Raw genomic sequence first — 113,162 nt, 5'->3', positions numbered from 1 at the left:
AAAAGCCGTGGCGTGAAAAAAGGCGACCGGGTGTGCATCTACATGCCGATGATTCCCGAAGCGGCGTTCGCCATGCTCGCCTGCACGCGCATCGGCGCGGTGCACTCCGTCGTGTTTGGCGGTTTCTCCCCCGATTCATTGCGTGACCGGATACTCGATGCCGACTGCCGCACCGTGATTACCGCCGATGAAGGCGTGCGCGGCGGCAAGTTCGTGCCACTCAAACAGAATGTCGACAAAGCACTGCAAAGTTGCTCTGGCGTCAGCACAGTGATCGTGGTCGAGCGCACACAGAATCAGGTGAACTGGGTCGAAGGCCGGGATATCTGGTATCACCAGGCGTTGCGCGATGTCACCGACGACTGCCCACCCGAACCGATGGACGCCGAAGACCCACTGTTCATCCTCTATACCTCCGGCAGCACCGGCAAACCCAAGGGGGTGTTGCACACCACCGGTGGCTACCTGCTGCAAGCGGCGATGACCTTCAAATACGTGCTGGACTACCGCGATGGCGAAGTGTTCTGGTGCACCGCCGATGTCGGCTGGGTGACCGGACACAGCTACATCGTCTATGGCCCGCTGGCCAATGGCGCGACCACGCTGATCTTCGAAGGCGTGCCGAGCTACCCGAACACTTCGCGCTTCTGGCAAGTGATCGATAAACACAAGGTCAACATCTTCTACACCGCCCCCACGGCCCTGCGCGCACTGATGCGTGAAGGTGCCGGGCCGTTGCAGGACACTTCGCGGGCAAGCCTCAGACTGCTGGGCACCGTCGGTGAGCCAATCAACCCGGAAGCGTGGGAATGGTACTTCCATGTGGTCGGCGAAGAGCGCTGTCCGATCGTCGACACCTGGTGGCAGACCGAAACCGGCGGCATCATGCTCAGCCCCCTGGTCAGCGCGCAACGGATCAAACCCGGCTGCGCCACCCAGCCGATGTTCGGCGTGCAACCGGTGCTGCTCGATGAGCATGGCAAGGAAATCAAAGGCGCCGGCAGCGGCGTGCTGGCGATAAAGTCGAGTTGGCCGGCGCAGATCCGCAGCGTCTACCGCGACCCGCAACGCATGGTCGACACCTACTTCAAGCCCTATCCCGGCTATTACTTCACCGGTGACGGCGCACGCCGCGACGAGGATGGCGACTACTGGATCACCGGGCGTATCGACGATGTGATCAACGTTTCCGGGCACCGCATCGGCACCGCCGAAGTGGAAAGCGCCCTGGTGCTGCACGACAGCATTGCCGAAGCCGCCGTGGTCGGTTACCCCCATGACATCAAGGGCCAGGGCATCTACGCCTTCGTCACCCCCATGAACGGCATCGATCCCAACGATGAACTGAAAAAGGAACTGCTGGCCCACGTCAGCAAGGAAATCGGCAGCTTCGCCAAACCGGACCTGATCCAGTGGGCGCCCGCCTTGCCGAAAACCCGTTCGGGCAAGATCATGCGGCGTATCCTGCGCAAGATCGCCTGCAACGAACTCGACAGCCTGGGGGATACCTCGACCCTCGCCGACCCAAGCGTAGTGCAGGGCTTGATCGACAAACGCCTGAACCAATAACGTGCCTTTGCAGGAGCGAGCAAGCTCGCTCCTGCAGAAACTGACTGAGCCCCCATGGAATTCATCCGCAGCCGTATCGAAAGCCAAATCATGAGCCTGACCGGTTTGTCCCTGGGCAAGCTCGACCTGGAAAACCCCAAAGGCGATCCAGGCCTGTTCGGACCTGACTCGGTGAGTTGGCAGGTTCACGGCGACTTCAGCAGCATGCTCATCGGCGGTATCAGCGCCCTGATGCTGCAAGCCCTGCATCCGCTGGCGCTGGCCGGTGTCTGGGACCATTCGAATTTTCGCGAGGACATGCTCGGTCGCCTGCGCCGCACCGGGCAGTTCATTTCCGGCACCACCTTCGGTTCGCGACGGGACGCCGACTGGCTGATCGAGAAGGTCCGCACCATTCATTTGCAAGTGACCGGCACGGCGCCCGATGGTCGCCCCTATGCCGCCAGCGACCCCGACCTGCTGACCTGGGTGCATGTGGCCGAGGTCAGCAACTTCCTCGCCGCGCACCTGCGCTATCGCAACCCGCGCCTTTCTCCGGCCGATCAGGATCGCTATTACGCAGAAATCGCCCTGGTCGCCGAACGCCTGGGGGCCCGTGATGTGCCGCGCTCCCGACGAGCAGTTGCCGAATACCTTGAACGCATCCGCCCGCAATTGCTCTGTGATGAACGCAGTCGCGAAGTGTTGCGGCTGCTGTTGAACGCCCCCTCTCCCAGCCGTTTGGCCAAGCCTTTCGGGGGGATGATGATGCAGGCCGGGATCGATCTGCTGCCGGACTGGGCCAGTGACATGCTCGGCGTCAGCCAGAGCCCGCTGCAACGCAAACTGATCCGCGCCAGCGTCAATCGCAGTGCGCCGATGCTGCGCTGGGCGGTGCGTAATGGCTCGGTGCAGCGTGCCAAACGGCGCATGGGGTTGTTGACTTAATGCTCAGAGCTGCAAGCTTGAAGCTCAGTAACTGTTAAACTCCCGCGCCAAATTCCCTCCTGCAAGGCGCCCAGCATGTCTTCCTTGAATCAGGCGCTGCGCGCCGCCCTTGAATATCGCCAGGACCTGCTGGCCGAACTGCACCAGCAAGGCACCGACTGCTATCGCCTGTTCCATGGCAGCCAGGAAGGCGCCGGGGGCCTGACGATTGACCGCTACGGCCCGCAGCTGTTGGTGCAAAGCTTCCACCAGTCGCTGGAACGCGAGGCACTGCTGCAACTGCATGAAATCGTCAACCGGCATATGGGCCTCGACTTGCTGCTGGTCTATAACGACCGCTCCCGTGGCAACTCGCGTATCGATCGCGAAGACACCGTCTACCGCGCCGACGAAGCGGCCCTGCAAGATCTGGTCGGCCACGAGTGGGGGCTCAATTACCGGGTCCGCGGACGCCACGCCGGGCAAGACCCTTTGCTGTTCCTCGACCTGCGCAACACGCGCGGCTGGGTCAAGGACCACAGCAAAAACAAAAGTGTGCTGAACCTGTTCGCCTACACCTGTGGGGTCGGCCTCAGCGCCGCAGCCGGTGGCGCCAGCGAGGTGTGCAACCTGGACTTCGCCGAAGGCAATCTGGCAGTCGGTCGTGAAAATGGCCTGCTCAACCCGCAATTGCCGACCATGACGTTCATTCAGTCCGATTACTTCCCGGCCATCCGCCAATTGGCCGGCCTGCCCATCAGCCAGCGACGCGGGCAGAAACTGCCAAGCTATCAGCGCCTGGAACAGCGCCAATATGATCTGGTACTGCTCGATCCACCGGCCTGGGCCAAGAGTTCTTTCGGTACTGTCGACCTGCTGCGCGACTATCAAAGCCTGCTCAAACCCGCCCTGCTGACCACCGCCGACAATGGCGTGCTGATCTGCTGCAACAACCTGGCAAAAGTCAGCATGGACGACTGGCGTGAACAGGTTTTACGTTGCGCCGAGAAAGCCGGACGGCCGGTGCGAGAGTGGACGGTGATGAAACCCGGTGCCGATTTCCCGTCGATGGATCAGCAACCGCCACTGAAAACTCTGATCCTGCAGCTTTGATCCGTGTCAGACAAATCTGAAAAATCCTGAGCAGGCTGTTTGCTTCGGAACTGGAAACGCGTGCCATACTCCAAGGCACTCCGATTCAGACAGATGAAGCCACACATGTACAAAGGATTGATTCGCGCCATTGGCGCCTTGTTGACTGCTCTGGCGCTCTACAGTCTGCTGGGGTTTCTGATTTTACCGGGCATCGCCCTGCGCATTGCCAACCAACAGCTGGCCAACTACGCCACGATGCCCGCCACTCTCCAGCGGATCGAACTCAACCCGTTCAGCCTTGAAGTGACACTTTGGGGCTTGAGTATCGGCGAGCCCGGCAAGGAGCAGATCGGCTTCGAACGCCTTTACGCCAACCTGCAACTCGATAGCCTCTGGACCAAGACGCTGCATCTGTCCGATATCGAACTGGAAAAATCCAAGACCGAGATCCTCTTCGGCAAGGACGGCAAACTCAACCTGCTCGGGTTGTTCAAACTGCCACAGAGCGAACCGACGCCCGCCGATCCCGATGCAAAACCGTTCCCGCTGCGCATAGACCGGATCAATCTGGCCGGTGGTGTCGTGCACTTCAAGGATGAGCGCCCCAGCGAATCCATCGAGTTTATCTACGACAAACTCGATTTCGAGCTTAAACACCTCAGTACCCGGCCCGAAGACAGTGCCGACATGACATTGGTCGCCATCGGCCCGGGCGGCGGGCAGGTCGACTGGACGGGTAATTTCAGCCTGATCCCGATTGCCTCCGAAGGTAAGCTGAAAATCACTGACGGCAAGATGAAGTCCTTCTGGCCCTATGTGCGCGACGCCGTGCCCCTGGACCTGGAAAGCGGTGTGGTCAATATCAGCACCGACTACAAACTCAACCTGTCCAAGCAGACCGAGTTGCTGCTGAGCAATGTCGCGGTCAGCGTTGCGCCCTTCGCCATCAAGGCGCCGGACGGACGGCCACTGGTGAAGCTTGAGCGACTGGACATCACCGATACCACCCTGGACCTGGCCAAGCAGCAGGTGGTGGTCGGCAAGATCCGCAGCCATAAACTGGAAACCTGGGCGGCACTGGAGGCGGATGGCCAACTCGATTGGCAGAAGCTGTTCGCCAGCCAGCCGTCCAAACCCGCCGCCAAGGCCAAGGCCGAACCGGCCAGCACACCGGCAGCAGCTGATTCACCCAAGCCCGCCCCTGCTCCACCGAGCAAACCGTGGCAGGTCCTGCTCAACGACGTGCAACTGCGTGACTATCAGGTGCATCTGGCCGACCGCAAGGCACAACCCGCCGTCGCGCTGGAATTGGGACCATTGAATCTCGACCTTCAGAAGTTCGACAGTCTCAATGGCTCGCCTTTTACGCTCAAGCTCGACACGGGCGTAGGCAAACAAGGCAAGCTTTTGGCAGACGGGGAGGTCAATCTGGCCCCGATCAGCGCCAGACTCAATGTCCAGACCAAGGACATCGACCTGCGGGTCGCCCAGTCCTACATCACGCCATTCATACGCCTGGAACTGCGCAGCGGCATGCTCGGCAGCGATCTGGCGGTCAACCTGAAAAGCACCGAGCCCCTGGCCTTCAGTGTTACCGGGCGCGCCCAGGTTGATCAGCTGCATACGCTCGACACCCTGAAAACCCGCGACTTTCTCAAATGGCAGCAGGTCATGGTCGAGGGCCTGAACTATCAACACGGTGATAGCCTTTCGATCGACAGAATCAACCTGATGCAGCCCTATGTGCGATTCATGATCAACGATGACCGCACCACCAACATCGATGATCTGCTGATCCCGCAACCGGCCGATTCCGGCACCAGGACTGCTGCCGCCAAACCCGCCGCCAGCAAGGACAAGCCACTGGGCATCCATATCGGTGGGATTGCCATCAATGACGGCTCGGCCAACTTCGCCGACTTCAGCCTGACGCCGAACTTCGCGACCGCCATCCAACAACTCAACGGGCAGATCGGCACCATCGACAGCCGCCAGGCCAAACCCGCCAGTGTCGACGTCAAGGGCAAGGTCGACCGCTATGCGCCGGTGACCATCAAGGGGGCGGTCAATCCGTTCGACCCGATGGCCAGCCTCGACATCGCCACCAGCTTCAAACGCGTGGAACTGACCACACTGACGCCCTACTCCGGCAAGTTCGCCGGTTACCGTATTCGCAAGGGCCGACTCAATCTTGACCTGCATTACCTGATCACCAAAGGCCAGCTAAAAGCCGAGAACAAAGTGGTGGTCGAACAACTGCAGCTGGGCGAAAAAGTCGACAGCCCCGACGCCGTGAGCCTGCCGCTGAAACTGGCAGTTGCCTTGCTCAAGGACGTCGATGGCAAGATTTCCATCGAACTGCCGGTCACCGGCGACCTCAATAATCCGCAGTTCAGCGTCATGCCAATCATCTGGCAGACCTTGCGCAACCTGATCGTGAAAGCCGCGGCGGCGCCCTTCAAACTGATTGGCGGACTGGTCAGCGGCGGTGGCGCGGAAGACTTGGGCAGTGTGTCATTTGCCCCTGGTTCAAGCGACCTGAGCAAGGACGCTGAAGCCGCTTTGGTCAAACTGTCCAACGCGCTCAAGGAGCGTCCGGCCCTGCGTCTGGAGATCGAAGGCACGGCAGCGCAAAGCAGCGACGGCCCATTGATCGCCGAACAACGCCTGGAACGGGAATACCAGTACAACTACTACAAAATGCTCCAGCGCCGCGGCGAAAAAGTGCCCGCCCAGGCTTCGATGCTGGAGGTGCCGGACACCGAGAAGGGCCCGCTGCTGGAAGGGATCTACCGCACCCGCCTGAAGACCCAGCCACCCGCCGAATGGAAGGATCTGGGCAAGGAGGAGCGCACGGCGAAGATGCGCGCCGACGTGATCAAATTCTGGAGTACCAGCGACGTGCTGTTGCGTCAGCTGGGGCAGGACCGCGCCAGTAGTATCAAGGATTATCTGGTCGACAAGGGTCAACTCGCCGATGACCGCGTGTACTTCATCGATGCCCAACTGGGCGAAGCGGAAAAGGATGGCAAGGTCGTTACCCCTCTGCATCTGGACGCCGAGTGAAGTCAAAGCAACGCAAGAACTGATCTCCAGTTCGTTTGCGACGCCACAATAGAACAGGCCCCGACACGAGTGCCGGGGCCTGTAATGGCCACATCCTTATGGCCGTTCGCATGAACTCCTCAGATGCGACAGGCGTATAGCTCGGCCCGCCTGCCGCGCCCTCTCCCAGTCCAGGCGAGAAGTCGTGCCTTACTCGGCTTTCAGGCCGTCAGCGGAGACCGCTTTGACGCCTTTGATTTTTTTGGTGATCGCCACGGCAGTGGCTTTCTGAGCGTCAGTCACCGCAACGGTGGATGACAGGGACACGACGCCCTTATTGGTTTCAACTTTGATGTCGGTGCCAGGAATGCCTTTTTCGGTCAGCAGGTCACTTTTGACTTTGGTAGTAATCCAGGTATCGGAAGTAGCTTCCTCGGCTTTGGTCATCTCACCGGCCGCCAGCGTCATGGGTGCCTGGGTGGCTTGAGTCTGTGCAAATGCAGCATTGGCCATGGTCAGGGTCAGCGCGGTTACAGTAGCGGCAGCGATAACGAACTTCTTCATACGAGTAACTCCTGTTTTTCTGGAAAGTCTGCTGGATTTCTTTTCAGCAGGGTTACCAGAGAGAGTGCGAACGCTGTGCCAACTTTGAAACCGATAATAAATTGAGATAAATCAACAACTTAGAAAAATTGCCATTTTCCGGAATCATGCAAAATGCATGACTTTGAAATTCTCTACATGCAAGTTGCGGGTTTTACCGCAGGCCTAAGGCCATGAATTAACGCGGTTTTTCTTCAAACCTCATTTGCTGTAAAGCCGGACAAAAAAATACCCCGCGAACGGCGGGGTATTGGCAATCAGCTCATGGATCAGACTTTCGGGGCAACGCCCGTGCAGCCTTTGGGCGCGTAGTCCTGATCGACTGTGGTGGCGCACGTCCACCCCGTCAGCGTTCGCGCCAAGGTGATGGTTTTATTCAGCACGGGGCCCGGTGCATTCACAAGGGTGCAGGCAATAGTGCCCGTGCCATCCGCAGCGCTACCGGTCGCTGTCATTGTGCAGTTAGAGGTGACCGGGGTCCCGGTTAGCTTAGCCAGATCCGGATCGTCGCCTTGATTGATTACGTCTTCGAACGGCACCTTCAAGGCCGAAATCTCCGCCAGCCCCGCCGTCACCTTGGCCCGCGCCTGGTATTTGGAGTACGCAGGAATGGCGAACGTCGCCAGAATCCCGATGATTGCGACCACTATCAGTAGCTCGATCAGGGTAAAGCCTTTTTGTTTGTGCATTGACAGCCTCCGTGCATGAGTCGAAATCTCATGATCTGAAGCTGTCGCAGCACAGCCCATGCCAGGCCCCGCGCGCCCTGTTGGCGGGGTGCACGCCCGCCACAACACCCTTTCCTACCCCCAGAATCCGCACTATCTGACAGTTTTTGTCACCTCTCCCCAGGTGGTTTGGTTCTTCCGTTTGACTAGGCTATAAGTCGTGCGGCCGGTACTTCAATGCATGAAATCGCCTTCTACGATCTGGCCAGGCAATCGGCCCCGGTCGGCGGATATTCCCCGCGAGGCCCAGCTCAAGAAAGGTATTCCCGAGGAACGCATCGGCACATTCACGATCTATGAGCCAGTCGGGTGCGAACACTGCAACGACGGCTAAAAGGGGTGAGCGGGGATTCAGGAAGTGGTGAATGACCACGGCGGATCATGCCCGAAGGCAACTCGCTGCAAATCGATGGGTCACCAAGGACTGAACATGGCGGTCAAAGCAGCAAAAATCAGCGTGTATGCCTGGGAAGGCACTGATCGCAAAGGCACCCGAATAACCGGCGAGCTGAGCGGGCAGAACCCGGCACTGATCAAGGCGCAATTGCGCAAGCAAGGCATCACCCCCGGCAAGGTTCGCAAGAAAACCCCCTCGCTGCTCAACCTGGGCAACCACATCAAGGTCCGGGACATTGCCCTGTTCACCCGGCAAATGGCAACCATGATGAAAGCCGGGGTGCCGCTACTGCAGTCGTTCGACATCATCGGCGAAGGCTTCGATAACCCGGCCATGCGCACGCTGGTGGACGAGGTGAAACAGGACGTCGCGGCGGGCAACAGCTTTGCCGCGGCCCTGCGCAAAAAGCCCCGGTATTTCGATGAGCTGTACTGCAATCTGGTGGACGCCGGCGAACAGGCCGGGGCGCTGGATACGCTGCTGGAACGGGTGGCGACTTACAAGGAAAAGAGCGAAAGCCTCAAGGCCAAGATCAAGAAAGCCATGACCTACCCGCTGATGGTGGTGTTCGTCGCGATCATCGTCACCGGGATTCTTCTGGTCAAAGTGGTGCCGCAATTCCAGTCGGTATTCCAGGGATTCGGAGCCGAGTTACCCGCCTTCACTGTGATGGTCATTGGCTTGTCGCGGTTCATGCAGGACGCGTGGTGGATGATGCTCGGGGTACTGATCGCAGGAGCGTTCGCCATGCGCCATGCCTTCAGGACGTCCCGGGCTTTTCGCGACCGCATGGACGCCGGGTTGTTGAAACTGCCGCTGGTGGGCACCTTGATGTACAAATCCGCCGTGGCCCGTTTCGCCCGTACGCTGTCGACCACGTTCGCCGCCGGCGTGCCGCTGGTGGAAGCTCTGGAGTCAGTGGCGGGCGCGACCGGAAATATTGTGTTCAAGCGCGCAGTGCAGCGGATCAAGCAGGACGTTTCGACGGGCATGCAGCTGAATTTCGCCATGCGCACATCGGGCATCTTTCCGAACATGGCCATCCAGATGACTGCCATTGGCGAGGAGTCCGGTGCGCTGGACGGCATGCTCGACAAGGTCGCGGGGTTCTACGAAGACGAAGTCGATAACATGGTCGATAATCTGACCAGCCTGATGGAACCGTTCATCATGGTGGTGCTGGGCGTTATCGTCGGTGGCCTGGTCGTCGCGATGTACCTGCCCATCTTCCAACTCGGCTCAGCGATCTGATATGCCCTTGAACGAAATTCTCACCCACTACCCGCTAGCCTTTGTCGTCATCGCCGGGGTGATCGGCCTGCTGGTCGGCAGCTTTCTCAACGTGCTGACCTGGCGCCTGCCGAAGATGCTCGAGCGCGAGTGGCGCCTGCAGGCCCATGACATTCTCGGGCTGCCCGGCGAAACACCGCTGCCAACCTACAACCTGCTGCTGCCCCATTCCCAATGCCCGCACTGCGGTCACCGGATTCGGGCCTGGGAAAATATTCCGCTGCTCAGTTTCCTGCTGCTGCGCGGACGCTGCTCGTCTTGCGCGACACCGATCAGCAAACGATACCCGCTGACCGAACTCGCCTGCGGCCTGTTGTCGGCATTCATTGCCTGGCACTTCGGTTTCGGCTGGCCAGCCGGCGTGACCCTGTTACTGACGTGGGGCCTGCTGGCCATGAGCCTGATCGACGTAGAACATCAATTGTTGCCGGACGTGCTGGTGCTGCCACTGATGTGGCTGGGGCTGATCGTCAACAGCCTCGGCCTGTTCGTACCATTGCAGGATGCATTGTGGGGCGCGATCACCGGCTATATGGCGCTGTGGTCGGTGTTCTGGTTGTTCAAACTGATCACCGGCAAGGAAGGCATGGGCCATGGCGATTTCAAATTGCTGGCGATGTTTGGCGCCTGGGGTGGCTGGCAAATATTACCGCTGACAATCCTCCTCTCCTCCCTGGCGGGTGCCGTGATTGGCTTGATTATCCTGCGCCTGCGCAAGGCAAAAACCTCGACCCCCATCCCCTTCGGGCCCTATCTGGCCATTGCTGGCTGGATTGCCTTGCTCTGGGGTGTTCAAATAACCGACTTCTATTGGCAGTTTGTCGGTTTGAAATGAATACCCCTGTGGAAAAACCCTGGATTCTCGGCCTCACCGGCGGCATCGGCAGCGGAAAAAGCGCGGCGGCCCAACATTTCATCGACCTCGGCGTGCATGTGGTCGATGCCGATCATGCCGCCCGTTGGGTGGTCGAACCGGGGCGGCCGGCGCTGGCGAAGATCGCCGAACACTTCGGCCCGGATGTGTTACTCGCCGACGGGCAACTGGACCGAGCCGCGCTGCGCAAACGCATCTTCGAAGTGCCGGAAGAACGTCGCTGGCTCGAAGCGTTGCTGCATCCGCTGATCGCCGAAGAAATCGCTCGACATCTGGCGCTGGCAAAATCGCCTTATGCGATTCTGGTTTCGCCGCTGCTGATCGAGTCCGGGCAGTACGCCATGACCCAACGGGTGCTGGTGATCGATGTCCCTGAACAGCTACAGATCGAACGCACACTGCGGCGTGACCAGACGAGCGAGCAGCAGGTCCAGGCGATCCTCAAGGCCCAATCCAGCCGCCAGGATCGCCTGAGACATGCCAACGACGTGGTGGTCAACGACCGCGACCTCGCCTGGCTGCACAGCGAGGTTGAACGCCTGCATCACTTTTACCTTACTTTGCGTGGAGGCCAGTCATGAGCCAAACCCCAACCGTCGAATGCCCGACTTGCGGAGCCCCTGTCGAATGGAGTCCCGAAAGCAAATTCCGCCCGTTCTGTTCGGACCGTTGCAAACTGATCGACCTGGGGGCCTGGGCATCGGAAGAACACAAAATTCCCGTGGCCCCCGATGCCGAGGACGAGTTGTTCAGCGGCGACTTCGATCCGCGTCACTGATGCCCGTCGTCAGGGCCGCATGAAGCCGTAGTCCTGACCGTCGTCGAGGTTTTCCGCCAGGAAATGCAACTCGTCGGCCAAATCCTCCGCACTGCGTACGGCCTTGCTCTGCTGCACCACGGCACTGAGCAAGGCGCGCAGGCTCAACCCAGGATCAAATCCCTCCGCTTGCGCCGAATCCAGACTCTGGCGCAATTCCTGCCTTGCCCACTCATAAACACTCATGACGAAACTCCTGAAGGTTTTGCCGAGCATGGGATCGCCAGCGTTTTCAGGGTTTGATGTGAATCAAGACTTCGGATCGTCGCCCTTCCAGGGCGCCGAAAGGTAGCGCGTGCGGTTGAAAGTCTCCAGCCATTCCGGGCAGAACACCACCAGAGCACTGACGACCATGCCGTTGATAAAGGCCTCGGGAAAAATCAGCAACCACAGGTAACCGACAAAATCCTCCAGCCAGTACGGCATCTCAAAACGCTCGTCGAACCACAACAGCCACAGCGCCAGCAACAGACACAGCAACGCCGACAGTGCCGCCGCAAAAAATCCGGAAACGAAGATATACACAAAGGGATTTCGTGGCTGCGCGCGCTCCACCAGGATCGCGCAGCATTCAGTCACCAGCACCGGCAACAGAATCAACAACGCGCCGTTGACCCCGACCGCCATCAAATCCTGTCGCCCGAGTAACACCAGCCCCATCTGCGCCACCAGTCCACCGATGATCGCCAGCGGCCAATCCAGCAACAGCGTTACCGCTGTCATGCCAATGAAGTGATAGGACACGCCGGTATCGAAATCCCGCCGCACCAACCACAACATGAACAGCGCGAACACCGTGCCGAACAACAAATGTTGGCGACGGCTATCGGTGAACAGCTCTACCCACGGCGCACGCCAGATCGCCCAGAGCAACACCGGCACATAAATCAGCCAGCCGACTGTCAGACTCTGAGATGACAGCAGCTCGGCGCCGATCATGGGCGAGACGTCTCCAGCGCCTCACGCAACTGCGCAGCCGTGGCGTACTCGTGCTGCGCCACCAACTGGCCGTCCTTGAGCTGTAACCACAGCACGCTATCCACAGCACCGGGATACTTCGGTGCAACGCGGCCATCGCGGTCCAGCATGACCCGGTAGGAATAATCGCGCATGGCCGGCACGGCGAACATTTTTGCGATCAGCCGTGGCATGCGCTCGATATCAGCGAGAAACACTGCATGGCGGGCCTCCAGATAGCCTTTGGGCTGGCCCTGCAACGCCGCATTGACCAACTTGGCGCCTTCCATGCTGCGCGCCACCAGCAGCGTCTGAGTGCGATTGTCGAGGGTAAAGGCCTGATCGTACTGATCAAGCAGCGTCCATGGCGCCAGTCGCTCACCCACTTCCAGCGCATGGGCCCACAGTGGCAAAAGCCCGAGCAGTAACACTGACCAATACTTCACATTCAATTCCTCGCTCAATCGCATGGGTAGTGGCCAGCAGTTTACACCGGCGCTTCCCGGTGCCCAGTGACGCTGTTTACCGCTTAACGCTTTCTGCTTGTCGCAATTGAACGCTAAGCTTGGGCCTATGGATGACTCAGATTACTTACGCTTGCTGACCATCGCGGCCGAGCAAGCCAACGCGTTCCTGTCCAATGCCCGCAAATGGGAGCGTGAGCGTTGGGTCTGCCAGCGCCTGCTGCAAGGCTTGAACATTCCCTATCGTGCCGACGAATTCGCCCCGGCCGGCGAACCGCCGGACGTCTTGTTTCGCGATGCCAGCTTCGAGGTGTTCTTCGTCCTCGACGAAGGCCGGCGCCTCAACGACGAATGGCGCGATGAGCTGCAACGCCGACGCAGCGCATTCTCCCTGAGCCAACTGGTACGGCGCGAGGCCAAGCCGCGGCGCATCCCGGCCAACGAATTCTTGCTGCGACTGGCGCCGACCTTGCGCAAAAAAGCGCATAACTACAAAGAACGCGGCATGGATCTGGGCGACCTGGACATCATCGCCTTCGCCAGCCTCAAGCGCGAAGTGCTGGACCTCAACAGCCATTTCCCGCCGCCTACCGAATACCTGCGCCAAGGCTGGCGCTCGTTGTCATTGGTCGGCCCGACTTTCGCCCGCGTGCTCTTCGCACATCCGGATGCACCGGACTTCCTGCGCAGCAACCTGGGGCGCAGCATCGTTTTCGACGTCGGGATCAGTCTGTGACTCCATTGCAGGAACTGATAGCTGATGTCCCGCAAATCGGTCGCGTACGCTGGATTGGCGTGCGCCCGCAACCTCATGTGCCGATGATCGAACTGGAGGCCGTGGAAGCGCGACTGGAGGCTGGCTTGACCGGTGATCGAGCCCGGCCAGGCGTACGCAATGCGCGGCAAGTGACGTTGATCCAATGGGAGCATCTGGCGGTGATCAGTTCGCTGATGGGCCGCCCGCACGATAAACCGGTGCTGCCTGATGAGTTACGGCGCAATCTCGTTATCAGCGGTATCAACCTGTTCAGCCTCAAGGGGCGTCGCTTCAGAATTGGCCAGGCGATTTTCGAAACCACTGGCTGGTGCCAGCCTTGCGCACGCCTGCAAAACAACCTCGGCCCCGGGACCTTTCAAGCCGTTCGCGGACATGGCGGAATCACTGCACGAGTGTTACAAAGTGGAATCATTCGCCTGAACGATACGGTGAGCGTCGAGCCCATTCCGGACAGCGGCTATGCTCCGTTCAACGTTCGTTAAATCGACTTGTAACCTCTCCGCAATCAGCAACGTCTACCCCTGACGAGGCCCGATATGACCAGCCGCCTGAACCCCGACGACCAGAAGCATGTCGAAGAGTACCTGCATCTGTCCCAGCACCGAGTCGAGCGCCGGCCCTTCCGGCCGTGGATGCTCCTTGTGCTGGTGTTGGCAGTGACCATTGGTCTTGGCCTTTTGAGCCGACTTATCAGCTACCTGACGCTATGAGCCGCTTCGCGCTCGCTCGGTTGACTGCACCGATTTCCTTTAGCCTTGTGAGATATCCCCATGACCCATCGTATTGTCATCGCTGGCGGCGGCGCCGGCGGTCTGGAGTTGGCTACCCGTCTGGGTAAGACGCTGGGTAAACGCGGCATCGCCAGTGTCATGCTGGTCGACGCGAACCTGACCCACATCTGGAAACCGCTGTTGCACGAGGTGGCAGCCGGTTCCCTGAACTCCTCCGAAGATGAACTCAACTATGTTGCCCAGGCCAAATGGAACCACTTCGAGTTCCAGCTGGGACGCATGAGCGGGCTCGATCGCGCACAAAAGAAAATCCAGTTGGCCGCCACTTATGACGAGGCCGGCCTTGAGCTGGTTCCGGCGCGGGAAGTGGCTTACGACTCGCTGGTGATTTCCGTCGGCAGCACCACCAACGATTTCGGCACCCAGGGTGCAGCCCAGCATTGCCTGTTCCTCGACACCCGCAAACAGGCCGAGCGCTTCCACCAGCAATTGCTCAACCACTACCTGCGTGCCCATGCCGGGCAGACCGACAAGGTCGAACAGATCAGCGTTGCCATCGTCGGCGCCGGTGCCACCGGGGTCGAACTGGCCGCCGAACTGCACAATGCCGCCCACGAACTGGCGGCCTATGGCCTGGACCGGATCAAACCGGAAAACATGCACATCACCCTGATCGAAGCGGGACCACGGGTTCTGCCTGCGCTGCCGGAGCGAATCGGCGGGCCTGTGCATAAAACCCTGGAGAAACTCGGGGTCAATGTCATGACCAACGCAGCGGTCAGCGAAGTGACGGCAGACAGCTTGATCACCACCGATGGCAACGTGATCAAGGCGAGTCTGAAAGTCTGGGCCGCAGGGATTCGCGCACCGGGTTTCCTCAAGGACATCGATGGCCTGGAAACCAACCGCATCAATCAGCTACAAGTGCTGCCGACCCTGCAAACCACCCGTGACGAAAATATCTTCGCCTTCGGTGACTGCGCGGCCTGCCCGCAACCGGGTACCGACCGCAACGTGCCGCCGCGCGCGCAAGCCGCGCATCAACAGGCGTCATTGCTGGCCAAGTCGCTGAAACTGCGGATTGAAGGCAAGGCATTGCCTGAATACAAGTACACCGACTACGGCTCGCTGATCTCGCTGTCGCGTTTTTCTGCTGTGGGTAACTTGATGGGCAACCTCACTGGCAGCGTGATGCTCGAAGGTTGGCTGGCGCGGATGTTTTACGTGTCTCTGTATCGCATGCACCAGATGGCGCTGTACGGGCCGTTCCGCACGGCAATGCTGATGCTGGGCAGTAAGATCGGGCGTGGCACCGAGCCACGGCTCAAGTTGCACTGATACCGCCCGACCCCTGTGGGAGCGAGCAGGCTCACTCCCACTGTTTTATCCGAGAACATTACACCCGGAAGCGCCGCACCATCCCCTGCAGGGCATTCGCCAACTGCGACAGCTCATGGCTCGATGCACTGGTCTGATCGGCCCCGGCGGCCGAACGCACAGACAGGTCACGGATATTCACCAGGTTGCGATCGACCTCGCGTGCCACTTGGGCCTGTTCCTCGGCTGCACTGGCGATCACCAGGTTTCGCTCGTGAATCTGATGCACCGACGCCGTGATGGTTTGCAGCGCCTCACCTGCCTTCTCGGCCAGCAACAACGTGCTGGCGGCACGGGAGGTGCTGGCGTTCATGGCCTCCAGGGCCAGGCTCGAACCGTTGCGCATACCCTGCACCATTTGTTCGATTTCCTGGGTCGATTGCTGCGTGCGATAGGCCAGCGCGCGCACTTCATCGGCCACCACCGCAAACCCGCGACCACTCTCACCTGCGCGCGCGGCTTCAATCGCAGCATTGAGCGCCAGCAAGTTGGTTTGTTCGGCAATGGCGCGAATCACATCCAGCACCTTGCCGATATCCTGGGATTGGTTGGCCAGCGATTGCACCAGCTCACCGGTGCTCTGCACGTCGTCGGCCAGTGCACTGATCGAACTGGCGGTTTCGCTGACCCTCTCCTGCCCTTGATGCGCTGACTCACTGGACTGGCGAGTGGCATCGGACGTGGAGACTGCGTTGCGCGCGACCTCTTCCACGGCAATGGTCATTTCATTGACCGCCGTGGCTGCTTGCTCAATCTCGTTGTTCTGTTGTTGCAGGCCCTGAGTGCTATCGAGGGTCACGGCGCTCAATTCATCGGCCGCCGTGGCCAATTGCGTGGCTGACCCGCTGATGCCCTGCAAGGTTTCCCGCAGGTTTTGCTGCATGGTCGCCAGCGCTTTGAGCAAACGACTGACTTCGTCATTGCCATGGGTTTCGATCGGACGGGTCAGATCACCCTGGGCCACATGTTCTGCGGCGCTCACTGCTTCACTCAACGGACGCACGATGCTGCGTGTCAGCAACATCGCCAGGCCAACCGTGGCCAATGCCGCGAGGGCGATGAATACGCTCACGATGGTGCGTGAAGTGTCGTAGTGGTCCTTGGACTTGTCGCTTTCCGCCGCGACTTGTTTGGCGAACAGCTCAGCCAGATCACTGAGCTGTTTGCCAGAACCGTCGACCACGGTCTTCATGTCCACCAGCAACAATTTGGTCAGTTCGTCGCGACGCCCCTGTTCAGCCAGGGTGAACGATTGGGCAATGCCAGTGCGATAGGCCGCGAAGGTACTTTTGAACTGCTCGTACAGCGCCTTGCCTTCAGCCGTGGTAACCAGCTTGTCATAGGCGGCAATCTTTTCGCTCAGTTCCTTGTCGCGGGTATCCATTTGGCTGCGGTATTGCGCAATGTTCTTCGGGTCCTGATCCAGGGCCATCCGCAGGGAAATCGTGCGAATGCGCAGCATGATCTCGCGGATCTCGTCACCGCCACGAATACTCGGTAGCCATTGTTTTTCCACCGCCACTTCACTCTCGCGGATGCTCGACATTTGCCCCAGTGCAAATATCCCGAGCAGCGCCACAAGCACCGCAATCAAGGCGAAACCCAACGCAGCACGGGGGGCAATATTCAACTGTCGAAGAAACATAACGAGTGCCTTTCTTGTTGTGGGCTTGAGTGGGGGCTGTGCCCCGACAGCTCGTTATCGGCAAGTTGTACGATGACTTGAAGCGAAGTGTTTTTTTGCAGACAAAAAAAATCCCCGTATCTTTCGATACGAGGATTTTTAATATGGTCGGGGTAAGGGGATTCGAACTCCTGACATCCTGCTCCCAAAGCAGGCGCGCTACCGGACTGCGCTATACCCCGGTAAAAAAAAGGCACCCTTTAAAAGGCGCCTTCTGCGAACAGAGCTTTTGGCGTCTGATCTTAAGATTTGATTCCAGCGTTAACTGGTTTCAAAAATGGTGGGTCGTGTGGGATTCGAACCTACGACCAATTGGTTAAAAGCCAACTGCTCTACCAACTGAGCTAACGACCCAAAAATGGTCGGGGTAAGGGGATTCGAACTCCTGACATCCTGCTCCCAAAGCAGGCGCGCTACCGGACTGCGCTATACCCCGGTTTGAAATTGGCTCCGTGACCAGGACTCGAACCTGGGACCCAATGATTAACAGTCATTTGCTCTACCGACTGAGCTATCACGGAACTACATATTTCAATTTACAACGGTGAAGCTTTACTGCGTTCTCTTCGACCCGTTCGCATCGCTGCGTTCGTGTGTCTGAGGCGCGCTATTCTACAATCTTCAGCACCTCTGTCAACCCCCTAAATTGCTTTCAAGTTAATGATTTGCAACTTATTTTGGATTCCTGCTTGGGGAGCGGAAACCCTGGCGGGTGACTGACTGCGGGGCGCACTTTACAAGCCTTTTCCTTTAAGTTCAACAGCCTAACGAAAAAAAGGCCTCGCAATGTGAGGCCTCCTGTTCAACTACGCATTTTTGTAGGAGCTCGCTTCCTCGCGAAGACCTCTTGAGCGCTGCGTTTAGCCTGATAACACGCGTTATCGTTAACGACCATCGCGAGCAGGCTCGCTCCTACAGTGGATCAAACGAAGACGATTTCGTCGTTCTCCACAACACCCTTGGCAGTATCGCCGGGCATGAAACGACCCGACAGAATCAGCTGTGCCAGCGGGTTTTCGATCCAGCGCTGGATCGCTCGTTTCAGCGGCCGAGCGCCATACACCGGGTCGTACCCTACCGCGATCAGCTTATCCATGGCCTCAGGGCTGAGTTCCAGCTTCAGTTCCCGCTCGGTCAGACGACTGCGCAGACGACCCAACTGGATCTCGGTAATGCCGGCAATCTGATCCCGTGCCAATGGCTCGAAGATCACCACTTCGTCGACCCGGTTGATGAACTCCGGCCGGAAGTGCGAGGAAATCGCGTCCATTACTGCCGCACGCTGGGCCTCGCGATCACCGACCAATTCCTGGATCTGCACCGAACCGAGGTTGGACGTCATGACAATCACGGTATTTTTGAAGTCCACCGTGCGGCCATGGCTGTCAGTCAGTCGACCGTCTTCAAGCACTTGCAGCAGGATGTTGAACACATCCGGGTGCGCCTTCTCGACCTCGTCCAGCAGGATCACCGAATAAGGCTTGCGACGCACCGCCTCGGTCAGGTAACCGCCCTCTTCATAGCCTACATAGCCCGGTGGAGCGCCGATCAGGCGAGCCACGGAATGTTTCTCCATGAACTCGGACATATCGATGCGCACCATCGCCTCTTCCGTATCAAAGAGGAACTCCGCCAGCGCCTTGCACAGCTCGGTTTTACCGACACCGGTCGGGCCGAGGAACATGAACGAACCGCTTGGTCGGTTCGGATCGGCCAATCCCGCACGGGAACGCCGCACGGCGTTGGAAACCGCCACCACCGCTTCGTCCTGGCCGATCACACGCTGGTGCAACAGGCTTTCCATCTTCATCAGCTTGTCGCGCTCGCCTTCGAGCATTTTCGACACGGGAATACCGGTCCACTTCGACACGACTTCCGCGATCTCTTCTTCAGTCACCTTGCTGCGCAGCAACTGGTTTTCGCTCTTGCCGTGCTGGTCGACCATCTGCAGGCTGCGCTCCAGGTCCGGGATCACCCCATACTGCAACTCGGCCATGCGGTTCAGATCGCCTTTACGGCGTGCGGTTTCCAGTTCCTGGCGGGACTGCTCGATCTTCTGCTGAATCTGCGCCGAACCCTGTACCTCGGCCTTTTCCGAGTTCCAGATTTCTTCGAGATCCGAGTACTCACGCTCAAGGCGCACGATTTCTTCCTGGAGTTTTTCCAGACGTTTCTTCGCGGCCTCGTCGCTTTCTTTCTTCAGCGCCTGGGATTCCACCTTCAACTGAATCAAGCGACGTTCCAGACGGTCCAGCACTTCCGGCTTGGAGTCGATCTCCATGCGGATACGGCTGGCGGCTTCGTCGATCAGGTCGATGGCCTTGTCCGGCAACTGACGATCAGTGATATAGCGATGGCTGAGTTTGGCCGCCGCGATAATCGCACCGTCAGTGATCGCTACCTTATGGTGAACCTCGTAACGCTCTTTCAGGCCCCGCAGGATCGCGATGGTGTCTTCTTCACTCGGTTCGTCCACCAACACTTTCTGGAAGCGGCGCTCGAGGGCGGCGTCCTTCTCTATATATTGGCGGTACTCATTGAGCGTGGTTGCGCCGACGCAATGCAGCTCGCCGCGAGCCAATGCCGGCTTGAGCATGTTGCCCGCATCCATCGAGCCTTCGCCTTTACCGGCGCCGACCATGGTGTGCAGTTCGTCGATGAACAGAATGATCTGCCCTTCCTGCTTCGACAGCTCATTGAGCAGCGACTTCAGGCGTTCTTCGAATTCACCGCGATACTTGGCACCGGCAATCAGCGCCCCCATGTCGAGGGACAGCAGACGCTTGCCCTTGAGGCCATCCGGCACTTCGCCGTTGATGATGCGCTGGGCCAGGCCTTCAACGATGGCGGTCTTACCGACCCCAGGCTCACCGATCAATACCGGGTTGTTCTTGGTGCGGCGTTGCAACACCTGAATGGTCCGGCGAATTTCGTCGTCACGACCGATCACCGGGTCGAGCTTGCCCTCTTCGGCGCGCTTGGTCATATCGACAGTGTATTTATCCAGCGCCTGGCGCGACTCTTCGTGGTTAGCGTCGTTGACCGCCTCGCCACCGCGCAAGTTGTTGATCGCATTTTCCAGGGCTTTCTTGCTCACGCCCTGACCGAGCAACAATTTGCCGAGCTTGCTGTTCTCGTCCATGGCGGCGAGCAACACCAGCTCGCTGGAGATGAACTGGTCGCCCTTCTGCTGGGCCAGGCGATCAGCCTGGTTGAGCAGGCGCGCCAGATCCTGCGACATGTTGACGTCGCCGGTCGGATTCTGGATTTTCGGCAGCTGGTCGAGCTCTTTGGTCAGCTCTTTACGCAGGCTGTTGATGTCGAAGCCTGTTTGCATCAGCAGAGGCTTGATCGAGCCGCCCTGCTGTTCGAGCAGGGCCTGCATCAAATGCGCCGGCTCAATGGCCGGATGGTCGAGACCGACGGCCAGGGACTGGGCATCGGACAAGGCTAACTGCAATTTGCTGGTTAAACGATCTATACGCATGGGTCACCTTCCTTTTGAGCAGGTCGGACCAATAAAACATCCTGAATGAAGAAACCTGCCAGATAGCACAATAGATGCGGTCAATTCTGGGAGATTCAAGCGTCGTGATGTTGATGCAGATCAGACAAGTCTAGCGTTCGAGCCAGATAAGGGAGGCAAACCGGCCGGTGCGGGACGCACGGCGATAAGAAAAGAAGCGCGGATCGGTCACGGTGCAGAAACCGCCACCATAAACGGCGGTGACACCGCGTGCTGCCAAGCGCAAACGCGCCAACATATAGATGTCGGCCATGAACTTGCCGGCGTTTACGCTTGGCACGAAAGCTTCAGCCGCTTGCGGCAGTTGCTGCACGAAGGTTTCGCGCACTTCCGGGCCGACTTCAAAGGCTTGCGGGCCAATGGCCGGGCCGAGCCATACCAATACATCGGCAGGTGGCACGCCCAGGCTGTCCAGAGTGGCTTCCAGCACGCCAGCCGCCAACCCGCGCCAACCGGCATGGGCCGCCGCGACGCGAGTGCCGGCACGGTCGCAAAACAACGCTGGCAGGCAGTCGGCGGTCATGGCCGCGCAAGCGATGCCGGGCGTCGCCGTCCAGCTGGCGTCGGCAGCGACCACTCGGCCTGGGTCGGCATGGGCCACGACGATGCCGTGGACCTGCTGCAGCCAGGCCGGTTGAATGGAGAAATGATCGGTGAGACGACGGCGATTTTCGGCGACAGCTTCAGGGCTGTCGTCGACGTGATCGCCCAGATTGAGGCTGTCGAACGGCGCCTGACTGACGCCGCCCGCACGGGTGGTCACACAGGCCTTGACCCCGGCCGGCGCGGGCCAGTCAGGAATCAGCCAGTCACTCATCCGATGAACGCCTCGCGGTCTTGCTTGAGCAGGGTCAGCAGCCAGACGAAATCTTCCGGCAACGGCGACTCCCAGCTCATCCGTTGACCGGTGGTCGGATGATCCAGCTCCAGGAAACGCGCGTGCAGCGCCTGACGCGGGAAGTTTTTCAGCGATTCGACCATCGTCGGGTTCGCTGCCGGCGGAATACGGAAGCGACCGCCGTAGGCAGGATCTCCGACCAACGGGAAGTTGATGTGCGCCATGTGCACGCGAATCTGGTGCGTACGACCGGTTTCGAGCTTCACCCGCACGTGAGTGTGGGAGCGGAAGCGCTCGAGCACACGGTAATGGCTGACGGCTTGCTTGCCCCCCTCCATCACCGCCATGCGCTGGCGCTGCTGGCCATGACGACCGATCGGCGCATTGATCTTGCCGCCAGCTGTCACCACGCCGATCACGATGCATTCGTAGATCCGGCTGACACTGCGGCTCTGCAATTGTGTCACCAGTTGCGTCTGCGCCTGAATGGTCTTGGCCACCACCATCAGACCGGTGGTGTCCTTGTCCAGGCGGTGCACGATACCGGCGCGCGGCACGTTGACGATGTCCGGCACGTGGTGCAGCAAGGCGTTGAGCAAGGTGCCATCAGCGTGACCGGCAGCCGGATGCACCACCAGGCCCGCAGGCTTGTTGATCACCAGGATGTCGTCGTCTTCATAGACGATGTCCAGGGCAATGTCTTGAGCGACCCATTCGCCCTGAGCTTCCTGCTCGGCAGTGAGTTCAAGAATGGCGCCACCGTGAACGATGTCTCGCGGGCGGATAACCGCCCCATCCACAGTCAGGCGGCCGTCTTTGATCCAGGCGGAAAGGCGCGAGCGCGAGTGCTCAGCGAATAATTGTGCGGCGACTTGATCGAGGCGTTGGCCGCCCAATTCGGACGGCACCTCTGCGCGAAGTTCAATTTTATCGGACATGCTCAGACTAGGCGTCGGCACAGCCTTTGGTTTCGGCTGCGCGCTTGTGGTTAAATACGGCGTCTTTTGCCCCGAGGCTATTCAACGGGGCGCTCATCATAACAGGACGGCCACGCCCAAGACAGCGGCCGTCATAGGGACGCAAGCCGCCATGCAAGTGAAACACCTGCTGCTGATCGCCATCCTCGCATTGACCGCTGCTTGCTCATCGAAGGAAGTCGTAGACGAAAACCTGAGTGAAGTCGAGTTGTACCAACAGGCTCAGACCGACCTGGACAACAACAGCTACAACAGCGCCACCGCCAAGCTGAAGGCTCTGGAATCGCGTTATCCGTTCGGTCGTTATGCCGATCAGGCCCAACTCGAGCTCATCTACGCCAACTACAAGAACGCCGAGCCCGAGGCTGCAAAAGCCGCGGCCGAGCGCTTCATTCGTCTGCATCCACAGCATCCGAACGTCGACTACGCCTACTACCTCAAGGGCCTGACGTCGTTCGACCAGGACGTCGGACTGCTGGCGCGCTTCCTGCCACTGGACATGACCAAGCGTGACCCCGGCGCCGCCCGCGACTCCTACAACGAGTTCGCCCAGCTGACCAGCCGCTTCCCGAACAGCCGTTACGCGCCGGATGCCAAGCAGCGCATGATCTACCTGCGCAACCTGCTGGCCTCGTACGAAATTCACGTTGCCGACTACTACCTGACCCGTCAGGCCTATGTGGCTGCCGCGAACCGTGGTCGTTACGTGGTGGAAAACTTCCAGGAAACCCCATCGGTCGGTGACGGCCTGGCGGTGATGACCGAAGCCTACCAGCGCCTGCACCTGGATGAGCTGGCCGCCACCAGCCTCGAAACCCTGAAGCTCAACTACCCGAACCACCCAAGCCTGGTCGACGGTCAGTTCGTGCCGTCGGTAGCCGAAGCCGATAACCGTTCTTGGCTGAGCAAGGCGACCCTGGGTCTGATCGAATCCCGTCCGCCGCTGCCACCGGGAGAAACCCGCGCCAACCAGGACGTGCAGAAGCAGTTCCAGGACGCCAAGGATGCGATTCCGAACGAACTCAAGCCTAAAGACACCAACGGCGATGTGATCGAAGAGGAAAATCACGAAGCGGAAGGCAACAACAGCGACCGCTCGTGGTTCAGCTACATGACCTTCGGTGTGTTCGACTGACACCCCGCACGGGCCAAAAGGGAGACTCTCGAGTCTCCCTTTTTTATTGCGCCATTTTTTATAAGGAGCATTACGCTGTGCGGCTGCGATGTCCCCGGCTAAACTGGCGGCTCATCAACCAAAAAGCAGCTCACCATGCTTCGTTTAATATTCTGGATCGCCCTTATTGCCGCTGCGGTGTGGTTCTGGCGTAAATACAAGGGCCAGGCTTCCGTGCCCAAGTCCCCCGCCGAGCTGGAAGCGGCACCGATGGTCCGCTGCGCCCATTGCGGCGTGCACCTGCCCCGCGACCGGGCGCTGAGTCTTCAACAACAATGGTATTGCAGCCAGGCTCACCTCGAGCAAGGCCCAGGGTCCAGTGGTCGCTGAGACTCAAAGTCCCGGCGACAAACAGGCCCAGCGACTGCTGCGCCTTTATCACCTCTACCGTTTGAGCGTCGGCATCATCCTGGTGCTTTTGATTTCCAGTGACCTGGACAATCAGTTGCTGACGTCCGGCAATGACGCGTTGCTGCGTGGTGGCAGCTGGTTGTACCTGATACTGAACATTCTGCTGGTTGTGTTCTTCGAGGACACACGCCGGCCGGCGCAATTGTTCAGCCTGGCACTGGTTGACGTACTGCTGTTGTGTGGCCTGTTCTATGCCGCAGGTGGCGTGGCCAGCGCCGTTGGCAACCTGTTGATCGTATCGGTAGCCATCGGTAACACCTTATTACAAAGGCGCATCGGGCTGTTGATTGCCGCTGTCGGCGCGCTCGGCATCGTCGGCTTGAGTTTCCTGCTGAGCTTCAGCCCTCCCTCCAGTCCCAACGACCACTTGCAGGCAGGAGCCCTTGGCGCCCTGTGTTTTGCCGCTGCGTTATTGGTGCAAGGCCTGAGGCGACGCCTGGAAGTCAGCGAAACCCTGGCCGAACAAAAGGCCAGTGAAGTCATCGGCCTGGAAACCCTCAATGCGCTGATCCTGCAACGGATGCGCACCGGCATACTGGTGCTCGACGACTGCAGACGAGTGCAGCTCGCCAACCACAGTGCCCTGGCCCTGCTCGATTGCGAGCATCTCGAGGGCCTCATGATTGACGAGCACTGCCCTTCCCTGATCGAGCGCCTGGACCTTTGGCGCAAGAATCCGACGCTACGCCCCCACAGCTTGAAGATCACCGGCAGCGGTCTGGAATTGCGACCCAGCTTCATCGCCCTGGACACCAGCCCGAACCACCAGACCCTGGTCTTTCTCGAGGATCTCGCACAGATCGCGCAACAGGCGCAGCAATTGAAACTGGTCGCCCTGGGTCGCCTGACCGCCAGCATCGCCCATGAAATCCGCAATCCGTTGGGCGCCATCAGTCATGCCGCGCAGCTATTACGAGAATCGGAGGAACTGAACGGCGCGGATCGACGTCTGACGCAGATCATTCAAGACCACTCTGAGCGAATGAATCGGGTAATCGAAAACGTCCTGCAACTGTCCCGCCGCCAGCAAACCGTGCCGCAACGACTCGACTTGAAACCGTGGCTGGAACAATTCGTGGGCGAAACCCGCGAGGCGGCAACCGGACGCCAGCAGATTCACCTGCACACCACTGGTGCAGACTTCAAGACCCTGATGGATCCCGACCAATTGCAACAGATCCTCGACAACCTTGTACGCAATGCCTGGCGCCACAGTGGCTTGCGCCGCGAGCAGGCGCAGGTCTGGCTGGAACTGTTTATCGATCCAAACAGCCAGTTGCCGATCCTGGAAATTGTCGACGACGGTCCTGGTGTCCCCCCGGACCATCAAGCGCAACTGTTCGAACCCTTCTTCACCACCAGTCAGCATGGCACTGGCCTGGGTCTCTACCTGTCCCGTGAGCTGTGCGAAAGCAATCAGGCTCGCCTGGACTTCAAGCCACGCCAGGATGGCGGCTGCTTTCGCATTACCTTTGCTCACGGACGGAAACAAGGTTGAACAAGAAATCACGGCAAAAAGTCCTGATCGTCGACGATGAACCGGACATCCGCGAACTCCTGGAAATTACCCTGGGACGGATGAAACTGGACACCTACAGTGCCCGCAATGTGGGTGAGGCCCTGGGCCTGCTCAAGCGCGAAAGGTTCGATCTGTGCCTCACCGACATGCGCCTGCCGGACGGCACCGGCCTTGAGCTGGTGCAGCACATCCAGCGACGTTACCCGCAAGTACCGGTGGCCATGATCACCGCCTACGGCAATGTCGAAACGGCGATCAATGCACTGAAGGCCGGCGCCTTCGACTTCCTGAGCAAACCGGTGGACCTTGGCCGCCTGCGGGAACTGGTCGCCAGCGCCCTGCTGCTTGCTGCTCCCGGCAGCACTATCGATCGTCGTCTGCTGGGTGATTCACTGCCGATGCGCAATCTGCGCAAACAGATCGACAAACTGGCACGCAGCCAGGCGCCAGTCTACATCAGCGGCGAGTCCGGCAGCGGCAAGGAACTGGTTGCGCGTCTGATCCATGAGCGAGGACCACGGGCCAATCACCCCTTCGTGCCGGTCAACTGCGGGGCGATTCCATCGGAGTTGATGGAAAGCGAGTTTTTCGGCCATCGCAAAGGCAGCTTCAGCGGTGCCATCGAAGACAAACCCGGACTGTTCCAGGCCGCGCACGGCGGCACCCTGTTCCTTGACGAAGTGGCTGATCTGCCGCTGCCGATGCAGGTCAAACTGCTACGCGCGATTCAGGAGAAAGCCGTACGCAGCGTCGGCGGGCAACAGGAAGAGGTGGTCGATGTGCGCATCCTGTGCGCGACCCACAAAGACCTCGATGCCGAAGTCGCCGCTGAACGCTTTCGCCAGGACTTGTACTACCGCTTGAATGTGATCGAGCTGCGGGTTCCGCCGCTGCGCGAGCGCCGCGACGACATAGAACCGCTGGCCAGCCACGTGCTCATGCGCCTGGCCGCCGACACCGGGCAACCGGCGGCAAAACTCCACCCGCACGCCCTCGACGCGCTGAAAAGCTACCGCTTTCCAGGCAATGTGCGGGAACTGGAGAACATGCTCGAACGGGCTCACACCCTGTGCGAAAACAAACAGATCGAGGCCAGCGACCTGCGCCTGGCCGAGGGCAACTGCTCTATCGAGGGGGGATTACTCGACCTGACACAGATCGACAACCTGGAAGCGTACCTGGAAAACATCGAACGCCAGCTCATTCTCCAGGCCCTGGAAGAAACCCGCTGGAACCGCACGGCAGCGGCTCAGCGGTTGAATCTGTCGTTCCGGTCGATGCGCTACAGGCTGAAGAAATTCGGCCTGGATTGAACGGCTCTTGATCTTGTCTCAGATCCGACCGGTCGGCGCATAGGGTGCAGGATCGATAATCGGCTCACGCCCCAACATCACATCAGCGAACAACTGACACGACGCCGGCGCCAGTACCAGACCGTTGCGGTAGTGCCCGCAGTTGAGCCACAACCCATCAAATCCAGGCACCCGACCAATATAAGGAATGCCTTCCGGCGAACCTGGGCGCAATCCGGCCCAATGCCCCACCACTTCAGCATCCGCCAGTGCCGGAATCAGCTCCACCGCCGACGCCTTGAGGCTCTCCAGAGCCGACTCGGTCGGCGTCTTGTCATAGCCTTCATGCTCCAGGGTACTGCCAATCAGAATGTGTCCGTCGCGCCGCGGAATCGCGTAACGCCCCTTGGCCAGCACCATGCTCGGCAGAAAGTCAGCGGCGCACTTGTAGAGAATCATCTGGCCCTTTACCGGCTCGACCGGCAACTCCAGCCCCAACCCCTTGAGCAAGTCGCCGCTCCAGGCGCCCGCCGTCAGGACCACCTGATCCGCATGGACACTCCCTGTCGAGGTGTGCACGCCAACGACTTTATCGCCTTCACGGATAAACCCGCTGACTTCACACTGCTCGTGGATCGTCACGTTCGGCAGCGCCGACAACGCAGTCTTGAGCGACTTCACCAGCCGTGGATTGCGCACGTTGGCCACATCAGCCATGTAGATCGCCCGGGAAAAACCGCCGCCCAGCACCGGCACTGCATCGTGTGCCGCCGAGATATCCACAGCCCGCAATGGACGGTTCTCTCGTGCAGCCCACGCCAGCGCCTCGGCCTCGTCATCCAGATCCAGCCAGTACAGACCGGTGATGTGCACCTCGGGATCAACCCCGGTGGCCGCAAACAGGCGCTCACCCAGCTGTGGATAAAAATCCTGGGACCAATGGGCCAGTGCCGTGACCGCCGGGCTGTAACGCCATGGATAAAGCGGCGAAACGATCCCGCCGCCTGCCCAGGACGATTCCTGGCCCACGTTCGAGCGATCCAGCAGCACAACGCTCTGCACTTCGGACGCGAGATTGAATGCCGTCAGCAGCCCGATTACCCCGCCACCGACAATCACCACTTGCTGTTGCGTGCTCATGTTCTGATCCAACCGATAAATAGACAGTGGACGCAAAGGGGCGTCCGAAAAGGAAACTCAGCGACCCCAGCAATCCTTGGCGGTCAGGCCAGCCGTAGCGTTGACCATGCCACGGACACCGGTATTGGTCATAGTGAAATCTCCGCACTTGTCCGCAGCCATGCTCGTGCCCGGCTTGCGCACCGCGGTCAGCAGGAACGTCTGATCCGTCAGGGTTGGGGTAATGGTGTAGTAATCGTTGCCGGCGCTAAGACCGGTGGCATCGGTGTAGGCATTCTTTTGCGAATAGAAGCGCTCAAGGATTTGCGCCTGCTCGGAAAGCAGACTGGCCACTTCGGTACGGCGGCCCTTGTTCAGGTATTCGGTGAAGCTCGGGGCAGCAATGGTCATGACAATCCCGATGATTGCAATCACGATCATGATTTCGATCAGGGTAAAACCGCGGTTGGATCTGTGCATGCCTCAACTCTCACTTACTGAATTTGTCGCCACATGATGCGACGGCTGCCGCCGGATTTTTCCATCCCCGGGGTATCTTCGCCAATGGATTCGTGCGCAGCCGCACCATTGTCATCGGCGTCCCGGGGCGAATTTTCTCCGATGAAGGTCACGCCGTTCGAAAGCAAATCGTTACCGTCGACCACGCCATCGTCGTTGCTGTCGAGCATCTTAGCGCTGATCGCTTCGGGCAGCTTGAGGCAGATGGGTATCAACCCATGATTGTTGCGATAAAAACCGTACCAGTTGCCATTGGCCAGACAGGTTCGCCGGTCCAGCGCCGGTGAATCCGGCGGCGTGATGGCCTGGGCTGGCACCGACAGGGTCAGCGCGACGATCACACCGCACAACAACCGCGAGAACCTGGCAGGCCGCTCAGTACTTGGCATAAATGCTCTCCACCACACTACGAGAATGGCCCGCGATGCCTACCGCCGTTATCCGATACAAGGTTGCCTGTGTATTGATCGGCACATTCACGGCATCGCGGCTGACGCCGATGTTTTGCACGCCATAAAAGCCCTTGCCCGACGCCACCCACATCACCCCGGAGGTAGCGTTGAAACCCGCAGAAGTAACAGTCAGCGACTCGGCCGGTGGAGCGCATTGAAGGTGACCGCTGCACTCCGGCAGCGCAAAACCGCTGCGTTGCACCGCGCTTTCGCCCACCCGCAATGCAGCCTCGGCGCCTTGAAACGACTGATTGCGCAGGCTCACGCTGCCGGCCATTTTTTCCTGCAGGGTGGCGTTCTGCATCGAAGAGATACCTATCAGCGTCAGCAACAACAGGAATACCAGGCTGACCAGCAACGCCATGCCGCGCTGGTGATAAGCAATCACGGATGAAAAATTCATCGCCCTTCCCTTCATGGCAGGCGATTGCGCAGAGCGGCAACCACGTTGAAGGTTTGATCGCTCACCCGATGGTGAGGATCGAAGAGCGTCAGGCTCAGCCGCACGCTGCGAATGCGTGCCGGGTCAGACGGATTGCTGCTATAGCTGGACGCGGCGATGTCTGTGGCAGAGCTGGCAATGCCAAAGCTCACGTCGAAGGCTTTGACGTTATCCACCAGCGTCTGCCGGCGCTGTGCGCCACTGCCGACGGCAATCGTCAGCTGATCCTGTCTCAAGCCATAGGCTATCCGCCGGATCGGAAATGCCAGTTGGCCGGGACCCGGCGTACGCGACTCACTGTAAGCCGTCGCACGGGTCCGACAATCGGAGACCACGGTCCATGTCGGTGTTCCCCCGTTGCTGCCAACATCCGCCGTCACCAGCGTCAGGCTTTGGCGGGCACTGTCCCAACTGATCGGCGTTATCCGACTGGCATTGAAATCACCCGCCGAACTCTCAGCGGTAATGCTCTCCAGACAGCCGAACATGCCGACCATACGGATTTCCTGAATCATTTTGCTCAACACGAAACGCGCATCTTCCTGCATCGCGGCAGCGGCGTTCTGACTGACGTAGGTGTTTTTGGCGGCGATGAACACCTGCACCACGCCCAACACCACAACCAGGCTCAACGCCAGGGCGATGAGCAATTCGATCAGGCCGAACCCTCGACTGGACTCCTTCATGGCGCGCCCACCGGGTCAACTGTGGCCCGGCTGCTCAGGACGAAGCTGCGACGGGAATCGGCGCTGTTGGCGGCCCGCGAGTCGTCCCAGGTAATGGTGATGGTGTACACGCCCTGATTGAGGCTGACGCTGCCGGTCGCACTGGCGCCGCCAAAACTGATGATGTTGCGGGTGAAATCGTAGAGGTCCTGGTCCCGGGCGACGCTCAGATTGCCCGAGGTCGGTGGTGTAACGGTGTAGTCGGCGGCCGCATTGGCGCGAATGCGGTCCATCATGTCGTAGGCGATAAAACTGGCCTGGCTGGTCATGCGCGCACTGTCCGTGTACTTGAGTGCATTCAGCTGCAATGCCGCCGCCCCCAACAGACCCACGCTCAGAATCAACAATGCAACCAGGACCTCGATCAGTGTCATGCCCTCCTGTGCACCTTTGCGCCATTGCCTCATCCGCAACTGCCACCCAATAGAATTCGTCCGTTCAAACACAGGTTCAGCGTCCTGCTTTGCGCGCCCAATACATAACTGATCACCACCGCCGTAGACGGTGACGACAACCCTCCCAGATTGTTGAAATCGATGGCCGACACCCCCGAGGTTAGCGTCAGCGTCGCGCCACTGCTCATCGCCGGCACAACCCGTAATACATTCGCCGGCGTACTGGTTCCGTCATACACCGACAACTCCCCGGTCCATGCGCTGCCACCCGCCGTCGGGCGCACGCGGGTCGTCACTCCGCGATTGATCGCCTCCAGTCGCGCGAAATTAAGAGCATGTTGCAGATCACCGATCTCGGTATCGGCCCTGGTGATTTGCGCCGAACGCGTAAACGCCGGCACGGCCAGAGCGATCAGGACCAGAAAGACCGCAATCGCCACCAGCAACTCCAGCAACGTGAAACCTTTTGAACGATGTTCCATCGCTGCCCTCTGCTGCCGTTGGCTATACCTGCTGTTGCTCGCCAGAACATGCGACCGCGAAAACCCGGTTGCATTGCCATCGCCCGCGCATGGATTGCTCGGCTGAGAAAATTTCAGGGAGGGAAATGTCATGCATCAGCGCGGCTTCAGCCTGATCGAACTGCTCATGGGACTGACAATTGTCGGGATTGTTCTGCACTTGGTCAGTCCGGCGTTTGCGGCACTGTCAGAGTCGACCTATCGCGAGGAGACGGCCAAGTCACTTGCCAGCGGTATGCGCAGTGCAAGAGTTGCCGCGATCACACGAAACCAGTCCGTCGTCATTCACGGCATAAACGATGACTGGAGCCAGGGCTGGCGAATCGTTCTGGATGTCAGCGGCAAGGGGCATGAGGACATCAGCAACCCGCTGCTGATGGAGCACCGAAGCGGCACGCGAGTGCCGGTGTTCGGCAATCTATATGTCAAGACGTCGGTTCGCTTCAGCCATTTGGGCGAACCGGCGAGCAAAGGCTTTCAATCGGGGACGTTACACGTTTGCGCCACCCGCAAACCGGTGAGCCGGCACCAGCTGGTGCTGGCGTCCAGCGGCCGCGTCAGCCTGCGCAGCGATAAAGCTGAACAGGCATTATGCGCAGGGGGGAGCGGAATCAGAGCAGGGAACGAACGCGCAACTCTTTAGGCATGGAGAACGTGATGTTCTCCTCGCGACCGGCCAGTTCATCAGCACCGGTAGCCCCCCAGGCTTGCAACTGCTGGATTACGCCACGCACCAGGACTTCCGGCGCAGAAGCGCCCGCCGTGATGCCGATGCGCTCGACGCCGTCGAACCAGCTCTTTTGCAGGTCTTCAGCACCGTCAATCAGGTAGGCCGGGGTCGCCATGCGCTCGGCGAGCTCACGCAGGCGATTGGAGTTGGAGCTGTTCGGACTGCCAACCACCAACACGACATCACATTCGTCGGCCAGTTGCTTGACCGCATCCTGACGGTTTTGCGTGGCGTAGCAGATGTCGTCCTTGCGCGGACCACCGATGGCCGGGAACCGCGTACGCAGGGCGTCGATGACACGGCTGGTATCGTCCATGGACAGGGTGGTCTGGGTGACGAAAGCCAGTTTCTCGGGGTTGTGCACTTGCAGTTCGGCGACGTCTTTTTCGTCCTCGACCAAATAGATCGCACCACCATTGCTGGCGTCGTATTGGCCCATGGTGCCTTCGACTTCCGGGTGACCGGCGTGGCCGATAAGAATGCATTCGCGACCGTCGCGGCTGTAGCGCGCCACTTCGATGTGCACCTTGGTCACCAGTGGGCAGGTGGCGTCGAACACTTTCAGGCCCCGGCCGGCAGCTTCAGTGCGAACGGCCTGGGAAACACCGTGGGCACTGAAGATCACGATCACATCGTCCGGCACCTGATCCAGTTCCTCGACGAAAATCGCCCCGCGCGCGCGCAGGTCTTCGACAACGAATTTGTTATGGACCACTTCGTGGCGTACGTAGATCGGCGGACCGAACACTTCCAGGGCGCGGTTGACGATTTCGATCGCGCGGTCCACACCGGCGCAGAAGCCACGGGGGTTGGCGAGTTTGATTTGCATGCTGTGCCTCGTGTCTTGCCCTGTAGGAGTGAGCCCGCTCGCGATGGGCGTCAATGACAACGCGATCATTCTGAATGAAAGCGGTGTCTTTGAGTCCTTCGCGAGCGGGCTCGCTCCTACAACGGGCCGGTTTGGTCAGTTACAGCGCTTTGACGGAAATGATTTCCACGTCAAAGGTCAGCGTCTTGCCTGCCAGCGGGTGGTTGAAGTCGATGGTCACTTGAGCATCATCGAACTCTTTGACCACACCTGGCAATTCAGTATTGGCCGCATCATTAAAGATCACCAACAGACCAGGCGACAGCTCCATGTCCTGGAACTGAGAGCGCGGAATGATCTGTACGTTTTGCGGGTTGGGCTGGCCGAAGGCGTTTTCCGGCTCGATGCTCAGAGTACGCTTGTCGCCAGCCTTGAAACCGAACAACGCCGCTTCGAAACCTGGCAACAGGTTGCCGTCACCGACCTTGAAGGTCGCCGGGGCTTTGTCGAAGGTGCTGTCCACCGTGTCGCCATTCTCCAGGCGCAATGCGAAATGCAAGGTGACTTCCGTGTTCTGGCCAATGCGTTGCTCAGCCAATACCTGTTCAGTCATGAACGGCTTCTCCGGTCTTTTTACTTTTGAACATATCCAGTGCCAGCATCACGGCACCGACGGTAATTGCACTGTCGGCAAAGTTGAACGCCGGGAAATACCAGCGGTTCTGCCAATGCACCAGGATGAAATCGATCACATGCCCCAAGGCAATGCGGTCATACAGATTGCCCAACGCACCACCGAGCACCAACGCCAGGGCGATGGCCAGCCAGGTTTCGTTGCGCCCCAGGCGCTTGAGCCAGACCACCAGCACCGCACTGACCACCACCGCGATCAGTGCAAACAGCCAGCGCTGCCAACCGGAACTGTCAGCCAGGAAACTGAACGCCGCGCCAGTGTTGTAGGCCAGGGTCCAACTGAAGTAATCGGGGATCACCACGATTTGCTGGTACATCGCAAGCTTGCCTTCGAAGTAGAACTTGCTGGCCTGGTCGATGACCAGGACCAGCAAACTCAACCAGAGCCAGCTCAGCCGTCCGAAACGGCCAATGGCATTAGGCATAGTGACGAACCTCGCCAGCGCCGCTGATGTTGTCGACGCAACGACCGCAGATTTCCGGATGCTCCGGATTCACGCCGACGTCTTCACGGCAGTGCCAGCAACGGGCGCACTTGGCGAAGGCCGACTTGACGATCTTCAACTTCAGGCCGCTGACTTCGGTGACCACTGCATCGGCCGGCGCCTGCACGAATGGTGCGACGCTGGCGGTGGAGGTGATCAGCACGAAACGCAGTTCGTTGCTCAGCTTGGCCAGGTCGGCGCTCAGCGCGTCTTCGGCGAACAGCGTCACTTCAGCCTGCAGGTTGCCACCGACGGCTTTCGCCGCGCGCTGGATTTCCATCTCTTTGTTGACCGCCACCTTCACTTCCATGATGCGATCCCAGTAGGCGCGACCGAGCTCGAAACCTTCCGGCAATTCGGTCAGGCCTTCGTACCAGGTATTGAGCATCACCGATTCGTTGCGCTCGCCCGGCAGGTATTGCCACAGCTCGTCGGCGGTGAACGCTAGGATCGGCGCGATCCAGCGCACCAGCGCTTCGGAGATGTGGAACAGCGCGGTCTGGCACGAACGACGGGCCTTGCTGTCGGCGCCGGTGGTGTACTGGCGGTCCTTGATGATGTCCAGGTAGAAACCGCCCAGCTCCTGCACGCAGAAGTTGTGGATCTTGGAGTAGACGTTCCAGAAGCGGTACTCGCCGTAGTGCTCTTGCAGCTCGCGTTGCAGCAGCAAGGTGCGGTCCACGGCCCAACGGTCCAGTGCCAGCATTTCGTCGGCCGGCAGCAGGTCGGTGGCCGGGTTGAAGCCGGTCAGGTTCGAGAGCAGGAAGCGCGCGGTGTTACGGATACGCCGGTAGGCGTCCGCACTGCGTTGCAGGATCTGCTCGGAAACCGCCATTTCGCCCGAATAATCGGTCGACGCGACCCACAGGCGCATGATGTCCGCACCCAGGGTGTCGTTGACTTTCTGCGGTGCAATGACGTTGCCCAAGGACTTGGACATCTTGCGGCCGGACTCGTCGACGGTGAAACCGTGGGTCAGCAATTCGCGGTACGGCGCGTGGTTGTCGATGGCGCAACCGGTCAGCAGCGACGAGTGGAACCAGCCACGGTGCTGGTCCGAGCCTTCCAGGTACAGGTCGGCGCGTGGCCCGGTTTCGTGGCCCATCGGGTGCGAGCCGCGCAGGACGTGCCAATGCGTGGTGCCCGAGTCGAACCAGACGTCCAGGGTGTCGCTGATCTTGTCGTACTGTGGCGCTTCATCACCGAGCAGCTCGGCGGCATCCAGCTTGAACCAGGCTTCGATGCCTTCGACTTCGACGCGCTTGGCGACTTCTTCCATCAGTTCGACGGTACGTGGGTGCAGCTCGCCGCTTTCCTTGTTCAGGAAGAACGGGATCGGTACACCCCAGTTGCGCTGACGGGAGATGCACCAGTCCGGACGGTTGGCGATCATCGAGTGCAGTCGCGCCTGGCCCCAGGCCGGCACGAACTTGGTGTCTTCGATGGCTTTGAGCGAGCGCTGGCGCAGGGTGTCGCCGGTGGTTGGCTGCTTGTCCATGCCGATGAACCACTGCGCGGTGGCGCGGTAGATCAATGGCGTCTTGTGGCGCCAGCAGTGCATGTAGCTGTGCTCGATGATGGTGGTGTGCAGCAGCGCACCCACTTCGCTCAGCTTGTCGACGATGGCCGGGTTGGCCTTCCAGATGAACTGGCCGCCGAAGAATTCCAGCGATGGCACATAAACGCCGTTGCTTTGTACCGGATTGAGGATGTCGTCGTTGACCATGCCGTATTTCTTGCACGTCACGAAGTCGTCGACGCCGTAGGCCGGTGCAGAGTGAACCACGCCAGTACCGGCGCCCAGTTCGACGTAATCAGCCAGGTAAACCGGCGACAGACGGTCGTAGAACGGGTGACGGAAATTGATCAGCTCCAGGTCGGAACCGGTGGCGGTGGCGATCACCGAGCCTTCCAGCGAGTAACGTGCCAGGCACGACTCGACCAGCTCTTCAGCCAGCACCAGCAATTTGTCGCCGACATCGACCAGGGCGTAGTTGAATTCCGGGTGAACGTTCAGCGCCTGGTTGGCCGGGATGGTCCACGGGGTGGTGGTCCAGATCACGATCGAAGCCGGTTTGGCCAGCGATGGCAGACCGAATGCGGCAGCCAGCTTGGCTTCATCGGCAATCGGGAAGGCCACGTCGATGGTCGAGGACTTCTTGTTCTCGTACTCGACTTCCGCTTCGGCCAGGGCCGAGCCGCAATCGAAGCACCAGTTCACGGGCTTGAGGCCCTTGAACACGAAACCGCCCTTGACGATTTCTGCCAGGGCGCGGATTTCACCGGCCTCGTTCTTGAAGTCCATGGTCTTGTAGGGGTTGGCGAAATCGCCCAACACGCCCAGACGGATGAATTCGGACTTCTGGCCTTCGATCTGCTCGGTGGCATACGCACGGCAGAGTTCACGGGTCTTGTCCGCGCCCAGGTTCTTGCCGTGGGTCACTTCGACTTTGTGCTCGATCGGCAGACCGTGGCAGTCCCAGCCCGGAACATAAGGCGCGTCAAAGCCCGACAGGGTCTTCGAGCGGATGATCATGTCCTTGAGAATCTTGTTCAGCGCATGACCGATGTGAATCGTGCCGTTGGCGTACGGAGGACCGTCGTGCAGTACGAACTTCGGACGATCCTTGCCAATCTCGCGCAACTTTCCGTACAGGCCAATACTGTCCCAGCGCTGCAGAATCTGCGGTTCGCGCTGTGGCAGGCCGGCCTTCATTGGGAAGGCGGTGTCCGGAAGGTTTAGCGTGGCTTTATAGTCGGTCATTTAAGGCTCTTCATTAGCGATTGGCGCTAGGTGCGACAGGGCACGGGCGGCGGCGACATCCGCATTGATCGCCGTCTTAAGCGCCTCCAGAGAGGCGAAACGCTGCTCTTCACGCAGCTTTTGGTGGAAAACCACCGTCATACGCCGGTCATACAGATCGCCGGCAAAATCTAAAAGATGTACTTCGAGGTGGGCTTTGCCATCTCCCTGGACCGTAGGTCGAACGCCGATATTGGCGACGCCTGGCCAGGTCTTGCCGTCGAGGTCGACGCTGACCAGGTAAACCCCGGTAAACGGCACGCGACGGCGCTTGAGTTGAATGTTGGCCGTTGGCGTACCCAACTGGCGCGCCAGTTTCTGGCCATGCAATACCCGACCGGCAATCCGGTACGGGCGACCGAGCAGACGTTCGGCAAGGGCAAAGTCTGCAGCGGCCAGCGCATTACGCACCTGGGTGCTGCTGACCCGGATACCGTCGAGTTCGACAGTCTGCGCCGCTTCGACGGTAAAGCCCTGCATGACGCCGGCCTGTTGCAGGAAATCGAAATCCCCTACCCGGTCACAGCCGAAACGGAAGTCGTCGCCGACTTCAAGATGCTGCACGCCCAAGCCATCCACCAGGATGGTGTCGACGAACTCGCTGGCGCTGAGCTTGCTCAGGCGCTGGTTGAAGGCGAGGCACAAGACCCGGTCAACGCCTTCGGCAGCGAGCAGCTGCAACTTGTCGCGCAGGCGTGCCAAACGGGCCGGTGCCGTGTCCGGCGCAAAAAACTCTCGCGGCTGCGGCTCGAAAATCACCACGCAGCTGGGCACGCCCAATTCAAGCGCACGCTCACGCAGTCGCGCCAGGATAGCCTGGTGGCCACGGTGTACACCGTCAAAGTTGCCAATAGTGGCGACACAGCCCCGATGCTGGGGGCGCAGATTGTGGAGGCCTCGAACCAGCTGCATAACGCGCTTCTTGCTCATAAAGTGGTCGATTATAACCACACCCGGCGGCCGACGACAGGCAACACCGTATCCCAAAGTGATCGAGCCGACAAAAACGCCGGCCCACCCGTGTTTATCGAGGCCTGGGCCTTAGCCCAATGCCTTGCGATTGAAGTCGCGCAAGCGAAAACCCATCAACACTAACATCCCGAAATAAGCCACCACACCGGCGACCACCAATGCCCCAAGGCGCAGGAACCGCTCGAGCATATGCCCTTGATCCCAGGCTGGCATAAAGTGCATCGCACCCAGCAACACGCCTGACATCACCGCCACCGCGATCACCAGCTTCAAGCCGAATACCCCCCAGCCCGGTTGTGGCTGGTACATCTGCTGCTTGCGCAGCTGATAGAAGAGCAACCCGGCGTTGATACAGGCACCACCACTGATGGCGAGCGCCAAACCAGCGTGAGCCAGCGGACCGATCAGCATGAGGTTGAACAGTTGGGTGATGATCAAGGTGAAAATTGCGATCTTTACCGGCGTGCGGATGTTTTGTTGCGCATAAAAGCCCGGTGCCAGCACTTTAATCACGATGATCCCGAGCAACCCGACCGAATAGGCGATCAACGCACGCTGGGTCATGGCCGCATCAAATGCATTGAATTGACCGTACTGGAACAGCGAAACCGTCAACGGCTCGGCCAGAATCCCCAGCGCCAGGGAACATGGCAACACCAGCACGAAACACAGGCGCAGGCCCCAATCGAGGATTCGCGAATATTCATGGCGATCCTTGCTGGCGTAGGTCTTGGCCAGGGTCGGCAACAGGATCGTGCCCAATGCCACGCCCAGCACGCCGGATGGCAGCTCCATCAAACGGTCGGCGTAGTACATCCAGGACACTGAACCGGCGACCAGGAACGAAGCAAAAATGGTGTTGATGATCAGCGAGATCTGACTCACGGACACCCCGAGAATCGCCGGCAGCATCTGCTTCATGACCCGCCAGACCCCCGTATCACGCAGATTCAGGCGCGGCAGCACCAGCATGCCGATCTTTTTCAGGTGTGGCAGTTGATACAACAGCTGCGCCAGGCCGCCGGCCAGTACCGCCCAGCCCAGCGCCATCACCGGCGGGTCGAAGCACGGCGTCAGGAACACCGCAAAAATGATCATGCTGACGTTCAACAGGGTCGGCACAAAGGCCGGCACCGAAAAGCGGTTCCAGGTGTTGAGGATCGCGCCCGCCAGCGAGGACAGGGAAATCAGCAGGATGTAAGGAAAGGTCACCCGCAGCAGACTGGAGGTCAGCTCGAATTTTTCCGGCGTATCGGTAAAGCCCGGCGCCGTCACCCAGATGACCCAGGGGGCGGCAATCATCCCCAGCGCAGTCACCAGGGCCAGCACCAGCGTCAGCAGACCCGAGACGTAAGCAATGAACGTTCGCGTCGCCTCCTCGCCCTTCTGGCTTTTGTATTCGGCAAGAATCGGCACAAAAGCCTGGGAGAACGCGCCTTCCGCGAAGATACGCCGCAACAGATTGGGCAATTTGAAGGCGATGAAGAAGGCGTCGGTCGCCATTCCTGCACCAAATATGCGCGCAATGAGGGTGTCACGAACGAAGCCCAGGATCCGGGAAAGCATCGTGATAGAGCTGACGGCGGCTAACGATTTGAGCAGATTCATTGAAAGAGTTTGTGCCTGTCGATAAACAGCAGGCGAACTGAGCGCCTACTTATGCGATACTCCGCGCCGCAACAGCACAGAGCCAAAGCTCGCGAGTTTACAGGTCGCACGCCGGAAAGAAATATTCTGTGCCACCGACCTCATGAAAACGTGACGAGCGAAGGCAAGACAAGGCGAAAACAGGCGAGAAAGCGGAGTTGACGAACGTCAATGAGCATTTCGAGACTGTTTTCAACGCTGTATTGCCGAGCGCAGTAGTTTTCAAGGGGTTAGGACCTACCACTTAGCGGAACGTTTCCTCCGCCCTTGACAACACTTCAACTCATCGGCATGATTCGCGGCCTATTTTGATTGCTATTTCCTAAAAGTCTTTCGAGGAGCTCGACGGTGGCCAACTCACCTTCCGCCAAAAAACGTGCAAAACAGGCTGAGAAGCGTCGCAGCCACAACGCCAGCCTGCGTTCCATGGTTCGTACCTACATCAAGAATGTAGTTAAGGCCATCGACGCAAAAGACGCTGAAAAAGCTCAAGCTGCTTACGTTCTGGCCGTGCCAGTTATCGACCGTATGGCCGATAAAGGCATCATCCACAAGAACAAAGCCGCTCGTCATAAGAGCCGCCTGAATGGCCACGTCAAGGCCCTGAACGTTGCCGCTGCTGCCTAAGCGACACGCTCATTAAAAAACCGACCTCAGGGTCGGTTTTTTATTGCCTGCAATTTGATGAACACACAAAAAAACTGCAGGAGCGAGCCTGCTCGCGATGGGCGTCAACGATAACACGGGGCACCAGACAGCCCGCGTCGCCCACGCGTCCATCGCGAGCAGGCTCGCTCCTACAGAGTTCGACTTACATCAGGTTATTGAGCGTGGGCCCACGGCAAAATCGGAATCGCCGTGACGGCATTCTGCGGACTGCCCTCGATCAAGCGGTCGCTGTACACCAGATACACCAGCGTATTGCGCTTCTTGTCGAGGAAACGCACCACCTGCATGGTCTTGAAGACCAGCGAAGTGCGCTCCTTGAATACTTCGTCACCATCCTTCAGCTCACCCTTGAAGCTGATCGGCCCGACCTGCCGGCAAGCAATGGACGCTTCGGCGCGATCCTCGGCCAATCCAAGACCACCCTTCACACCGCCGGTCTTGGCGCGTGAGAGATAGCAGGTCACGCCATCGACCTTGGGATCATCAAAAGCCTCGACCACGATCCGGTCATTTGGCCCAACGAACTTGAACACCGTCGAGACCTGGCCGATTTCTTCCGCCGAAGCCAGCAAGGGCATCGCCAACAGCAAGCCCAACAATCCTTTTGCCACGCGCATGCAGATATTCCTTCAGACCAGAATCAGGTTATCGCGGTGAACCAGTTCCGGCTCTGCCATGTAACCCAACAGACCGACAATCGCCTCGGACGACTGACCGATGATTTTTTGTGCTTCCAGCGCACTGTAGTTGGCCAGGCCACGGGCGATTTCACGACCGTCCGGCGCCACGCACACCACCATCTCACCGCGACGGAAGCTACCCTGAACCAGCTTGACCCCGACCGGCAGCAAGCTCTTGTTGCCCTGGGACAACGCCACCACCGCCCCCTCATCCAGCACCAACGTGCCGCGGGTTTGCAGATGCCCGGCCAGCCATTGTTTGCGCGCCGCCAGCATGCCGCGCTCAGGCGAGAGCAAGGTGCCGATGCGCTCGCCCGCCTTCAGGCGATCCAGCACGCGCTCAAGGCGCCCGCCAACGATGATCGTATGAGCACCCGAACGCGCCGCCAGACGCGCCGCGCGCAATTTGGTCTGCATGCCGCCACGCCCCAGCGCACCACCAGTGCCACCCGCTACCGCATCAAGCGCAGGATCATCGGCACGCGCTTCGTAAATCAACTTGGCGTCGGGATTGTTGCGCGGGTCGGCGTCGAACATGCCATCGCGATCGGTCAGGATCACCAGCAGATCAGCCTCGACCAGGTTGGCCACCAGTGCCGCCAACGTATCGTTGTCGCCGAAACGGATTTCGTCGGTCACCACGGTGTCGTTCTCGTTGATCACCGGAATAACCTTCAGCTCCACCAGCGCACGCAAGGTACTGCGGGCATTCAGGTAGCGCTTGCGGTCGGACAGGTCGTCGTGAGTCAGGAGAATCTGCGCAGTGTGCAGACCATGCTCGGCGAAGCTCGATTCCCAGGCCTGCACCAGCCCCATCTGGCCGATTGCAGCGGCGGCCTGAAGCTCGTGCATTGCACTGGGTCGCGTAGTCCAGCCCAGACGGCTCATGCCGGCCGCTACTGCCCCGGAGGACACCAGCACCAGCTCGACGCCCGCCTCATGCAAGGCCACCATCTGCTCAACCCAGACACCCATTGCCGCGCGATCCAGGCCCTTGCCGTCCGCCGTCAGCAAAGCGCTGCCGATCTTCACGACCCAACGCTGCGCACCTGTCACCTTGCTCCGCATCATCTTCAACCTTAGCTTGAGGGCAGCGCGACCTGGCACTGCCCATGACGTTATTCGTGGCTATTCGTGACCAACCGATTTCCAGATACCAAAACGCCGCTCAATTGAGCGGCGCTTAAGTTTATCGCAACGAATCAGTCACGCACGTAAATGATTTCCGGACCGTCTTCGTCATCCACGTCTTCTTCGTCCCAATCATCGTCGCCGATGTCGTGGACCGACTTCACGCCGCTGCGACGCAGGGCACGCTGATCGTCCAGCGCTTGCAGCTGCGCACGCGCCTCATCTTCAATGCGCTGATCGAGCTCTGCCAGCTCCTCCCGGTAGGCGGGATCATTGGCCAGACGATCAGCACGATCTTCCAGATAACGCATGATGTCGTGGCACAAGCGCTCGGTGTTCTGCTTGGCGATGGCCGAGATCACATAGACCGGACCGGTCCACTCCAGGCGATCAACGATTTCCTTGACGCGCGCATCATGCTCTTCTTCAAGAATCTGGTCGCATTTGTTCAGGATCAACCAACGATCACGCTCAGCCAGGGACGGACTGAACTTGGTCAATTCATTAACGATGACTTCTGCGGCGTCCGGGGCACTGGTGTCATCCAGCGGCGCCATGTCGACGAGGTGCAACAGCAGGCGGGTACGCGACAAGTGCTTGAGGAAGCGAATACCCAGACCAGCGCCTTCGGAAGCACCTTCGATCAGACCCGGAATGTCCGCGACCACGAAGCTTTTCCAGCGATCGACGCTGACCACACCGAGGTTTGGCACCAGCGTGGTGAACGGGTAGTCGGCAACTTTCGGCTTGGCTGCCGATACCGAACGGATAAAGGTACTTTTGCCAGCGTTCGGCAAGCCCAGCAGACCCACATCCGCCAGCACTTTCATTTCCAGCTTGAGATCACGCTGCTCGCCCGGCTTGCCCGGCGTAGTCTGGCGCGGCGCACGGTTGGTACTGGACTTGAAACGCGTGTTACCCAGACCGTGCCAGCCACCATGGGCCACCAGCAACTTCTGGCCAGCCTTGGTCAGGTCGCCGATCACTTCCTGAGTCGCGGAATCGATCACGGTGGTGCCGACCGGCACACGTAGAACCAGATCCTCACCCTTCTTGCCGGTGCAGTCGGTACTGCCGCCGTTGGAGCCACGCTCGGCATCGAAGTGCCGGGTGTAACGGTAATCCACCAGGGTATTGAGGTTTTCGTCGGCGATCATGTAGACCGAGCCGCCATCACCACCATCACCACCGTTCGGACCACCGTTCTCGATGAATTTCTCGCGCCGGAAACTCATGCAACCGTTACCGCCGTCGCCAGCCTTTACTCGAATCGATACTTCATCAACAAACTTCATAACACAACGCCTCTCGCCATACGGACGAGCCGAAAAACACTAAGACATAAGACTCTTGCAAAAATGAGCGCAGCGACCTCAATCAACGACCGCCCAGTCCAGCGCGCCGACAGCCCATACAAACAGTTTTGCAAGAGACTCACCCCACAAACGAAAAAGCCCCGTCGCGAGACAGGGCTTTTCCAGCGATCGCGCAATTAAGCTGCGACTACGCTCACGTAACGACGACCGAAGGCGCCTTTTACTTCGAACTTGATCACGCCTTCGACTTTAGCGAAGAGGGTGTGATCTTTACCCATGCCAACGCCGTAGCCAGCGTGGAATTGGGTGCCGCGCTGACGCACGATGATGTTGCCTGCTTTGATAGCCTGGCCGCCATACATCTTCACGCCAAGGCGTTTGGCTTCTGAGTCGCGACCGTTACGGGTACTACCACCAGCTTTTTTGTGTGCCATGAGTTCAATTCTCCTAGTGAGGAATTAGGCTGAAATTAAGCCTGAATACCGGTGATTTTGATCTCGGTGTACCACTGGCGGTGGCCCATACGCTTCATGTGGTGCTTACGGCGACGGAACTTGATGATGCGGACTTTATCGTGACGACCTTGGGAGATCACTTCAGCCACAACGGTAGCGCCAGCAACAACTGGAGCACCGATATTCACGTCGTCACCGTTGGCAACCAACAGAACGCGATCAAAGGTAACGGATTCGCCGGTAGCGATTTCCAGTTTTTCGATCTTCAGGTATTCACCTGGGGCGACTTTGTACTGCTTGCCGCCAGTAACGATTACTGCATAAGACATGGTATTTCTCCGATAATCCTGCTCACCCAGCTCTTTATAAGAAGAGGTATTGGCTGGCATGGCTGCATGGGGCTGGAAGGCCCGCTTGCAATTGCGTAAGGCAGGTGCTGCCCAGGAAGTTCAGGGTGCGCGATTGTACGCAAGGCACGAGCGCCTTGCAATAGGCCGTCCATCGCGCCTTGACACCTGCCCACGTGGGTCCTAGCATGCCGCGCAACCCTTCTGGAGCAACTGTCGCTGATGCAACCCCAAGCTTTCTACCGCGCGGTGGCGGACGATTTTAGCGCCGTCGACGGCATCATCAAGAAGCAGCTGACTTCCCGAGTGCCGCTGGTATCGAAAATCGGCGATTACATCACCTCGGCCGGCGGCAAACGCCTGCGCCCTTTATTAGTGTTGTTGTGCGGCAAGGCACTGGGTCGCGAAGGCGATGACCTGCGCCTGCTGGCAGCCACCATCGAATTCCTGCATACAGCGACCCTGTTGCACGATGACGTGGTGGACATGTCCGGCATGCGCCGTGGTCGCTCGACCGCCAACGCGATGTGGGGCAACGCCCCCAGCGTGCTGGTGGGCGACTTCCTGTATTCGCGCTCCTTCGAAATGATGGTCGAGCTCGGCTCCATGCCGGTGATGAAGATCCTCTCGCAAGCCACGCGCATCATCGCCGAAGGCGAAGTGCTGCAGCTGTCGAAGGTCCGTGACGCCAGCACCACCGAAGAAACCTACATGGAAGTCATCCGCGGCAAGACCGCGATGCTCTTCGAGGCCTCGACCCACAGTGCCGCAGCCCTGTGCGAAGCCACGCCGGAGCAGGCTGAAGCCATGCGCACGTTCGGCGATCATCTGGGCGTAGCCTTCCAGCTGGTCGACGACTTGCTGGACTACAAGGGCGACGCAGAAACCCTGGGCAAGAACGTCGGTGACGATCTGGCCGAAGGCAAACCGACCCTGCCGCTGATCTACACCATGCGCGAGGGCACGCCGGAACAGGCTGCACTGGTGCGCAAGGCGATCCAGAAAGGGGGTATCGAAGACCTGGAAAGCATCCGCGAAGCCGTGGAAGCCTCGGGTTCCCTGGACTACACCGCGCAACTGGCCCGCGACTACGTGGCCCGCGCGATCAAATGCCTCGAGGCGCTGCCTGCCAGCGAATACCGCGATGCCCTGGTCGAGCTGAGCGAGTTCGCGGTCGCCCGCACGCACTGACAAACACCGCAAAACACTGTGGGAGCGAGCTTGCTCGCGATAGCGTCCTTTCAGACAACAACAATGTTGAATGCAAGTACCGAATCGCGAGCAAGCTCGCTCCCACAGGCTTGATCCCCACAGGTTTTCCTGCGCTGTGCCCGCTCCCGCCTAAAACCCTATATAATGTGCGCTTTTTAGCGATCCTGAATCCAAAGGAGCCTTAGTGAGCACGTTGCCACCCTGCCCGAAATGCAATTCCGAATACACCTACGAAGATGGCGCCCAACTGATTTGCCCCGAGTGCGCCCACGAATGGTCCGCCAACGGTGAAGCCGAAGCCGTGTCCGATGACACCGTTAAAAAGGATTCGGTCGGCAATGTGCTGCAGGACGGCGACACCATCACCGTGATCAAGGACCTCAAGGTCAAGGGCACATCCCTCGTGGTCAAGGTCGGCACCAAGGTCAAGAACATCCGCCTGTGCGATGGCGATCACGATATCGACTGCAAGATCGACGGTATCGGCCCGATGAAACTCAAATCCGAGTTCGTCAGAAAAGTCTGATTCCGCTGTATTCCATCCCGCGCCAAGCGTGGGATGGTGCTTCGCCCTCCCCCATCCCGCCGCTCTCGCAGTAGCCAGGCGCCAGCCGTTTTGACCTTGCGCAGTCTTTTCCCCGCAAAAACCACAATCCGTCGATAGACGCTTGCTATTCTGCTAATAAGAATTATTCTCATTGAAACCTTTTTCAATGGAGATGACACATGACTTATTTGATCGATGCCTGGCTGGACCGCCCACACCCTTACCTGCGAATCCTGCATCGGGAAACCGGGGAAGTCTGTGCGGTGCTTGAAGAGGAAGCCTTGAGCGAACTGCAGGATCAGGGTGATCTGGACGTCAATGGCCTGAGCTGCTGCGAGCCGATGGTGCTCAAGGAACTGGTGCGCAATCTGTTTCTGTTCTGCTATGCCCGGGCCTTGCGCCCGCACACTGAACCGCACCATAAAATCGAAGTATGAAATACGTAAAACACTGTAGGAGCGAGCTCGCTCGCGATGGTTGTTCAGGCAACGCGGGCATTCAGACAGCCCGCATTATCGTTGACGTCCATCGCGAGCAGGCTCGCTCCTACAGGTAATCAGCGGGTCTTACAGTACGTCGAGCAGCTCGACGTCGAATACCAGTACGCTGTGCGGCGGAATGCTGCCAACGCCTTGCGCGCCGTAAGCCAGCTCGCTCGGCACGTACAGACGCCATTTGCTGCCGGCATTCATCAGTTGCAGGGCTTCGGTCCAGCCAGCGATCACGCCGCCGACCGGGAATTCTGCAGGCTGACCACGCTCATAGGAGCTGTCGAACACAGTGCCGTCGATCAGGGTGCCGTGGTAGTGGGTACGCACGGTGTCTTCACGGGATGGCTTGGCGCCTTCGCCGGCAGTCAGCACTTCGAACTGCAGGCCGGAAGCCAGGGTGGTGATGCCTTCACGCTTGGCGTTTTCGGCCAGGAAGGCCAGGCCTTCGCCAGCAGCCGCTTCAGCCTTGGCTGCCGCTTCGGCTTGCATGATTTCGCGGATGACCTTGAAGCTGGCGGACATTTCTTCCTGGCCCACACGGCTCGGCTTACCGGCGAATGCGTCGGTCAGACCGGCAAGGATCGCGTCCAGGCTAACGCCCGGTGGCGGGTTATCACGCAGTTGGTCGCCCAGCTGACGGCCAATACCGTAGCTGACGCGGGTTTCGTCGGTGGACAGATTTACTTCGGACATGACACTGCTCCGCTGTGCGGACGGCCCTGGAACTTGCCGTGCGTGCACAGCGCGTCCCGGAGCGCCCGGAACCAAAAGGGCCAGCAGACTAGCACAGTTGCCACGGTGTTGATCAGGGACGTCAGCCCTGTCGCGAAGAACCAAGGTCGATCGGCACCTTCAGGTGTTCTTCGACGTCACCCAGCCCGCACATCTCGTCATGGACCAAGGTGTGCACGAGGTTGAAATTCAACTTGGGAAAGGAATGCAGCACTTCACGCGCATGCTCGACAGAACGCAGGTGAAACATCTGCCCGCGAGCATCGCTCAATGGATATGCCGCGCCATGCATCCGCGCTTCCAGCAGGTAGATACCGCCTTCCATGGAGATCAGGTTCAGCTCATCGACCTTCCCGGCGACGGCATAGGCATTCAACTCTTGCAGGTTCATGAACGCACCTCACGCATTGGCGAGCCAAGACATCTACAGGGATATGCCTCGGCGCGTCAAAGCACAAGCCACAAACGATGCCGCCCGTCTGTTTGGGCAAAATCCCCTGGGGCGAACGAGCTTGCTCGCCACAAGGGGCATGCCCGGTGTCAGTGCTTGGTCAGCTTGTCCAGATAACCCATGGCAAACGCCGACACCACGAACGTCATGTGAATGATCACGTACCACTTCAAATGCTCGGGATCGACGTTTTTGGCGTCCATGAAAATCCGCAGCAAGTGGATGGAGGAAATGGCCACGATGGACGCCGCCACCTTCATCTTCAATGAAGACGAATCCATGGTGCCCAGCCAATTGAGCTTTTCCTTGTGTTCGTCGATATCCAGTTGGGAAACGAAGTTCTCGTAGCCGGAAATCATCACCATCACCAGCAAACCGCCCACCAGTGCCATGTCGATCAGCGACAGCAGCACCAGGATCAGGTCCGACTCGGCCATCGAAAAGACATTGGGAATGACGTGGAAGACTTCCTGGAAGAATTTCAGTGCCAGCGCCAACAATCCCAGGGACAGGCCGAAGTAGATCGGTGCCAGCAGCCAGCGGGATGCATACATTGCATTTTCGATAAAGCGTTCCATTGAATCTCACACGTGGTCTGAAATGGCCGCGAGTATAACAGTCGCCTGTCCATGCCCAAAAGCAGCCAGAAACCGTTGAGAAATCCGCCACCTGCGCGTATGTATCAAACTTTTTCTGCTAGTGTCCAAACTATTGACAGCCGCGTGATATCGGACAGGAAGAGTGGAAATGGATGTGCGACTAACGTTAACGAGTGCTGGCGTTTGCCTGGCCCTGCTGCTGGGCGCCTGCTCACCCGGCGAAGAGAAACGTCAGGTCAGCCTCGAGGAAAAGACCGCGCAGTTCGAAAAATCCCTGGACGCCATCACCGACCCTAAACTCAAGGATGCCGTGGCTGAACTGGGCGGCTCGCTGTTGCTGCTGGAGCGAGCGCAACTCAAGCTGGACAGCAAACCCGTGGAAACCGAGTACGGCGACGACGCCCTCGCCGTACTCAAGCACTACCCCACGCCCCAGGCCCTGGTCGATACGTACATCAACGGCCTGTTCGTGCTGCGCAAAGACTCCAGTTCCGACTACCTGATCGACCTGCAACCGGTGTTCCCCTTCAATTTCAACATTCCCGCCGCGTTCCTGTTTCCCCATGGCCTGGAATGGCAGTCGGTCACCCTGAACAACAAACGCGTCATCGCTTTCCAGCCGGAATGGTCGGAAACCGATCCTGGCATTCAATTGAGCCCGTCGAGCTCCAACCTGACCAACCCCGATGACCTGACCGTTACCTACCCGTTCATCGAAGGCCTGGACATCGACCACAAGAACCAGCCACAACCGGTGAGTCTGCAAGGCAAGCTGGAAGTCATTGCACCGCGCCGGCTCTACAGCTTCGACTTGACGAAAAAGGACGTTGGCCAGACTCGCACCAACGACAACCTCAGCGTCACCTTACTGAAGCTGACCCACAACTACGCCGAAATAGAGTTCAACAACAACGCACCGCTTGCACCCGAGATTGGCGAAACCCCACTGAACCCGCTGATCGTCCAGGCCAGGGACGCCACCGGGCAATTTCTCACGCGCTCGGGGTCAATCAACGAAACCGCCTCGCAAATCGCCTTCTATCAACAACAGCTGGCAAAAATGCAGCAGCAGAAAACCTGGACCGACGCGTTCGGGAAACAACTCGACGAAGAACAACGCGCCTTTGAAAAGCAACAAACCCACCATTATTCGAAGGTGTACTTCAACGGGCCGATCGAAACCCTCGAAGTCAGCCTGCTGGACTTTTCCGGAGCCACCGTAACGCGCAAGGACCTCAACCTGCCGGTGCGTCGCCTCGACCGCCACACCACGGAGAAAACCATCCAGCCACTGAGCTTTCCTGTGGTGGTGTATGACGACCAGGCGTCGACCTGGCTCAAGGGCGCCGCATTGACGGAGGAACAACTGAAGAAAGGGGTCAACATCAGTCAATCGGTCGATGACCCCAGCGCTGCAAGGGTCGAATTCAGTCACCTCAAAAGCTTCAATGACGAACTGCTCGGCTCGTCCTTCAACCCCGGCGACAGCCCCGTCAGTTTCTTCACCGAGGACAGTCGCGGCAAACGCGACGAGCCCATCGAACTACCCGCAGAGGCCTACCAGGTCGACCCTCTGCGCGGCACCATCACCTATGACCTGAACCTGTTTCCGGAAACACCGGCCTACGTGGTGGGCTCCATGCCGCTGTTCCTGGCCACGGTCGAGAAAAAGCCCCTCGACGTCCATCAGCTGCCCAAGGGACTTGAGCTGAAGGGCAATGCACTGGTGGTGGACCTGAAAGTGTTTCCCGATCAGGACTGGCGTTTTTTCGCCAAGGATGAGAGCGGCAACTACCTGAAGGAAATTCTGGCGGTCAACCATGATGCGAGTGCAGAAGGCCCCGGATTATTTGCCGTGCATTACTTCTACGGGCAACCCACGCAGTTGGAAACCTATCAGCGAACTGACCTCACCACCGTGCAATATGGTTTCGAGGTCAAGCTCGACAAGGCCGACACGTCCCATCTGGTCCAATAGCGCTTAATGCTCGGGCCGGAACTCGAAGCCACCGACGCTACGGCAACGACCACCGTTGATTTCCCGCAACTGGGCTTGCAGATGCAAGCACCAGATCTGCGGGTCATCGGCCAGTTCATAACCGTGCAAGGTCAGGCTTTCAACAATGGTGTCGAGTATCGACTCAGCGACAAAAGGTCCATGAAACGGGCCCTGAGCCTTGATGGCTGAAGGTTGTTCGCCCGCCATTCCGGCGGCGAAGAGTAACGTCCACATGCCCGTATCGCCCGCCAACGGCTTGATGGCGCATTCGATACGGGTCACAAGACCCAGGCATTGACGGGTGAGGCAGAGGTTGCGCGACATGGCGGCGACCCTCGTTAGATCCGGTATTCAGCCCCCACGGGAAGGCTGTCTCGATCCAGTGATTACTGTCGATATCCTTGAGCAGAGAATAGAAGAAAAGTCTGACTAGCACGTCAGGCAAGACCAGAAGGCGCCGAATGGTCATTGTGTGAATATTGACGCCAGAGTGATGGCACTTTGGGATACACACAAACAAATGTGGGAGCGAGCCTGCTCGCGATAACAGACTGACAGTCAACAAACATGCTGAATGTTAATCCGTCATCGCGTGCAGGCTCCCACAGTGGAACGGTTTAATCCCTGGATTGTTTTGTATCAGGCCGGTTTGGCTTCGACCAGTGCCTCCTGCGCCGCCTCTTTCTCGGCTTCCTTCAGATCGTCTTCGCTGATCATTTCCGCGATGACGCGCAAGCGCTCAACCACCCGCGCGTTGACACTGCCTTCTGGAAACTCGCCATTCTCATCCGGCTCACCGGCCGGCTCGCCCACCAGCAAGCTCAAGGCCTCGTCCGCCTGGCGCACCGCGTAGACATGGAACAGCCCTGCGCGCACCGCAGTCAGCACTTTTTCGTCGAGCATCAGCGTCGCGACGTTGGCATGGGGAATGATTGCCCCTTGCTCGCCGGTCAGCCCACGGGCTTCGCAGAGACGGAAGAACCCTTCGATCTTCTCGTTGACCCCGCCCACCGCCTGCACCTCACCGAACTGGTTGATGGAGCCGGTGATCGCAAAACACTGCTTGAGCGGGGTTTTCGACAGCGCCGAGATCAGCGTGCACGCCTCGCCCAGCGACGCACTGTCGCCATCGACGTAACCGTAGGATTGTTCCAGCGCAATACTCGCGGAAATCGCCAACGGGAATTCCTGGGCATAACGACTGCCCAGGTACCCGGTGAGGATCATCACGCCTTTGGAGTGAATCGGCTGACCCAGGTTGACCTCACGCTCGATGTCGACGATACCGCTGCCGCCCGGATACACCGTGGCGGAAATCCGCGCCGGCACACCGAAGGCCGAATCGCCGACTTCCAGCACCGTCAAGCCGTTGCACTTGCCGACGGCCGCGCCATCGGTGTCGATCAGGATGATCCCGGCGAGCATGTCGTCGAGAATCCGCGCCGACACACGCCCGGTACGGGTGGCCTTGGCCTTGAGCGCTCGTTCGATGTGACCGGCATCGGTCATTTCATCACTCGCCAGATGACGAATGAAATCCGCCTCGCTGACCAGCTGGAACAGATCACCAATGCGTGCCGACAAACGCCCCTGATGCTCGGCCAGGCGAGCACTGTAAGTCGCCAGCCGTGCCACCGCATCGGCGGTCAACGGCGCCATGCCTTCTTCCGAAGTACGGGTTTTGAGCAACTGGGCGAACTGTTCCAGGCTCTCGTCGACCATCGGGATATCTTCATCGAAATCCACCAGGACGCGGAACATTTCCTGGAAGTCCGGATCGAGGTCCTGCAGCGTGTAGTAAAGCTGGCGGGCACCGATGATCACGACCTTGACCTGCAATGGGATGTGTTGCGGGTTCAGGGTCACAGTGGCCAGGCGCCCCAGATCTCCGAGCGGCGATTCCATTTTCAGCTTGCGCGATTGCAGGGCGCGCTTCAGCGCGTCCCACACGAACGGCTCACTGAGCATTTTTTCCGCTTCCAGGATCAGGAAACCGCCGTTGGCCCGATGCAACGCACCCGGCCGCAGCTGGCGATAGGTGGTGTACAGCGCGCCTTGATCGGTGCTGTATTCGATCCGGCCAAACAGGTTTTCGTAAGTCGGGTGCGGCTCGAACACCACGGGCGCACCGCCGCTGGAGGCGTGACCGACCACTAGGCTCGGCGCGTACTGTTCTTCCAGCAGTTTGCGGGCGACGGCGTCAGTCTTGCTGTCGTCCACCAGTTGCTCAACCACGGTTTTGAGCAGGTACACCTGCATCGCTTGCAGGTAACCGCACACGGCGGCGTTCTCTGCGTACTTTTCCGACAACGGCGAAAGCAACGGCTGCAAGGCCAGGGTGATGGTTTCTTCGTTGAGGTGGCGCAGCTGGTTGCTCGACTCGCGCTTCCATTGCGGCAGGCTGGCCAGCTCTTCGTTCAGACGTTCTTCCAGAGCGGAAATGTCGTCATGGAAGCGTTCACGCTCGGCTTCCGGCAACTGGGCGAATTCCGCCTCGTCCAGCGCCTTGCCCTCGGCCATCGGGGTGAAGGCGATGTTGCTGCTGTCTCGGTAGAGCGCGACATCCTTCTCCAGGGCCAGACGCTCGATGATATCCAGCGCCTTGTCGTAGCGCTGGTTGAAGGCGCGGTCGATGGCACTTTTCTTTTGTTGATAGGACGGGTGCTCGAACACCGCTGGAAAGGTGGCCAGCAGGTTGTCGATCAAACCGTTGATGTCGCCGATGAAGGCACCGGCGGTACCCGACGGCAACTCCAGCGCACGGGGTTCGCGCGGCTCATCGAAGTTATTGACGTAGACCCAGTCCGCCGGGGTCTGCTGGCGTTTGGCTTCGGCCTTCAAGTAGCGTTTGACGAACGAAAACCGGCCGGTGCCGGGCTCACCCATGACGAACACGTTGTAACCGGGGCGTGGCATGGCCACACCGAACTGCAAGGCTTCGACCGCACGTTCCTGGCCAAGCACACCGCGGAAGGGCTCCAGATCATTAGTGGTAGAGAAGCTGAACTGTTCAGCGGAAAACGGACGGGTCAGCGCTTCAGGCGCTAGACGCAAGCTGGCAGCAACAGGATCAGGCATCGGGCTTCCTTACATCAGGCGGGGCAGATAGCGGCATTCTGGCGCTGCCCATGCCCGACTGGCAAGGAGCGCCTTACCCAAAGCACAGAGAAGTCGAAACCCCGGTACAGAGCCGCGCCAATTCACTGTTTTCAACGAATGTTTTGCAAAAAATCACGGAACCGCTTGATCGTGCCTAAACTCCAAACTGCGCGGCTGGACTAATAACCGGCCCAACTGGCGCCGGAACGGGCCAAACCCCCTTTTCCATTGGTACGCATCTAAAAGAGAACAAAGCTATGAAACGGATTCTTCTCGGTACTCTCTTCACCGTTGCATCCCTCAACGCCATGGCTCAGGCGCCAGGCGGTCCGGATTGCGGTTGGGGCAACATGCTGTTCGAAGGTCAGCGTGGTACTCCGGCTCACTTCCTGGCATCCACCACCAACGGCACCTCCGGTAACGCCACCTTCGGCATGACTTCCGGTACCAACGGTTGTGCGACCAACGCGTCGCTGACCTATGGCGGCAAATCCTGGTTCGCCATGAATGGCATGATGAATGAGCTGTCCGAAGACATGGCTAAAGGCCAGGGTGAAGCGCTGACCACTTACGCCGTGGTACTGGGCGTGGCGCCGGAAGACCGTGCGCACTTCGCCGCCGTCACTCACGAACACTTCCAACAGATCTTCAGCAAAGCCGACGTGACCGCTGAAGATGTGCACACCAACACCCTGGCCGTTCTGAAAAACGACCCTCGTCTGGCCAAGTACGCCACCCAAGCTTAAGCTCGACTCCACCCCGCTTCTTCAGGGAAGCGGGTTTTGTTTTTTGGACCTGCCCCTCTTTGGGTCTTTGTTTTTTTCGAATTAAGTTGCCACTTATGCTCAAACGCCTTGCCTGGCTGGCGCTCAGTATCTGCGCCCCGCTGTCCGCCGCGTCTCAAGTCGATCCACAACGTTTGCAGCAACTGGCCAACGACCCTTTCTGGATTTCCCTGGGTCATTACGAAACCGCCAAGCTCGGCGGCTGGCGCAGCTACGTCAGTGACAAAAAATTCTTCCTCGCCGCCGATGGCAATGAACACCCTGATCACGAACTGGCGGCCACCGTGCAAGCGCTGTATGCCCCGGCCAGTGCTGGCGAACAGCATGCCCAATGCGTTTACCCGGCCCGCACCCGCTGGCTGAAAGCGCAGCTCAACCTGACGGACCTGCCGACCGTGGACTGCGCTGAGTTCAAGCAGTGGTTCAAGGATGTTTCGCCCCACAGCGCGGTAATGATTTTTCCGGCTGCCTACCTGAACAGCCCCTCGTCGATGTTCGGCCACACCCTGTTGCGCATCGATCAGGCTGACGTACAGACCGACAAGACTTCACTGCTCAGCTACGCGATCAACTTCGGCGCGTATATCGAAGGTTCTGACAACAGCATCCTGTACGCCTGGAAAGGCTTGATGGGCGGGTATCCCGGCCTGTTTGCGCTGGTGCCCTACCAGGAAAAACTCTCGGAATACCGCAGCCTGGAAAACCGTGACCTGTGGGAATACCGCCTCAACCTGACCCAGGCAGAAACGGCGCGCATGGTCGAGCACGTCTGGGAACTGAAACAGATCAAGTTCGACTATTTCTTCTTCGACGAAAACTGTTCCTATCGCCTGCTGGAGCTGCTGCAAGTGGCTCGCCCGAGCCTGAGCCTGACCGAACAATTCCCCCTGACGGCCATTCCCACCGACACCGTCAAAGCGGTGAAAGAGGCCGGGCTGGTGGAGTCCATTCAATATCGGCCGTCGCGTGAACGGGAACTGCTGAGCCGCGCCGAACCGCTGACCGCCGAAGAACAACAGTGGGTGCTGGAGGTCAGCGCCGACCAGAATCAGTTGCAGGCCCCGGCGTTCAAGGCACAGCCCCGCGACCGCCAGGCGCTGATCATCGACGCCGCTTATCGACTGGAGCGCTACCGGGCCAATGGCCAGGAACGCGACCCCGCACGGGCCCAGCGCAGCTTCGAACTGCTGCGGGCGATCAATCAGAACCCGGCGCCGGAACTGGACATCCCGCAACCTGGCCTGCCGGAGGACGGTCACGAATCCCGCACCTGGCAGGCCGGTCTCGGCACCCGGGGCGACAAGGCGTTTGGTGAATACGGCCTGCGCATGGCCTACCACGACCTCAACGACAACGCCGAAAGTTTCCCCCTCGGCGCGCAGATCGAAATCCTCCAGCTCAAATTGCGCCAGTACGAAGGCAATGACTGGCAGTTACAGCAACTGGATCTGGCGACCATCCGCTCCCTGACACCGCGCAATGAGTTGCTGCAACCGCTGTCGTGGCAGGTCACCGGCGGTCTGGAGCGGGTCCCGGGCAAACATGACGACGAAACCCTGGTCAGCCACGTTAACGGCGGTGGCGGTGGCACCTGGCAACTGGGCGACGACCTGCTGGGTTTTGCCTTGGGAACGGTGCGGATCGAGCACAACAATGACTTCGCCGGTTTTATCGCCCCGGCGGCGGGTTTCAACACGGGCCTGCTGTGGAAAAACCCGCTGGGCAACTTCAGTCTTGAGGCCAAGGGCGATTACTTCACCAATGGCGAAGTGCGCCGTGGCCTGAGCCTGAACCAGCAGTGGGAACTGTCGCGCAACCTGGGCTTGCGCCTGAGCGCCCAGCGCGAATTCAGCCACCTGGCCACGCCCGAGAACGAAGTGATGCTTGAGGTGAAGTGGTATCACTACTAGCTCACACGCCGCGCGCCACCCTGTGGGAACGGACGTGCTGTGCGGGCCATTCACTCGCCACAGGTCGCTGACAGACATCCCACGAAACTAAAAGCCTGCAACCATGGCCCAAATCCTATATCGGGAGAAAACCATGAGTCGTGCCTTCGTCAATGAAGATAATGCCGCCGCGCAAGCCGATCAGCCGGTCGAACGGCAGGTCAGTGTGCAACCCAATTACGTTACGCCCTCAGGCCTGACCCAGTTGCAGGCGAAGGTCGCGCAGTTGCAAACCCTGCTGGGAGAACTGAACGCCCTGGGTGAGCTGGCCGACAAGCAGCGCGAAGCTGATCTTCAGCGCGACTTGAGGTATTTCAGCCAGCGCCTGCAAAGCGCCCAAGTCGTCACCCCCGCCAGTTCGACGACGAAGGTGCAGATCGGCAGCCGCGTGACGTTCGCAGACGAGCACAGCCACGAACAAACCGTGCAATTGGTCGGTGAGGACCAGGCCGACGCGGCAGCCGGCCTGATCAACTGGAGTTCACCCCTGGGCCGGGCGTTGCTCGGGGCACAACTGGGCGATGAGGTGCTGTGGCAACGCCCCGCTGGCGATCAACTGATCGAGATCATCCGCATCCAACCGGCTTAAACCACGCCTTGGGCGAGCATGGCGTCGGCGACTTTGACGAAGCCGGCGATGTTCGCGCCCTTGACGTAGTTGACCTGGCCGTTCTCTTCCCCGTAATGCACGCACGCATGGTGAATCGACTGCATGATCGCGTGAAGCTTGCTGTCCACTTCACCGCCGGTCCACAGCAGGCGCATGGCATTCTGCGACATCTCCAGCCCGCTCACCGCCACGCCGCCGGCGTTCGACGCCTTGCCCGGCGCGAACAAGATGCCCGCCTCGATGAACAGGTCCACAGCCTCCAGGGTGGTTGGCATGTTCGCCCCTTCCGCCACACAGGTGCAGCCATTGCGCAGCAGCGCACGGGCCGCCTCGGCATCCAGTTCATTTTGCGTGGCGCATGGCAGCGCTATGTCGCAGCTCAGCCCCCAAGGGTGCTGGCCGGCGAGGAACTCCAGGCCAAAACGACCCGCCAATTCGCTGATGCGTCCACGCTGGACGTTTTTCAGTTCAAGCACCGCTTGCCATTGCGCTTCGGTCAAACCGCTTTCGCAATACAGCGTGCCTTCGGAATCGGACAGCGAAATCACCTTGCCGCCCAGATCCATGACCTTGCGCGCAGCGTACTGCGCGACGTTGCCCGACCCTGAAATCGCCACGCGTTTGCCTTCGACGGTTTGACCACGACGCTTGAGCATTTCTTCGGCGAAGTACACGCAACCGAAACCGGTGGCCTCGGGGCGAATCAGGCTGCCGCCGTAGCTCGGTCCCTTGCCGGTCAGCACGCTGGTGAACTGGTTGCTCAGGCGTTTGTACTGGCCGAACAGGAAACCGATCTCGCGGGCACCGACGCCGATATCACCGGCCGGCACATCAACGTCGGCGCCGATATGACGATACAGCTCGCTCATGAAGGCCTGGCAGAAGCGCATGACCTCCGCGTCGCTCTTGCCTTTAGGGTCAAAGTCCGAGCCCCCCTTGCCGCCGCCCATGGGCAACGACGTCAGCGAGTTCTTGAAGGTCTGCTCGAAGGCCAGGAACTTCAACACCCCGAGATTCACCGAAGGATGGAAACGCAAACCGCCCTTGTACGGGCCGATGGCGCTGTTCATCTGGATACGGAAACCGCGATTGACCTGGACCTTGCCCTGATCATCGACCCAGGAAACCCGAAAGACGATCGCCCGCTCCGGCTCGCAAATGCGCTCCAGGATGCCGGAAGTCAGATAGTGCGGATTGGCTTCGAGAAAGGGCCACAAACTGCGCAGGACTTCTTCGACGGCCTGGTGGAATTCAGGCTGATCCGGGTCGCGTTTTTTCAGGCGGGCAAGGAAGGATTCGACGGATTCGATCATGGAAAAGTCTCGGCAAATTTTTTGTCGTAGGAAGCGTTTGGGCCGGACTGTAACAAACGATTCGCGCACAGGAACAGAGCAAAATGTCGCATTTGTGAAATTAAATGGTGCACAGGATATAAATCAGGAGAGATTTCCGGCCTTTTTTGCACCTGAATGGTGAGATCGAATCCAAGTTTTGCACCAACAGTTATACCGCCATCGCTGGCAAGCCAGCTCCCACAGTTTCAGCGGCGGTCACACATTCCGGGCACAACACAAACCCTGTGGGAGCTGGCTTGCCAGCGATGAATCCAACTCGGTCCCGCTGAAAAAAAACGGGCAAAAAAAAACGGAGCCCGAAGGCTCCGTTTTTTCATGCCGCCAACCCGAATCAGGCCAGCTTCTTGTGCCGTACCCGATGCGGCTGGGCAGCCGCTTCGCCGAGGCGTTTTTTGCGATCGGCTTCGTACTCGGTGTAGTTGCCTTCGAAGAACACCGCTTGCGAGTCGTCTTCGTACGCCAGGATGTGAGTGGCGACGCGGTCAAGGAACCACCGATCGTGAGAGATCACAATGGCAGCGCCCGGGAAGTCCAGCAGGGCTTCTTCCAGGGAACGCAGGGTTTCAACGTCGAGGTCGTTGGACGGTTCGTCGAGCAGCAGCACGTTGCCGCCCTCTTTCAGGGTCAGGGCCAGGTGCAAGCGACCGCGCTCACCACCGGACAGGTCCTTGACGAACTTCTGCTGATCGCCGCCCTTGAAGTTGAAGCGACCGACGTAGGTACGCGACGGGATCTCGTAGTTGCCGATGCGGATCTGGTCGGAGCCATCGGAGATTTGCTGGAACACGGTCTTGCTGCCGTCCAGGTCTTCGCGGCTCTGGTCGACGCACGCCAGCTGCACGGTTTCGCCGACTTCGATGCTGCCCGAATCCGGCGTTTCCTTACCCATCAGCATGCGGAACAGGGTCGATTTACCGGCACCGTTACCGCCGATCACACCGACGATGGCGCCTTTAGGCATGGAGAACGACAGGTTGTCGATCAGCACGCGATCGCCGTAGCCCTTGGTGACGTTCTTGAACTCGATGACCTTGTCGCCCAGGCGCGGACCGGCCGGGATGTAGATCTCGTTGGTTTCGCTGCGCTTCTGGAATTCCTGCGATTGCATTTCCTCGAAGCGTTGCAGACGAGCCTTGGATTTCGACTGGCGGGCCTTGGCGCCTTTGCGCACCCACTCCAGTTCTTCCTTCATGGCCTTTTCGTGGGCCGACTGCTGCTTGGACTCCTGGGCCAGACGATCGGACTTGGCTTCCAGCCAACCCGAATAGTTGCCCTCGTAAGGAATGCCCGCGCCACGGTCGAGTTCGAGGATCCAGCCAGCCACGTTGTCCAGGAAGTAACGGTCGTGCGTGATCGCTACCACGGTGCCCGGGAAGTCGTGCAGGAAGTGCTCCAGCCAGGCGACGGAATCGGCGTCCAGGTGGTTGGTCGGTTCGTCGAGCAATAGCATGTCGGGGGCGGACAGCAGCAGGCGGCACAGGGCCACACGACGCTTCTCGCCACCGGACAGGTGTTCGACTTTGGCATCCCAGGCCGGCAGACGCAGTGCATCGGCGGCGACTTCCAGTTGGCGATCCAGGTTGTGACCGTCGCTGGCCTGCAGGATCGCTTCGAGCTTGGCCTGTTCGGCAGCCAGTTTGTCGAAGTCGGCATCCGGATCGGCATAGGCAGCGTAGACCTCGTCCAGGCGCGCTTGCGCGTCCTTGATCACGCTGACGGCTTCCTCGACCACTTCACGCACGGTCTTGGTCGGATCCAGTTGCGGCTCTTGCGGGAGGTAGCCGATGTTCAGGTCCGGCATCGGACGGGCTTCGCCGTCGAACTCGGTGTCGACGCCCGCCATGATTTTCAGCAGCGTGGATTTACCCGAACCGTTGAGGCCGAGCACGCCGATCTTGGCGCCAGGAAAGAAGGACAAGGAGATGTTTTTCAGGATTTCCCGCTTCGGCGGCACAACTTTGCCCAGCCGATGCATGGTGAATACGTATTGAGCCATGGAGAACCTAGGGTCAGTGACAGATGAATGATCAGGGCTCAGGCGATGCCTGGCCAGGCCGTGCGCGTCGCCCGATTGAAAGCGTTCAAGGTGGTGCGCGCTGAAAAAGCCCTGGGAGCTGGAACGCTCCCGCGTAACCGGCAAAGCTACCTGAATGACAGATGGCCGTCCAGCCGAGCGGGACTGGCACTTTGCCACAACTCAAGGCATGCTAGCCGCCCTTCGGGCGTCCGGCTTATAGTGCACGTCGCGCCAGTCAAGCCAAACCGCAGGATCAAAGTTTGTCCAACGTCCCTCCGCCCCTGACCACCAGCGCACCGATAACGGCGCCCGGCTCTCCCCTGCGCGGAACGCTCATAGGCGCGCTGGCGACGCTTGTACTATTGCTGCTCGCGTTGCTGTTCTGGCAGCTGCTGGATCAGTTGCGCGAAACACAGAAAAACCAGCGTCAGTACACCATCGACTACACCGCTGATCTGGCCGCACAAGTTAGCCTGAACATGGCGCTCAACGCGCAGATCGCCCTTAACCTGCTACCGATCGTCGAACAACCGCAAAGTCCCGACGAACAGCAGGAGCTGCTGCGCAAACTGCAAAAGTCCCTGCCCGACCTGGTCAGCCTGGCATTGCTCAGCCCGTCCGGAATCATCCTCAATGACAGCGCCGCGAACAGCGAAGACGCCAATTTCCTGAGCGAACTGGTCCGGCGCAGCGGTGCCCAGCGTCACTACTTCAGCAATGCCATCGACGGCTCGGTGGTGCATCTGCTGTTGCATCAGGCCAGCGGCAGTACCCGTGGCTACTGGGCCTTGCGCCTGAAGCCGACATTTCTTTCGTCACTGACCCATCTGAATGAAGTGGCCGGCCGACCGCAGTGGCTGGTGGAAAACCGCTTCAACCACCAGATCATCAGTCGCGATGAAGCGCTTCCCCTGGTCAACCCGGGCACGCTGACCCAGGACGATGTGGCCAACAGCGTGCTGACCGTGCCCTTGAGCAGCAGCGACTGGCAACTACGTGGATTGTTCGATCGGCAACGTGTACTTGAAGAACTGCTGCCGGTCTTCATTGGCAAGTGCCTGCTGGGCCTGGCCTTTTCCATGCTGCCGTTTATCGTCTTGCTGAACATGCGCCGCCGCCAGTGCCAGTTGCACGAAGGGCGTCGACGCTATCAGGAGATCTTCGAAGGCACCGGCGTCGCGCTGTGCGTGCTCAACATGTCCGGCCTCAAAAACGCATTCGACAAGGCTCAATTGCAGAACAACGAGCAACTGCAAGCGTGGCTGGCGGTCCCGCAAAAGCGCCAGCAATTGTTGCAGGAATTGCGCATCACCGAAGTCAATCAGGTTGCACTGCAACTGCTCAACGTCACGACCCCCGCTCAAGCCTGGAAGTTGCTGATCGACGGCAACCCGCTTGGGGACAGTGCCATTGGCAATCAGGTGCTCGAGGCGGTCCTCAACCAACAGAAGCAGCTTGAACTGGAAATCAAACTGGAGAACGCCAGTGGTCGGGACCAGCATCTGTGGCTGGTGCTGCGCCTGCCGGAAAATCCCGAGGACTACAAAGCGGTGATCCTGAGCATCACCGACATCACCAGCCGTAAACTCATCGAGCTGTCTCTGCTGGAGCGCGAAGGATTCTGGTCCGACGTGGTGAGAACCGTGCCCGATCACTTGTACGTGCAGGACGTGATCAGCCAACGAATGATCTTCAGCAACCACCATCTGGGCCAGACGCTGGGATACAACCGCACCGAACTGCAACAGATGGGCGAGTATTTCTGGGAAATCCTCCTGCACCCCGAAGACGCCGACTTCTATCACCGTTCGCGCCAGATCCAGAGACAAGCCGGTTATCGGCAATTGATGCAGTGTCAGTTGCGCTTCCGTCACCGCAACGGCGGATGGCGGCGCTTCGAGATTCGCGAGCAGGCTCTGGCACGGGACAAGAACGACCAGGTCACGCGGATTATCGGCGTAGCCAAGGACATCACCGACCAGATCGAAGCCAGTGAATCCCTGCGCGACAGCGAACAGCGTTACCGGATGCTCGCGGAAAGCATCAGCGACGTGATTTTCTCCACCGATAGCCGTTTGGCACTCAACTATGTCAGCCCGTCGGTGCAATCGGTGCTGGGCTACGACGTCGAGTGGATTTTCAACAATGGCTGGCAATCGACCATCGCCAACCCGCAGCAGTTGACCGGCATATTCCAGCTCATGGACCGGGTCAGCAAAGCGCTGGATAAACCCGATCAACTGGCATTGTTGCGCAGCCAGGTGCAGACCCAATTGTTCCTGTTCGACTGCCTGCGGGCCGACGGGCGCAAGATTCCCATCGAGTTGCGGCTGGTGCTGGTCTGGGATGAGCACGGTGCATTTGAAGGCGTATTGGGGGTCGGTCGCGATATCAGCCAGCAACGCCGCGCCGAGAAAGACCTGCGCATGGCGGCTACGGTTTTTGAACACTCGACCTCGGCGATCCTGATCACCGACCCGGCCGGCTATATCGTCCAGGCCAACGAGGCGTTCAGCCGCGTCAGTGGTTATGCGGTGGAGCAAGTACTCGACCAGTTGCCGAACATGCTGACCGTCGACGAGCAGCAGGAAGCCCATCTGCGTTATGTACTCAAGCAACTGAGCCAGCACAGCACCTGGGAAGGCGAAGTCTGGCTCAAGCGCCGCAATGGTGAGCACTATCCGGCCTGGGTCGGCATCACCGCCGTTCTGGATGATGAGGGCGATCTGGCCAGTTACGTGTGTTTCTTCACCGACATCAGTGAGCGCAAGGCCAGCGAGCAGCGGATTCACCGCCTCGCCTATTACGACGCCCTGACGCACCTGCCCAACCGCACATTGTTCCAGGACCGTCTGCACACCGCATTGCAAGCGGCGGAACGGCAAAAGTCCTGGGTGGTGCTGATGTTCCTCGACCTGGACCGCTTCAAGCCGATCAACGACTCCCTGGGCCATGCCGCCGGTGATCGCATGCTCAAGGACATGGCCACGCGCCTGCTCGGTTGCGTCGACGATGACGACACCGTGGCGCGCATGGGTGGCGACGAGTTCACTTTGCTCCTGCAACCGCGAGCCAACCGCCAAATCGCCTTGAACCGGGCGATTCATGTGGCAGAGCAGATACTCGCCAGCCTGGTGAAACCCTTTGTACTCGAAGGCCGCGAATTCTTCGTGACCGCCAGTATCGGGATCGCCCTCAGCCCGCAGGACGGTAACGAACTCAGCCAGTTGATGAAGAACGCCGACACCGCGATGTACCACGCCAAGGAAAGAGGCAAGAACAACTTCCAGTTCTACCAGGCGGACATGAACGCCAGTGCCCTGGAGCGACTGGAGCTGGAAAGCGACTTGCGCCACGCCCTGGAGCAAAACGAATTCGTGCTGTATTACCAGCCACAATTCAGTGGCGACGGCAAACGCTTGACCGGCACCGAAGCCCTGCTGCGCTGGCGCCATCCACGACGTGGCCTGGTGCCGCCGGGGGACTTCATTCCGGTGCTCGAAGAACTCGGTTTGGTGGTGGATGTCGGCGACTGGGTGATCAGCGAGGCTTGTCGCCAGCTGAAAAACTGGCACCAGACCAAGGTGCGCGTGCCGAAGGTCTCGGTGAACATTTCCGCCCGGCAGTTCTCGGATGGTCAGCTCGGTACGCGGATCGCCACCATTCTCAAGGAAACCGGCCTGCCGCCGGCCTGCCTGGAACTGGAGTTGACCGAGAGTATCCTGATGCGCGAAGTCTGCGAGGCGATGCAGATCCTCGACGGCCTGAAGAACCTCGGCCTGAGCATTGCGGTCGACGACTTCGGCACCGGGTATTCATCGCTCAACTACCTCAAGCAGTTCCCGATCGACGTACTGAAAATCGACCGAACCTTCGTCGACGGCCTGCCCTCGGGTGAACAGGATGCACAGATTGCCCGCGCGATCATCGCCATGGCCCACAGTCTCAACCTGGCAGTGATCGCCGAGGGCGTGGAAACCCAGGAACAACTGGATTTCCTGCGCGAACACGGTTGCGATGAGGTTCAAGGCTACCTGTTCGGCCGCCCGATGCCGGCCAACAAGTTTGCATCGCAGTTCAGCAATGATGCGTTGTTCATGTTTGACTGAAGTTTTTCGGTGCTGCTGCTGTCCCTATCGCGAGCAGGCTCGTTCCCACAGTGGATTTTCGGTGTTCGCGCACAACGCTAAACCCTGTGGGAGCGAGCCTGCTCGCGAAGAGGCAGGCATGATCACCGCCGATCCCCGCATGAACACCACTTGTCTGCGACATGATGTCGTTTCATATGCCATCTAAAACCCATTGGGTTAGAATGCCCCCCTTTTCCGCCCCCGATCCTTGAGGACCGCCATGTTCAGCCGTGATTTGACTATTGCCAAGTACGACGCCGATCTCTTTGCCGCCATGGAGCAAGAAGCTCAGCGCCAGGAAGAGCACATTGAGCTGATCGCTTCGGAAAACTACACCAGCCCTGCGGTGATGGAAGCTCAAGGCTCGGTACTGACCAACAAGTACGCCGAAGGCTACCCGGGCAAGCGCTACTACGGTGGCTGCGAGTACGTCGACGTGGTCGAGCAACTGGCCATCGACCGCGCAAAAGAGCTGTTCGGTGCCGATTACGCCAACGTCCAGCCACACGCTGGCTCCCAGGCCAACGCCGCTGTTTACCTGGCCCTGCTGTCGGCTGGCGACACCATCCTGGGCATGAGCCTGGCCCACGGTGGTCACCTGACCCACGGTGCCAGCGTTTCGTCCTCCGGCAAGCTGTACAACGCCATCCAGTACGGCATCGACGGCAACGGCCTGATCGACTACGACGAAGTCGAGCGCCTGGCGGTTGAGCACAAGCCGAAAATGATCGTGGCCGGTTTCTCTGCCTACTCGCAGATCCTGGACTTCCCGCGTTTCCGCGCAATCGCCGACAAGGTGGGCGCCTACCTGTTCGTCGACATGGCCCACGTGGCCGGTCTGGTCGCCGCTGGCGTCTACCCGAACCCGGTTCCTTTCGCTGACGTCGTGACCACCACCACCCACAAGACCCTGCGCGGTCCACGTGGCGGCCTGATCCTGGCTCGCGCCAACGCCGACATCGAGAAAAAGCTGAACTCCGCCGTGTTCCCGGGCGCCCAGGGTGGCCCGCTGGAGCACGTGATCGCAGCCAAGGCGATCTGCTTCAAGGAAGCGCTGCAGCCTGAGTTCAAGGTTTACCAGCAACAAGTGGTGAAAAACGCCAAGGCCATGGCCGGTGTGTTCATCGAACGCGGTTTTGACGTTGTATCGGGCGGTACTGAAAACCACCTGTTCCTGCTGTCGCTGATCAAGCAGGAAATCTCCGGTAAAGACGCTGACGCCGCGCTGGGCAAGGCGTTCATCACCGTGAACAAAAACTCCGTGCCAAACGACCCACGCTCCCCGTTCGTCACCTCCGGCCTGCGCTTCGGCACTCCGGCCGTGACCACTCGCGGCTTCAAGGAAGCAGAGTGCAAGGAACTGGCTGGCTGGATCTGCGACATCCTGGCTGACCTGAACAACGAAGCGGTGATCGACGCCGTTCGTGAGAAAGTCAAAGCCATCTGCAAGAAGCTGCCGGTATACGGTGCTTGATAAGCCCCGCTAGACCGCAGTAAAAGAACCGGCCAGAGATGGCCGGTTTTTTATTGTCAGAATTAATACAAGCAATGCACCAATAAAACGACCCACAAATAACTCAGACCGCTCATTCCAACACCGCCCAATTTAAACCCTTGCAACACACACAACTCCAAGAACCCACAAAAACCACTTAACCTAAAACCCGCTTCATCCAACAAACTTAATGAACGGGTTACATCATGAATAGCGACACCGAAAAATCTTTCATCGCAATATTGAGAATGTTTGACCACAAAGTAAATCTACTTGAACAACTCCATGGCAAACCGGCGCTGGCCACCATCACACACTTCAGCGGCGGCTTCTTTACCGGCAGGCCGCAGACCCAGGACCACTCGAAGCGGCTCGGCATACGTCCCAACGAGCAGATCGGTGAGGTGAAGCCATTAACGCTACACTTCCGGCATACGGCCGATGGCTACATACTTTCAATAAAAAACACAGGCGAGTATTACAATCACATCATCAGTGAAAAGGCGCTGGATACTTTTGGAGTCATTGACTCCGACGCTGATCACCCGACTGTCTTTACCCTTGTCAACCAACAAGGCAAGCCTATTACACTGGATAATCTGCGCAACACTCATTCAGCCGTTTCACTCAAGATCAAAGACAAACACTACATGGGCGGACTCAAACTAAATGGCTCGCCGTATATTTACCTTGGCAAAACCGAAGAGCGTTCAAAGATAACTTTCATCCTGAGTATTCTTCAAAGAAAAGCACCTCATGCCCCCTCCTGAAATGCCCTTCAATGTTTGAAAAAAGACCTTCTGCAGCGACCTCAGCCAGAAGCTCTGAATCGCCTGCGCGCGCTGATCGGCAGCGAAAACCACTACACGGATAGCCGCCCCGGTGATTCGCTTGACCGGGGCATCTCATTTACAGTTGGCGATTGCGACATCAGCCTCAGTGAACAGGGCGGCCCTTACTGCGCCGCCACCCGAGCAAACCCCTCACGGATGTTCTCTTCCGGCAAATCATCGGCAATGAACACAATCACACTCTCGCGCACTTCGCCCTCCGCCCATTCGGTGTCCCAGTCAAAACCGTACAGCTTCAGCACGCCCTGAAACACCATGCGTCGCGGTTCGCCAAGGATGTTCAACACGCCTTTGTAGCGCAGCAATTGCTTGCCGTGGTCTTCCAGCAGTTCGTTCATGAACTCGCTGAGCTTGTCGATATCCAGCGGTTTGTCGGTGCGCAGCACCAGGCTGGAAATGCGGTCGATGGACGGCGCCTTGGTCACGGGCCGCAAACTCACGCCACCCCCGAGGTCGGCATTGAGATTGAAGCCGCGCACGTCGAGCAACTCGGCCAGATCGATCTTGCCGTGATCAACCACACGAATCGGGGCGCGACGATTGATCCGGGTCAGGCGCTCGCTCAACGCGGTGAAGGTCGGCTCGTCCACCAGGTCGCGCTTGCTCACCAGCAAACGGTCGGCGAAACCGATCTGCGCCTGGGCAATGGTCTGGGTCAGGTGCAGCTCGGCGTGTGCCGCGTCGACCAGGGTGATGATGCCGTCGAGGATGTAGCGCTCGCGCAGTTCTTCGTCGATGAAGAAGGTTTGCGCCACCGGGGCCGGATCCGCCAGCCCCGTGCATTCGATCACCAGACGGTCGAAGGCGATATCGCCGCTGTCCAGGCGTTCGAGCAGCAGATACAACGCTTTGGTCAGGTCCGTGTGAATGGTGCAGCAGACGCAGCCGTTGGACAGCGTCATCACTTGTACCGGCTCGTCGCCCAACAGCTGGGTATCGATGCCGGCATCGCTGAATTCGTTTTCGATCACCGCGATTTTCAGACCGTGCTCGGCTTTGAGCAGGTGGCGCAACAGCGTGGTCTTGCCGGCGCCGAGGAAGCCGCTGAGGATCGTGACGGGGATGGGAGAGGACAAAATTGATCTCCTGTTTCACAAAACTGATAAACAACACAAAACAAAAGTGAGAGCGAGCTTGCTCGCGATAGCGGTTTGACATTCAACATCACTGTTGATTGACAGTCCGCCATCGCGAGCAAGCTCGCTCCCACAGGTTTTGCCGTTAACCCGCCATCCGGATCAACAGCACTTCGGCCCACCCTTGCCACCGTAACGGGCTTCCTGGCGTTCGCGGAAGAACGCCTCGTAGCTCATCACCGGTTTGTCCGGGTGCTTGGTTTGCATGTGCTCGACGTAGTTGTCGTAGTCGGGCATGCCGACCATCAGGCGCGCGGCCTGACCGAGGTATTTACCGAGGCGACTCAGGTCATTGAACATGCTGCAATCCTCGATCAAGCATCCGGCAGCGCCTGGAATGGCGATTCTTTATCCGTACGTTCTTTTTTACCCCAGGCGGCAATGCCGACCTTGAGCGCATAGAACAGGATACTGAACACCACGAACAGGAACAGCGCGGTCAGTGTTGCGTTGGTATAGGCATTGAAGATCACGTGCTGCATCTGCGTGATGTCCTTGGCCGGGGCGAGGATCTGACCATTGGCCAGCGCATCGCTGTATTTTTTCGCCAGGGACAGGAAGCCGATCGCCGGGTTGGCGTCGAACAGCTTGATGAAGCCGGCGGTGGTGGTGCAGACCAGCAGCCAGGCCGCAGGCAACAAGGTCACCCAGATGTAGCGCTGGCGTTTCATCTTGATCAACACGACGGTGCCGAGCATCAGCGCGATACCGGCCAGCATCTGGTTGGAGATGCCGAACAGCGGCCACAAGGTGTTGATACCACCCAATGGATCGATCACACCCTGGTACAACAGCCAGCCCCACATTGCCACGCACCCGGCGGTCGCGATCAGGTTGGCGGTCCAGGATTCCGTGCGGCGCAGCGCTGGCACGAAGGAGCCCAGCAGGTCCTGCAGCATGAAGCGACCGGCGCGGGTGCCGGCGTCGACTGCGGTCAGGATGAACAGCGCCTCGAACAGGATCGCGAAGTGGTACCAGAATGCCATGGTGTTTTCACCCGGCAGCACGCTGTGCAGGATCTGCGCGATCCCCACGGCCAGGGTCGGCGCACCACCGGCACGGGCCAGGATGGTGGTTTCACCGATGTCCTTGGCCACTGCTTGCAGGGCCTCCGGAGTAATGGCAAAGCCCCAGCTGCTGACGGCTTGCGCAACGGCCACGACATCACCGCCGACCACGGCGGCCGGGCTGTTCATGGCGAAATACACGCCTGGCTCGATCACCGACGCAGCGACCATGGCCATGATGGCCACGAAAGACTCCATCAGCATGCCGCCGTAGCCGATATAGCGGGCGTTGGTTTCGTTATCCAGCAGCTTCGGCGTTGTGCCGGAGGAGATCAGCGCGTGGAAACCGGACACCGCGCCACAGGCGATGGTGATGAACAGGAACGGGAACAGCCCGCCCTTCCACACCGGCCCGGTACCGTCGATGAACTGGGTCACTGCCGGCATTTTCAGCTCGGGCATGGTGATCAGGATGCCGATCGCCAGGGCGACGATGGTGCCGATTTTCAGGAAGGTCGACAGGTAATCGCGCGGTGCCAGGATCAGCCACACCGGCAGCACGGCAGCGACGAAGCCGTAGCCGATCAACATCCAGGTGATCTGGATACCGGTGAAGGAAAAGGCCTTGGCCCACACCGGATCGGCAGCAATTTGCCCGCCCAGCCAGATCGAACCCAGGAGCAATACCACGCCGATCACCGAAATTTCACCGATGCGGCCCGGGCGGATGTAGCGCATGTAGATGCCCATGAACATCGCGATCGGGATGGTCGCCATCACCGTGAAAATACCCCACGGACTTTCGGCCAGGGCCTTGACCACGATCAGCGCCAGCACGGCGAGGATGATGATCATGATCAGGAAGCAGCCGAACAGCGCGATGGTGCCGGGAATGCGGCCCATTTCTTCACGGACCATGTCGCCCAGGGAGCGGCCGTTGCGGCGGGTGGACATGAACAGGACCATGAAGTCCTGCACCGCACCGGCCAGTACCACACCGGCGATCAGCCACAGCGTGCCGGGCAGGTAGCCCATTTGCGCCGCCAGCACTGGGCCAACCAGTGGACCCGCGCCGGCAATGGCCGCGAAGTGGTGACCGAAGAGGATATGTTTATTGGTGGGGACGTAATCCAGACCGTCGTTATTGAGCACGGCGGGAGTGGCCCGTCGCGCATCGAGTTGCATCACGTTGTTAGCGATGAACAGACTGTAGTAGCGATACGCGACCAGATAAATGGCCACGGCAGCGACCACAATCCACAAGGCGTTGATCGCCTCGCCTCGGCGCAATGCCACGACACCCAGGGCGCACGCACCTATGATTGCCAGCACCAGCCAGGGTAGATGGCGTAGCGGGCTATTATTATTTTTCATTTTATTATTCCAGCCAGAGTGGACAAGAAAGAAAGCCACCTCGAGTTTAGCGCCCCTGACGACAAAGGGCATACCCGATATTGGTCTGGCGCCTCTCTTGCTGGCTGTCTTGCGAAAGGCGGGTCTATAGTCAGCGAATCTATCGAGGATTACGCCATGAGCGACCACCCTGCCGACCGCCGCCGTTTCAAACGTATTGGATTCGATGCCCGAACCGAGCTCCGTCAGGGTGAACACACCTGGACGGTAAAGCTGATCGACCTGTCACTCAAGGGCTTGCTGATTGAACGCCCTGCCGCGTGGCTGGGTAATCCGCAGCAGAACTTTTCCGTCGGCATTCACCTGTCCGATGACACCGACATCGCCATGGAGGTCGAACTGACCCACGAAGACAAAGGCCAGCTCGGCTTTGTCTGCCGGCATATCAGCCTGGAATCGATTGCGAGCCTGCGGCGGTTGATCGAGCTCAACCTGGGTGACGCAGCTGAACTTGAACGAGAGCTGGGTGCCCTGATCGAAATCTGAAGACCCGACACCATCCCACTGGGATCAAGTCCGGCCCGCAAACTTATTCGAACAAGGCGTCCAGCGCCTGCTCCAGACGGGTGACGGCAATGATCTGCAAACCCGGCGGAGCCTCTTTCGGTGCATTGCCCTTGGGCACGATGGCGCGCTTGAAGCCGTGTTTGGCGGCTTCTTTCAAACGCTCCTGACCGCTCGGTACCGGACGCACTTCGCCGGACAGCCCCACCTCACCGAACACCAGCAGATCATGAGGCAACGGCCGGTTGCGCAAGCTGGACATGACCGCCGCCATCAACGCCAGGTCGGAAGCCGTTTCCAACACTTTCACACCACCGACGACGTTGAGGAATACGTCCTGATCGTGGGTCGGAATACCGCCATGACGATGCAACACCGCCAGTAACATCGCCAGGCGATTCTGATCCAGACCCAGGGTTACCCGGCGTGGATTGGCCAGATGGCTGTCGTCCACCAACGCCTGGACTTCCACCAGCATCGGTCGGGTACCTTCCCACGTCGCCATGACCACACTGCCCGGGACTTCTTCCTGAGCCCGGGTCAGAAAAATCGCCGAGGGATTGGAGACTTCTTTCAGGCCCTTGTCGGTCATGCCGAACACGCCCAGTTCGTTAACCGCACCGAAACGGTTTTTCACTGCCCGCAGCAGGCGCAGACGACCATCGGATTCGCCTTCGAAATACAGGACCGTGTCGACCATGTGCTCCAACACACGGGGACCAGCCAGCGCCCCCTCCTTGGTGACATGACCGACCAGGAAAATCGCCGTGCCGCTCTGCTTGGCATAACGCACCAGCAATGCCGCGCTTTCCCGGACCTGAGACACGCCGCCCGGTGCCGATTGCAATTGCTCGGTGAAAATCGTCTGGATCGAGTCGATCACCATCACCTTGGGCTTTTCCTGCCGGGCCGTGGCGATGATGGTTTCGATACAGGTCTCGGTCATGACCCGCAACTGATCCTGAGGCAACCCGAGGCGTCGGGCACGCATGGCCACTTGCTGTTGGGACTCTTCGCCGGTGACGTACAGCGCCGGCATGCTCTTGGCGAGGTTGCACAAGGTTTGCAACAGAATGGTCGACTTGCCGATACCGGGATCACCACCGATCAGCACCACCGAACCGTCCACCAGACCACCGCCCAGCACCCGGTCCAGTTCACTGGACGCCGTGGAAAAACGTGGAATCTCCTCGACACTGACTTCGGCCAGGGTCTTGATCTGCGCCTGTTGGCCGGTCCAGCCGGTGCGACCGCTGGGCGCTGCCGCCCCGCCGCTTTCCACCATGGTTTCAGTCAGCGTGTTCCAGGCGCCGCACTCGCCGCACTGGCCAGCCCACTTCGGAAAAGTCGAGCCGCACTCGGTGCAGCCATACATGCGCTTGGCCTTGGCCATCGGAACTCCCGGCAAAAATCGCGATGATAACCCAGGTGGAGCAAATCAGTGCGACGCGGGTGTCCGCCGAGTTACCGCCGACAACTTGTCATGATCGATTAGCACATGTAACGATATGGTCAATTAAAAATATTTTTACAATTTCTTACAACTAACACCAAACACCCCACATATACCTGTACACATCCACTACAACTACCGCCTCAACGTACAGTAAGCGCAAAATCCGCCATCAATATAAATAGTAAGACTGACCAAGCACGCCCTTAAATCTTGTCCTTGCTCTCGCCTCCCCGCTGAAATCTCAAAATCCAAACAACCCAAAGTGAAATTTTATTTATGTTGCCACTATCATTTCATTCCAGCTGACCTTCACCACACGCCTGGTTTTCGACAGTAGAGCAGCACAACGACAGGATCGCGAAAAAGCCTCCAAGCCCTTTCTCGCTCACCCTGCGCGGGTGGCATTTTCAAACTTTTTCCCGATACTCCGGTCGACAGCAGGCGGTACTTGTAAGCAGGTGTTTCGAGCAAGATGCGTCTTGCTGATTTACACTGCGTTCACCAACCTCATCTGTAACAAGGAAATAACCTATGGGCGTGATAAGTGAGTTCAAGGCCTTCGCGGTCAAGGGCAATGTGGTCGACATGGCCGTGGGCATCATCATCGGCGCCGCCTTCGGCAAGATTGTCACGTCGTTTGTCGGCGATGTGATCATGCCGCCAATCGGGCTGTTGATCGGTGGGGTGGACTTCAGTGACCTGGCCATTACGCTCAAGGCCGCCGAAGGCAACGCCCCGGCGGTAGTGCTGGCCTACGGTAAATTCATCCAGAGCCTGATCGACTTCATCATTGTCGCCTTCGCGATCTTCATGGGCGTCAAAGCCATAAACCACCTGAAACGCGAGGAGGCGGTGGCGCCAACCGTGCCGCCGGTTCCGACCAAGGAAGAAGTGTTGCTGGGCGAGATCCGCGATCTGCTCAAGGCCCAGAACAACCGGCCTTGAATGCTTGAGCGAAATACGGACGGCGCCCTTGCGGCGCCGTTTTATTACCAGAAGTTTTCCACCGCCACCTGACCGGGTCGCCGGCTGAGGCTCAAGTGCATATCGCGCTGTTTGAGCAATTTGCGCGTGTCATCGATCATCTGCGGATTGCCGCAAAGCATGACCCGTGAGTGCTCGGGCGTCAGGGCCACCCCGGCAACGCGCTCCAGCTCGCCATTTTCGATCAGCGTGGTAATGCGCCCGTTCAAGGCGCCAGGATGTTGCTCGCGAGTCACCGTGTTGATGAGTTGCAGCTTGTGCGCGAATTCCGACAGATACTCACGCTGTGCCAGCCCCGCGATAAGGTCCTGATAAGCCAGCTCCCGGGTTTCACGGACGCTGTAGACCAGGATGATCCGCTCGAATTTCTCCCAGACCTCGAAGTCCTGCAGGATCGACAGAAATGGCGCCAGCCCCGTACCCGTGGATAACAACCACAGATCACGCCCGTCAACGAAGCGATCAAGCGTCAGGTAACCGAAGGCCTGGCGGTCGACGAGCAGTGTGTCGCCAACACCCAGACGACTCAGCTCGCTGGTGAACTCGCCCCCCGGAACCACGATGGAAAAGAACTCAAGAAACTCGTCAAAGGGTGACGACACCATGGAATAGGCACGCCAAACCGTACTGCCATCGGCCCGGGTGACGCCTAACCGGGCAAATTGCCCTGCGCGAAAACGAAAACCGGGATCTCGAGTGGCACGCAGCGTGAACAGATTCGGTGTCAATGGCTGGACGTCGAGCAGTGTCTGGCGAGTAAATTTCTCTTCACTGGCGGTCATGGGGACGCTCCATTCAACAGATAGCCCAGTGTCTCGTAAAGCGCCCACCATAAACACCTATTATTTGTAGTGTCTTTTAGAGCAAAAGTACTCTTGCCGTAAAAAATTAAATAACGCGCAATAAAGGAGCCTTACAGGATTAATTTAAAGAATACATATAATACAAACGTTTAAATCAACCACTATTAGAACCAAAACATTAATTTTTTAATGCACAATAAAGCCAAATATTATCAATTCAATTGTAAGATTCATCCTACAATCCAAAACACACCCAAACAGTGGATCCAATTTACCAATACGACAGGAGCCACATCATGGAGAGATGGAAGGAATCCCAACTTGAACAATTGGCAGCCTCCGCAGAACTTGAAATCGCCTACGGTGTATCGCTCAGGTTTGCAAAAAATATAGGGTTCAATTTTTTTGCCTTTTCAACCAGTTACACTTCGAAAACCGAAAATTTCAATACCGTGCGATTAAACAATTACCCCTCAGACTGGAACTCCGTCTATGAGAAAAAGAAGCTTGCTGCCATTGATCCAATAGTAGCTCACTGCCACCAATCAGCAATGCCTATCCTGTGGAGCGAAGAGCAGTTCAGCAACGCGCGATGTCTCTGGGATGGGCTGGAGCAACAGGGATTGCAACACGGTTGGTCGCAAGCGATTCACGACGAGGAAACCGATCTGTGCAGCATATTGAGCCTGGTGCGCAGCCACCGCCCGATCAGTGCGTGGGAGGTGTACGAAAATCTGGGCTTTTCCGTGTTCATGGGGCATCACCTGCACAAACTGGCTGTACGATCGCTACCCAAAAGGCCTGCCACACCGTCCAACCCGCAATTGTCGCTGCGGGAAATCGACGTGTTGAAACTGGCCGCGGATGGCAAAACGGCCTACGAAAGCGCCAGGATTCTTAATCTCAGCCCGCGAACGATCAATTTCCATGTTCAGGAAACCATCCGAAAATTCGGAGTAAGCAATAAGATTTCAGCTGTCATCGCCGCCGCCAAGGCTGGCTACCTCGACAGAAACGCAACGGGTTGACTGGAAAAACCTGCGAGTAATCCACCCCAAAAAAACGTACCATTCGCGGTCCCTCCTGAGTGATGCCGTGTGATTTGTCCACGACGCAGTCCACTCGGACGGCCCCGCCGCCAAGACGCCCCCGGGCCGCGGGATACCCGTTGATTACCCAGAGCCCCGCCCCATGCCCTTGCTCGAAACACCCTTCGCCAGCCTCGACCTGATCCGCCAACCCGAACAGCAGAACGAACCGCTGCAAGCCTTTGACGCGGCAGACGAGTACCTGCTCAACCATCTGGCCGAACAGCAGCCTTCGACCGAGACGCGGGTTCTGGTGCTCAACGACAGTTTCGGTGCACTGGCAGCCAGCCTCGCGGGCAAAGTCAGCGTCACCAGCAGCGGCGACTCGTTCCTGGCCTTTCAGGGTCTGGAAAAAAACCTGGCGCGCAATGGCCTGCCGTTTGATGCCGTGCCCCACATACCCGCCAGTGAAACGCTCAAGGGTCCCTTTGACCGGGTGCTGATCCGGGTGCCGAAGACGCTGGCCCTACTGGAAGAACAACTGATCCGCCTGCAAGGCCAGTTGGCTCCGGGCACCCAGGTGATCGCGGGCGCGATGATCAAACACCTGCCGCGTGCCGCCGGCGATCTGCTGGAGCGCTACATCGGCCCGGTGCAGGCGACCCTGGCGGCGAAGAAAGCACGGCTGCTGATCGCCACGACCGAAGCAAAAGCCCCCGTAGTCTCGCCCTACCCGACGCGCTATCGACTCGATGCACCGGCCATCGAATTGCTCAACCACGCCAACGTATTCTGCCGTGAAGGCCTGGACATCGGCACGCGGGCGTTTCTCCCACACCTGCCGAAGAACCTCGGCAGCGCACGGGTAGCCGACCTCGGTTGCGGTAACGGCGTTCTGGCGATCGCCAGCGCCCTGCAAAACCCCGAGGCCCATTACACCCTGGTCGACGAGTCGTTCATGGCCGTGCAATCGGCCGCCGAAAACTGGAGCGCCGCACTGGGCGAGCGCGATGTGATCGTGCGGGCGGGCGATGGTCTGGCCGGGCAGGAACCTCAATCGCTGGACGTGGTGCTGTGCAATCCACCGTTTCACCAGCAGCAGGTGGTGGGCGACTTCCTGGCCTGGCGGATGTTCCAGCAGGCCCGGGAAGCCTTGGTGACTGGCGGCGCGCTATACATCGTCGGCAACCGTCACCTGGGGTATCACAGCAAGCTCGCGCGGTTGTTCCGCGGGGTCGAGCAAGTCGCCGCCACGCCGAAATTCGTGATCCTCAAGGCCCGCAAATAATCAGGGCAAAAAAAACCCTCCATCAGGAGGGTTGTAAATCCGCGCCGCAAGGCTGCGGGATGGGATGTCAGGTATTCAGTGTGTGGTCAGGCCGGCGGCGTTCATGAACATCCGCATCAGGCTGGCGACGATGAACAATGCACCGACGCTTCCCGCCCAGATCATGGCCAACCAGCCGAGCCGCTGCCACAGCGGCTTTTTTTCGGCCTGCTCGATGTCGTGCAGGGAATGTTTGTTGCTCATAGCCTGATCCTCCAATGAAGGTGGGTGGCGCCTGTCATGGCGCCATCGCGAGCGAGCTCGCGCCCACAAGTCCGCGCAGCAAAGGCCTAGTGGTAACCATCTTCATGGGTGACCTTGCCGCGGAACACGTAATAGCTCCAGAAGGTGTACCCGAGGATGAACGGGATGATGAACAGCGTGCCCACCAGCATGAAGCCCTGGCTCTGTGGCGGTGCCGCGGCGTCCCAGATCGAGATCGACGGCGGCACGATGTTCGGCCACAGGCTGATACCCAGGCCGCTGTAACCGAGGAAGATCAACACCAGCGTCAGCAGGAACGGCGTGTAGTGCGCATTGCGGGCCACCGCACGGATCAGGCCGTACAAAGTCACCAGCACCAGGATCGGCACCGGCAGGAACCAGAACAGGTTCGGCAACGTGAACCAGCGCGCCGCAATCTCGGCATGGGCCAGTGGCGTCCAGATGCTGACGATGCCGATCACCGCCAGCAATACGAACGCCAGGGGGCGCGCCAGGTCATGCATTTGCTCCTGCAGCTTGCCTTCGGTCTTCATGATCAACCAGGTGCAACCGAGCAGCGCATAAGCCACCACCAATGCAGCTCCGCAGAACATCGTGAACGGTGTCAGCCAGTCCAGTGACCCTCCGGCGAACTGACGATTGACCACCGGCAAACCATCGATGAACGCCCCCAGCGCCACGCCCTGGAAGAAGGTGGCCGCCACCGAACCACCGATGAACGCCTTGTCCCACAGGTGGCGCTTGGCATCTTTGGCCTTGAAGCGGAACTCGAAGGCCACGCCACGGAAAATCAGGCCGATCAGCATGAACATCAGCGGCAGGTACAACGCCGAGAGCACCACCGAGTAAGCCAGCGGGAACGCACCGAACAATGCTGCGCCCCCCAGTACCAGCCAGGTTTCGTTGCCGTCCCAGACCGGAGCGACGGTGTTCATCATCACGTCGCGGTCACTTTTGCCGGGGATGAACGGGAAGAGAATCCCGATCCCCAGGTCGAATCCGTCCATGACCACGTACATCATGATGCCGAAGATGATGATCACGGCCCAGATCAGCGGAAGATCAATACCCATGATTCAAATCTCCTTGGTCGTGGTGTGGTCGGCATCGGCATGTTCATCGTCGGCTGCGGACAGCGGACGTGCCGGTGTGCGTTTCTGGCCAGGACCACCTTCGTTGGTTTCCTTGCCCTCGTCGATCTTCGGCCCTTTGCGCACCAGGCGCATCATGTAGCCCAGACCGGCACCGAACAGGGCGAAATACACCACGACGAACAGGATCAGGGTGATGCTCATCTGCATGAAGCTATGGTTGGACGACGCATCCGCCGTACGCATCAGCCCGTAGACCACCCACGGTTGGCGACCGATTTCAGTGGTGAACCAGCCGGCGAGAATCGCGATCAGGCCGGAGGGCCCCATCCACAATGCCAGATACAGGAACGGCCGCGAGGTATAGAGCGTGTCGCGCTTGCGCAGCCAAAGGCTCCACAACCCGGTGAAGATCATCAGGAAACCCAGGCCGACCATGATCCGGAACGACCAGAAGACGATGGTCGAATTCGGCCGGTCTTCAGGCGGGAACTCCTTGAGGGCGGGCACCTGTTTGTCCAGGGAGTGGGTCAGGATCAAGCTGCCAAGGTACGGAATCTCGACGGCGAATTTGGTTTTCTCTTCTTTCATGTCCGGCCAGCCGAACAGGATCAACGGTGTCGCCTCGTTACCTTTGTTTTCCCAGTGGCCCTCGATCGCGGCGATTTTGGCCGGCTGATGCTCGAGCGTGTTGAGGCCGTGGAAGTCACCGATGACCGCCTGAATCGGCGCCACGATCAGCGCCATCCACATGGCCATCGAGAGCATGGTGCGAATCGCCGGGTTGTCTTTGCCGCGCAGCAAATGCCAGGCCGCCGAGGAACCGACGAAGAAAGCCGTTGCGACGAACGCCGCCGTGGCCATGTGCATCAGGCGATACGGGAACGACGGGTTGAAGATCACCGCCAGCCAGTCGGTCGGAATGACCTGGCCGTTGATGATCTCGAAGCCTTGCGGGGTCTGCATCCAGCTGTTGGACGCGAGAATCCAGAAGGTCGAAATCAAGGTGCCGATGGCGACCATCACCGTGGCGAAGAAGTGCAGGCCGCGGCCCACCTTGTTCCAGCCAAACAGCATGACGCCGAGGAAACCGGCTTCGAGGAAGAATGCGGTCAGGACTTCGTACGTCAGCAACGGCCCCGTCACCGATCCGGCGAAGTCCGAGAAACGGCTCCAGTTGGTGCCGAACTGATACGCCATGACCAGCCCTGAAACCACACCCATGCCGAAGTTGACCGCAAAGATCTTCGACCAGAAGTGGTAGAGATCGCGGTAGGTGTCGTTGTGGGTTTTCAGCCACAGGCCTTCGAGCACCGCCAGGTAACTCGCCAGGCCAATGGTGATGGCAGGAAACAGGATGTGGAACGAGATAGTGAACGCGAACTGAATTCGGGCGAGATCAAGTGCCTCTAAACCGAACATAAGTCTTCCTCTGTCAGGTAGTACGGCTGCCGGCGCAAGCCTGCATCCACGGTTCCCACGGGTATGGAGTGCGGCGAATTCAAATTCGTTCTTTTTTTTACCAGCATCACAACGCAGGGAGTCTGGCGCTCGGGTCACTGGATCAACGCCTGTCGAGGGTATTGATCTGGATCAAGCAACGTTGAAAGAGTAGTCCCATTTGTGAGGATGAACCGCGTGGTCTTTTGCCGCGTGACAAGTTGCCTCACCGAGACGAGCCAGATGAATAGATGTCTAGCTAACGAAATCTTCCAAGATGGCAACTTCCTGTTACAGCTTAATGATAATCTCTCCCTTTCCCACACCCAGATCTGCCTCCAGATGCCCAGCCAAGAGCCCTTGCTGTTACGTCATCACCGCCCTTTCATCGCGTTCTGGCTGGCCCGGATCTTTACGGCCAGCGGCTTTCAAATGCTCACGGTGGCCATTGGCTGGAACCTGTACCAACTGACCGGCAACGTGCTCGATCTGGGCCTGGTCGGGCTGGTGGAGTTCGCCCCGCGCGTACTGTTCATGCTGCACACCGGGCATGTGGCGGACCGCTACGACCGGCGCAGGGTCGCGGCGATCTGCCAGTCCATTCAGGCACTGATCGCCCTGTCGCTGGCGATCGGCAGCGCAACCGACCATGTCACCCGGGAAATGATCTTCATCCTCGCGTTCGTGCTCGGTGCCGCTCGCTCCTTCGAGATGCCGACCACCCAGGCCCTGCTGCCGAGTATCGTGCCCAGCGCCCTGTTTCCCCGGGCCGTCGCCGCCGCACAGTCGGCCCAGCAGTCAGCGACCATCGTCGCCCCGGCCCTCGGTGGCTTGCTCTACGCCTTCGGCAGTGTCTGGGTCTATGGCCCGACGGTGATCCTTTACCTCATTGCCTGCTCGCTGATGCTCAACCTGCCCGCCCGCCAAACGCCGCTGAACAAGGGCAAGGCGACCCTCGATTCACTGCTGGCCGGCATCCGCTTCATTCGCAGTCGCCCCGACATACTGGGGGCCATCTCCCTTGACCTGTTCGCCGTCCTGCTGGGTGGCGCGACGGCGTTGCTGCCGGTTTTCGCCAAGGACATCCTGCTGACCGGCCCGTGGGGCCTGGGCCTGCTGCGCTCGGCACCCGCAGTGGGCGCGCTGATGATGTCGCTGTGGCTGGCGCGATTTGCCGTCGACCGCAATGTCGGGCGAGTGATGTTCACCGCCGTGGGCATATTTGGTGTGGCAACCATCGCCTTCGGCCTGTCGACATCGTTCTGGTTCTCGCTGGCCGTGCTGGTGGTCCTGGGCGCGGCCGACATGATCAGCATGGTGATCCGCGCGTCCTTCGTGCAACTGGAAACCCCGGACGAAATGCGCGGCCGGGTCAGCGCCGTGAACGGATTGTCCATCGGTGCTTCGAATCAATTGGGAGAATTCGAATCCGGCCTGACCGCCCACTGGTTCGGAACCGTACCGGCGGTGGTCATGGGCGGTATCGGCACACTGGTGGTGACCGGGGTGTGGATCAAACTGTTCCCGAGCCTGGCCAGCCGCGATCGCATGCATGTGCCGAACGAAGAGGCGAAGGTCTGACGCTAAACCACCAACTCCGACGCCACCGCCGCTCGCGTGGCCTTGCCGCAGAGTTGTTCCACCAGCGCCAGGGCGAATGGCAGGGCGGCGCCCGAGCCCTGGGCCGTGATGCAGTTGCCATCGACCACCACCGGTTGATCGACGAAGGTGCAGCCTGACAGTTGATGGCTGGCCGAAGGCAGGCACGTCATGCGCCGCTGGCGCAACACGCCGAAGGCCTGCAACGCCAGCGCGGGGGCCTCGGCAATGCCCGCGAACCAGCGACCGGCCGCGGCCTGGTCCTTGATCAATTGTTGCAGGGGTTGATGGTTCGACAGATGCTGCGCGCCCACCGCACCGCCGGGCAGGACGATCAGGTCGAATGGCTGGGCCAGCAGGTCCACCAGCATCGCATCGCAGGTCAGACGGGTGCCGCGGGCGCAGGTGAGCATGCGTCGCCCCTCGATGCTGGCCACCACCACTTCCACTTTGGCACGGCGCAGGACGTCGACCAGGGTCACGGCTTGCAGGTCATCGATGCCCTCGGCGAGGGTAATCAAGGCTCTAAAGGTCATAAGGGCAATCCACGGAATGATCCTTAAAGCGTAGTCAGCTTTCCCGCCCCTTGTTCGAACCCCGCCTTACTTGATGTAGAGCTGCGTCGACAGGGTGTTGCCCGGGGCATTGATCGAGGTGTTGCTGAAGGTGAACGTGCCTTCCTGCTTACCCGCCATATCGAAGACATACAGATAACCAACGGTTTTCATGCCGACAGTGCAGTCCGTCAGGTTGCCATTATTGAAAGCACAGACTGGAGTCCGGGTGCCGTTCACATCAAAACCGTCCAGTCCGACATGCGCCCCGCGACCGTAACCGACTTCCAACACGTAGATCATGATGTGAGGGCCGGAGTGGTTGCAGCGCGTCCGCTCCTGTCCTTCAGCAATGTCTTCAAAGCCGCAGGCCGGCGATTCGACTTTGAGCACTTTCAACTGAGTCAAGGGTGGCGCCGAGGCCGCCGAGGCGGTTTGTGCCCCCAGGCACAAGGCCAGCAACATTCCAATGCCGATAAACAGACGCTTCTTCACGCGATACCCCTCCCCAAAAACAGCGCGCAGTATGGCTGACTTGGGCTAAACGCAAAACATCGACGACGATCACCGCCATAAGCAGCCATAACCCTACGCGGCTGGTATGATGCGCGGCTTTTTCCGACCCACAGAAAATTCCCAGGCGCCAACAGCGGTCTGTGCTTTGCTGTTGAGGTCGATACATTCACGGCGCCGGGCGCGCCACGGGGAGCAGACATGCTGGAAAGGCTGTTTCAACTCAAGGCACACAACACCAACGTACGCACCGAGATACTGGCGGGCGTCACGACCTTTTTAGCCATGGCCTACATCCTGTTCGTCAACCCGAGCATCCTCGGCGAGACCGGCATGGACAAGGGCGCGGTATTTGTCGCGACCTGCCTGGCGGCCGCCATCGGCTCCACAGTCATGGGGTTGATCGCCAACTACCCGATCGCCCTCGCGCCGGGCATGGGCCTGAACGCCTTCTTCACCTACACCGTGGTCCTGCACATGGGTCACACCTGGCAAGTGGCGCTGGGCGCGGTGTTCATTTCGGCGGTGTGCTTCTTCCTGCTGTCGATCTTCCGCATCCGTGAATGGATCATCAACAGCATCCCGTTGCCATTGCGCTCGGCGATTGCCGCCGGCATCGGCCTGTTCCTGGCGTTGATCGCCCTGAACAAAGCCGGCATCGTAGTCAGCAACCCGGCGACCATGGTCGGCCTCGGTGACCTTAAACAACCGGCACCGATCCTCGCCACCCTCGGCTTTGCCCTGATCGTCGCCCTCGAAGCACTGGCCGTGCGTGGCGCCGTGCTGATCGGCATTCTGGTCGTGACCATTGTTTCGATCGCGATGGGTTTCAGCGCGTTCGGCGGCGTGATGTCGATGCCCCCGTCGCTGGCGCCGACCTTCCTGCAACTGGACATCAAGGGCGCACTGGACATCGGTCTGTTCAGCGTGATCTTCGCCTTCCTGTTCGTCGACCTGTTCGACAACTCTGGCACCCTGATCGGCGTCGCCAAGCGCGCCGGCCTGATGGGCAAGGATGGCCACATGCCGAAAATGGGCCGCGCCCTGATCGCCGACAGCACCGCCGCCATGGCCGGTTCCCTGCTGGGCACTTCGACCACCACCAGCTACATCGAATCCGCCGCTGGCGTGAGTGCCGGTGGCCGCACAGGCCTGACCGCCGTCGTGGTGGCCGTGCTGTTCCTGCTGGCACTGTTCTTCTCGCCACTGGCCTCCAGCATTCCGGCTTACGCCACTGCCCCGGCGCTGCTGTTCGTCGCCGTACTGATGACATCCGGGCTGGCCGAAATAGACTGGGACGACATCACCGTTGCCGCACCGGTCGTGATCACCGCCCTGGCGATGCCATTCACTTATTCCATCGCCAACGGCATCGCTTTCGGTTTCATTTCGTGGACCGCGATCAAACTGCTGTCCGGTCGTGGCCGTGAGCTGAACCCGGCGCTGGTGATTCTGTCGATTCTGTTCGTGATCAAGCTGGGTTGGTTCAACGCATGACTTTTGATTCCCAGGCCTACGCCACTCAGCTCGAAGAAAAGGTCACGCGCTTGCGTGACCTCCTGGCGCCTTTCGATGCGCCGCAGCCGGCCGTCTTCGACTCGCCGTTGCAGAATTTCCGCCTGCGCGCCGAATTCCGCCTGTGGCGCGAAGCCGGCGAGCGCCACTACGCGATGTTTTCCCAGGAAGACAAACGCACGCCGATCCTGATCGAAGAATTCCCGATCGCCAGCCTGCGGATCAACCAGTTGATGCCGCAGCTCAAGGCCGCCTGGCAAGCCAGTTCAGCCCTGAGCCACAAGCTGTTTCAGGTGGAGTTCCTGACCACCCTGGCCGGCGACGCCATGATCACCCTGTGCTACCACCGTCCGCTGGACGAACACTGGCATGCGGCGGCCTCGAAGCTCGCGGCCGAATTGAATGTCAGCGTGATTGGCCGCTCCAAGGGCAAACGCGAAGTCATCGGTCACGATTACGTGGTGGAGAAGCTGGAAGTCGGCGGCCGTACCTTCAGCTATCGCCAGCCCGAAGGTGCCTTCACACAGCCCAACGGCACCGTGAACCAGAAGATGCTCAACTGGGCGTACGAGGCATTGGGCGATCGCCCGGACGACCTGCTGGAACTGTATTGCGGCAACGGCAACTTCACCCTGCCGCTGGCCACTCGTGTGCGCAACGTGCTGGCCACCGAAATCAGCAAGACTTCGGTCAACGCCGCACTGAGCAACCTCAGCGAAAACGCTGTGGATAACGTCACGCTGGTGCGCTTGTCCGCCGAAGAGCTGACTGAAGCCTTGAATGAAGTGCGGCCGTTCCGCCGACTGCACGGCATCGACCTCAAGAGCTACGAGTTTGGCAGCGTATTCGTCGACCCGCCGCGCGCCGGCATGGACCCGGACACCTGCGAACTGACGCGACGCTTCGACAACATCCTCTACATTTCCTGCAACCCGGAAACCCTGGCGGCCAACATCGCCCAACTGCACGACACCCATCGCATCACCCAATGCGCGATGTTCGACCAGTTCCCGTGGACTCACCACATGGAATCCGGCGTATTGCTGACCCGGCGCTGAGTGCAAGTGCCCGACATGAAAAAGCCGTCTCTGCGACGGCTTTTTTTCACCCGGCTCACCCCGGCAGATTCTTTCGATACTCAGTGGTGGTGATGCCTTTATACCCCCAGTTATCGGTATCAATTTCCTCGATCACGATATGCGTCAGTTCAGGCGGCTTGCCGAGGACGCGCTGCAAGGTTTCGGTGATTTCCGCGATGACCTGGGCTTTCTGCTCCCGGGTAACGCCGTCACGGGTAATGCGTACGCTGACGAAAGGCATGCTGTATCTCCTGCTCGTTGATCAAGAAAGGCCTGGGGCATCGAACTCACTGTATCGGTGTGCAGGCATCTGATAAATACTGGTTCACACACTTCATTTGATCCCCGGTGTAATCAATCATGCAGCGACAATTCGACGATCTTCAGCTGGGCAGTATCGAGCTGTTTTGCCTGGCCGCCGAAGCCGGTAGCTTCACTTCTGCCGCGCTGGTGGCGGGCGTCACTCCGGCGGCCGTGAGTCGCTCGGTGTCGCGTATGGAAGAGCGTCTGGGCGTACGGCTGTTCGCACGCACCACCCGCAGCGTCAAGCTGACCGACAGCGGTCGCCGCTACTACGAGGAATGCCGCCAGGCGCTGGCCCAACTGGTTGAAGCCCAGCGCGAAGTCATGGGCCAGCAGCAAGTGCCGTCCGGGACCTTGCGCATCAGTATTCCCACCACCTACGCCCACCATCGCATCCTGCCGTTGCTCCCGGCCTTTCGCGCGCGCTTTCCGGCGGTGAAGGTCGAGTCGCACATCAGCAATCGCAACATCGATTTCGTCGGCGAAGGCTATGACATGGCCATTCGTGTGCGGGCGATTCCGGATTCCGGCCTGATCGCCAGGCCTCTCGAAGACGCCGAACTGGTGATGGTTGCCAGCCCCGACTACCTCCAGCAGGCCGGCACGCCGCAAACCCTCGACGACCTGCAACACCACGAATGCATCCAGTACGAACTGCCCAGCAGCGGCCGGCGCATCGCCTGGTTGTTCAACGACAAGAGCGTGGAGCGGGAAATTCTGGCGGAGGGCAACTTCAGTTGTTCCGACGACGTATTGGGTGGCGTGACCCTGGCGAAACACGGCGCGGGGTTGTTTCAGACCTATCGCTTCATTGTCGAAAAGGAACTGGCTGATGGCTCGTTGCTGGAAGTGCTCAAGCCCTACGGCGGACGCTCTCGGCCGTTTACCCTGCTCTATCCGCAAAGTCGCCATGTCCCCCTCAGATTGCGGGCGTTCATCGATTTCCTGCTTGAACATCTGCCGCGGTGAACACGAAACCGTCCGATCACCGCACACAAAAAGCCCGGTGACCGGCTCTTCAATTGACCGAATTAACCAGTTAGTACAATTTATCTCCACAGGCTGGAATCCTCGGCCAATGCCAAAAATAATAAGTGGAGAAACATCGATGCCCCCCATTATTCTGGTGCTCAACGGCCCGAATCTGAACCTGCTCGGCACCCGTGAGCCGGCAACCTACGGCCACGAAACCCTCGCTGACATTTCCGCCCTGTGCGGTCGTACCGCCGAAGAATTCGGCCTGGCAGTGGAGTTTCGCCAGACCAACCACGAAGGCGAACTGCTCGACTGGATTCACAACGCCCGCAACCGTTGCGCCGGCATCGTGATCAACCCGGCCGCCTGGACCCACACCTCGGTGGCGATCCGCGATGCGCTGGTTGCCAGTGAACTGCCGGTGATCGAAGTGCACCTGTCCAATGTCCACGCCCGTGAACCTTTCCGCCACCACTCCTTCGTCTCGGCGATTGCCACTGCGGTGATGGCCGGGTTCGGCAGCCACGGCTATCGCCTGGCGCTGGAGCATTTCAGTCTGCGTTTGAAGGGGTGAACATCGTGAATCAGAACCATACGGTATTGGCCGGACTGATCGGCGCCGGCATCCAGGCATCCCGCACCCCGGCGCTGCACGAACATGAAGGCGATGCCCAGGGTTTGCGCTACCTCTATCGCCTGATCGACCTCGATCAGCTGAAACTCGACAGCAATGCCCTGCCCGACCTGCTCAGTGCCGCCGAGCGCATGAACTTTACCGGGCTGAACATCACCTTCCCGTGCAAGCAGGCGATCATCCCGCTGCTCGACGAATTGTCGCCGGAAGCCCGCGGCATCGGCGCGGTGAACACCGTGGTGCTCAAGGATGGCAAGCGCATCGGCCACAACACCGATTGCCTGGGATTTGCCGAAGGCTTTCGCCGTGGCTTGACCGGCGTTGCCGTTGACCGCGTCGTACAGATGGGTGCCGGAGGCGCCGGTGCCGCCGTCGCCCACGCACTATTGAGCGAAGGCGTACGGCAACTGAGCATTTTCGATGTGGAAATCAGTCGCGCCCAGAGCCTGGCGGACAACCTCAATCAACATTTCGGCAGCGGCCGCGCCGTCGCGGGTCTCGATCTGGCGGGGAGCCTGGCCGAGGCCGACGGCCTGGTGAACACCACACCCATGGGCATGAAAAAACTGCCGGGCATGCCAGTGCCGGTCGAGTTGCTGCGCGCGCAGCTGTGGGTCGCGGAGATTGTTTACTTCCCGCTGGAAACCGAACTGCTGCGCAACGCCCGCGCCCTGGGCTGCCGGACCCTGGATGGCGGCAACATGGCGGTGTTTCAGGCGGTCAAGGCGTTCGAACTGTTCAGCGGTGTGGTGCCCGATGCCCAGCGAATGCTGGCGCACTTTCAAAGCATGAATGGCTGAAGGCTTTCTGTGGCGAGCGAGCTTGCTCGCCACGGTTTCAGGCCTGCAAATAGCGCAGGACAGACTCGCAAATCATCTCCCGGTGACGCTGCTTGATGCCCTCGTCCGGCAAGTCGATCTGAAAAATCTCACCAAAGGTGTGACGGTTCGACACGCGATAGAAGCAGAACGAACTGATCAGCAAATGCACATCCAGCGGAACCAGCCCCTTACGAAACAGCCCTTCCTCGGCACCACGACGCAGAATCTCGCCCAATGAGTCGAGGATGGTGTTGTTCATCGCCTTGATCGCATCGGAACGCTTCACGTACTCGGCGTTATGGATGTTTTCAATGCTGACGATGCGCACGAAATCGACGTTGCGGTCATGGTGATCGAAGGTGAATTCCACCAGCCGCCGAATCGCCTCCACCGGGGCCAGTTCGGCCAGGTGCAGACGGTTTTCGGTGCTGCGGATATCGCCGTAAAGCTTTTCCAGCACTTCGACGTAGAGCTGTTCCTTACTGCCGAAGTAGTAATAGATCATGCGCTTGGACGTGTGGATGCGCTCGGCGATCGCATCCACACGAGCCCCGGAAAGCCCCTGCTGAACGAACTCGACAATGGCTTCTTGAAGAATGTTCTCGCGGGTTTTTTCCGGGTTGTTCTTGCGACTCTTGCGCGGCTCGGCCATCGGTTCGCCGGACGCCAAGGAGAGTTCTGAAGTCATTGTCATTGCGGGCTCACGGCCATCACTGCACAAGCGGGCGATTATGGGCTGAGCCGCACACTGAGGGAAGCCGTGCGGCAATGGATTACTCCCGTCATTACGAATTTCCTACAACTTTGCCTGACGGACGGCACCGCTTCGGGATTTGGCCATCGCCGCCAGTCGCACCGCGACGTTGGCCGCGCCGTAACCGGCATAGCCGTTCTTGCGCTGGATGATCTCGAAGAAAAACCGCCCTTCGAACGGCTCGGTGTACACATGGAACAGCTCGCCACCCTGGGCATCGCGGTCGTACAGCACGTTGTAGTAGGCCAGTTCGCTGAGGAACTCGTCGTCGAAGTCGAAGCGCGCCGCCAGGTCGTCGTAGTAGTTGAGCGGGATGTCCAGCAACGGAACGCCCGCCGCTTTCGCGCGACTGACTTCGGCAAAGATATCGTCGCAATCAAACGCGATGTGATGCACACCGGAGCCGCGATAACTCGACAGCGCGTGTGAGATGGCGGTGTTGCGGTTCTCGGAAATGTTCAGCGGCAGACGAATCGAGCTGTCCCGACTGCGCAACGCGCGGCTCTTCACCAGACCATAAGGGTCAGGCAGCACCACTTCGTCGTCGGCCTCGAAATCCAGCAGGCTCTTATAGAACAACACCCAACTGTCGAGGCTGTCGGCCGGCAGGGCCATCGCCATGTGATCGATGCGTTTGAGGCCGCCGCTGGCCAGCGCGTTCGGCTGCAGGTTGAAGTCGGTACCGTAGACGTCGGCGTCCTGATCCACCAGGTAAATCAGGCTGCCATCCGGCGCGCGCACGGCGGCGAGCTCCAGTTCATTGGGGCCGACCAGCCCGCGATAGGGCTGGCCCTTGTAAGCCACGGCGCGGGCCAGTGCACTGGCGCTGTCCTTGACCCGCACGGCGGTGGCGCACAGCGATGGACCGTGGGCCTCGAAAAAACTGTGGCCGAACGAGTAAGGCTCGGAGTTGAGGATCAGGTTGATATCGCCCTGGCGCAACAGGCTGACGCTCTTGGAGCGATGCTGGCCAGCCTTGACGAAGCCCAGGCGCTCCAGCCAGTTCGAGAGCTTGGCGCCGAGGCTTTCATCCACGGCGAACTCGAGAAACTCGATGCCGTTGTACTCGCTGGCCTTGGGCGTCTCGAACAGAATGTCGAGGTTGGCCGCAGGTCGGGATTCCTGCTCCAGGCGCTGACGGGTTTTCTCTTCGAGGTACAGCAACGAACGCAAACCGTCGGCGGCATTGGCCCGTGGCGGCGCAGCACGGAAGCCGTCGTTGAAGATCTCCAGCGACAGCGGCCCGGTGTAACCGCTCTTGATGATCGGTGCGAGGAAGCCCGGCAGATCGAACTCGCCCTGGCCCGGGAAGCAGCGGAAATGCCGGCTCCACTCCAGCACATCCATGGCCAGGATGGGCGCGTCGGCCATTTGCACGAAGAAGATCTTGTCGCCCGGGATATCAGCGATGGCGCTTGGATCGCCCTTGAGCGACAGCGTATGAAAGCTGTCGAGCAACACGCCCAGGCTTGGATGATCGGCCTGACGCACGATGTTCCACACCTGTTGATAGGTGTTCACATGCCGGCCCCAGGCCAGTGCTTCGTAACCGATACGCAAGCCCCGCGCGCCGGCGCGTTCGGCCAGCAGGCGCAAGTCGTCGACCAGAATCTGCTCGTCGCCAATGGAATCGGCCGAGGCGTTGCTGCACACCAGCACCAGGTCGGTGCCCAGTTCCTGCATCAGGTCGAACTTGCGCTCGGCCCGCTCCAGATTGCGCGACAGGCGGTCACGGCGGCAGCCTTCGAAATCACGGAACGGTTGAAACAGGGTGATGGCGATCCCGAGATCGGCGCACATCTGTTTGATTTCCCGGGGACTGCCGTCGTAGTAGAGAAGGTCATTCTCGAAAATCTCGACGCCGTCAAAACCGGCGGCGGCAATGGCTTCGAGTTTTTCCGGCAGGGTACCGCTCAAGGAAACGGTGGCAATGGAACGCTGCATATCTTCGACTCCCGGTACTGGAGACCATTTTGTTAGGGGCATTCGCCAGCTGATGCGGGGACTGCGTTTAGCTTTGAGTGAATTATTGGCTGCGTGATCCCGCACAGCAATTTAAAGTGTACTACCCAGTTAGTTTTGCGTGCGATTATCGAACAAAATGGCAATTGGCGAATTGACGATTTTTCGTCCACTGCGCAACATCAACACCACATTGGGCCCGGTCACCACACATCGGTCCCAGTTAACAACGACCCAGAACACCACATAAAAATTTCAAAAAAACGGGTATACGCTCATGCGCTCCTTCACCGCTCTGCTCGCTCGAACCAACGCCATTACGCCTGGCCCGGCGTCCATCCGACCCCTGCGCACCGCTGGCACACACGTGCCGCTCGCTGAATAACCGTCAGCCGACGAAACAGCCGATCAGTCCTCACGCGCTCGCCGCCATCGATTGATCACGCGCCCTTGAAGTCCCGACGAGCTTCGCTCGTCAGTCATTGAACGGATGGCACACATGAATCCTACACAAAGCTCACGCATGGCCCCGGCCATGAGCGCTGCCACTGCTGGCATCGGCGACAAAATCCGCGGCGCCATGGCTGTCGGCAAGACCCGCTGGGGCATGCTGGCCCTGGTGTTCTTCGCGACCACCCTGAACTACATCGACCGCGCCGCCCTCGGCGTCATGCAGCCCATCCTGGCCAAGGAAATGAGCTGGACGGCGATGGACTACGCCAACATCAACTTCTGGTTCCAGGTCGGCTACGCCATCGGCTTCGTGCTGCAAGGCCGCTTGATCGATCGGGTCGGTGTGAAACGCGTATTCTTCTGCGCCGTACTGCTCTGGAGCCTCGCAACCGGCGCTCATGGCCTGGCCACATCGGCGGCTGGCTTCATGGTTTGCCGCTTCATCCTCGGCCTGACCGAAGCCGCCAACTACCCGGCCTGCGTGAAGACCACGCGCCTGTGGTTCCCGGCCGGTGAGCGTGCCGTGGCCACCGGCATTTTCAACGCCGGGACCAACGTCGGTGCGATGTTCACCCCGATGCTGCTGCCATTGATCCTGCACGCCTGGGGCTGGCAAGCCGCGTTCCTGTGCATGGCGGCACTGGGCGGCATCTGGCTGGTGTGCTGGGGCCTGAAATACTTCAACCCGGAAGATCACCCTCGCGTTAAACAGTCGGAACTGGACTACATCCAGCAGGAAGTCGAACCCGAACAAGCGCGCGTACCGTTCTCGAAAATCCTGCGCATGCGTGGCACCTGGGCCTTCGCCCTCGCCTACTCGATCACCGCGCCGGTGTTCTGGTTCTACCTGTACTGGCTGCCACCGTTCCTCAATCAGCAATACAACCTGGGCATCAACGTCACCCAGATGGGCATCCCGCTGATCATCATCTACCTGACGGCCGACTTCGGTAGCGTGGGTGGCGGGATTCTGTCCTCGTTCCTGATCGGCCGCGGTGTCAACCCGATCAAGGCGCGACTGATGTCCATGTTCCTGTTCGCCTGCTGCATCATCGGCGTGATCATGGCCGCCGGCTCCAGCAACCTGTGGGTCGCGGTGTTCGCCATCTCCCTGGCCATCGGCGCGCACCAGGCCTGGACCGCCAACATCTGGAGCCTGGTGATGGACTACACGCCCAAGCACATGATGAGTACGGTGTTCGGTTTCGGTGGCATGTGCGCCGCCATTGGCGGGATGTTCATGACCCAGTTGGTCGGCCACATCCTGACCGTCACCAACAATAACTACACCGTGCTGTTCACCCTGATTCCGGCGATGTACTTCATCGCTCTGACCTGGATGTACTTCATGGCCCCGCGCAAGATTCCGAAAGTAGAAGACTGATGCTGCCTCGGCGCAGGCCCGATTTCGGGCCTGCGCTTTTTTTGTGCCCGCATTTCATGAATCCACGATTTTTCGTTCATCGCCAAGGAGGTCTAATCATGTCGCCAGGTCGCCTGAGCATCGCCCAACGCGCGGTCATCAGCTTCGGTCTCATCGCCCTGCTGGTGCTGTTGCAGGGTTTGTTCGCCCTCAAGCAAGTCGCCGAAGTGCGTGCCACCGGCCAATACACCGAGAACATCTCCCTGCCCAGCACCCGCTACCTGGGGGAAATCCGCGACTATGCATTGAGCATTCGCGTACTCAGCCTGCGCATGGCACTCAACCGCGACCCCAAGGTGCTCGAGGCCACGGTGAGCCGCCTGCATCAGGTGCAGGGCTGGCTGGAACAGGCCCTGAACAAATTCACCCCCCTCGTAGGCGATTACAACAGAGAGCCGTACGAAAAATTCGTCGCGACCGTCACCCAATACCGTCAAGCGCTGGCGCAATACGAAACCCTGTCGCGGGAAAACCGCCAGGAAGAAATGACCGCGCTGCTCAACGGCAAGATCCAGGATTACTCGACCCTGACCGGTGACCAGTTCGCCGAGCTGGTGGCCCTCACCACCCAGCAAGTCAGCCAATCGGCGCAACAGGCCGACGCGCTCTACAACCAGGTGAAAGTCACGGTGATCGGGGCCTTGATCGCCGTCTCGCTGCTGACCGTGCTCCTCGCCTGGATGCTGATTCGCAGCATCGTGGCGCCCATCCGTCAGGCAGTAGACGTGGCCGAACAGGTCGCCGCCGGGGATCTCAGTACGCCGATCAGCAGCCACGGCACGGATGAAACCGGGCGTTTGCTGACCGCGTTGTCGATCATGCAAACCAGCCTGCGCGAGACCCTGCAACGGATCAGCGACGCCTCCACGCAACTGGCCGCTGCCGCCAACCAGATGAAACAGAGCACCCACCAGGACGCTGGCCGCCTGCAACAGCAGCACAACGAAATCGAACAAGCCGCCACGGCGGTGAACGAGATGACCGTGGCCGTGGAAGAAGTCGCACGCAATGCCGTATCGACTTCTGACAGTACGCGCCAGTCGACACAACAGGCGAGTGAGGGTCAGGCGCGGGTGATTGAAACACTCGACTCGATCCAGGCCATGAGCGCCGATGCCGGCACAGCCCTGCAACAGGTGCAAACCCTGGCCGAGCAATCCCGGGAAATCGGCAAGGTGCTGGACGTGATTCGCGCCATCGCCGAACAGACCAACCTGCTGGCGCTCAACGCGGCTATCGAGGCTGCCCGAGCCGGGGAAGCCGGGCGCGGGTTTGCGGTCGTGGCCGATGAAGTTCGCGCACTGGCCCATCGCACCCAACAATCGACACGGGAAATCGAACAGATGATCGGCCGGGTTCAGGGCGATACCGAAGGGGTGGTGCTGTCGATGCACGACAGCAGCCAGCGCGTTGCGCAAACTCTGTCGCTCGCTGAACAGGCTGGCATCGCGCTGGCGGAGATTACCCGGGCCATGGAACAGATCCATGAGCGCAACCTGGTGATTGCCAGCGCATCGGAAGAGCAAGCGGCGGTGGCCCGCGAGGTGGACAGGAATCTGCTGAACATTCGCGACCTGTCACTGCAAAGCGCCGACGCCTCGACCCGCACCAGTGCCACCAGCCAGGAGCTGTCGCAATTGGCGGCGGGCCTGCAAAACCTGGTGGTGCGCTTCAGGTTCTGAGCGGCCTCAACGGCGACTTTTTTGCTGCCAGGCCGCCGCCAGGCCACTGCAGCAAATCACCGCGATCCCGAGCACCGTGGTCAGGGTTGGCGTGTGGGAAAAGAGCAACCAGCCCAGCAGGCCGGCAAACACGATCTGGCAGTAACTGAAGGGCGCCAGCAAGGCGGGCGCGGCATGGCGGAAAGCCTGGGTCAGAAACAGATGCGCCGTCATGCCGCAGGCGCCCAGCGCCAGCATCAGCACGCCATGCGGCAGGCTCGGCACCTGCCAGAAGAACGGCACCAACGCACTCATCACCAGGGTGTTGCACAGCCCGGCGAAGAAGTTGCTGGTGGTCGGACTGTCGATTTCGCTGAGCTTGCGGGTCAGCAGTTGATAGAAGCAGAAAAACAGCGCCGAACAGAACGGCAGCAGCACCGCCGGGGTGAACAACTCGCCGCCTGGGTGAACAATGATCAGCACGCCGCTGAAACCGAAAATCACCGCCAACCACTGCCCGCGCGTCACGCGCTCCTTGAGCAACGGCACCGACAACGCCGTGACCAGCACGGGCGCCAGGAAGTTGACCGAGGTCGCTTCCGCCAGCGGGATGTACATCAATCCCGTGGTGAAAAACAGGCTGGTGCCCAGCAGGCATAACGCCCGGACGAGCTGCAGTAACGGGCGCTTGGTACGCAACACCCGCAACCCGGATTGCGGCAGGAATATTCCGGCCATCAACAAGGTGTGCACCACATAACGCGCCCACACCACCATGACAATCGGATAGAACCCCGAGAGGTATTTGGATATCGCGTCATGACTGGAAAACAGGAAGGTGGCAACGACGATCAGCAAGATGCCCTTGAAGGGCTGATTGACGCCGGAAAGCGGGGTGCTGACTGTCATTGGGTTTCCTTTTGTTTACATCAAAAATCAAAAGCTTCGCGGGCAAGCCACGCTCCCACAGGTCAGCATAAAACGTGTGGGAGCGTGGCTTGCCCGCGATAGATGCACAGCACCGCTTACAGCCGCGCCAACAATTCCCGGGTTTTATCCAACGCCATCTGCGCCCGGTCCAACCCGCTCACGCCCTGCTCCAGCAGTTGCACGGTGGGAATTTCCAGACTCAATGGAATGTTAGCCGGCAAACAGCGCAACAGCCCCGGCAGATCGCAATCGCCATCGCCGGGAAACCGCCGCTCATTACGGGCCTGACGCAAAATCTTGGCCATGTCCGCCGGACGCGGCCCCGCCACATCACATAACTGCGCATACCGAAGCCGCGAAGGGGCAACCCTGGCCAGATCTTCCAGCCGCGACCCGGAGCGATCGAAATGGAACGCGTCCACCAGCACTGCACCGCTTTCGCGCCCGGCCGCCTCGACGATGCGCACGGCTTGCTCAAGGTTGCGCGCATCGGTCCAGGGCATGAACTCCAGGTGCGGATGCAGTCCATAAGGGGCCGCCAGATCACAAAGCCGGGCGAAGTTATCGGTCATGCGTTGCTCATCCAAATCATTACCGGCCACCAGCAATTCAGTCGCACCGAATTCGGCACCGACCGCCAGCACCTTCTCGAATTCGGCGACGACGGTATCCGGCTTCAAGCGCAGAATTTCGACATCCAGTACACGTATGCCGGTATCGCGCAGACGTGCCAGGGTCTGACGGCGCAAACCCGCATCCGCCACCAGGGCAAAATGGTGCTCCTCCGGCGTCGCCGGCACCAGACGCAAGCCGACGTGGCTGTACCCGGCCCGCGCCGCGACTTCGACCATCTCGGGCGGTGACAATTCCAGCACGGTCAGACTGGCCAGGGAAAAGATTCGTTCACTCATGGTCAAGCCTCAATCAGGGAAGGTGTGCAAGCGCGACCGGTTTCGGCGGCTTCGCGGATGGCTTCGATCAGCGCCAGGGTGCGGGCGGCATCGGCGGCGCTCACCAGCGGCTCGACCTCCCGGCGCGCGACGTGCACGAAATGCTGCAACTGCAAGCGCAACGCCTCATCGGCGCTGAAGCTTTCCTGCGTCTGCACCAGGGACTGATGCCACCCGCCATCGGCTTCGGTGTAATGCCAGCGCTTGAGTTGCGGAATGCTCAGTGCCCCGCCGGTTCCGGCGAGCAAGTAACACGGCTGGTCGGCCTGACGCGGATACACCGGGTTCTCCCCGGAATCCAGCTCCCAACTCCAGGGCGCCGCCACCGCGTCGGACCCGGTCAGGCTGCCCAGGGCACCGTTGTCGAACTGCAGCAACACCGCCGCGCAATCTTCGTTGGCAAAACCGCGGATGGCGTTGCTGGTGATGGCCTGCACCTGACGCACTTCACCGCACAAGTGCCGCAGCAAATCGAGGTCGTGGATCAGGTTGGTCAACAACATCCCGGCACCCGCCTCGCGGCGCCAGGGCGTCTCGAAGTAACTGTCGGGTTTGCGCAACTGCCAGAGCGCCGTGACCGTGGTCAACCGGCCCAGGGCGCCGCTCTTGACCAGTTCATGGGCACGGACGATCAACGGGTTGTGCCGCCGATGATGGCCCACCAGCACCGGTACACCCGTAGCCTTCGAAGCCTCCACCAACCGGCGAACCTCATCCAGATGCACGCCGACCGGTTTCTCCAGCAACACCGCCACACCGACGGCGAGGCAGTCGAGGGCGGTGCTGACGTGCAGGTTATTCGGATTGGCGACGATGACCGCGTCCGGCTTCGTCTGCGCCAGCATCTGAGTGTGATCGGCGAAATACGCCACCCCCCATTCAGCGGCGAGGGTTGCCGCTTGCGGACCGGGATCGGCCACCGCGCACAGCGTCGCTTCAGTCAGGGTTTTCAGGTGCCGGTAATGCTGCTGGCCCATGATGCCAGCGCCGATCAGGGCGATTCGAAGGGGCGAATTCAAGACGCGGTCCTCTTGTGCTTATTGTTGGAAGGAAGATTTCCAATAATTTAGAACCCGGTTCCAGATTCTTACACACACAAGCACTGAAAGTGTTCGAACAACGCACGGTTTCAAGAAAGACACCAATCAAACTGTGGGAGCGAGCCTGCTCGCGATGAGGGCAGTTCATCCAATCATCGTGCTGACTGACAAACCGTAATCGCGAGCAGGCTCGCTCCCACCGGGCTTATCCAGGCCTCAGTTAAATAACTCCGACGCCAGGCTCGCCGCCGACAATTCCTCGGTAAACCTCAACAACAACGGCGCCAGTTCGTGCAGCCGCGCGCCCGGCATGCGCGCACTCGGCCCGGCAATGCTGAGTACGCCGATCACCCGGCCATCGCCGGGATGACGCACCACTGCGGCAATCGCCGAGGTGCCGACCGCCGAGCTTTCCTCGACACAGGCGTAGCCTTGCTCCCGCGCCAGGCGCAGGCGCTCGAGCAATTCAATGTTCGAACGCGGCGCATTCGGCCCCAGTTCCAGTGGTCGGTCCATGGCCTGGCGTTCCACCAGCGACAGGGCTTCGGCATCGCTCATGCACGCCAGCCACGCGTGCCCGGAGGCCGTGTAGAACAGCGGTGCATCGCGGCCCATGTCCGGGTCGTAGCGCAAGCCGGAGCGGGCCCCCTGGGACTTGGCGATCCAGGTCTGCCGCTCGCCGTCTATAACGCCCAGGCGCACCAGTTCACCGGTTTCCTGAGCCAGGCGATCGAGCACCGGCTGCACGATATCGGCGCCACTGCTCGACAGATAACGGAACCCCATCGCCACCAGTTTGGTCGACAGGTGATAGCGCAGGTTCTCCGGATTCTGTCGCACATAACCGAGGCGAATCAGCTCCGCGAGCAAGCGATGGGTGGCGCTCTTGGGGATGTCCAGCTGCTCTGCCAGGGTCTGCATCGGCAGACCACGGGGGTCGCTGGTGAGGCTTTCAAGCACACTGAAAACACGTTCGATCTGACTGCCGGCCATGGGAGCTTCCACGCAAAATTTGCTCGATTCTAGAAGACAACCGGCCGAATGCGAAATCTGGAACTCGCCGTCCGATTACCGCCCGCTTTGTGCGCCCCAGGCTTGCCCGACTCCGTCGACCTCTTATATTTTCTGGAATCAAATTCCAAAATAATAAACCGCTGGAGTGCTCACAATGCCTGCCGAACCGCCCATTCTTCCCGACATCGACTGCGATGTGCTGATCGTCGGCTCCGGTGCGGCCGGTTTGTCGGCCGCTGTCACGGCGGCATGGCATGGCCTGAAAGTCATTGTGGTGGAAAAGGATGCGGTTTTCGGTGGCGCCACCGCATGGTCCGGCGGCTGGGCCTGGGTGCCCTGCAACCCCCTGGCCCGCCGCGCCGGCATCGTCGAAGACGTGGCACTGCCGCGCACCTACTTGAAGCACGAGTTGGGCGAGCACTTCGAGCCGGCGATGATTGATGCCTTCCTCGAGGCCGGCCCACAGATGGTTGCGTTTTTCGAACAGCACACCTCGCTGCAATTCGCCGACGGCAATGCCATTGCCGACATTCACGGCGACACGCCAGGCGCAGGCACCGGCGGGCGCTCGGTGATCGCCGCCCCTTATGACGCACGAAAAGTCGGCAAGCTGCTCAAGCGGCTGCGCAAAACCATGCGTGAAACATCGTTCATGGGCATGCCGATCATGGCAGGCGCGGACCTTACGGCATTCCTCAACCTGACCCGCTCGCTGCCCGCCGCCTGGCACGTCACCCGACGCTTCACCCGCCACCTGCTCGACCTCGCCGTGCATGGCCGCGCGATGCAACTGGTCAACGGTGTGGCGCTGGTCGCACGCCTGGCAAAATCCGCCGAGGACCTCGGTGTATTGCTGTGGGAGTCGGCCCCCGTCACCGAGTTGCTGCGCGAGAACCATCAGGTCCGTGGTGCGGTGGTCAGCACCGCCAAGGGTTCCGTGCGCATCCAGGCGCGCAAGGCCGTCGTGCTCGCGGCGGGCGGTTTTGCCAATGACATCGAACGGCGCAAGGCATTGTTTCCGCGCACGCCTACCGGGCGCGAGCACCTGGCGTTGCCGCCGCTGGCAGTGTCCGGCGACGGGCTGCGACTGGGCGAAAGCGCCGGCGCTCGAGTGAATACCGATGTGGCGTCACCAGTCGCCTGGGCACCGGTCTCGCAGGTGCCCCACAGCGACGGCAGCGTTGGCCATTTCCCGCACATCATTGAACGCGGCAAGCCGGGGATCATCGGCGTGCTGAGCAATGGCCAGCGCTTCGTCAACGAAGCGAACGGTTACTACGACTACGTCAAGGCCATGGTCGCCGCTGCCCCGCCGGGCGAAGAGGTCGCTTCGTGGCTGATTTGCAGCCATGGTTTCCAGCGTCGCTACGGGCTGGGCATCTCTCGGCCGTTTCCGGTGCCGCTGTCAGCCTTTATCCGCAGCGGCTATCTGAAAACCGGTAACACCCTTGAAGCGTTGGCGTCGGCCTGCGGCATCGATCCGGACGGTCTACGCCGCACCGTGGAAGACTACAACCGCCATGCGCGCAACGGCGAAGACCCGCAGTTCGGACGCGGTTCTACCCCCTATAACCGCAAGCAGGGCGATGCGCGGCAGCAACCCAACCCCTGCGTCGCGCCGATCGAACAAGGGCCGTTCTACGCGGTGAAGGTCCAGCCCGGCTGCTTCGGCACCTTCGCCGGACTCAAGGTCAACGCAAACGCCCAGGTCCTCGACAGCACAGGTCAGGCCATCGCCGGGCTGTATGCGGCGGGCGGCGACATGGCCAGCATCATGGGCGGGCACTACCCCGCCGGCGGCATCAATCTGGGGCCGGCGCTGACCTTCGGCTACATCGCTGCGCGGCATATCGCGGGTATCACCGCTTATGAAAAGGAGATCGACCATGCAGCACATCGTTAACGCCCAAGGCTTGAACATGCCAAAACTGGGCCTCGGCACCTGGCCGATGCTGGGCGAGGAATGCACCCGCGCCGTGGAACAGGCCTTGGCACTGGGTTATCGGCACGTCGATACGGCGGCGGGCTACAACAACGAAGACGCTGTCGGTCAGGCGCTGGCGAACAGTCCGACACCCCGCGAGCAGATCCATGTCACCACCAAGGTCTGGTGGGACCAACTGCAACCCGACGCCATGCGCCACTCCATGGACCGCAGCCTCAAGGCCCTGCGCAGCGACTATGTCGACCTGTTCATGATCCATTGGCCGAGCACCGACTGGGACCTGCCGCGTACGATCGAGACCCTGGTGTCGTTCAAGGAACAGGGCCTGGCGCGCAACATCGGCGTGGCGAATTTTCCGCTGCCGCTGTTGCGCACAGTGGTCGAGGAACTGGGCGCTCCGCTGTCCGCCATTCAGGTCGAGTATCACGTACTGCTCGGCCAAAACGCCCTGCTCAACTACGCCCGTCAACACGATCTGGCGCTGACGGCCTACACGCCACTGGCTCGCAACAAGGTGTCGGACATCCCACAGATCCGGCAGATCGCCGCCAAACACGGGGTGCTGCCAACCCAGGTCGCACTCAAATGGCTGCTGGATCAGGCGAACGTCGCCGCCATTCCCAAGGCCAGTAGCGAGGCCAATCAATGCGCCAACCTGGCGGCGCTGGAGGTGCAACTGGATGACACGGACCGCGCCTTGATCGCCAGCCTTTCCAAACGCGAGCGTCAGGTCAGCCCGCCCTTTGCCCCGGTATGGGACGCGTTCGACGAATAACCCCGCCGATCTGGGCGCTTTACGCAGCGCTCGATGTTCCCCCGATAAAAAAACCGTCGCCCTGCGGAATTCGTCGGGGTGTCCGTGTTCAATACAAGCCTGAAATGTACTCGGCAATCCGTCAGGGGTTGCCGGGCCTGCGGGCGCGTGCGACAAAAACCCGGACGACTGGACTGGCGCCGCTCCCACTTGGCAGCAACACTCACCGCACGGGTCATTACCCGGAACAGAAGAGGATTCCCACATGCTATGGAAAAAAGGCCGACGCAGTGACAACGTGGTCGATGCCCGTGGCGATGATGTCGGCGGTGGCGGGATGCGCTTTGGCGGTGGCAAGGGCCTGAGCCTGACGGCGATCCTTCTGATCGTCGGCATCGGCTGGATCACCGGCCAGGACCCGCTGCAGATCCTCGGCCAACTGACCGGGCAGATGGGCCAGCAAACGGCACCGGCGACCACTCAGACGCGCAAGGCGCCACCAGCCAACGATGAAGGCGCCGAATTCGTCCGTTCGATTCTGGGTGATACCGAGGACACCTGGCAGCAGATTTTCCAGCAGGCCGGCAAGCAATACAAAGACCCGACCCTGGTGTTGTTCAGCAATCGCGTGAACTCGGCCTGTGGCCTGGCGACGTCGGCGACCGGTCCGTTCTATTGCCCGGCGGACCAGAAGGTCTATCTGGACATGGCGTTTTTCCAGGAAATGGCCCAACGCTTTTCTGCGGCGGGGGACTTTGCCCAGGCCTACGTGATCGCTCATGAAGTCGGACACCACGTGCAGACCTTGCTCGGTGTTTCCGCGAAAATTCAGGCCGCGCGCCAGCAAGGCCGGCAAATGGAAGGCAATGGTGGCTTGCTGGTGCGTCAAGAACTGCAAGCCGATTGCCTGGCCGGCGTCTGGGCCAACCACGCACAACGACGGCTGAACTGGCTGGAACCGGGCGATGTCGAAGAAGCGCTCAACGCGGCCAATGCCATCGGCGATGATCGTTTGCAGCAACAGGGTCAGGGCCGTGTGGTGCCCGACTCGTTTACCCATGGTACGTCGGCGCAACGGGTGCGCTGGTTCAAAACCGGATTCGCCCAAGGCCAGGTTGGCCAGTGCGATACCTTTGCGGCGAAAAATCTGTAAATGAAGACGTGGCTGTTGGCGTTGTTGATCACTTGCACAAGTACTTGGGCTGCCGAGCATGCCGTCAAGGAGGTCAGCCCCGGACGCCTGTTGTTGAAATCAGGCGAGATCGCGGTGGGCATCAGCCCTGGCCCGGCAAAGATCGAACGTGTATTGATCATCGTCCATGGTCGCTTGCGCAATGCACAGACCTACCTGCACAGCGGCGAACACGCGGCGGAACTGGCCGGGCAAAGTGCGACAACACTGGTCATCGCCCCACAATTTCTCAATGAAACCGACGTCGCGATGCATCCCGTCGCCGAGACGGTTCTGCGCTGGCAGGGCAATGAGTGGATGGCGGGTGGCGAATCCACCGCGCCGTTCCGTCTCAGCGCCTATGCGGCTCTGGACGAAATCATCGCCCGCCTGGGTGATCGCGAGCAGTTTCCCGAAGTGAAGCAGATCGTCATCGCCGGCCACTCCGGTGGCGCTCAAGTGGTTCAGCGATACGCCATGCTCGGACACGATCAGCCAGCCCTCGACGCCGCCGGGGTGCAGGTGCGCTATGTCATCGCCAATCCATCTTCCTATGCGTACTTCGACGAACGCCGGCCAGTGGCTTTCAGCCATGCCCGCTGCCCGGACTTCAATCGCTGGAAGTACGGGCTGACGGATCTACCCGCCTACGCCGAAGGGAAAACGCCTGCGCAACTGCAGGCAACCTACGTCAAGCGCAACATCGTTTATCTGCTGGGGCAACAGGACATCGACCCCAATCACCCGGCGCTGGACAAGGGTTGTGAAGCCCAGGCGCAAGGCCCCTATCGATTGGCTCGCGGGCGCAATTACTTTGAGTATCTGAAGCGGCTGCAACCGAAAGGGCTCAATCAGCAGCTGATCGAAGTACCCGGCGTCGGGCATGACGGGGATGGGATGTTTACTTCGCCGGAGGGGCAAAAGGCGTTGTTCGGGCTGTAGGTTTTGCGCTGGCGGAGCCGGCGCCATCGCGAGCAGGCTCGCTCCCACAGTGGTATGCGATTAATTGTGGGAGCGAGCCTGCTCCGGGCGGCGTTCCGACGATGGCGTCAGATCAGGCAACCATGCCCTCAAGCCGAGAGCATCTGCCGCAACGCCACACAATCCGGCGCATGCCAATCGGTCAATTCCGGCCACGGATTATCCGGCAGGTTCACCAGCACCGTCCGTGCCCCCGCCGCCCGCCCGCAATCCAGATCAAAGCGGTAATCACCGACCATCACCAGTTCGCTCGCCGGTACGTTCCAGGCTTGCGCCAATTTCAGCAAACCACCGGGGTGCGGTTTTGGTGGTGCTTCGTCTCGACCGAGCACGTCCTCCACCGCGAAGCAGTCAGCCAGGCCAATGGCCTCCAGCGTGACATGCGCCAATTCACGGGCATTGCGCGTGAGAATGCCCAGGCGATAACCGCGCCCGGCCAGGTCACGCACCAGCTCTACGGCACCCGGTGCCGGTTTCGACCCGAGCGCCAGGTCGCGCTCGTGCTCGAGCAGCCACGCATGCTTGGCCGCGGCTTCGTCGGCCGGTAGCGCGGCGAGGTGGGTCAGGATGTCATCTTCGGCCGGGATCGCCAGCGCCACGCGAATCGCCGCGAAATCATGCACCGCCACGGTCAGGGTGCCGTCCATGTCGAACACCCAGTGACGCACGTCGGCCAGGCTCATGACCAATCCTTGCGATGACGGATCAGGCCTTCCTGCGTGACCGAGGCCACCAGTTTCCCGGCGCGGTTGAACACGCTGCCACGGGAGAAACCGCGGGAGTTGCCGGCCCAGGGACTGTCCATCGCGTACAACAACCAGTCATCGGCACGCAGATCGGCGTGGAACCACAGCGCATGATCGAGGCTGGCGACCTGCATGTCCTTGTGCCAGACCGATTTGCCATGGGGCTGCATCGAGGTGGTCAGCAGACCGAAATCCGAGGCGTAGGCCAGCAAGTACTTGTGCAGCGCCGGGGAGTCGGCCAAGGCACCGTCGGCGCGAAACCAGACGTACTTGATCGGGTCGGACGGCAGCGGGTTGTAGGGATCCTTTTCGGTGATCGGCCGGAACTCGATCGGCTTGGGGCACAGCAGTTTTTCGCGCATTTTCTCAGGGATCAGGTGCGCGCGCTGCTGGGTCAGCTCCAGTTCCGATGGCAGGTTTTCCGGACCGACCACTTGCGGCATTTCGCTTTGGTGCTGGAAACCTTCTTCGTCGTACTGGAACGAGGCGCTGCAGGTGAAGATCGGATGGCCCTTCTGGATCGCCGTCACCCGGCGCGTGCTGAAACTGCCACCGTCGCGCACCCGGTCAACCTGATAGACCACCGGCAACCCGGCGTCGCCCGGACGCAGGAAGTAGCCATGCATCGAATGCACGTGGCGCGCCTCTTCGACGGTCTGGCTGGCCGCCGACAGCGACTGGCCGAGTACCTGGCCGCCGAACAACTGGCGAAAACCCAGGTCCTGGCTACGGCCACGGAACAGGTTTTCCTCAATCGGCTCCAGGGTCAGCAGGTCGACCAGATCATCCAACACTTGGCTCATTCAGACTCTCCTCACACAACGCAATGCCGCGCAGTCTTGGCTGCGACGGTCGATTCAGTTTCTGGCCAGGGCCGATGGGGGCCATTGTAAACATCCGCAGCGGCTTATCCATGCAAGGTTTGCAGCCATTGTTCACGGCTGATGCGATACAGCACGTGATGGCGCAAGGGATGATCGACGGCAAGGTTGGGGTGTTCAAAGTCATCGGCGCAGTCATGGTGCATGCCGATGGCCTGCATGACTTTCTGCGACGGCAGGTTGCTGTCAGCCGTAAAGGAGACGATTTCGTTCAGCGCCAAACGGTCAAACCCGCAGCGCAGAGCGGTCCACGCCGCCTCGCTGGCATAACCCAGCCCCCAATGCTCCCGCGCCAGGCGCCAGCCGATTTCGATGGCGGGGGTGAACGGCGCGTCGAAACCCACCACCCCGAGCCCGGTAAATCCGATGAACTGCCCCGTGTCCTTGCGCTCCAGCGCCCACAGACCGAAACCATGCTCAGCGAAATGACCACGGATTCGCCCGATCAATGAAGCACTTTCCAGTCGGCTCAAGGGTGCCGGGAAATAACGCATGACCTGTGGATCGGCACACATCGCCGCAAACTCCGGCAAATCCTCATCCTGCCACTGCCGCAACAGCAGCCGCGCGCTCGCGAGTTCCAGTATCGGCTCCATCGTGCTCCCCCCATTTTCATGCCGCGAGTCTACAACGCTGGTAGGATCCTTCACTCATTCCTGTACGAAAGCATCATGCCGCTGCCGCTGATTTATCACGAAGACTACAGTCCCGAATTCCCGGCGGATCACCGCTTCCCCATGGACAAGTTCCGCCTGCTGCGCGATCACCTGGTGGACAGCGGCCTGACCCGCGACGCCGACCTGCTGCGTCCGCAACTCTGCCCGCCGGAGATTCTCGCCCTCGCCCATGACCCTTCGTATATCGAACGCTACATGGGTGGCGAGTTGTCCCGCGAGGATCAACGTCGCCTCGGCCTGCCCTGGAGCGAAGCCCTGGCCCGGCGCACAGTGCGGGCAGTCGGCGGCTCGTTGCTGGCGGCCGAGCAGGCGCTCGAGCATGGCCTGGCCTGTCACCTGGCCGGTGGCACTCACCACGCTCACTACGACCACCCGGCCGGCTTCTGCATTTTCAATGACCTGGCGGTGATCAGCCATTTCATGCTGGAAAGTGGCCGGGTCAACCGGGTACTGATCTTCGATTGCGATGTGCACCAGGGCGACGGGACTGCACGCATCCTGCACGACACTCCGGAGGCCATTACCGTTTCCCTGCATTGCGAGAAGAATTTTCCTGCACGCAAGGCCGAAAGCGACTGGGACATTCCATTGCCCAATGGCATGGGCGATGCCGATTACCTGAAGGTGGTGGATGACGCGCTCAACTATTTGTTGCCGCTCTATCAGCCGGATCTGGTGCTGTATGACGCCGGCGTCGATGTGCACAAGGACGATGCCCTCGGCTATCTGAAACTGACCGACGAAGGCGTCGCCGCCCGCGATGAAGCCGTGATGCGTCATTGCCTGGGCCGCGACATCCCGGTGGTCGGGGTGATTGGCGGCGGTTACAGCAAGGACCGCAAAGCCCTGGCCCGCCGCCACGGCATTCTCCACCACAGCGCGCAGCGGGTCTGGCAGTCATCAGGTTGTCACTGAGTTGTGGACGCTTTACCCACAATGCCTGTGGAGCTGCCTGTAGATAACCTGAGTGAAAGCGACCGCAGCCCATGCGGACTGTGGGCTACAGATAGCTGATCATTTTTTAACCACCCTAAAAAACACCGATAACCCCTGTAGGAGCGAGCCTGCTCGCGAGAAACATAACGTCACCGCTGGGCATCTGGTTGCACGCGTTATCGTTCAAGACCTTCGCGAGCAAGCTCGCTCCTACAGAAGGCGAGGCTGGTAGAATGCCCGCCCTATCCCGCCAGACCGCAGCGCAGCCCATGACCCGACCCTCGACACCCTCCACCTCTCACGTCGCCATCATCGGTGGCGGTCCCGCCGGCCTGATGGCGGCTGAAGTGTTGAGCCAGGCCGGGATCAAGGTCGATCTGTACGACGGCATGCCTTCGGTCGGGCGCAAATTCCTCCTGGCCGGCGTCGGCGGCATGAACATCACCCACTCCGAAGCCTACCCGGCGTTCCTTTCACGCTATGCCGAACGGGCACCGCAGATCGCCCCGCTGCTGCGCGGCTTCGGCGCCGAAGCCCTGTGCCAGTGGATTCAGGACCTGGGCATCGACACTTTCGTCGGCAGCTCGGGCCGGGTCTTTCCGACCGACATGAAAGCCGCGCCGCTGCTCCGTGCCTGGCTCAAGCGCCTGCGTGACAGCGGCGTCGTTATCCACACCCGCCATCGCTGGGTCGGCTGGAATGAAAACGGCGGTTTGCGCATCGACAGCCCCGAAGGCGAAAAAACCGTTCAGGCCGACGCCACCCTGCTGGCGCTCGGTGGCGGCAGTTGGGCGCGCCTGGGCTCGGACGGCGCCTGGATGCGGCCACTGGAGCAACGCGGTGTAGGACTGGCACCGCTGCAACCGAGTAATTGTGGCTTCGAGGTGCAGGCCTGGAGCGAATTGATGGTCAGCAAATTCGCCGGCAGCCCGCTGAAAAACATCGCCATCGGCCTCAACGACGACGTGCCGCGCCTCGGCGAATGCGTGATAACCGCCACCGGCATCGAAGGCAGCCTGATCTACGCCCTGTCGGCACCGATCCGCGAAGCGATCAACCGGCACGGCTCGGCGACTATTCATATCGACCTTCTGCCCGGCCGGCCTGTGGATAAAGTGCAGTCGGCACTGAGCAAGCCGCGTGGCTCACGCTCGATGGCCAAACACCTGCACAGTCAGTTGGGCATCGATGGGGTGAAAGCCGCGCTGCTGCGAGAGCTGACCTCTGCCGAAACCTTCACGGACATGGCGTTGCTGGCCCAGGCGATCAAGGCATTGCCACTGACACTCGTGAAGACCCGGCCATTGGACGAAGCCATCAGCAGTGCGGGCGGAGTGTTGTTTGAAGCGATGGATGAACGCTTGATGCTCAAGCAATTGCCCGGGGTTTTCTGCGCAGGGGAAATGCTGGACTGGGAAGCGCCGACCGGCGGCTATCTGCTGACCGCGTGTTTCGCCAGTGGGCGGGCGGCGGGAGCGGGCATTGTGGATTGGTTGAAACACAGGCGTTGAGACCGAGGCGCGCCCATCGCGAGCAGGCTCGCTGCCACATTGGATCTGTGTTGTTCACAAATGCCCTGTGGGAGCGAGCCTGCTCGCGATAGCGATTTGGCCGGCGCCGTAACTACTAAGGCTTACGCTTGCGCGGCCCGGTATTGAACACCGGCACCTTGCGCACAGGCTTGACCGAAGGTTCCGCTGGCGCGACTTCCCCACTATCAACCCACTTGCCCAGGTTGCGCTTGCCGCCACCACCCGACGTTTTCGGCTTCTTAGGCTTTTTCGGTTTCTTGATCACCTGGCCGCTGGCATCGGTGTCCGGCACCCGGTGCTCAGGCTCGAAGTCCGGTTCGTTCTGACGCTTCAAGGTCTGGCGGGTGAGCATCTCGATGGCCGAGAGCAGGTTCACTTCATCGGCACACACCAGGGAAATCGCCTCGCCGGTCGAGCCCGCGCGGCCGGTACGGCCGATGCGGTGGATGTAGTCCTCAGCGACGATCGGCAAGTCGAAATTGACCACCAGCGGCAAGTCTTCGATATCCAGACCACGGGCCGCAACGTCGGTGGCGACCAGGATCTGCACTTCACTGAGCTTGAAACGGTCCAGCGCACGCTGACGGGTCGCCTGGGGTTTGTCGCCGTGGATGCCGTCGGCATTGATGCCCAGGCCCTGCAGCTTCTCGACCAACGCATCCACGCCATTACGGGTCTTGGCGAACACCAGCACTTGCTTCCACTTGCCCTTGCGCATCAAGTGCACGAACAGCTCGGGCTTGCGCTTCTTGTCCACCGTCACCACCCATTGCTTGACGGTGTTGGCGGCCACATTGCGCGGGCTGACTTCGATGGTCAGCGGGTCGTTGAGCATTTGCCCGGCCAGCAGGCGGATGTCGTCGGAGAAGGTCGCGGAGAACAGCAGCGTCTGACGTTTCTTCGGCAATGCGCGGTAAATGTTCGCCAGTTCTTCGGAGAAGCCCAGGTCGAGCATACGGTCGGCTTCGTCCAGCACCAGGGTTTGCAGCTGGTTGAACTTCAGCGCGTTCTGGCGGAACAGGTCGAGCAAACGGCCCGGGGTCGCCACCAGCAGATCGACACCGCTGCGCAGCTTCATCATTTGCGGGTTGATGCTGACCCCGCCGTACACTGCGTAGGTGCGCAACGGCAGGTTCTCGGCGTACTGGCGCACGGCTTCGTGAACTTGCTCGGCCAGTTCGCGGGTCGGCACCAGGATCAACGCGCGTACCGAGTTGGCAGTGACTTTCGGCCCTTCCATGGCCAGCAATTGCAGGAGCGGCAGCGCGAAACCGGCGGTCTTGCCGGTGCCGGTCTGGGCGGCGGCCATCAGGTCGCGACCGGCCAGCACCGCCGGGATGGCTTGCGCCTGAACCGGCGTCGGAGTCTGGTAGCCAAGCGTCTCGAGGGAGCGCAGCAAGGGTTCGATCAGGCCAAGGGAGGCGAAAGTCATGGGAGTACCGTAGGAAAATTCAGCGCGGGTTGTGCAAAACAAGTGTGCAAAACAAATGTGCAATGGCGCGCAGTTTACCCTAATTCACACGGGATTCTGTCGGCACTGCCTTCACCACCGGCTGCGGTGGCGAACGGCGCCACTGCGGCAGACTGATCAACAGCACGGCACTGATGATCACCAGCATTGCCAGCCCTTCTTCGATACCGATGGTCTCGCCGACGAACACGATCCCCAGCAACACCGCCACCGCCGGGTTGACGTAGGCATAACTGGTGGCCGCCGCCGGGCGCACGTGTTTCAACAGATACATGTAGGCATTGAAGGCAATGATCGAACCGAACACGGTCAGGTACGCCAGCGCGGCCCAGCCCTCGATCGGTGGCATCTGTTCCAGGTGTTCACCGCTCACGGCACTGCCGATCAGCAACACCACCCCGCCGACCAGCATTTCCACGGCACTGGCCATGGCGCCCTGAGGCAATGGCAAGTGTTTGCTCCACACCGAACCGAAGGCCCAGGTCGCCGCGGCAAAGATCAACAACGCGGCGCCCAAGGGGCTCGATTGCAGGTTGGAACCCAGGTTGAGCATGGCAATACCGATCAGCCCGAGGACAATCCCGGCCCATTCGAGACGGGTATTACGCGCGCCCCACAAGTAGCCACAAAGCAAGGTGAACAACGGCACCGTCGCCACCGCCAATGCAGCGACACCTGAGGCCACGCCCGTGTGCTCAGCCACGCTGACCGCGCCGTTGCCGCACGCCAGCAACAACACACCGATGATGCCGGCGGCTTTCCATTGCGCCCAGGTCGGTGCCGGCGCCCCGCGCCAGCGCAGGAAGGCATACATCAAGCTCCCGGCAATGACGAAGCGAATCCCGGCCAGCAACAGCGGCGGCCAATACTCCACGCCGATGCGGATCACCAGGTAGGTCGAGCCCCAAATCACATACAAGGCGAAGAAGGCGGCGATCAGCGGTAAGGGAAAACGACGTAGGCCAGGCATGGGGGGCAGCTCACAGGCAAGACAAGTGAGCCGCTATTCTAAAAAGGCTGACAGCGAAAAATAAGCTACAAAACCTTTTTAAAGCGCCGGTACACTTTTCAAAACACGGAGTTCAGCGCTATATACCGTTGTTTCGAAAGTCAGCCCTTTTCAGGAGTCGCCCGTGGATAAATATGACCGAATGCTGCTCAGCGCCCTGCTGGAAAACGGACGCGCGTCCTACGCCGACCTGGCGCGCAAGGTCAACCTGTCCGCCCCGGCCGTGGCCGAACGCGTGGCCAAGCTCGAAGCCAGTGGTGTCATCACCGGTTACCAGGCGAAAGTCGACATGGCCAAGCTGGGCCTGCCGATCCAGTGCGTGATCGAACTGCGCCTGAACCAGCACGGCAACCAGAAAGCCTACGACGACCTGATCAAAATCCCACAGTTGACTGAATGCCACCGGGTGACGGGCGATCCCTGCGTGATCATGCAAGCGGCGGTGGGTTCGATGCCGGAGCTGGAAGAGCTGATCAACCGGATCGCCACGTTCGGCTTCAGCAAGACGTCGATTGTGTTGTCGAGCGCCATCGAAAAGCGCGTGCCGTTGGGGCACATCGAGGGCAATGGAAAATGAACAACCTGCTCGCGATGGTCGCCAACGATGTCGCGGGGAACCTGACACCCCGCGTTGTTCTCGGGCTCATCGTCGGAACGCCGCCCGGAGCCGGCTCGCTCCTACGAGGAATACATCACATGCCGCTGTAACCGGCTGACAACAATCCCGGCATATCCCGCAGGCGAATCCACGGTTCTTTACGCCATTGCAGCAGCCTCAGCGTCCCACCCGTCCACTCCATCAAACGCAGACGGGGAGCTTGATAGGAAACCGCTCCAGCCTCTTCGCGCAACATCGGGATTACGTGGTGGGTCAACCAACGCCGCAAATGCCGATTTTCCGGGCAGTAGTGATAGACCAGCATCGCGTACACGCCGGACTCGCTGAGCATCAGGGTTTCTTGCAACCCGTCGCGGCCAGACAAAACCATCATCCGCCGCTGATCCGCGTCGAGCTTGAGCGTTTGTCTGCCATTGATGTCCACCCCCATCAACCGGCCGATGTCCCGGGCAGAGAACCACGGCTCGGCATGCAGCAACAGCGCTCGCAACTGGATGTGATGACGGATGAAGGTTTGGGGGGTGAAGTGATCGGAGGATTCAGGGGGGTTGGGGGTCACTTTGAACATGGCGAGTCTCCTTGAAAGTCGGAGCTGCCAGCATCACTTGCAGTTGATGGGTGGCAGCTATGCGCGGGTCTGCAAGACCGAGTAGGAGGCAACCCCGGCAGACCCGAAGGTCTCCCGCACACAGCTACCATAAATCGACGGACGCTAATTTACAGCGACGCGATTATAGGTGCGTATGTTGTTTCCTCACAAACAACGGGCTTGCAGTCCCGGTCGCTGAGTTTGCAGCGACACCGAAAGGTTAGAGACGCGGGGTTGGGGGAGCAAGACAGACATTCCCTAAGTTTCGGTAGGATCAATCGCCGAATCGGAGACATCGTTAAACACAATCCCTGTAGGAGCGAGCCTGCTCGCGATGAACCCGAGAACAACGCGGGGTGTCAGGTTTCCCTCTATATCGTTGGCGACCATCGCGAGCAGGCTCGCTCCTACAGGGGATCTGCGGTGTGGTCAGAAGCCGCGATAGCGCTTGAGGTGTTCGCCCACCTTTGCCGCCGGCACTTTCTGCAACTTGCACAGCAGGTCGTGGGACAACTCGCGCACGCCGTGTGTCTGGCGCAGCTCTTCGGCCAGGTGTGCCGTGAGGTTGGCGGCCATTTCCGCGTCGGCCATGGCCCGGTGGGCCTTGCCGGTGTGGGGCAGGTTGGCGAAGGTGGTGAGGGTGCCGAGTTTGTGGTTGGGCGCGGCGGGCATCAGGCGGCGGGCCAACAGCAGCGAACAGGCAAAATTCTGCAAGCGCGTGCGTTTGATGCGCCCGAGCTCGAAGTCCCAGAACTTCTGGTCGAACGCGGCGTTATGCGCCAGTAACGGCGTGGTGCCGACGAATTCGTTGACCTCGTTCATCACCTGCTCGGCCGATGGTGCGGTGCGCAGCATGGCGTTGCTGATGCCGGTGAGTTGTTCGATGAAGGCCGGGACACGCACGCCGGCATTCATCAGGCTCTGGTAACGCTCGACGATGCGCCCCTGTTCAAGGATCACCACGGCAATTTCCGTGGCCCGGCAGCTGCTGCTCGGGGAGATCCCGGTGGTTTCAAAGTCGATGACTGCGATGCGTTCCAAACCTGTTTCAACTCCGTAAAAATCAATTCTTGAGCAGCAAGGCGCCTTCGATCGGCACGTAGCGGCTGGCCGCGCGGATCAGCGAATTGGCGGTCAGGCCCGGCACGCCGTAGGCCACCGCCTGCACGCCGTGCTTGCTGATGATGCGCTCGAGCAGCATGTCGAAATCACCGTCGCCGGAGGCCAGCACCACTTCGTCGACATGGTCGGCGGCGTCCATGATGTCGAGGGTGATGCCCACGTCCCAGTCGCCCTTGGCCGAACCGTCGCTGCGCTGGATGAAAGGCTTGAGCTTCACGGTGAACCCGAGATTGCGCAGGATCTGCTGGAACTGCTGCTGTTTGCTGTCGCCACGATCGATGGCGTAGGCATAAGCCTCGACAATCTGCCCCTGCTTGCTGATTTCAGCCCACAGCGCGGCGTAATTGAAGTGACAACCGTAAGCCTGACGCACGGTGTAGTAGAGGTTCTGGACATCGGCGAACACTGCGATTTTTTTCACCGCACATCCCCTTGGGTGCAGGCAGGATCAGGCACCAGGCCCGAAAAGTCGCCCAGTATGCCAGCCTGAAGGAGTATTCCGCGAATAATCGGCCCGAGGCATCCGGGCGCCCCGGACGAATGGCACCTGTGGAATGACCACCTGTGGCGAGCGAGCTCGCCACAGGTCAGGTGCTACAGAAGGGTCAGACGAAGGAGTCGTCGTCGCCGCCAAAGAACGATGAGCTGTCATCGCTGTAGTCGGCGTCGGCAAAGCCGCCCCGGTCGTTACCGTAGGAATCGTTACCGGCCATGCGCTGATCATCGCCCCAGCCATTGTTGCCCTGGTCGCTGACCTGGGCCGGCTCTTCCTTGATGACTTCAACGATTTCCTGCGGTTGCTGATTGTTATGGAACAGGCTGCTGATGCCTTGCGCCAGCATTACACCACCTGCGACGCCCGCGGCGGTTTTCAGCGCGCCACCGAGGAAACTGCTGCCGGCCGCTGCCGGAGCCTGCTGCTGCGGCGCATAGCCCTGCTGTGGATAGCTCTGTTGCGGGGCACCGTAGTTTTGCTGTGGCGGCTGGCCACCGAACGACGAACGCCCTGGCTCACGCCAGCCGCCACCGCTCGATACCGGTGCACTTTGGCTCGGCGCCGGCTGCGGATCACGGGCGCTGCCGCCAAAGATGCTCGACAGAAAGCCGCCACTGCTCGGCGCCGGCGCCGCTGTCTGCGCCTTGGCCTGTTGCAGTTCGGCCTGCAATTGCTGGACTTGTGCCGTCAGTTGCTTGTTCTGCTCGTCGAGGCTCTTGATCGCCGCCTCTTGCACCAGAATCGCCTGGGTCATGAAATAACCCGCCGCGGGTTGGCGAGTCAGGTGTTCCTTGATCCGCGCCTCGGCCTGGGCGTCGCGCGGGGCTGAGTTCGTTTCGGCCTGTTGCAGCCGGGAAAACAGTCCATCGATCAGGGTTTGTTCTTCGCTGTTCATGGCGACCTCTTAGATTGCCGGGAAAATCGTTGCCTGTATCCACCGAGGATAAGGTGCCTGACCTTAATGGAGGCTGAAACAAGTTGTTTCAATGACCTTTACCGAACGTTTACGTTTGTGCCCTTGTGCACATCATCGGTTAAAGTGGACCACTGCTTTCAACCTGCGATACCGACTGATGAATCCGTTCGACGTACTGCGTGACTCCCTGTATTTCTTCAAACGCAATCTGGGCCAGATTGTGCAGCTGTGCCTGCCACTGGTGATCCTCGAGGCCCTGCTGCAACAAGTGGTCGACCACTCGACCGAACCCGACAGCTTTCCCGGCATCAGCGTGATCGTCGGCTTGCTGGTCTATCCGCTGTACACCGCCGCGCTGATTCTGTTTCTCGATGCCCGCAGCCGTGGGGAATCGCCCCGTAACCGCGATCTGCTGACAAGGTCCGCCTACCTGTGGCCAC

108 protein-coding genes, 4 tRNA genes and 1 pseudogene (2 of these 113 running past the window's edge) are annotated in these 113,162 nt (G+C 59.9%); 48 read left to right on the top strand and 65 right to left on the bottom strand.

Annotation, left to right across the window (positions count from 1 at the left end; all coding sequences use genetic code 11):
• The 4 genes from acs to ACX3YF_RS11905 all read left to right on the top strand — a co-directional run.
• Positions 1–1,569: the 3' portion of an acetate--CoA ligase gene (gene acs, locus ACX3YF_RS11920; RefSeq protein WP_130204844.1), read on the top strand. It extends 369 nt beyond the left edge of the window; 1,569 of the gene's 1,938 nt are visible here — the last part of the coding sequence; the start codon falls outside the window, past its left edge; its stop codon occupies positions 1,567–1,569.
• 54 nt (positions 1,570–1,623) lie between these two features.
• Positions 1,624–2,496: an oxygenase MpaB family protein gene (locus ACX3YF_RS11915; protein WP_130204842.1), complete on the top strand. Its 873-nt coding sequence runs from the start codon at positions 1,624–1,626 to the stop codon at positions 2,494–2,496.
• Positions 2,497–2,571: 75 nt separating this feature from the next.
• A complete protein-coding gene (locus ACX3YF_RS11910) occupies positions 2,572–3,588 on the top strand; it encodes a class I SAM-dependent rRNA methyltransferase (protein WP_130204840.1) in 1,017 nt (338 codons plus the stop codon).
• Between the two features lie 93 nt (positions 3,589–3,681).
• A complete protein-coding gene (locus tag ACX3YF_RS11905; RefSeq protein ID WP_204149577.1) occupies positions 3,682–6,636 on the top strand; it encodes a DUF748 domain-containing protein in 2,955 nt (984 codons plus the stop codon).
• Positions 6,637–6,825: 189 nt separating this feature from the next.
• On the opposite strand, the gene ACX3YF_RS11900 is transcribed toward ACX3YF_RS11905, so the two are convergent.
• Positions 6,826–7,179 (bottom strand): BON domain-containing protein, encoded by a 354-nt coding sequence (locus ACX3YF_RS11900; protein WP_130204836.1) that lies wholly within the window; start codon positions 7,177–7,179, stop codon positions 6,826–6,828.
• Between the two features lie 308 nt (positions 7,180–7,487).
• The gene (locus ACX3YF_RS11895) at positions 7,488–7,907 is read right to left on the bottom strand and encodes a pilin (protein WP_130204834.1); all 420 of its coding nucleotides are present in this window, start codon (positions 7,905–7,907) and stop codon (positions 7,488–7,490) included.
• Between the two features lie 469 nt (positions 7,908–8,376).
• On the opposite strand from ACX3YF_RS11895, the gene ACX3YF_RS11890 reads away from it, so the two are divergent.
• Genes ACX3YF_RS11890 through yacG form a run of 4 tightly spaced genes read left to right on the top strand, consistent with a single transcriptional unit; the run spans position 8,377 to position 11,285 of the window.
• Positions 8,377–9,594 carry a type II secretion system F family protein gene (locus ACX3YF_RS11890; protein WP_130204832.1) on the top strand — a complete coding sequence of 406 codons (1,218 nt, stop codon included), beginning with the start codon at positions 8,377–8,379 and terminating at the stop codon, positions 9,592–9,594.
• 1 nt (position 9,595) lies between these two features.
• Positions 9,596–10,468, top strand: a complete 873-nt coding sequence (locus ACX3YF_RS11885; RefSeq protein WP_130204830.1) for a prepilin peptidase — start codon at positions 9,596–9,598, stop codon at positions 10,466–10,468.
• Positions 10,465–11,088: a dephospho-CoA kinase gene (gene coaE, locus ACX3YF_RS11880; RefSeq protein WP_130204828.1), complete on the top strand. Its 624-nt coding sequence runs from the start codon at positions 10,465–10,467 to the stop codon at positions 11,086–11,088. Before ACX3YF_RS11885 ends, coaE begins: the two co-directional genes overlap by 4 nt.
• Entirely contained in the window at positions 11,085–11,285 is a 201-nt protein-coding gene (gene yacG / locus ACX3YF_RS11875) for a DNA gyrase inhibitor YacG (RefSeq protein ID WP_008058361.1), read from the top strand. Before coaE ends, yacG begins: the two co-directional genes overlap by 4 nt.
• A 9-nt stretch (positions 11,286–11,294) precedes the next feature.
• Here yacG and ACX3YF_RS11870 read toward each other — a convergent pair whose 3' ends face one another.
• The 3 genes from ACX3YF_RS11870 to ACX3YF_RS11860 form a co-directional block, all read right to left on the bottom strand.
• Positions 11,295–11,510: a hypothetical protein gene (locus tag ACX3YF_RS11870; protein WP_047533370.1), complete on the bottom strand. Its 216-nt coding sequence runs from the start codon at positions 11,508–11,510 to the stop codon at positions 11,295–11,297.
• A gap of 63 nt (positions 11,511–11,573) precedes the next feature.
• Positions 11,574–12,263, bottom strand: coding sequence for an energy-coupling factor ABC transporter permease (locus ACX3YF_RS11865; RefSeq protein ID WP_130204826.1), 690 nt, complete (start codon positions 12,261–12,263; stop codon positions 11,574–11,576).
• Positions 12,260–12,727 (bottom strand): FAD/FMN-containing dehydrogenase, encoded by a 468-nt coding sequence (locus ACX3YF_RS11860; protein ID WP_130204824.1) that lies wholly within the window; start codon positions 12,725–12,727, stop codon positions 12,260–12,262. Before ACX3YF_RS11860 ends, ACX3YF_RS11865 begins: the two co-directional genes overlap by 4 nt.
• A gap of 127 nt (positions 12,728–12,854) precedes the next feature.
• Between ACX3YF_RS11860 and ACX3YF_RS11855 the strand changes: the two genes are divergently transcribed.
• The 4 genes from ACX3YF_RS11855 to ACX3YF_RS11840 are packed head-to-tail and all read left to right on the top strand — an operon-like array spanning position 12,855 to position 15,592.
• On the top strand, positions 12,855–13,481 hold the full coding sequence (locus tag ACX3YF_RS11855; protein ID WP_047533376.1) for a DUF1780 domain-containing protein: 627 nt from the start codon (positions 12,855–12,857) through the stop codon (positions 13,479–13,481).
• Positions 13,478–14,005, top strand: a complete 528-nt coding sequence (locus ACX3YF_RS11850; RefSeq protein WP_130204822.1) for an MOSC domain-containing protein — start codon at positions 13,478–13,480, stop codon at positions 14,003–14,005. The genes ACX3YF_RS11855 and ACX3YF_RS11850 overlap by 4 nt, the downstream gene beginning before the upstream one ends.
• Before the next feature lie 54 nt (positions 14,006–14,059).
• Complete coding sequence (locus ACX3YF_RS11845; protein ID WP_047533382.1) at positions 14,060–14,233, top strand: DUF3094 family protein; 174 nt, start codon at positions 14,060–14,062, stop codon at positions 14,231–14,233.
• A 60-nt stretch (positions 14,234–14,293) separates the two neighbouring features.
• On the top strand, positions 14,294–15,592 hold the full coding sequence (locus ACX3YF_RS11840; RefSeq protein ID WP_047533385.1) for an NAD(P)/FAD-dependent oxidoreductase: 1,299 nt from the start codon (positions 14,294–14,296) through the stop codon (positions 15,590–15,592).
• Positions 15,593–15,650: 58 nt separating this feature from the next.
• On the opposite strand, the gene ACX3YF_RS11835 is transcribed toward ACX3YF_RS11840, so the two are convergent.
• The 9 genes and pseudogenes from ACX3YF_RS11835 to rluD form a co-directional block, all read right to left on the bottom strand.
• A complete protein-coding gene (locus ACX3YF_RS11835) occupies positions 15,651–16,514 on the bottom strand; it encodes a methyl-accepting chemotaxis protein (RefSeq protein ID WP_422626030.1) in 864 nt (287 codons plus the stop codon).
• Positions 16,506–17,276 (bottom strand): annotated as a pseudogene (locus ACX3YF_RS11830) (MCP four helix bundle domain-containing protein); the annotation flags it as partial. The gene ACX3YF_RS11835 and the pseudogene ACX3YF_RS11830, both read right to left, overlap by 9 nt.
• 144 nt (positions 17,277–17,420) lie before the next feature.
• A tRNA-Pro gene (locus tag ACX3YF_RS11825) sits at positions 17,421–17,497 on the bottom strand.
• A gap of 96 nt (positions 17,498–17,593) precedes the next feature.
• Positions 17,594–17,669, bottom strand: a tRNA-Lys gene (locus ACX3YF_RS11820).
• A 5-nt stretch (positions 17,670–17,674) separates the two neighbouring features.
• Positions 17,675–17,751 (bottom strand) — tRNA-Pro (locus ACX3YF_RS11815).
• A gap of 9 nt (positions 17,752–17,760) precedes the next feature.
• Positions 17,761–17,836, bottom strand: a tRNA-Asn gene (locus ACX3YF_RS11810).
• Between the two features lie 401 nt (positions 17,837–18,237).
• Positions 18,238–20,802, bottom strand: coding sequence for an ATP-dependent chaperone ClpB (gene clpB / locus ACX3YF_RS11805; RefSeq protein WP_103403517.1), 2,565 nt, complete (start codon positions 20,800–20,802; stop codon positions 18,238–18,240).
• Between the two features lie 130 nt (positions 20,803–20,932).
• A complete protein-coding gene (gene pgeF / locus ACX3YF_RS11800; protein ID WP_130204818.1) occupies positions 20,933–21,658 on the bottom strand; it encodes a peptidoglycan editing factor PgeF in 726 nt (241 codons plus the stop codon).
• Positions 21,655–22,617, bottom strand: coding sequence for a 23S rRNA pseudouridine(1911/1915/1917) synthase RluD (gene rluD / locus ACX3YF_RS11795; RefSeq protein ID WP_047533394.1), 963 nt, complete (start codon positions 22,615–22,617; stop codon positions 21,655–21,657). The genes pgeF and rluD overlap by 4 nt, the downstream gene beginning before the upstream one ends.
• Positions 22,618–22,768: 151 nt before the next feature.
• Between rluD and ACX3YF_RS11790 the strand changes: the two genes are divergently transcribed.
• From ACX3YF_RS11790 to ACX3YF_RS11775, 4 genes are all read left to right on the top strand, one after another.
• Positions 22,769–23,791 carry an outer membrane protein assembly factor BamD gene (locus ACX3YF_RS11790; RefSeq protein WP_130204816.1) on the top strand — a complete coding sequence of 341 codons (1,023 nt, stop codon included), beginning with the start codon at positions 22,769–22,771 and terminating at the stop codon, positions 23,789–23,791.
• Between the two features lie 135 nt (positions 23,792–23,926).
• Entirely contained in the window at positions 23,927–24,160 is a 234-nt protein-coding gene (locus ACX3YF_RS11785) for a PP0621 family protein (RefSeq protein WP_130204814.1), read from the top strand.
• Entirely contained in the window at positions 24,150–25,739 is a 1,590-nt protein-coding gene (locus ACX3YF_RS11780) for a sensor histidine kinase (RefSeq protein ID WP_130204812.1), read from the top strand. Before ACX3YF_RS11785 ends, ACX3YF_RS11780 begins: the two co-directional genes overlap by 11 nt.
• Entirely contained in the window at positions 25,736–27,073 is a 1,338-nt protein-coding gene (locus ACX3YF_RS11775; RefSeq protein ID WP_130204810.1) for a sigma-54-dependent transcriptional regulator, read from the top strand. Before ACX3YF_RS11780 ends, ACX3YF_RS11775 begins: the two co-directional genes overlap by 4 nt.
• Positions 27,074–27,091: 18 nt before the next feature.
• On the opposite strand, the gene thiO is transcribed toward ACX3YF_RS11775, so the two are convergent.
• From thiO to ACX3YF_RS11740, 7 genes are read right to left on the bottom strand one after another with little or no spacing between them, the layout of a single operon-like run.
• The gene (gene thiO, locus ACX3YF_RS11770; RefSeq protein WP_204149578.1) at positions 27,092–28,192 is read right to left on the bottom strand and encodes a glycine oxidase ThiO; all 1,101 of its coding nucleotides are present in this window, start codon (positions 28,190–28,192) and stop codon (positions 27,092–27,094) included.
• 57 nt (positions 28,193–28,249) lie between these two features.
• Positions 28,250–28,651 carry a type IV pilin protein gene (locus ACX3YF_RS11765; protein ID WP_130204807.1) on the bottom strand — a complete coding sequence of 134 codons (402 nt, stop codon included), beginning with the start codon at positions 28,649–28,651 and terminating at the stop codon, positions 28,250–28,252.
• Between the two features lie 14 nt (positions 28,652–28,665).
• Positions 28,666–29,079, bottom strand: a complete 414-nt coding sequence (locus tag ACX3YF_RS11760; protein ID WP_130204805.1) for a hypothetical protein — start codon at positions 29,077–29,079, stop codon at positions 28,666–28,668.
• Complete coding sequence (locus tag ACX3YF_RS11755) at positions 29,066–29,545, bottom strand: pilus assembly PilX family protein (RefSeq protein WP_130204803.1); 480 nt, start codon at positions 29,543–29,545, stop codon at positions 29,066–29,068. The genes ACX3YF_RS11760 and ACX3YF_RS11755 overlap by 14 nt, the downstream gene beginning before the upstream one ends.
• Positions 29,546–29,556: 11 nt before the next feature.
• Positions 29,557–30,270 (bottom strand): prepilin-type N-terminal cleavage/methylation domain-containing protein, encoded by a 714-nt coding sequence (locus ACX3YF_RS11750; protein ID WP_130204801.1) that lies wholly within the window; start codon positions 30,268–30,270, stop codon positions 29,557–29,559.
• Positions 30,267–30,716, bottom strand: coding sequence for a type IV pilus modification protein PilV (gene pilV / locus ACX3YF_RS11745; protein ID WP_130204799.1), 450 nt, complete (start codon positions 30,714–30,716; stop codon positions 30,267–30,269). Before pilV ends, ACX3YF_RS11750 begins: the two co-directional genes overlap by 4 nt.
• The gene (locus tag ACX3YF_RS11740) at positions 30,713–31,186 is read right to left on the bottom strand and encodes a GspH/FimT family pseudopilin (RefSeq protein ID WP_130204797.1); all 474 of its coding nucleotides are present in this window, start codon (positions 31,184–31,186) and stop codon (positions 30,713–30,715) included. Before ACX3YF_RS11740 ends, pilV begins: the two co-directional genes overlap by 4 nt.
• Before the next feature lie 130 nt (positions 31,187–31,316).
• Here ACX3YF_RS11740 and ACX3YF_RS11735 point away from each other — a divergent pair, with 130 nt between their 5' ends.
• Positions 31,317–31,868 carry a GspH/FimT family pseudopilin gene (locus ACX3YF_RS11735; RefSeq protein ID WP_130204795.1) on the top strand — a complete coding sequence of 184 codons (552 nt, stop codon included), beginning with the start codon at positions 31,317–31,319 and terminating at the stop codon, positions 31,866–31,868.
• Here ACX3YF_RS11735 and ispH read toward each other — a convergent pair.
• The 6 genes from ispH to murJ form a co-directional block, all read right to left on the bottom strand.
• Positions 31,837–32,784, bottom strand: coding sequence for a 4-hydroxy-3-methylbut-2-enyl diphosphate reductase (gene ispH / locus ACX3YF_RS11730; RefSeq protein ID WP_047533422.1), 948 nt, complete (start codon positions 32,782–32,784; stop codon positions 31,837–31,839). The genes ACX3YF_RS11735 and ispH overlap by 32 nt on opposite strands.
• A 139-nt stretch (positions 32,785–32,923) precedes the next feature.
• Positions 32,924–33,361, bottom strand: coding sequence for an FKBP-type peptidyl-prolyl cis-trans isomerase (fkpB, locus tag ACX3YF_RS11725; RefSeq protein ID WP_172435403.1), 438 nt, complete (start codon positions 33,359–33,361; stop codon positions 32,924–32,926).
• A 7-nt stretch (positions 33,362–33,368) separates the two neighbouring features.
• Positions 33,369–33,881 carry a signal peptidase II gene (gene lspA / locus ACX3YF_RS11720; RefSeq protein ID WP_130204791.1) on the bottom strand — a complete coding sequence of 171 codons (513 nt, stop codon included), beginning with the start codon at positions 33,879–33,881 and terminating at the stop codon, positions 33,369–33,371.
• On the bottom strand, positions 33,874–36,705 hold the full coding sequence (gene ileS / locus ACX3YF_RS11715) for an isoleucine--tRNA ligase (RefSeq protein ID WP_130204789.1): 2,832 nt from the start codon (positions 36,703–36,705) through the stop codon (positions 33,874–33,876). Before ileS ends, lspA begins: the two co-directional genes overlap by 8 nt.
• On the bottom strand, positions 36,706–37,656 hold the full coding sequence (gene ribF / locus ACX3YF_RS11710; RefSeq protein WP_008058292.1) for a bifunctional riboflavin kinase/FAD synthetase: 951 nt from the start codon (positions 37,654–37,656) through the stop codon (positions 36,706–36,708).
• A gap of 129 nt (positions 37,657–37,785) precedes the next feature.
• Complete coding sequence (murJ, locus tag ACX3YF_RS11705; RefSeq protein ID WP_130204787.1) at positions 37,786–39,324, bottom strand: murein biosynthesis integral membrane protein MurJ; 1,539 nt, start codon at positions 39,322–39,324, stop codon at positions 37,786–37,788.
• 387 nt (positions 39,325–39,711) lie between these two features.
• Between murJ and rpsT the strand changes: the two genes are divergently transcribed.
• Entirely contained in the window at positions 39,712–39,990 is a 279-nt protein-coding gene (gene rpsT / locus ACX3YF_RS11700; RefSeq protein ID WP_020798646.1) for a 30S ribosomal protein S20, read from the top strand.
• A gap of 194 nt (positions 39,991–40,184) precedes the next feature.
• On the opposite strand, the gene ACX3YF_RS11695 is transcribed toward rpsT, so the two are convergent.
• The 5 genes from ACX3YF_RS11695 to rplU form a co-directional block, all read right to left on the bottom strand.
• Positions 40,185–40,649: a CreA family protein gene (locus ACX3YF_RS11695; RefSeq protein WP_008022496.1), complete on the bottom strand. Its 465-nt coding sequence runs from the start codon at positions 40,647–40,649 to the stop codon at positions 40,185–40,187.
• Between the two features lie 12 nt (positions 40,650–40,661).
• A complete protein-coding gene (gene proB / locus ACX3YF_RS11690) occupies positions 40,662–41,780 on the bottom strand; it encodes a glutamate 5-kinase (RefSeq protein WP_130204884.1) in 1,119 nt (372 codons plus the stop codon).
• Between the two features lie 134 nt (positions 41,781–41,914).
• Entirely contained in the window at positions 41,915–43,138 is a 1,224-nt protein-coding gene (gene cgtA / locus ACX3YF_RS11685; protein WP_130204785.1) for an Obg family GTPase CgtA, read from the bottom strand.
• Between the two features lie 197 nt (positions 43,139–43,335).
• The gene (gene rpmA / locus ACX3YF_RS11680; RefSeq protein WP_003281574.1) at positions 43,336–43,593 is read right to left on the bottom strand and encodes a 50S ribosomal protein L27; all 258 of its coding nucleotides are present in this window, start codon (positions 43,591–43,593) and stop codon (positions 43,336–43,338) included.
• A gap of 35 nt (positions 43,594–43,628) precedes the next feature.
• A complete protein-coding gene (gene rplU, locus ACX3YF_RS11675) occupies positions 43,629–43,943 on the bottom strand; it encodes a 50S ribosomal protein L21 (protein WP_003176051.1) in 315 nt (104 codons plus the stop codon).
• Positions 43,944–44,183: 240 nt separating this feature from the next.
• Between rplU and ACX3YF_RS11670 the strand changes: the two genes are divergently transcribed.
• The 3 genes from ACX3YF_RS11670 (at position 44,184) to ACX3YF_RS11660 (ending at position 46,157) form a co-directional block, all read left to right on the top strand.
• Positions 44,184–45,152: a polyprenyl synthetase family protein gene (locus ACX3YF_RS11670; protein ID WP_047533460.1), complete on the top strand. Its 969-nt coding sequence runs from the start codon at positions 44,184–44,186 to the stop codon at positions 45,150–45,152.
• A gap of 205 nt (positions 45,153–45,357) precedes the next feature.
• Positions 45,358–45,699 (top strand): zinc ribbon domain-containing protein YjdM, encoded by a 342-nt coding sequence (locus tag ACX3YF_RS11665; protein ID WP_047533463.1) that lies wholly within the window; start codon positions 45,358–45,360, stop codon positions 45,697–45,699.
• A gap of 200 nt (positions 45,700–45,899) precedes the next feature.
• Positions 45,900–46,157, top strand: a complete 258-nt coding sequence (locus tag ACX3YF_RS11660; RefSeq protein WP_130204783.1) for a PA4570 family protein — start codon at positions 45,900–45,902, stop codon at positions 46,155–46,157.
• 129 nt (positions 46,158–46,286) lie between these two features.
• Here the strand turns inward: ACX3YF_RS11660 and ACX3YF_RS11655 are convergent, their stop codons facing one another.
• The 3 genes from ACX3YF_RS11655 to ACX3YF_RS11645 all read right to left on the bottom strand — a co-directional run bounded on the left by ACX3YF_RS11655 (position 46,287) and on the right by ACX3YF_RS11645 (position 47,972).
• Entirely contained in the window at positions 46,287–46,904 is a 618-nt protein-coding gene (locus ACX3YF_RS11655) for an FKBP-type peptidyl-prolyl cis-trans isomerase (protein ID WP_047533466.1), read from the bottom strand.
• Between the two features lie 121 nt (positions 46,905–47,025).
• Positions 47,026–47,334, bottom strand: coding sequence for a DUF6482 family protein (locus tag ACX3YF_RS11650; protein ID WP_103403500.1), 309 nt, complete (start codon positions 47,332–47,334; stop codon positions 47,026–47,028).
• Between the two features lie 149 nt (positions 47,335–47,483).
• Positions 47,484–47,972, bottom strand: coding sequence for a TIGR00645 family protein (locus ACX3YF_RS11645; RefSeq protein ID WP_047533470.1), 489 nt, complete (start codon positions 47,970–47,972; stop codon positions 47,484–47,486).
• 169 nt (positions 47,973–48,141) lie between these two features.
• Between ACX3YF_RS11645 and ACX3YF_RS11640 the strand changes: the two genes are divergently transcribed.
• Positions 48,142–49,971: a hypothetical protein gene (locus tag ACX3YF_RS11640; protein WP_448647429.1), complete on the top strand. Its 1,830-nt coding sequence runs from the start codon at positions 48,142–48,144 to the stop codon at positions 49,969–49,971.
• A 3-nt stretch (positions 49,972–49,974) separates the two neighbouring features.
• Here ACX3YF_RS11640 and ACX3YF_RS11635 read toward each other — a convergent pair whose 3' ends face one another.
• Both ACX3YF_RS11635 and ACX3YF_RS11630 read right to left on the bottom strand, forming a co-directional pair.
• The gene (locus ACX3YF_RS11635; RefSeq protein ID WP_047533476.1) at positions 49,975–50,316 is read right to left on the bottom strand and encodes a PA4575 family protein; all 342 of its coding nucleotides are present in this window, start codon (positions 50,314–50,316) and stop codon (positions 49,975–49,977) included.
• A 315-nt stretch (positions 50,317–50,631) separates the two neighbouring features.
• A complete protein-coding gene (locus ACX3YF_RS11630; RefSeq protein WP_130204779.1) occupies positions 50,632–53,070 on the bottom strand; it encodes a Lon protease family protein in 2,439 nt (812 codons plus the stop codon).
• A gap of 278 nt (positions 53,071–53,348) precedes the next feature.
• Here ACX3YF_RS11630 and ACX3YF_RS11625 point away from each other — a divergent pair, with 278 nt between their 5' ends.
• The 3 genes from ACX3YF_RS11625 to ACX3YF_RS11615 all read left to right on the top strand — a co-directional run bounded on the left by ACX3YF_RS11625 (position 53,349) and on the right by ACX3YF_RS11615 (position 56,414).
• Positions 53,349–53,837, top strand: coding sequence for a DUF3015 domain-containing protein (locus ACX3YF_RS11625; protein WP_047533482.1), 489 nt, complete (start codon positions 53,349–53,351; stop codon positions 53,835–53,837).
• A gap of 95 nt (positions 53,838–53,932) precedes the next feature.
• Positions 53,933–55,786, top strand: coding sequence for an Lnb N-terminal periplasmic domain-containing protein (locus ACX3YF_RS11620; protein ID WP_130204777.1), 1,854 nt, complete (start codon positions 53,933–53,935; stop codon positions 55,784–55,786).
• A gap of 133 nt (positions 55,787–55,919) precedes the next feature.
• The gene (locus tag ACX3YF_RS11615) at positions 55,920–56,414 is read left to right on the top strand and encodes a GreA/GreB family elongation factor (protein WP_130204775.1); all 495 of its coding nucleotides are present in this window, start codon (positions 55,920–55,922) and stop codon (positions 56,412–56,414) included.
• Here the strand turns inward: ACX3YF_RS11615 and gdhA are convergent.
• Both gdhA and ettA read right to left on the bottom strand, forming a co-directional pair.
• Positions 56,411–57,748, bottom strand: a complete 1,338-nt coding sequence (gdhA, locus tag ACX3YF_RS11610) for an NADP-specific glutamate dehydrogenase (RefSeq protein ID WP_130204773.1) — start codon at positions 57,746–57,748, stop codon at positions 56,411–56,413. The genes ACX3YF_RS11615 and gdhA overlap by 4 nt on opposite strands.
• A gap of 373 nt (positions 57,749–58,121) precedes the next feature.
• Positions 58,122–59,786 carry an energy-dependent translational throttle protein EttA gene (gene ettA, locus ACX3YF_RS11605; protein ID WP_130204771.1) on the bottom strand — a complete coding sequence of 555 codons (1,665 nt, stop codon included), beginning with the start codon at positions 59,784–59,786 and terminating at the stop codon, positions 58,122–58,124.
• A 281-nt stretch (positions 59,787–60,067) separates the two neighbouring features.
• Between ettA and ACX3YF_RS11600 the strand changes: the two genes are divergently transcribed.
• The 3 genes from ACX3YF_RS11600 (at position 60,068) to ACX3YF_RS11590 (ending at position 66,202) form a co-directional block, all read left to right on the top strand.
• The gene (locus tag ACX3YF_RS11600; RefSeq protein WP_130204769.1) at positions 60,068–63,916 is read left to right on the top strand and encodes a bifunctional diguanylate cyclase/phosphodiesterase; all 3,849 of its coding nucleotides are present in this window, start codon (positions 60,068–60,070) and stop codon (positions 63,914–63,916) included.
• A 241-nt stretch (positions 63,917–64,157) separates the two neighbouring features.
• The gene (gene glyA / locus ACX3YF_RS11595; RefSeq protein ID WP_130204767.1) at positions 64,158–65,411 is read left to right on the top strand and encodes a serine hydroxymethyltransferase; all 1,254 of its coding nucleotides are present in this window, start codon (positions 64,158–64,160) and stop codon (positions 65,409–65,411) included.
• A 227-nt stretch (positions 65,412–65,638) separates the two neighbouring features.
• Positions 65,639–66,202: a hypothetical protein gene (locus tag ACX3YF_RS11590; protein WP_130204765.1), complete on the top strand. Its 564-nt coding sequence runs from the start codon at positions 65,639–65,641 to the stop codon at positions 66,200–66,202.
• Positions 66,203–66,387: 185 nt separating this feature from the next.
• On the opposite strand, the gene yjiA is transcribed toward ACX3YF_RS11590, so the two are convergent.
• The 3 genes from yjiA to ACX3YF_RS11575 all read right to left on the bottom strand — a co-directional run bounded on the left by yjiA (position 66,388) and on the right by ACX3YF_RS11575 (position 69,800).
• Positions 66,388–67,359, bottom strand: a complete 972-nt coding sequence (gene yjiA / locus ACX3YF_RS11585; RefSeq protein ID WP_130204763.1) for a GTPase — start codon at positions 67,357–67,359, stop codon at positions 66,388–66,390.
• Between the two features lie 162 nt (positions 67,360–67,521).
• Positions 67,522–67,719, bottom strand: coding sequence for a YbdD/YjiX family protein (locus tag ACX3YF_RS11580; protein ID WP_007937254.1), 198 nt, complete (start codon positions 67,717–67,719; stop codon positions 67,522–67,524).
• Positions 67,720–67,733: 14 nt separating this feature from the next.
• Complete coding sequence (locus ACX3YF_RS11575) at positions 67,734–69,800, bottom strand: carbon starvation CstA family protein (protein WP_130204761.1); 2,067 nt, start codon at positions 69,798–69,800, stop codon at positions 67,734–67,736.
• A gap of 156 nt (positions 69,801–69,956) precedes the next feature.
• Between ACX3YF_RS11575 and ACX3YF_RS11570 the strand changes: the two genes are divergently transcribed.
• Positions 69,957–70,325 carry a PilZ domain-containing protein gene (locus ACX3YF_RS11570; RefSeq protein WP_130204759.1) on the top strand — a complete coding sequence of 123 codons (369 nt, stop codon included), beginning with the start codon at positions 69,957–69,959 and terminating at the stop codon, positions 70,323–70,325.
• 43 nt (positions 70,326–70,368) lie between these two features.
• Here ACX3YF_RS11570 and radA read toward each other — a convergent pair whose 3' ends face one another.
• Complete coding sequence (gene radA, locus ACX3YF_RS11565; RefSeq protein ID WP_007937264.1) at positions 70,369–71,736, bottom strand: DNA repair protein RadA; 1,368 nt, start codon at positions 71,734–71,736, stop codon at positions 70,369–70,371.
• Between the two features lie 594 nt (positions 71,737–72,330).
• On the opposite strand from radA, the gene mscL reads away from it, so the two are divergent.
• Positions 72,331–72,744: a large-conductance mechanosensitive channel protein MscL gene (gene mscL, locus ACX3YF_RS11560; protein ID WP_130204747.1), complete on the top strand. Its 414-nt coding sequence runs from the start codon at positions 72,331–72,333 to the stop codon at positions 72,742–72,744.
• A gap of 44 nt (positions 72,745–72,788) precedes the next feature.
• On the opposite strand, the gene ACX3YF_RS11555 is transcribed toward mscL, so the two are convergent.
• Positions 72,789–73,565, bottom strand: a complete 777-nt coding sequence (locus ACX3YF_RS11555; RefSeq protein ID WP_047533526.1) for a ferredoxin--NADP reductase — start codon at positions 73,563–73,565, stop codon at positions 72,789–72,791.
• Between the two features lie 317 nt (positions 73,566–73,882).
• Between ACX3YF_RS11555 and ACX3YF_RS11550 the strand changes: the two genes are divergently transcribed.
• Both ACX3YF_RS11550 and ACX3YF_RS11545 read left to right on the top strand, forming a co-directional pair.
• On the top strand, positions 73,883–74,614 hold the full coding sequence (locus ACX3YF_RS11550; protein ID WP_130204745.1) for a helix-turn-helix transcriptional regulator: 732 nt from the start codon (positions 73,883–73,885) through the stop codon (positions 74,612–74,614).
• Between the two features lie 163 nt (positions 74,615–74,777).
• The gene (locus ACX3YF_RS11545; RefSeq protein WP_130204743.1) at positions 74,778–75,902 is read left to right on the top strand and encodes a methyltransferase; all 1,125 of its coding nucleotides are present in this window, start codon (positions 74,778–74,780) and stop codon (positions 75,900–75,902) included.
• A 75-nt stretch (positions 75,903–75,977) separates the two neighbouring features.
• Here the strand turns inward: ACX3YF_RS11545 and ACX3YF_RS11540 are convergent, their stop codons facing one another.
• The 3 genes from ACX3YF_RS11540 to ACX3YF_RS11530 form a co-directional block, all read right to left on the bottom strand.
• The gene (locus ACX3YF_RS11540; protein ID WP_081997949.1) at positions 75,978–76,145 is read right to left on the bottom strand and encodes a DUF2474 domain-containing protein; all 168 of its coding nucleotides are present in this window, start codon (positions 76,143–76,145) and stop codon (positions 75,978–75,980) included.
• A gap of 86 nt (positions 76,146–76,231) precedes the next feature.
• On the bottom strand, positions 76,232–77,239 hold the full coding sequence (gene cydB / locus ACX3YF_RS11535) for a cytochrome d ubiquinol oxidase subunit II (protein ID WP_130204741.1): 1,008 nt from the start codon (positions 77,237–77,239) through the stop codon (positions 76,232–76,234).
• Between the two features lie 3 nt (positions 77,240–77,242).
• A complete protein-coding gene (locus ACX3YF_RS11530; RefSeq protein WP_130204739.1) occupies positions 77,243–78,679 on the bottom strand; it encodes a cytochrome ubiquinol oxidase subunit I in 1,437 nt (478 codons plus the stop codon).
• Between the two features lie 360 nt (positions 78,680–79,039).
• Between ACX3YF_RS11530 and ACX3YF_RS11525 the strand changes: the two genes are divergently transcribed.
• Positions 79,040–80,278, top strand: a complete 1,239-nt coding sequence (locus ACX3YF_RS11525) for an MFS transporter (RefSeq protein WP_448647430.1) — start codon at positions 79,040–79,042, stop codon at positions 80,276–80,278.
• Positions 80,279–80,280: 2 nt separating this feature from the next.
• Here ACX3YF_RS11525 and ACX3YF_RS11520 read toward each other — a convergent pair whose 3' ends face one another.
• Positions 80,281–80,832 carry a DJ-1 family glyoxalase III gene (locus ACX3YF_RS11520; protein ID WP_130204737.1) on the bottom strand — a complete coding sequence of 184 codons (552 nt, stop codon included), beginning with the start codon at positions 80,830–80,832 and terminating at the stop codon, positions 80,281–80,283.
• A 66-nt stretch (positions 80,833–80,898) separates the two neighbouring features.
• Positions 80,899–81,345, bottom strand: coding sequence for a DUF4879 domain-containing protein (locus ACX3YF_RS11515; RefSeq protein ID WP_130204735.1), 447 nt, complete (start codon positions 81,343–81,345; stop codon positions 80,899–80,901).
• 219 nt (positions 81,346–81,564) lie between these two features.
• On the opposite strand from ACX3YF_RS11515, the gene ACX3YF_RS11510 reads away from it, so the two are divergent.
• Both ACX3YF_RS11510 and trmA read left to right on the top strand, forming a co-directional pair.
• Positions 81,565–82,860 (top strand): NCS2 family permease, encoded by a 1,296-nt coding sequence (locus ACX3YF_RS11510; RefSeq protein ID WP_130204733.1) that lies wholly within the window; start codon positions 81,565–81,567, stop codon positions 82,858–82,860.
• Positions 82,857–83,936 (top strand): tRNA (uridine(54)-C5)-methyltransferase TrmA, encoded by a 1,080-nt coding sequence (gene trmA / locus ACX3YF_RS11505; protein WP_130204731.1) that lies wholly within the window; start codon positions 82,857–82,859, stop codon positions 83,934–83,936. Before ACX3YF_RS11510 ends, trmA begins: the two co-directional genes overlap by 4 nt.
• Positions 83,937–83,991: 55 nt before the next feature.
• Here the strand turns inward: trmA and ACX3YF_RS11500 are convergent, their stop codons facing one another.
• Entirely contained in the window at positions 83,992–84,198 is a 207-nt protein-coding gene (locus ACX3YF_RS11500; RefSeq protein ID WP_047533558.1) for a tautomerase family protein, read from the bottom strand.
• Between the two features lie 119 nt (positions 84,199–84,317).
• Between ACX3YF_RS11500 and ACX3YF_RS11495 the strand changes: the two genes are divergently transcribed.
• The 3 genes from ACX3YF_RS11495 to ACX3YF_RS11485 all read left to right on the top strand — a co-directional run bounded on the left by ACX3YF_RS11495 (position 84,318) and on the right by ACX3YF_RS11485 (position 86,669).
• Entirely contained in the window at positions 84,318–85,229 is a 912-nt protein-coding gene (locus tag ACX3YF_RS11495) for a LysR family transcriptional regulator (protein ID WP_130204729.1), read from the top strand.
• 139 nt (positions 85,230–85,368) lie between these two features.
• Positions 85,369–85,809, top strand: a complete 441-nt coding sequence (gene aroQ / locus ACX3YF_RS11490; protein ID WP_090466945.1) for a type II 3-dehydroquinate dehydratase — start codon at positions 85,369–85,371, stop codon at positions 85,807–85,809.
• A 5-nt stretch (positions 85,810–85,814) separates the two neighbouring features.
• A complete protein-coding gene (locus ACX3YF_RS11485; protein WP_130204727.1) occupies positions 85,815–86,669 on the top strand; it encodes a shikimate dehydrogenase in 855 nt (284 codons plus the stop codon).
• A 37-nt stretch (positions 86,670–86,706) separates the two neighbouring features.
• Here the strand turns inward: ACX3YF_RS11485 and ACX3YF_RS11480 are convergent, their stop codons facing one another.
• Positions 86,707–87,384: a TetR family transcriptional regulator gene (locus ACX3YF_RS11480; protein ID WP_130204725.1), complete on the bottom strand. Its 678-nt coding sequence runs from the start codon at positions 87,382–87,384 to the stop codon at positions 86,707–86,709.
• Positions 87,385–87,486: 102 nt separating this feature from the next.
• Positions 87,487–89,388, bottom strand: a complete 1,902-nt coding sequence (gene quiC, locus ACX3YF_RS11475) for a 3-dehydroshikimate dehydratase QuiC (protein WP_047533568.1) — start codon at positions 89,386–89,388, stop codon at positions 87,487–87,489.
• Positions 89,389–89,905: 517 nt separating this feature from the next.
• On the opposite strand from quiC, the gene ACX3YF_RS11470 reads away from it, so the two are divergent.
• Together ACX3YF_RS11470 and ACX3YF_RS11465 are read left to right on the top strand one after the other, a co-directional pair.
• Positions 89,906–91,243, top strand: a complete 1,338-nt coding sequence (locus ACX3YF_RS11470) for an MFS transporter (RefSeq protein ID WP_130204723.1) — start codon at positions 89,906–89,908, stop codon at positions 91,241–91,243.
• Positions 91,244–91,341: 98 nt separating this feature from the next.
• A complete protein-coding gene (locus tag ACX3YF_RS11465) occupies positions 91,342–92,964 on the top strand; it encodes a methyl-accepting chemotaxis protein (RefSeq protein ID WP_130204721.1) in 1,623 nt (540 codons plus the stop codon).
• Between the two features lie 6 nt (positions 92,965–92,970).
• On the opposite strand, the gene ACX3YF_RS11460 is transcribed toward ACX3YF_RS11465, so the two are convergent.
• The 4 genes from ACX3YF_RS11460 to ACX3YF_RS11445 all read right to left on the bottom strand — a co-directional run bounded on the left by ACX3YF_RS11460 (position 92,971) and on the right by ACX3YF_RS11445 (position 96,856).
• Complete coding sequence (locus ACX3YF_RS11460) at positions 92,971–93,852, bottom strand: DMT family transporter (RefSeq protein ID WP_130204719.1); 882 nt, start codon at positions 93,850–93,852, stop codon at positions 92,971–92,973.
• 116 nt (positions 93,853–93,968) lie between these two features.
• Positions 93,969–94,784, bottom strand: a complete 816-nt coding sequence (locus tag ACX3YF_RS11455; protein WP_130204717.1) for a sugar phosphate isomerase/epimerase family protein — start codon at positions 94,782–94,784, stop codon at positions 93,969–93,971.
• 2 nt (positions 94,785–94,786) lie between these two features.
• Positions 94,787–95,842, bottom strand: coding sequence for a Gfo/Idh/MocA family protein (locus ACX3YF_RS11450; protein ID WP_130204715.1), 1,056 nt, complete (start codon positions 95,840–95,842; stop codon positions 94,787–94,789).
• A gap of 237 nt (positions 95,843–96,079) precedes the next feature.
• The gene (locus tag ACX3YF_RS11445; protein ID WP_130204713.1) at positions 96,080–96,856 is read right to left on the bottom strand and encodes an IclR family transcriptional regulator; all 777 of its coding nucleotides are present in this window, start codon (positions 96,854–96,856) and stop codon (positions 96,080–96,082) included.
• Between the two features lie 175 nt (positions 96,857–97,031).
• Here ACX3YF_RS11445 and ACX3YF_RS11440 point away from each other — a divergent pair, with 175 nt between their 5' ends.
• The 4 genes from ACX3YF_RS11440 to ACX3YF_RS11425 all read left to right on the top strand — a co-directional run bounded on the left by ACX3YF_RS11440 (position 97,032) and on the right by ACX3YF_RS11425 (position 101,689).
• The gene (locus tag ACX3YF_RS11440) at positions 97,032–98,780 is read left to right on the top strand and encodes an FAD-dependent oxidoreductase (protein WP_130204711.1); all 1,749 of its coding nucleotides are present in this window, start codon (positions 97,032–97,034) and stop codon (positions 98,778–98,780) included.
• Entirely contained in the window at positions 98,764–99,597 is an 834-nt protein-coding gene (locus ACX3YF_RS11435) for an aldo/keto reductase (RefSeq protein WP_130204709.1), read from the top strand. Before ACX3YF_RS11440 ends, ACX3YF_RS11435 begins: the two co-directional genes overlap by 17 nt.
• Positions 99,598–99,841: 244 nt before the next feature.
• Positions 99,842–100,729: a KPN_02809 family neutral zinc metallopeptidase gene (gene ypfJ, locus ACX3YF_RS11430; RefSeq protein ID WP_130204707.1), complete on the top strand. Its 888-nt coding sequence runs from the start codon at positions 99,842–99,844 to the stop codon at positions 100,727–100,729.
• The gene (locus tag ACX3YF_RS11425; protein ID WP_130204705.1) at positions 100,730–101,689 is read left to right on the top strand and encodes an alpha/beta hydrolase; all 960 of its coding nucleotides are present in this window, start codon (positions 100,730–100,732) and stop codon (positions 101,687–101,689) included.
• Positions 101,690–101,817: 128 nt separating this feature from the next.
• Here ACX3YF_RS11425 and ACX3YF_RS11420 read toward each other — a convergent pair whose 3' ends face one another.
• The 3 genes from ACX3YF_RS11420 to ACX3YF_RS11410 all read right to left on the bottom strand — a co-directional run bounded on the left by ACX3YF_RS11420 (position 101,818) and on the right by ACX3YF_RS11410 (position 103,951).
• Positions 101,818–102,411, bottom strand: a complete 594-nt coding sequence (locus tag ACX3YF_RS11420) for an HAD family hydrolase (protein ID WP_198131626.1) — start codon at positions 102,409–102,411, stop codon at positions 101,818–101,820.
• A complete protein-coding gene (gene tesB, locus ACX3YF_RS11415; RefSeq protein ID WP_130204701.1) occupies positions 102,408–103,277 on the bottom strand; it encodes an acyl-CoA thioesterase II in 870 nt (289 codons plus the stop codon). Before tesB ends, ACX3YF_RS11420 begins: the two co-directional genes overlap by 4 nt.
• A 104-nt stretch (positions 103,278–103,381) precedes the next feature.
• The gene (locus ACX3YF_RS11410; protein WP_130204699.1) at positions 103,382–103,951 is read right to left on the bottom strand and encodes a GNAT family N-acetyltransferase; all 570 of its coding nucleotides are present in this window, start codon (positions 103,949–103,951) and stop codon (positions 103,382–103,384) included.
• A gap of 75 nt (positions 103,952–104,026) precedes the next feature.
• On the opposite strand from ACX3YF_RS11410, the gene ACX3YF_RS11405 reads away from it, so the two are divergent.
• Both ACX3YF_RS11405 and ACX3YF_RS11400 read left to right on the top strand, forming a co-directional pair.
• Positions 104,027–104,947, top strand: coding sequence for a histone deacetylase family protein (locus tag ACX3YF_RS11405; protein WP_130204698.1), 921 nt, complete (start codon positions 104,027–104,029; stop codon positions 104,945–104,947).
• 290 nt (positions 104,948–105,237) lie between these two features.
• A complete protein-coding gene (locus tag ACX3YF_RS11400) occupies positions 105,238–106,479 on the top strand; it encodes a TIGR03862 family flavoprotein (RefSeq protein WP_130204882.1) in 1,242 nt (413 codons plus the stop codon).
• 115 nt (positions 106,480–106,594) lie between these two features.
• Here the strand turns inward: ACX3YF_RS11400 and ACX3YF_RS11395 are convergent, their stop codons facing one another.
• Both ACX3YF_RS11395 and yedA read right to left on the bottom strand, forming a co-directional pair.
• Complete coding sequence (locus tag ACX3YF_RS11395; protein WP_130204697.1) at positions 106,595–107,932, bottom strand: DEAD/DEAH box helicase; 1,338 nt, start codon at positions 107,930–107,932, stop codon at positions 106,595–106,597.
• 79 nt (positions 107,933–108,011) lie between these two features.
• Positions 108,012–108,941, bottom strand: a complete 930-nt coding sequence (gene yedA / locus ACX3YF_RS11390; RefSeq protein WP_288100335.1) for a drug/metabolite exporter YedA — start codon at positions 108,939–108,941, stop codon at positions 108,012–108,014.
• A gap of 163 nt (positions 108,942–109,104) precedes the next feature.
• Here yedA and ACX3YF_RS11385 point away from each other — a divergent pair, with 163 nt between their 5' ends.
• Positions 109,105–109,557 (top strand): Lrp/AsnC family transcriptional regulator, encoded by a 453-nt coding sequence (locus ACX3YF_RS11385; protein WP_007990688.1) that lies wholly within the window; start codon positions 109,105–109,107, stop codon positions 109,555–109,557.
• Positions 109,558–109,672: 115 nt separating this feature from the next.
• Here the strand turns inward: ACX3YF_RS11385 and ACX3YF_RS11380 are convergent, their stop codons facing one another.
• The 4 genes from ACX3YF_RS11380 to ACX3YF_RS11365 all read right to left on the bottom strand — a co-directional run bounded on the left by ACX3YF_RS11380 (position 109,673) and on the right by ACX3YF_RS11365 (position 112,701).
• Complete coding sequence (locus ACX3YF_RS11380; RefSeq protein WP_130204693.1) at positions 109,673–110,167, bottom strand: BRO-N domain-containing protein; 495 nt, start codon at positions 110,165–110,167, stop codon at positions 109,673–109,675.
• A gap of 450 nt (positions 110,168–110,617) precedes the next feature.
• Entirely contained in the window at positions 110,618–111,229 is a 612-nt protein-coding gene (locus ACX3YF_RS11375; RefSeq protein ID WP_130204691.1) for a 3'-5' exonuclease, read from the bottom strand.
• 22 nt (positions 111,230–111,251) lie between these two features.
• Entirely contained in the window at positions 111,252–111,731 is a 480-nt protein-coding gene (locus ACX3YF_RS11370) for an NYN domain-containing protein (RefSeq protein WP_047533625.1), read from the bottom strand.
• Between the two features lie 184 nt (positions 111,732–111,915).
• Entirely contained in the window at positions 111,916–112,701 is a 786-nt protein-coding gene (locus ACX3YF_RS11365) for a DUF2076 domain-containing protein (RefSeq protein ID WP_130204689.1), read from the bottom strand.
• A 178-nt stretch (positions 112,702–112,879) separates the two neighbouring features.
• Here ACX3YF_RS11365 and ACX3YF_RS11360 point away from each other — a divergent pair, with 178 nt between their 5' ends.
• A protein-coding gene (locus tag ACX3YF_RS11360; protein WP_130204687.1) for a YciC family protein crosses the window boundary here: on the top strand, positions 112,880–113,162 show its start. The gene runs 392 nt beyond the window's last position; only the first 283 of its 675 coding nucleotides appear in the window; its start codon is at positions 112,880–112,882; the stop codon falls past the right edge of the window.

It is taken from the genome of Pseudomonas fluorescens group sp. PF-69, assembly GCF_054481235.1.
The sequence above is the reverse complement of the archived record's forward strand: the minus strand, read 5'-3'. Positions and strand labels throughout refer to the sequence as shown.

Bases quoted from the DNA above. Each gene is read 5' to 3' on its own strand.
- ACX3YF_RS11915 (WP_130204842.1), top strand. From the start codon at position 1,624: ATGGAATTCATCCGCAGCCGTATCGAAAGCCAAATCATGAGCCTGACC.
- ACX3YF_RS11910 (WP_130204840.1), top strand. From the start codon at position 2,572: ATGTCTTCCTTGAATCAGGCGCTGCGCGCCGCCCTTGAATATCGCCAG.
- ACX3YF_RS11905 (WP_204149577.1), top strand. From the start codon at position 3,682: ATGAAGCCACACATGTACAAAGGATTGATTCGCGCCATTGGCGCCTTG.
- ACX3YF_RS11900 (WP_130204836.1), bottom strand. From the start codon at position 7,179: ATGAAGAAGTTCGTTATCGCTGCCGCTACTGTAACCGCGCTGACCCTG.
- ACX3YF_RS11895 (WP_130204834.1), bottom strand. From the start codon at position 7,907: ATGCACAAACAAAAAGGCTTTACCCTGATCGAGCTACTGATAGTGGTC.
- ACX3YF_RS11890 (WP_130204832.1), top strand. From the start codon at position 8,377: ATGGCGGTCAAAGCAGCAAAAATCAGCGTGTATGCCTGGGAAGGCACT.
- ACX3YF_RS11885 (WP_130204830.1), top strand. From the start codon at position 9,596: ATGCCCTTGAACGAAATTCTCACCCACTACCCGCTAGCCTTTGTCGTC.
- coaE (WP_130204828.1), top strand. From the start codon at position 10,465: ATGAATACCCCTGTGGAAAAACCCTGGATTCTCGGCCTCACCGGCGGC.
- yacG (WP_008058361.1), top strand. From the start codon at position 11,085: ATGAGCCAAACCCCAACCGTCGAATGCCCGACTTGCGGAGCCCCTGTC.
- ACX3YF_RS11870 (WP_047533370.1), bottom strand. From the start codon at position 11,510: ATGAGTGTTTATGAGTGGGCAAGGCAGGAATTGCGCCAGAGTCTGGAT.
- ACX3YF_RS11865 (WP_130204826.1), bottom strand. From the start codon at position 12,263: ATGATCGGCGCCGAGCTGCTGTCATCTCAGAGTCTGACAGTCGGCTGG.
- ACX3YF_RS11855 (WP_047533376.1), top strand. From the start codon at position 12,855: ATGGATGACTCAGATTACTTACGCTTGCTGACCATCGCGGCCGAGCAA.
- ACX3YF_RS11845 (WP_047533382.1), top strand. From the start codon at position 14,060: ATGACCAGCCGCCTGAACCCCGACGACCAGAAGCATGTCGAAGAGTAC.
- ACX3YF_RS11840 (WP_047533385.1), top strand. From the start codon at position 14,294: ATGACCCATCGTATTGTCATCGCTGGCGGCGGCGCCGGCGGTCTGGAG.
- ACX3YF_RS11835 (WP_422626030.1), bottom strand. From the start codon at position 16,514: ATGCAGCAAAACCTGCGGGAAACCTTGCAGGGCATCAGCGGGTCAGCC.
- clpB (WP_103403517.1), bottom strand. From the start codon at position 20,802: ATGCGTATAGATCGTTTAACCAGCAAATTGCAGTTAGCCTTGTCCGAT.
- pgeF (WP_130204818.1), bottom strand. From the start codon at position 21,658: ATGAGTGACTGGCTGATTCCTGACTGGCCCGCGCCGGCCGGGGTCAAG.
- rluD (WP_047533394.1), bottom strand. From the start codon at position 22,617: ATGTCCGATAAAATTGAACTTCGCGCAGAGGTGCCGTCCGAATTGGGC.
- ACX3YF_RS11790 (WP_130204816.1), top strand. From the start codon at position 22,769: ATGCAAGTGAAACACCTGCTGCTGATCGCCATCCTCGCATTGACCGCT.
- ACX3YF_RS11785 (WP_130204814.1), top strand. From the start codon at position 23,927: ATGCTTCGTTTAATATTCTGGATCGCCCTTATTGCCGCTGCGGTGTGG.
- thiO (WP_204149578.1), bottom strand. From the start codon at position 28,192: ATGAGCACGCAACAGCAAGTGGTGATTGTCGGTGGCGGGGTAATCGGG.
- ACX3YF_RS11765 (WP_130204807.1), bottom strand. From the start codon at position 28,651: ATGCACAGATCCAACCGCGGTTTTACCCTGATCGAAATCATGATCGTG.
- ACX3YF_RS11760 (WP_130204805.1), bottom strand. From the start codon at position 29,079: ATGCCAAGTACTGAGCGGCCTGCCAGGTTCTCGCGGTTGTTGTGCGGT.
- ACX3YF_RS11755 (WP_130204803.1), bottom strand. From the start codon at position 29,545: ATGAATTTTTCATCCGTGATTGCTTATCACCAGCGCGGCATGGCGTTG.
- ACX3YF_RS11750 (WP_130204801.1), bottom strand. From the start codon at position 30,270: ATGAAGGAGTCCAGTCGAGGGTTCGGCCTGATCGAATTGCTCATCGCC.
- pilV (WP_130204799.1), bottom strand. From the start codon at position 30,716: ATGAGGCAATGGCGCAAAGGTGCACAGGAGGGCATGACACTGATCGAG.
- ACX3YF_RS11740 (WP_130204797.1), bottom strand. From the start codon at position 31,186: ATGGAACATCGTTCAAAAGGTTTCACGTTGCTGGAGTTGCTGGTGGCG.
- ACX3YF_RS11735 (WP_130204795.1), top strand. From the start codon at position 31,317: ATGCATCAGCGCGGCTTCAGCCTGATCGAACTGCTCATGGGACTGACA.
- ispH (WP_047533422.1), bottom strand. From the start codon at position 32,784: ATGCAAATCAAACTCGCCAACCCCCGTGGCTTCTGCGCCGGTGTGGAC.
- lspA (WP_130204791.1), bottom strand. From the start codon at position 33,881: ATGCCTAATGCCATTGGCCGTTTCGGACGGCTGAGCTGGCTCTGGTTG.
- ileS (WP_130204789.1), bottom strand. From the start codon at position 36,705: ATGACCGACTATAAAGCCACGCTAAACCTTCCGGACACCGCCTTCCCA.
- ribF (WP_008058292.1), bottom strand. From the start codon at position 37,656: ATGCAGCTGGTTCGAGGCCTCCACAATCTGCGCCCCCAGCATCGGGGC.
- murJ (WP_130204787.1), bottom strand. From the start codon at position 39,324: ATGAATCTGCTCAAATCGTTAGCCGCCGTCAGCTCTATCACGATGCTT.
- ACX3YF_RS11695 (WP_008022496.1), bottom strand. From the start codon at position 40,649: ATGCGCGTGGCAAAAGGATTGTTGGGCTTGCTGTTGGCGATGCCCTTG.
- proB (WP_130204884.1), bottom strand. From the start codon at position 41,780: ATGCGGAGCAAGGTGACAGGTGCGCAGCGTTGGGTCGTGAAGATCGGC.
- cgtA (WP_130204785.1), bottom strand. From the start codon at position 43,138: ATGAAGTTTGTTGATGAAGTATCGATTCGAGTAAAGGCTGGCGACGGC.
- rpmA (WP_003281574.1), bottom strand. From the start codon at position 43,593: ATGGCACACAAAAAAGCTGGTGGTAGTACCCGTAACGGTCGCGACTCA.
- rplU (WP_003176051.1), bottom strand. From the start codon at position 43,943: ATGTCTTATGCAGTAATCGTTACTGGCGGCAAGCAGTACAAAGTCGCC.
- ACX3YF_RS11670 (WP_047533460.1), top strand. From the start codon at position 44,184: ATGCAACCCCAAGCTTTCTACCGCGCGGTGGCGGACGATTTTAGCGCC.
- ACX3YF_RS11660 (WP_130204783.1), top strand. From the start codon at position 45,900: ATGACTTATTTGATCGATGCCTGGCTGGACCGCCCACACCCTTACCTG.
- ACX3YF_RS11655 (WP_047533466.1), bottom strand. From the start codon at position 46,904: ATGTCCGAAGTAAATCTGTCCACCGACGAAACCCGCGTCAGCTACGGT.
- ACX3YF_RS11650 (WP_103403500.1), bottom strand. From the start codon at position 47,334: ATGAACCTGCAAGAGTTGAATGCCTATGCCGTCGCCGGGAAGGTCGAT.
- ACX3YF_RS11645 (WP_047533470.1), bottom strand. From the start codon at position 47,972: ATGGAACGCTTTATCGAAAATGCAATGTATGCATCCCGCTGGCTGCTG.
- ACX3YF_RS11640 (WP_448647429.1), top strand. From the start codon at position 48,142: ATGGATGTGCGACTAACGTTAACGAGTGCTGGCGTTTGCCTGGCCCTG.
- ACX3YF_RS11635 (WP_047533476.1), bottom strand. From the start codon at position 50,316: ATGTCGCGCAACCTCTGCCTCACCCGTCAATGCCTGGGTCTTGTGACC.
- ACX3YF_RS11630 (WP_130204779.1), bottom strand. From the start codon at position 53,070: ATGCCTGATCCTGTTGCTGCCAGCTTGCGTCTAGCGCCTGAAGCGCTG.
- ACX3YF_RS11625 (WP_047533482.1), top strand. From the start codon at position 53,349: ATGAAACGGATTCTTCTCGGTACTCTCTTCACCGTTGCATCCCTCAAC.
- ACX3YF_RS11620 (WP_130204777.1), top strand. From the start codon at position 53,933: ATGCTCAAACGCCTTGCCTGGCTGGCGCTCAGTATCTGCGCCCCGCTG.
- ACX3YF_RS11615 (WP_130204775.1), top strand. From the start codon at position 55,920: ATGAGTCGTGCCTTCGTCAATGAAGATAATGCCGCCGCGCAAGCCGAT.
- gdhA (WP_130204773.1), bottom strand. From the start codon at position 57,748: ATGATCGAATCCGTCGAATCCTTCCTTGCCCGCCTGAAAAAACGCGAC.
- ettA (WP_130204771.1), bottom strand. From the start codon at position 59,786: ATGGCTCAATACGTATTCACCATGCATCGGCTGGGCAAAGTTGTGCCG.
- glyA (WP_130204767.1), top strand. From the start codon at position 64,158: ATGTTCAGCCGTGATTTGACTATTGCCAAGTACGACGCCGATCTCTTT.
- ACX3YF_RS11590 (WP_130204765.1), top strand. From the start codon at position 65,639: ATGAATAGCGACACCGAAAAATCTTTCATCGCAATATTGAGAATGTTT.
- ACX3YF_RS11580 (WP_007937254.1), bottom strand. From the start codon at position 67,719: ATGTTCAATGACCTGAGTCGCCTCGGTAAATACCTCGGTCAGGCCGCG.
- ACX3YF_RS11575 (WP_130204761.1), bottom strand. From the start codon at position 69,800: ATGAAAAATAATAATAGCCCGCTACGCCATCTACCCTGGCTGGTGCTG.
- ACX3YF_RS11570 (WP_130204759.1), top strand. From the start codon at position 69,957: ATGAGCGACCACCCTGCCGACCGCCGCCGTTTCAAACGTATTGGATTC.
- radA (WP_007937264.1), bottom strand. From the start codon at position 71,736: ATGGCCAAGGCCAAGCGCATGTATGGCTGCACCGAGTGCGGCTCGACT.
- mscL (WP_130204747.1), top strand. From the start codon at position 72,331: ATGGGCGTGATAAGTGAGTTCAAGGCCTTCGCGGTCAAGGGCAATGTG.
- ACX3YF_RS11555 (WP_047533526.1), bottom strand. From the start codon at position 73,565: ATGACCGCCAGTGAAGAGAAATTTACTCGCCAGACACTGCTCGACGTC.
- ACX3YF_RS11550 (WP_130204745.1), top strand. From the start codon at position 73,883: ATGGAGAGATGGAAGGAATCCCAACTTGAACAATTGGCAGCCTCCGCA.
- ACX3YF_RS11545 (WP_130204743.1), top strand. From the start codon at position 74,778: ATGCCCTTGCTCGAAACACCCTTCGCCAGCCTCGACCTGATCCGCCAA.
- ACX3YF_RS11540 (WP_081997949.1), bottom strand. From the start codon at position 76,145: ATGAGCAACAAACATTCCCTGCACGACATCGAGCAGGCCGAAAAAAAG.
- cydB (WP_130204741.1), bottom strand. From the start codon at position 77,239: ATGGGTATTGATCTTCCGCTGATCTGGGCCGTGATCATCATCTTCGGC.
- ACX3YF_RS11530 (WP_130204739.1), bottom strand. From the start codon at position 78,679: ATGTTCGGTTTAGAGGCACTTGATCTCGCCCGAATTCAGTTCGCGTTC.
- ACX3YF_RS11525 (WP_448647430.1), top strand. From the start codon at position 79,040: ATGCCCAGCCAAGAGCCCTTGCTGTTACGTCATCACCGCCCTTTCATC.
- ACX3YF_RS11520 (WP_130204737.1), bottom strand. From the start codon at position 80,832: ATGACCTTTAGAGCCTTGATTACCCTCGCCGAGGGCATCGATGACCTG.
- ACX3YF_RS11510 (WP_130204733.1), top strand. From the start codon at position 81,565: ATGCTGGAAAGGCTGTTTCAACTCAAGGCACACAACACCAACGTACGC.
- trmA (WP_130204731.1), top strand. From the start codon at position 82,857: ATGACTTTTGATTCCCAGGCCTACGCCACTCAGCTCGAAGAAAAGGTC.
- ACX3YF_RS11500 (WP_047533558.1), bottom strand. From the start codon at position 84,198: ATGCCTTTCGTCAGCGTACGCATTACCCGTGACGGCGTTACCCGGGAG.
- ACX3YF_RS11495 (WP_130204729.1), top strand. From the start codon at position 84,318: ATGCAGCGACAATTCGACGATCTTCAGCTGGGCAGTATCGAGCTGTTT.
- aroQ (WP_090466945.1), top strand. From the start codon at position 85,369: ATGCCCCCCATTATTCTGGTGCTCAACGGCCCGAATCTGAACCTGCTC.
- ACX3YF_RS11480 (WP_130204725.1), bottom strand. From the start codon at position 87,384: ATGACAATGACTTCAGAACTCTCCTTGGCGTCCGGCGAACCGATGGCC.
- quiC (WP_047533568.1), bottom strand. From the start codon at position 89,388: ATGCAGCGTTCCATTGCCACCGTTTCCTTGAGCGGTACCCTGCCGGAA.
- ACX3YF_RS11470 (WP_130204723.1), top strand. From the start codon at position 89,906: ATGAATCCTACACAAAGCTCACGCATGGCCCCGGCCATGAGCGCTGCC.
- ACX3YF_RS11465 (WP_130204721.1), top strand. From the start codon at position 91,342: ATGTCGCCAGGTCGCCTGAGCATCGCCCAACGCGCGGTCATCAGCTTC.
- ACX3YF_RS11460 (WP_130204719.1), bottom strand. From the start codon at position 93,852: ATGACAGTCAGCACCCCGCTTTCCGGCGTCAATCAGCCCTTCAAGGGC.
- ACX3YF_RS11455 (WP_130204717.1), bottom strand. From the start codon at position 94,784: ATGAGTGAACGAATCTTTTCCCTGGCCAGTCTGACCGTGCTGGAATTG.
- ACX3YF_RS11445 (WP_130204713.1), bottom strand. From the start codon at position 96,856: ATGGCCGGCAGTCAGATCGAACGTGTTTTCAGTGTGCTTGAAAGCCTC.
- ACX3YF_RS11440 (WP_130204711.1), top strand. From the start codon at position 97,032: ATGCCTGCCGAACCGCCCATTCTTCCCGACATCGACTGCGATGTGCTG.
- ACX3YF_RS11435 (WP_130204709.1), top strand. From the start codon at position 98,764: ATGCAGCACATCGTTAACGCCCAAGGCTTGAACATGCCAAAACTGGGC.
- ypfJ (WP_130204707.1), top strand. From the start codon at position 99,842: ATGCTATGGAAAAAAGGCCGACGCAGTGACAACGTGGTCGATGCCCGT.
- ACX3YF_RS11425 (WP_130204705.1), top strand. From the start codon at position 100,730: ATGAAGACGTGGCTGTTGGCGTTGTTGATCACTTGCACAAGTACTTGG.
- ACX3YF_RS11420 (WP_198131626.1), bottom strand. From the start codon at position 102,411: ATGAGCCTGGCCGACGTGCGTCACTGGGTGTTCGACATGGACGGCACC.
- tesB (WP_130204701.1), bottom strand. From the start codon at position 103,277: ATGAGCCAAGTGTTGGATGATCTGGTCGACCTGCTGACCCTGGAGCCG.
- ACX3YF_RS11410 (WP_130204699.1), bottom strand. From the start codon at position 103,951: ATGGAGCCGATACTGGAACTCGCGAGCGCGCGGCTGCTGTTGCGGCAG.
- ACX3YF_RS11405 (WP_130204698.1), top strand. From the start codon at position 104,027: ATGCCGCTGCCGCTGATTTATCACGAAGACTACAGTCCCGAATTCCCG.
- ACX3YF_RS11400 (WP_130204882.1), top strand. From the start codon at position 105,238: ATGACCCGACCCTCGACACCCTCCACCTCTCACGTCGCCATCATCGGT.
- ACX3YF_RS11395 (WP_130204697.1), bottom strand. From the start codon at position 107,932: ATGACTTTCGCCTCCCTTGGCCTGATCGAACCCTTGCTGCGCTCCCTC.
- yedA (WP_288100335.1), bottom strand. From the start codon at position 108,941: ATGCCTGGCCTACGTCGTTTTCCCTTACCGCTGATCGCCGCCTTCTTC.
- ACX3YF_RS11380 (WP_130204693.1), bottom strand. From the start codon at position 110,167: ATGTTCAAAGTGACCCCCAACCCCCCTGAATCCTCCGATCACTTCACC.
- ACX3YF_RS11365 (WP_130204689.1), bottom strand. From the start codon at position 112,701: ATGAACAGCGAAGAACAAACCCTGATCGATGGACTGTTTTCCCGGCTG.